General features: G+C 68.2%; 71 protein-coding genes and 4 pseudogenes. 36 read left to right on the top strand and 39 right to left on the bottom strand.

Annotated features, from left to right (window positions below):
- The 6 genes and pseudogenes from AB0I04_RS38855 to eccD form a co-directional block, all read right to left on the bottom strand.
- Positions 1-1358: pseudogene (locus AB0I04_RS38855) on the bottom strand (hypothetical protein); the annotation flags it as partial.
- A 98-nt stretch (positions 1359-1456) separates the two neighbouring features.
- Positions 1457-1837, bottom strand: coding sequence for a hypothetical protein (locus AB0I04_RS38850; RefSeq protein ID WP_360896643.1), 381 nt, complete (start codon positions 1835-1837; stop codon positions 1457-1459).
- 98 nt (positions 1838-1935) lie between these two features.
- On the bottom strand, positions 1936-2226 hold the full coding sequence (locus AB0I04_RS38845) for a hypothetical protein (protein ID WP_360896640.1): 291 nt from the start codon (positions 2224-2226) through the stop codon (positions 1936-1938).
- Between the two features lie 37 nt (positions 2227-2263).
- Positions 2264-2578: a hypothetical protein gene (locus AB0I04_RS38840; protein WP_360896637.1), complete on the bottom strand. Its 315-nt coding sequence runs from the start codon at positions 2576-2578 to the stop codon at positions 2264-2266.
- Positions 2579-2632: 54 nt separating this feature from the next.
- Positions 2633-4102 carry a type VII secretion protein EccB gene (gene eccB, locus AB0I04_RS38835; RefSeq protein WP_360896634.1) on the bottom strand — a complete coding sequence of 490 codons (1470 nt, stop codon included), beginning with the start codon at positions 4100-4102 and terminating at the stop codon, positions 2633-2635.
- Between the two features lie 51 nt (positions 4103-4153).
- Entirely contained in the window at positions 4154-5557 is a 1404-nt protein-coding gene (gene eccD / locus AB0I04_RS38830; RefSeq protein ID WP_360896631.1) for a type VII secretion integral membrane protein EccD, read from the bottom strand.
- Positions 5558-5706: 149 nt separating this feature from the next.
- Here eccD and eccCa point away from each other — a divergent pair, with 149 nt between their 5' ends.
- Together eccCa and AB0I04_RS38820 are read left to right on the top strand one after the other, a co-directional pair.
- Complete coding sequence (gene eccCa, locus AB0I04_RS38825) at positions 5707-9702, top strand: type VII secretion protein EccCa (protein WP_360896628.1); 3996 nt, start codon at positions 5707-5709, stop codon at positions 9700-9702.
- Positions 9699-10943 carry a S8 family serine peptidase gene (locus AB0I04_RS38820; protein ID WP_360896625.1) on the top strand — a complete coding sequence of 415 codons (1245 nt, stop codon included), beginning with the start codon at positions 9699-9701 and terminating at the stop codon, positions 10941-10943. Before eccCa ends, AB0I04_RS38820 begins: the two co-directional genes overlap by 4 nt.
- A gap of 319 nt (positions 10944-11262) precedes the next feature.
- On the opposite strand, the gene AB0I04_RS38815 is transcribed toward AB0I04_RS38820, so the two are convergent.
- Entirely contained in the window at positions 11263-12024 is a 762-nt protein-coding gene (locus AB0I04_RS38815; RefSeq protein WP_360896623.1) for a DeoR/GlpR family DNA-binding transcription regulator, read from the bottom strand.
- A 110-nt stretch (positions 12025-12134) separates the two neighbouring features.
- Here AB0I04_RS38815 and AB0I04_RS38810 point away from each other — a divergent pair, with 110 nt between their 5' ends.
- The 3 genes from AB0I04_RS38810 to AB0I04_RS38800 all read left to right on the top strand — a co-directional run bounded on the left by AB0I04_RS38810 (position 12135) and on the right by AB0I04_RS38800 (position 14936).
- Positions 12135-12683, top strand: a complete 549-nt coding sequence (locus tag AB0I04_RS38810; RefSeq protein WP_360896620.1) for a sigma-70 family RNA polymerase sigma factor — start codon at positions 12135-12137, stop codon at positions 12681-12683.
- 997 nt (positions 12684-13680) lie between these two features.
- The gene (locus AB0I04_RS38805; protein ID WP_360896617.1) at positions 13681-13938 is read left to right on the top strand and encodes a hypothetical protein; all 258 of its coding nucleotides are present in this window, start codon (positions 13681-13683) and stop codon (positions 13936-13938) included.
- A 62-nt stretch (positions 13939-14000) separates the two neighbouring features.
- Entirely contained in the window at positions 14001-14936 is a 936-nt protein-coding gene (locus tag AB0I04_RS38800; protein WP_360896614.1) for a hypothetical protein, read from the top strand.
- 176 nt (positions 14937-15112) lie between these two features.
- Here AB0I04_RS38800 and AB0I04_RS38795 read toward each other — a convergent pair whose 3' ends face one another.
- Positions 15113-15364, bottom strand: a complete 252-nt coding sequence (locus AB0I04_RS38795) for a hypothetical protein (protein ID WP_360896611.1) — start codon at positions 15362-15364, stop codon at positions 15113-15115.
- A 42-nt stretch (positions 15365-15406) separates the two neighbouring features.
- Here AB0I04_RS38795 and AB0I04_RS38790 point away from each other — a divergent pair, with 42 nt between their 5' ends.
- Complete coding sequence (locus tag AB0I04_RS38790; protein WP_360896608.1) at positions 15407-16453, top strand: tyrosine-type recombinase/integrase; 1047 nt, start codon at positions 15407-15409, stop codon at positions 16451-16453.
- Between the two features lie 499 nt (positions 16454-16952).
- Here the strand turns inward: AB0I04_RS38790 and AB0I04_RS38785 are convergent, their stop codons facing one another.
- From AB0I04_RS38785 to AB0I04_RS38755, 7 genes are read right to left on the bottom strand one after another with little or no spacing between them, the layout of a single operon-like run.
- A complete protein-coding gene (locus tag AB0I04_RS38785; RefSeq protein WP_360896605.1) occupies positions 16953-17309 on the bottom strand; it encodes a hypothetical protein in 357 nt (118 codons plus the stop codon).
- Positions 17310-17358: 49 nt separating this feature from the next.
- Entirely contained in the window at positions 17359-18354 is a 996-nt protein-coding gene (gene hpaD, locus AB0I04_RS38780; protein ID WP_360896602.1) for a 3,4-dihydroxyphenylacetate 2,3-dioxygenase, read from the bottom strand.
- Positions 18351-19838 carry a 5-carboxymethyl-2-hydroxymuconate semialdehyde dehydrogenase gene (hpaE, locus tag AB0I04_RS38775; RefSeq protein ID WP_360896599.1) on the bottom strand — a complete coding sequence of 496 codons (1488 nt, stop codon included), beginning with the start codon at positions 19836-19838 and terminating at the stop codon, positions 18351-18353. The genes hpaD and hpaE overlap by 4 nt, the downstream gene beginning before the upstream one ends.
- Positions 19835-20767, bottom strand: coding sequence for a 4-hydroxy-tetrahydrodipicolinate synthase (gene dapA / locus AB0I04_RS38770; RefSeq protein WP_360896596.1), 933 nt, complete (start codon positions 20765-20767; stop codon positions 19835-19837). Before dapA ends, hpaE begins: the two co-directional genes overlap by 4 nt.
- A complete protein-coding gene (locus tag AB0I04_RS38765; protein WP_360896593.1) occupies positions 20764-22209 on the bottom strand; it encodes a fumarylacetoacetate hydrolase family protein in 1446 nt (481 codons plus the stop codon). The genes dapA and AB0I04_RS38765 overlap by 4 nt, the downstream gene beginning before the upstream one ends.
- Positions 22209-23660: a 4-hydroxyphenylacetate 3-monooxygenase, oxygenase component gene (hpaB, locus tag AB0I04_RS38760; RefSeq protein ID WP_360896590.1), complete on the bottom strand. Its 1452-nt coding sequence runs from the start codon at positions 23658-23660 to the stop codon at positions 22209-22211. Before hpaB ends, AB0I04_RS38765 begins: the two co-directional genes overlap by 1 nt.
- A 39-nt stretch (positions 23661-23699) precedes the next feature.
- Positions 23700-24203: a flavin reductase family protein gene (locus AB0I04_RS38755; RefSeq protein ID WP_360896588.1), complete on the bottom strand. Its 504-nt coding sequence runs from the start codon at positions 24201-24203 to the stop codon at positions 23700-23702.
- Between the two features lie 201 nt (positions 24204-24404).
- On the opposite strand from AB0I04_RS38755, the gene AB0I04_RS38750 reads away from it, so the two are divergent.
- From AB0I04_RS38750 to AB0I04_RS38730, 5 genes are all read left to right on the top strand, one after another.
- Positions 24405-24947 carry a MarR family transcriptional regulator gene (locus tag AB0I04_RS38750; RefSeq protein WP_360896585.1) on the top strand — a complete coding sequence of 181 codons (543 nt, stop codon included), beginning with the start codon at positions 24405-24407 and terminating at the stop codon, positions 24945-24947.
- A gap of 59 nt (positions 24948-25006) precedes the next feature.
- Positions 25007-25945: a helix-turn-helix domain-containing protein gene (locus AB0I04_RS38745; RefSeq protein ID WP_360896583.1), complete on the top strand. Its 939-nt coding sequence runs from the start codon at positions 25007-25009 to the stop codon at positions 25943-25945.
- 112 nt (positions 25946-26057) lie between these two features.
- A complete protein-coding gene (locus AB0I04_RS38740; protein WP_360896580.1) occupies positions 26058-27077 on the top strand; it encodes a carbon-nitrogen hydrolase family protein in 1020 nt (339 codons plus the stop codon).
- Positions 27078-27382: 305 nt separating this feature from the next.
- The gene (locus AB0I04_RS38735) at positions 27383-27742 is read left to right on the top strand and encodes a hypothetical protein (protein ID WP_360896577.1); all 360 of its coding nucleotides are present in this window, start codon (positions 27383-27385) and stop codon (positions 27740-27742) included.
- 17 nt (positions 27743-27759) lie between these two features.
- On the top strand, positions 27760-28194 hold the full coding sequence (locus AB0I04_RS38730) for a hypothetical protein (RefSeq protein ID WP_360896574.1): 435 nt from the start codon (positions 27760-27762) through the stop codon (positions 28192-28194).
- Positions 28195-28783: 589 nt separating this feature from the next.
- Here AB0I04_RS38730 and AB0I04_RS38725 read toward each other — a convergent pair.
- The 5 genes from AB0I04_RS38725 to AB0I04_RS38705 all read right to left on the bottom strand — a co-directional run bounded on the left by AB0I04_RS38725 (position 28784) and on the right by AB0I04_RS38705 (position 32571).
- The gene (locus AB0I04_RS38725; protein ID WP_360896571.1) at positions 28784-29197 is read right to left on the bottom strand and encodes a nuclear transport factor 2 family protein; all 414 of its coding nucleotides are present in this window, start codon (positions 29195-29197) and stop codon (positions 28784-28786) included.
- 763 nt (positions 29198-29960) lie between these two features.
- Positions 29961-30536 carry a hypothetical protein gene (locus AB0I04_RS38720; protein WP_360896568.1) on the bottom strand — a complete coding sequence of 192 codons (576 nt, stop codon included), beginning with the start codon at positions 30534-30536 and terminating at the stop codon, positions 29961-29963.
- A 242-nt stretch (positions 30537-30778) separates the two neighbouring features.
- Complete coding sequence (locus tag AB0I04_RS38715; protein ID WP_360896565.1) at positions 30779-31672, bottom strand: MBL fold metallo-hydrolase; 894 nt, start codon at positions 31670-31672, stop codon at positions 30779-30781.
- Between the two features lie 58 nt (positions 31673-31730).
- A complete protein-coding gene (locus AB0I04_RS38710; protein ID WP_360896562.1) occupies positions 31731-31928 on the bottom strand; it encodes an alpha/beta hydrolase in 198 nt (65 codons plus the stop codon).
- Entirely contained in the window at positions 31888-32571 is a 684-nt protein-coding gene (locus AB0I04_RS38705; RefSeq protein ID WP_360896559.1) for an alpha/beta fold hydrolase, read from the bottom strand. Before AB0I04_RS38705 ends, AB0I04_RS38710 begins: the two co-directional genes overlap by 41 nt.
- 183 nt (positions 32572-32754) lie before the next feature.
- Here AB0I04_RS38705 and AB0I04_RS38700 point away from each other — a divergent pair, with 183 nt between their 5' ends.
- On the top strand, positions 32755-33363 hold the full coding sequence (locus tag AB0I04_RS38700; RefSeq protein ID WP_360896556.1) for a helix-turn-helix domain-containing protein: 609 nt from the start codon (positions 32755-32757) through the stop codon (positions 33361-33363).
- 374 nt (positions 33364-33737) lie between these two features.
- Here the strand turns inward: AB0I04_RS38700 and AB0I04_RS38695 are convergent, their stop codons facing one another.
- Together AB0I04_RS38695 and AB0I04_RS38690 are read right to left on the bottom strand one after the other, a co-directional pair.
- On the bottom strand, positions 33738-34388 hold the full coding sequence (locus AB0I04_RS38695) for a TetR/AcrR family transcriptional regulator (RefSeq protein WP_360896553.1): 651 nt from the start codon (positions 34386-34388) through the stop codon (positions 33738-33740).
- Positions 34389-34605: 217 nt separating this feature from the next.
- On the bottom strand, positions 34606-35571 hold the full coding sequence (locus AB0I04_RS38690; protein WP_360896550.1) for a helix-turn-helix domain-containing protein: 966 nt from the start codon (positions 35569-35571) through the stop codon (positions 34606-34608).
- 76 nt (positions 35572-35647) lie between these two features.
- Between AB0I04_RS38690 and AB0I04_RS38685 the strand changes: the two genes are divergently transcribed.
- The 3 genes from AB0I04_RS38685 (at position 35648) to AB0I04_RS38675 (ending at position 37432) form a co-directional block, all read left to right on the top strand.
- Entirely contained in the window at positions 35648-35995 is a 348-nt protein-coding gene (locus AB0I04_RS38685) for a DUF6616 family protein (RefSeq protein ID WP_360896547.1), read from the top strand.
- A complete protein-coding gene (locus AB0I04_RS38680) occupies positions 35992-36654 on the top strand; it encodes an HD domain-containing protein (RefSeq protein WP_360896544.1) in 663 nt (220 codons plus the stop codon). The genes AB0I04_RS38685 and AB0I04_RS38680 overlap by 4 nt, the downstream gene beginning before the upstream one ends.
- A 307-nt stretch (positions 36655-36961) precedes the next feature.
- The gene (locus AB0I04_RS38675) at positions 36962-37432 is read left to right on the top strand and encodes an SDR family NAD(P)-dependent oxidoreductase (RefSeq protein ID WP_360896670.1); all 471 of its coding nucleotides are present in this window, start codon (positions 36962-36964) and stop codon (positions 37430-37432) included.
- A 446-nt stretch (positions 37433-37878) separates the two neighbouring features.
- Here AB0I04_RS38675 and AB0I04_RS38670 read toward each other — a convergent pair whose 3' ends face one another.
- From AB0I04_RS38670 to AB0I04_RS38660, 3 genes are all read right to left on the bottom strand, one after another.
- Positions 37879-38295, bottom strand: a complete 417-nt coding sequence (locus AB0I04_RS38670; protein ID WP_360896541.1) for a multicopper oxidase domain-containing protein — start codon at positions 38293-38295, stop codon at positions 37879-37881.
- Positions 38292-38906: a hypothetical protein gene (locus tag AB0I04_RS38665; RefSeq protein ID WP_360896538.1), complete on the bottom strand. Its 615-nt coding sequence runs from the start codon at positions 38904-38906 to the stop codon at positions 38292-38294. Before AB0I04_RS38665 ends, AB0I04_RS38670 begins: the two co-directional genes overlap by 4 nt.
- A gap of 65 nt (positions 38907-38971) precedes the next feature.
- On the bottom strand, positions 38972-39499 hold the full coding sequence (locus AB0I04_RS38660; RefSeq protein WP_360896535.1) for a multicopper oxidase domain-containing protein: 528 nt from the start codon (positions 39497-39499) through the stop codon (positions 38972-38974).
- A gap of 263 nt (positions 39500-39762) precedes the next feature.
- Between AB0I04_RS38660 and AB0I04_RS38655 the strand changes: the two genes are divergently transcribed.
- Both AB0I04_RS38655 and AB0I04_RS38650 read left to right on the top strand, forming a co-directional pair.
- On the top strand, positions 39763-41106 hold the full coding sequence (locus AB0I04_RS38655) for an ISAs1 family transposase (RefSeq protein ID WP_360896667.1): 1344 nt from the start codon (positions 39763-39765) through the stop codon (positions 41104-41106).
- Complete coding sequence (locus AB0I04_RS38650) at positions 41091-41366, top strand: hypothetical protein (RefSeq protein WP_360896532.1); 276 nt, start codon at positions 41091-41093, stop codon at positions 41364-41366. Before AB0I04_RS38655 ends, AB0I04_RS38650 begins: the two co-directional genes overlap by 16 nt.
- Positions 41367-41504: 138 nt before the next feature.
- Here the strand turns inward: AB0I04_RS38650 and AB0I04_RS38645 are convergent, their stop codons facing one another.
- Positions 41505-41798 (bottom strand): hypothetical protein, encoded by a 294-nt coding sequence (locus AB0I04_RS38645; RefSeq protein WP_360896529.1) that lies wholly within the window; start codon positions 41796-41798, stop codon positions 41505-41507.
- 423 nt (positions 41799-42221) lie between these two features.
- Here AB0I04_RS38645 and AB0I04_RS38640 point away from each other — a divergent pair, with 423 nt between their 5' ends.
- Complete coding sequence (locus AB0I04_RS38640; protein ID WP_360896526.1) at positions 42222-43715, top strand: hypothetical protein; 1494 nt, start codon at positions 42222-42224, stop codon at positions 43713-43715.
- A gap of 421 nt (positions 43716-44136) precedes the next feature.
- Here AB0I04_RS38640 and AB0I04_RS38635 read toward each other — a convergent pair whose 3' ends face one another.
- Positions 44137-44511: a metalloregulator ArsR/SmtB family transcription factor gene (locus AB0I04_RS38635; protein ID WP_360896523.1), complete on the bottom strand. Its 375-nt coding sequence runs from the start codon at positions 44509-44511 to the stop codon at positions 44137-44139.
- 150 nt (positions 44512-44661) lie between these two features.
- Between AB0I04_RS38635 and AB0I04_RS38630 the strand changes: the two genes are divergently transcribed.
- From AB0I04_RS38630 to AB0I04_RS38615, 4 genes are read left to right on the top strand one after another with little or no spacing between them, the layout of a single operon-like run.
- Complete coding sequence (locus tag AB0I04_RS38630; protein WP_360896520.1) at positions 44662-46548, top strand: heavy metal translocating P-type ATPase; 1887 nt, start codon at positions 44662-44664, stop codon at positions 46546-46548.
- 8 nt (positions 46549-46556) lie between these two features.
- The gene (locus AB0I04_RS38625) at positions 46557-47204 is read left to right on the top strand and encodes a GNAT family N-acetyltransferase (protein ID WP_360896517.1); all 648 of its coding nucleotides are present in this window, start codon (positions 46557-46559) and stop codon (positions 47202-47204) included.
- Entirely contained in the window at positions 47201-47584 is a 384-nt protein-coding gene (locus AB0I04_RS38620; protein ID WP_360896514.1) for a hypothetical protein, read from the top strand. The genes AB0I04_RS38625 and AB0I04_RS38620 overlap by 4 nt, the downstream gene beginning before the upstream one ends.
- A complete protein-coding gene (locus AB0I04_RS38615) occupies positions 47559-47888 on the top strand; it encodes a transposase (RefSeq protein WP_360896511.1) in 330 nt (109 codons plus the stop codon). Before AB0I04_RS38620 ends, AB0I04_RS38615 begins: the two co-directional genes overlap by 26 nt.
- Here the strand turns inward: AB0I04_RS38615 and AB0I04_RS38610 are convergent.
- From AB0I04_RS38610 to AB0I04_RS38590, 5 genes and pseudogenes are all read right to left on the bottom strand, one after another.
- Positions 47839-48243 (bottom strand): annotated as a pseudogene (locus AB0I04_RS38610) (transposase); the annotation flags it as partial. The gene AB0I04_RS38615 and the pseudogene AB0I04_RS38610 overlap by 50 nt on opposite strands.
- A 195-nt stretch (positions 48244-48438) precedes the next feature.
- A pseudogene (locus AB0I04_RS38605) lies at positions 48439-48582 on the bottom strand (metal ABC transporter permease); the annotation flags it as partial.
- 35 nt (positions 48583-48617) lie between these two features.
- Positions 48618-48725, bottom strand: coding sequence for a metal ABC transporter permease (locus AB0I04_RS38600; protein WP_360896664.1), 108 nt, complete (start codon positions 48723-48725; stop codon positions 48618-48620).
- A gap of 110 nt (positions 48726-48835) precedes the next feature.
- Complete coding sequence (locus AB0I04_RS38595) at positions 48836-49021, bottom strand: hypothetical protein (protein WP_360896508.1); 186 nt, start codon at positions 49019-49021, stop codon at positions 48836-48838.
- Between the two features lie 109 nt (positions 49022-49130).
- The gene (locus AB0I04_RS38590; RefSeq protein WP_360896505.1) at positions 49131-49451 is read right to left on the bottom strand and encodes a hypothetical protein; all 321 of its coding nucleotides are present in this window, start codon (positions 49449-49451) and stop codon (positions 49131-49133) included.
- Positions 49452-49608: 157 nt separating this feature from the next.
- Between AB0I04_RS38590 and AB0I04_RS38585 the strand changes: the two genes are divergently transcribed.
- The 3 genes from AB0I04_RS38585 (at position 49609) to AB0I04_RS38575 (ending at position 53898) form a co-directional block, all read left to right on the top strand.
- Positions 49609-49803, top strand: coding sequence for a hypothetical protein (locus tag AB0I04_RS38585; protein ID WP_360896502.1), 195 nt, complete (start codon positions 49609-49611; stop codon positions 49801-49803).
- Between the two features lie 358 nt (positions 49804-50161).
- Positions 50162-52918, top strand: a complete 2757-nt coding sequence (locus tag AB0I04_RS38580) for an AAA family ATPase (protein WP_360896499.1) — start codon at positions 50162-50164, stop codon at positions 52916-52918.
- 518 nt (positions 52919-53436) lie between these two features.
- Positions 53437-53898 (top strand): hypothetical protein, encoded by a 462-nt coding sequence (locus AB0I04_RS38575; protein WP_360896497.1) that lies wholly within the window; start codon positions 53437-53439, stop codon positions 53896-53898.
- Between the two features lie 28 nt (positions 53899-53926).
- Here AB0I04_RS38575 and AB0I04_RS38570 read toward each other — a convergent pair whose 3' ends face one another.
- Entirely contained in the window at positions 53927-54343 is a 417-nt protein-coding gene (locus AB0I04_RS38570) for a hypothetical protein (protein ID WP_360896494.1), read from the bottom strand.
- Positions 54344-55232: 889 nt separating this feature from the next.
- Between AB0I04_RS38570 and AB0I04_RS38565 the strand changes: the two genes are divergently transcribed.
- The 3 genes from AB0I04_RS38565 to AB0I04_RS38555 all read left to right on the top strand — a co-directional run bounded on the left by AB0I04_RS38565 (position 55233) and on the right by AB0I04_RS38555 (position 57346).
- On the top strand, positions 55233-55352 hold the full coding sequence (locus AB0I04_RS38565; protein WP_360896491.1) for a helix-turn-helix transcriptional regulator: 120 nt from the start codon (positions 55233-55235) through the stop codon (positions 55350-55352).
- Between the two features lie 177 nt (positions 55353-55529).
- Positions 55530-56555 carry a LacI family DNA-binding transcriptional regulator gene (locus tag AB0I04_RS38560; RefSeq protein WP_360896488.1) on the top strand — a complete coding sequence of 342 codons (1026 nt, stop codon included), beginning with the start codon at positions 55530-55532 and terminating at the stop codon, positions 56553-56555.
- 122 nt (positions 56556-56677) lie between these two features.
- Complete coding sequence (locus tag AB0I04_RS38555) at positions 56678-57346, top strand: hypothetical protein (RefSeq protein ID WP_360896485.1); 669 nt, start codon at positions 56678-56680, stop codon at positions 57344-57346.
- Between the two features lie 711 nt (positions 57347-58057).
- Here the strand turns inward: AB0I04_RS38555 and AB0I04_RS38550 are convergent.
- The 5 genes from AB0I04_RS38550 to AB0I04_RS38530 form a co-directional block, all read right to left on the bottom strand.
- Positions 58058-59398 (bottom strand): hypothetical protein, encoded by a 1341-nt coding sequence (locus AB0I04_RS38550; RefSeq protein WP_360896483.1) that lies wholly within the window; start codon positions 59396-59398, stop codon positions 58058-58060.
- A gap of 334 nt (positions 59399-59732) precedes the next feature.
- Complete coding sequence (locus tag AB0I04_RS38545) at positions 59733-60599, bottom strand: tryptophan 2,3-dioxygenase family protein (protein WP_360896480.1); 867 nt, start codon at positions 60597-60599, stop codon at positions 59733-59735.
- Between the two features lie 521 nt (positions 60600-61120).
- Positions 61121-61495, bottom strand: a complete 375-nt coding sequence (locus tag AB0I04_RS38540) for a hypothetical protein (protein WP_360896477.1) — start codon at positions 61493-61495, stop codon at positions 61121-61123.
- 186 nt (positions 61496-61681) lie between these two features.
- Entirely contained in the window at positions 61682-62317 is a 636-nt protein-coding gene (locus tag AB0I04_RS38535) for a TIGR03086 family metal-binding protein (protein WP_360896474.1), read from the bottom strand.
- A 15-nt stretch (positions 62318-62332) separates the two neighbouring features.
- Positions 62333-63487 (bottom strand): alkene reductase, encoded by a 1155-nt coding sequence (locus AB0I04_RS38530; protein ID WP_360896471.1) that lies wholly within the window; start codon positions 63485-63487, stop codon positions 62333-62335.
- Positions 63488-64343: 856 nt separating this feature from the next.
- On the opposite strand from AB0I04_RS38530, the gene AB0I04_RS38525 reads away from it, so the two are divergent.
- The 8 genes and pseudogenes from AB0I04_RS38525 to AB0I04_RS38490 all read left to right on the top strand — a co-directional run bounded on the left by AB0I04_RS38525 (position 64344) and on the right by AB0I04_RS38490 (position 81864).
- Positions 64344-72125, top strand: a complete 7782-nt coding sequence (locus tag AB0I04_RS38525) for a hypothetical protein (protein ID WP_360896468.1) — start codon at positions 64344-64346, stop codon at positions 72123-72125.
- A gap of 292 nt (positions 72126-72417) precedes the next feature.
- Entirely contained in the window at positions 72418-74700 is a 2283-nt protein-coding gene (locus tag AB0I04_RS38520; RefSeq protein WP_360896465.1) for a hypothetical protein, read from the top strand.
- Positions 74697-75776 (top strand): hypothetical protein, encoded by a 1080-nt coding sequence (locus AB0I04_RS38515; protein ID WP_360896463.1) that lies wholly within the window; start codon positions 74697-74699, stop codon positions 75774-75776. Before AB0I04_RS38520 ends, AB0I04_RS38515 begins: the two co-directional genes overlap by 4 nt.
- On the top strand, positions 75761-79258 hold the full coding sequence (locus AB0I04_RS38510; RefSeq protein WP_360896460.1) for a right-handed parallel beta-helix repeat-containing protein: 3498 nt from the start codon (positions 75761-75763) through the stop codon (positions 79256-79258). Before AB0I04_RS38515 ends, AB0I04_RS38510 begins: the two co-directional genes overlap by 16 nt.
- 489 nt (positions 79259-79747) lie before the next feature.
- Positions 79748-79903, top strand: a complete 156-nt coding sequence (locus AB0I04_RS38505) for a hypothetical protein (protein ID WP_360896457.1) — start codon at positions 79748-79750, stop codon at positions 79901-79903.
- 456 nt (positions 79904-80359) lie between these two features.
- Positions 80360-80538: pseudogene (locus AB0I04_RS38500) on the top strand (transposase); the annotation flags it as partial.
- Between the two features lie 505 nt (positions 80539-81043).
- On the top strand, positions 81044-81232 hold the full coding sequence (locus AB0I04_RS38495) for a hypothetical protein (RefSeq protein ID WP_360896454.1): 189 nt from the start codon (positions 81044-81046) through the stop codon (positions 81230-81232).
- A 68-nt stretch (positions 81233-81300) separates the two neighbouring features.
- Positions 81301-81864: a transposase family protein gene (locus tag AB0I04_RS38490; RefSeq protein ID WP_360896451.1), complete on the top strand. Its 564-nt coding sequence runs from the start codon at positions 81301-81303 to the stop codon at positions 81862-81864.
- A 12-nt stretch (positions 81865-81876) separates the two neighbouring features.
- On the opposite strand, the gene AB0I04_RS38485 is transcribed toward AB0I04_RS38490, so the two are convergent.
- Positions 81877-85713: a hypothetical protein gene (locus AB0I04_RS38485; protein ID WP_360896448.1), complete on the bottom strand. Its 3837-nt coding sequence runs from the start codon at positions 85711-85713 to the stop codon at positions 81877-81879.
- Between the last annotated feature and the right edge of the window lie 425 nt (positions 85714-86138).

The raw sequence follows: 86138 nt of genomic DNA, 5'->3' as shown, positions 1-86138 counted from the left end.
ACCTTGTACTTGCCACCACCGGCACCACCGGCACCACCACCGCCGGGAACCTTGTACTTGCCACCACCGGCACCACCACCGCCACCACCACCGCCGGGAACCTTGTACTTGCCACCACCGGCACCACCGGCACCACCACCGCCGGGAACCTTGTACTTGCCACCACCGGCACCACCACCGCCACCACCACCGCCACCGGGCTTGTAGTTGTACTTGCCACCACCGCCACCACCACCGCCACCGGGCTTGTAGTTGTACTTGCCACCACCGCCACCACCACCGCCACCGCCCTTAGGCGGGTCGAACTTGAAGTGCGGGGGGTTGAACTTGATGGGCGGGAATTTTTGATTGCCGCCACCGCCGTTGCCACCGCCGCCAGGAGACGAGTCCACGTGGGGCGGCGGCGGGGGCGGCGGCGAGGTGAGTTCAATGAGCGAGCTGCTCGCCAGCACGTACGTCGGCTCCAGAGCCGCGATCGCAGCCTGCGCCGGCCCGTCCAGGATGGCCTTTACCGATTGGAGGACGTTATTGGTGACCTCCTGCCCCATTGCCGTCCATCCGCTTTGGTCCATGAGGGAGCCCTTGGGGTATGACGTAAGAACCTTCGCGATGTAGTCTTTGGCAGGTTTTGAGTTAAGGCCACCGAATGTCATCTTGTCGAGGACGTAATTCGGTGTGCCCTCGAAGAGGCCTGCCGCCTCCATGTAGTCGAACGCCGCCTTCACTTCGAAATCGAGAGCGTTCTTGATCCAGTTGACGATATCCGACGCGAGCGCCCACCCCCACGCGTACGACATCGTCAGGTTGAAGTTTTCGAGACCCCTGGCGGCACCACCGATCACGTCCGCGATCGAGCGTCCGTGCCTGGTGAGGACCTGCTCGTTGATGTCGTGCGCCCAATCGGCGTTCTTCTTCATCCGCCAGTAGATCAAATAGGCGGCCTTGCCTTTGAACGCGGAGTCACTGGAATTGATCGACTTAGCCCAGGTCTCGAAGTCATCGCCGGTCGCACCCATGAACAAGGCCAGCGTCTTGACGGCCATCTCCATGTCCTTCAGAGTCTGCAGGTCCATGGTTCCGCGTCGACCGCTGCCGACGCCCTGCATTATGTCGCCGGTGGTGTTAACGGCGGTGACCCACTTCCCCATCGCGTCCGGGTTACCGTTGACCGCGACATAATTATTCCCAAAGGCATGGTAGACGACATCCTTCCCCTTGTCCTTGTCGAAGGTGAACCACTGCGCGTTCAACAGGTCGTGCAGGTCGGTCCCCTCGCCGGTGACTGCGGCCAGTACCTGTTCGAAAGTCCACTCTGACCAGTTGGAGTTGCCGGGGAGACTCGGCACACCATCTGCCATGGGGGTCCTCCTCAGGGGACTGGGCGGCCCCAAGCGAGGGCGGCCGTGGGCTGGTTACAAATCAGGGATACGGGTCAGGCCGGGGGTAACCGGACAGTTCAGGTATTTTGGCCGATGATTTCCGGGTGCTCCTTCATCAACTTGCCGGCCGTCTCTTTGGTCAGGTCGTTGGTGTGCTTGAAGATTTCTTCGGCGTTTTTCAAGGCGGTCACGTAGGCAAGCAGCTCCGTCGTGAGGTCGCTGTAACGCGTGTGCGCCGAGGTGGCGAACACACCGGCCTGGTCGACGAATTTCTTCGCTACGTCCCAGTTCGGTGAACCGGGCTTCAGCATGCCGGTGATCGTGGGGTCCAGTTTGAGGGCCGTGCTGGGGCCCAGCATGGCCGGGTTGACGTCGAGGTCGTGTTCGACGCTGCGCAGGTAAGTGATCAGCCGTTCGTAGTGGGCCTTGTCGAACGAGGTGATGTGGAAATCGGCCATTCGTACTCTCCTCCTTTGGAAGGTGGTGGACCGACTCCCGGATCCGAGCATGAACAGCCTCGGAACCGGGAGTCGGTGCGGATACGGCGGAAGGCGCGTCAGGTCATGACGCGGGCGCCCGCGTCGTCGCCGTGGAGGAAGGTTTCGGCCACGATCAATGAGGAGTCGACGTGCATGCGGAGCATTTGCGTCATCTCCTCGTAGCTACGGTTCCACGTCTGCTGCAGATGCTCCCACAGCGGCGTCGCCTTGCCGCCGCTGGCGATTTCGATCCGGCTCAGCGTGCCGTTGAGGTCACCCATGATCGTGTCCATTTTCTGAAGCTGAGCCTTCAGCGCGACATTGACCTCCGCATACTTGTTGTGGCTGACGTAAAAGGCGTCACCCATCGCGATGCTCCCTTCAATCAGGTCGTTTCTGTGGTTGTTACCTGGCGCCGTGAGTGGCGGTGGTGTCGGTGGTGCGGTTGACCTGAAGCAGTCCCTGTGCCCTTGTGTTGAGACCTTCGAGGTTGCCCACGACCTTGTGGAAATCGCTGGTCCACGTCGTAATGTGCTGCGTCAGGACCCTTCCGGAGTCGGACCGGTTCGCATCGCCGAGCAGCTCAGTGTGCGACATCACCGTGTTGTTCAGCTGGTTCATTTCGTTGATCGCGTCCGATGTCTTGTTGATGATCGCCAGAAGATCGGGGTCGCTGAAGTGGTACGAACCCGGATCGAATCCGCCGTAATTGTTGGCCATCTGTTCCTCCTTATAGATCCGGCTGGTGAAAGATGAGCGAATCCTTCGGTTCGGCTAGCCGCCACCACCTCCCGCGCTGAGCATGTCGAGTACAGGGCCAGTGGGCAGCAGCGCCAGCAGGTCCGCGGGCACCGGCACCTCGGACGAGACCGCGTAGCCGAGCGCGGAGGCTGCCGTCTCGTTCGCAACGGGGAACTTCGAACCGTCCTCGGTCACCAGGTAAAGGCCCTCGCCGGGCATCCCCAGCACGGGAAGGGTGCGGGCCAGCAGCCCGGCCCGTGGCATGACGCGTACCTGGTCGGCGACCCGCGCCGCGGTCCCTGCGTCCTGTCCGGCACCGAGCGGGTCCCCTCCCGCACCAGGCGTGGCGTTCACCGACGGACCGACGACCGCGTTCGCGGGTGTCGTCTCGGTGACCGGCGCGGCCGGAAGAGTCACCACCGAGGTACGCGCCTGGCCGCCCTCCGGCACCACGCGGACGCAGGGCATCCGGCCGCCGGCCAGGCCGTTCGCCGGCGGCCCGGCCGGCACCTGAGCCTCCCAGGCCGGTGCCGACAACACGTGAGTGGCAGCGAGCGCTGCGGGACTGAGGTCACGGACCGTGGGCGTCTCACCGTCATACGCCCGCACCGTCTTGGGGTCGCTCAGCGCGAGTGCGGCGGCCGTCCGCGTCAACGGCTGCAGCCCGTCCGCCGTCAGCACGTACAAGCGGCGTTCCGCGTTGACGCCGCCTACCGCGAACACTTCGCCGACCCTGGTCGGCCGCCCGTCCAGCACCGGCCCGGGCTGTCCACCGCCGGACACCCCCGGCTGCGGAAGGTCGGGGCCGGCGGGCAGCGCGTTCACCCATCCCTCGCGTACGCCGACGGCGGCGTCATCGGTGAAACCGAGCGTCCGCAGGACCCAGGGCGCGGTCACGCGGAGCCTGCGTCCTCCCGTGACGAGAAAGGTCGTGCCGTCCGGGGTACGCACGACGAGTGCCTGGGCATCGGACAGCGGACGCACGGCGGGGTCGACACCTATCGTCAGCGCCAGCGCCGGCCTGAAGCCGTTCCCGGCCCGCGCCGACGTGGCGCACACCAGCCAGGGCGACACGGTGCCGCCCGCGTGCGGGAGCTGATCCGGGGCACCTTGGATGCCGACCGGACGGTCGCGTGGCACATCGTCGATCGACGACGACGGCACGGTGTCGACCTTGAGCTTGGCGCCGAGCAACAGTCGTGCCGAGGCGTAGTTGAGCACCGGCCGCAGTCGACCGTCTGCGAATACGAACCGGGTGCCGGTGCCCTTCTCCACGATCAGCGTGCCCGGCTTGCGCCAGGCGCTCGCGCCGCCGGGGTACACCATGCCGAACACGATGAACCCGGCGACGGCGACGGCCGCCAGAATCGCCCCGATGATCATCCCGCTCCATGAGCGGCGTAGCGGTGGGACCGGCAGATCCGGCTCTGCGCGCAGGAGCGCGGCGGTCAAGCGGCCGACCATGAAACCGTGCGCGCTGACCTGGTCACGACGGTTGTACACGGTTCACCCCCCGCTCCGCGGTGACGGCCTGCCGCGGGCCGTCCGGTCCGGTCATGCCCATCCGGCACGCGCCCTCGCGTAGAGGCCGACCACCGCCAGCACGAGCGGGAGGACCGCGATCGCGGTGGCCGAATGGGCCAGATCCGCCAGCCGTCCCCAGTGCGGCAGCATCCGGCGGCCGGGCAGCCTGCGGGCGGCCATCATCAGGAGTCCTGCGAGCACCATCAGGGCCGCCACGACGATGCCTCGCAGCGCGGGCGGCATGGCCAACGTCAGGTCGAGAAGCACCGCCGCGAGGCCGATCAGCCCGGGAACCACTCCCGCCAGCCGCGCCCGCGTGCCCGGCAGCTCACGTGTGTGCAGAAGGAGAAGCAGCGCGGCGACCACGGCGAGCAGCCGGGCCGATATCCCGGCCGTCACCCCGAGTACGGCGAGGCAACCGGAGCTGACCGCGCCGAGGCCCAGGTAGAGCGCGGTGATGTATTCGTGCGCGCGTGCGGTGCGGTCGAGCACGACCCGGCTCGGCTCCGGGTCGATGTCCTGCTGGAACTCCTGAGCGCTGGTCGGCAGCGGCGGGATGCGGAGCCCGGCGAACCGTGAGGCGATACCAGGCACCCCGGCGCCGATCGTCAGCGCGACCGCGAGCACGATCGCCGCCGCTCCCGCCGCGCCGACGCCGGCGACACACAGCAGCAGACCGCCCAGCGCCACGAGCGCCCCGGCGAAGGCCGCCGCCACGAACCCGGCCCCCGTGCCGCCGACGGCGGCACGGGACAGCGCGGCCGTCGTCGCCGCCCAAGCGCCGGCTGCGAGCAGCCCAGGGGCGGTTGCCAGAGCGGCCACATCGGTCACCGCGGTGCCGCCCACGGGGAGCGCCAGCCCCGCGGCCACCGCGAACGTGATCGAACCGACCGCGAACACGACGCCCGCCACGCGGTCGCCGAGCGCTCGCGACGCGGCCGCCGCGCCCAGCAGCAGCACGATGGAGCCGGAGCCGGCGATGAGCGCGCCGACGGTCGCGGTGCCGCTCAGGGGAGCGACGAAGGCGCCCAGGCCGAGCATGACGCCGACCAGTCCGTAGATCAACCGCCGGCTGGTCGCGGGAAGCCACCGGTCCTTGAGCTCGGCGGACCCGGTGGCCACGCCGTCGATGAGATCGTCGAAGTCCACCGGCGGCAGTTGGTCGTCACGCGGCCGCAGATTCAGGACGTCACCGTCGTACAGACCCAGCCCAGCGGTGCCCAGATCCTCATCCAGCGGCGGCTCGCCGAGCCGCTGGAGCACCCAGCCGCCGTGCCCGAGGCCGGACGTCGCCAGCTGCGGGCCGAGATGGTCGATGAAGGTGGGGAGCAGGTCGGCAAGCGGAACGTGCGCAGGCACGGCCAGTTCGATTCTGGAGGCCGGGCCACAGATCGTCAGCCGGCACATCTCACCGGCCCCCTGCGGAGTCGCCATGCAGTTAACACGGCTCTCGCCGGACGCAGGGTTCACATCTCGGAGACCCGGCGGAAGGGCGGCCACGGATCCTTCGCCGCGAACCCTCCGGGCACTCACAGCCGTGGCTCGGTAAGGGGGCGGACGACGCCCCCGGGAAGGACGTGGTCGTGAGTACGACGCTGTTTCGGCGGCCGCCGCGGCAGTCACCGCCGGAGATGCCCGGCGGCGAGCTGTCCCTGCAGGAACCGCCGGTGCTGCCGGAGGCACCCACCGGCAACGTCGGGATGCTGCTGACGTACCTGCCGATGGCGGTCGGCTCCAGTGTGATGATTCTGCTCTTCGTCCCAGCGTCACGGCCGGGATTGGGCCTCCTGGCGGCGGGTCTGATGGCGCTGACCTCGATGACGATGGTGTTCGGGATGGTCGGCCGGTCGACCAGCGACCGCAAGCGGCGGACGCGCGCTGACCGGCGCGACTACCTGCGGTACCTCACACAGAACCGCAAGAAGGTGCGGAAGGTCGCCGTGGAGCAACGGGCATCGCTGGCATGGCGGCACCCGGACCCGGCGGGGCTTTGGTCGGTGGCGATGAGCAGCCGGCTGTGGGAAAGGCGCCCGACCCACCCGGACTTCGCCGAGGTCCGGATCGGCGCTGGTCCGCAGAAGCTGGCGATGACCATGAACCCGATGCAGACCAAACCGGTCGAGGACCTGGAGCCGCTGTCCGCCCGTGCGCTGCGCCGCTTCATTCGGGCGTACACGACCGTGGCGGACCTGCCCGCCGCGGTCTTCCTGCGTGGTTTCGCACAAGCACGGCTGTACGGCGACGAGGACACGTGCCGGGCGCTGCTCCGGGCACTGCTGGCGCAGCTCGTCACCTTCCACTCGCCGGACGAGCTGCGAGTCGCGGTCTGTGCCGCCGGACCGCACGCAAGCGAGTGGGACTGGGTGAAGTGGCTCCCGCACAGCCAGCACGGCACACGGCAAGACGGCGCCGGGCACGCGCGGCTGCACGCGGACGACGTCGACGCGCTCGATGACCTGCTCGCCGCCGAGATGGAGAGCCGCGGGCGGTTCGAGGCCGGGGCGACGCCGGTACGCGACGAACCGTACGTCGTCATCATCGTGGACGGTGTCGACGTTCCCCAGGAGTCGAGACTCGCCGGGACCGGATACCGCAACTCCATAGTCCTGCACATCTCGTCTGAACCACCGAAGACGTCCGGACGCTCGGTCCTCCGGCTGGACGTCACTCCCGACTCGATGGCGATGGTCCGCTTCGACCGTACCGGTACCGAGATCCGCACTCCGCTGGGCCGTCCCGACCAGCTCAGTGTGGTCAAGGCCACCGCCCTGGCCCGCGTCATCTCGCCGTTCCGGCTCGGCGCGACGACGGACGCCACCGAGGCGCTGGTCACCGACTTCGACCTCGGCACGCTCCTCGGAGTCGGCGACATCGACGCGCTCGACCCGTCTCGGGTATGGCCTCGATCGGACGGCCCCGACCGGCTCCGGGTGCCGATCGGCGTCGCCGAGGACGGCAGCCGTGTCGAACTCGACATCAAGGAGTCCGCGCAGGGCGGAATGGGGCCGCACGGCCTGCTGATCGGCGCCACCGGATCGGGCAAGAGCGAACTGCTACGCACGATCGTCCTCGCGCTGGCGATCACCCACTCATCCGAGGTGCTCAACTTCGTCCTGGTCGACTTCAAGGGCGGCGCCACGTTCCTCGGGTTGGACGGGCTCCCCCACACATCCGCGGTGATCACGAACCTGGCCGACGAGGCCACGCTGGTGACCCGTATGCAGGACGCGCTGCAGGGGGAGATGATTCGCCGCCAGGAGCTGCTCCGGCGGGCGGGCAACTACAACTCGCTGCGTGATTACGAGGCGGCCCGGGCGGCGGGCACGCTGCTCGATCCACTGCCGACGCTGTTCGTCATCGTGGACGAGTTCAGCGAGCTCCTCGCCTCGCACCCGGACTTCGCTGAGCTGTTCGTGATGATCGGCCGGCTCGGCCGCTCGCTCGGAGTCCATCTGCTGCTGGCGAGCCAGCGCGTCGACGACGGGCGGATGCACAAGCTGGAGAGCCATCTCTCATACCGGATCGGGTTGCGCACGTTCTCGGCGATGGAGAGCCGGTCGGTCATCGGCGTACCGGATGCCTACCAACTCCCCAACGCCCCCGGCAACGGCTTCATCCGGACCGACGTGTCCACGCTGGTGCGGTTCAAGGCGGCATACGTCTCCGGCCGCTACCGCCGGCGTACCGTCGAGCAGCGGCGGGAGGAGATCCGCCGGCAGGTCGTGACGTTCAGCGCGGTACGGGTCGCGGCGCCCGCATCCGAACCACAGCCAGCGGTGCCGACACCTGCGGCCGGAGCACCCGCGGCGGACGAGCAGGGCGACACCCTGCTCCAGGTCGCGGTCGACAGGCTTCGCGGCGCCGGCCCGCCGGCCCACCAGGTGTGGCTGCCGCCGCTCGCGGACCCGCCGACGCTGGATCAGGTGCTGCCCGCGCTGGTGCCGGACCCCGAGCTCGGCATGACTCCGGCGAGCTGGCCGGGACGCGGCGGCCTGGTCGTACCCGTCGCCGTTGTCGACAAGCCGTTCGAACAGGTACGCGACCTGATGATGGTCGACCTTTCCGGAGTCGGCGGGCACGTCGGCATCGCCGGCGGAACGCAGTCCGGCAAGAGCACGCTGCTGCGCACTCTCATCGCGGGGCTGGCGCTCACCCACACGCCGGCCGAAGCGCAGTTCTACTGCGTCGACCTCGGTGGCGGCACACTCTCGACGCTCGCGGGGCTGCCGCACGTCGGGGGTGTTTCCGGCCGGATGGACAGCGAACGGGTCAGCCGTACGATCGCCGAGGTACAGGGCGTGCTGACTCGGCGGGAGCGGCTCTTCGCCGACCACCAGATCGAGAACATGGCCGCGTACCGCAAGCTCCGCCGGGACGGCCGATTCGCCGACGATCCGCACGGCGACGTCTTCCTCGTCGTGGACGGCTGGGCTTCGCTGCGGAGCGACTTCGAGGAGCACGACGCCCCGATCCGGCAACTCGCCGCCCGCGGCCTCACCTATGGCGTGCACCTCATGCTGTCCTCCGGCCGCTGGTCGGACATTCCGAGCGCGCTGCGTGACCAACTCGGCACCCGGCTGGAACTGCGGCTCGGCGACTCGATCGACTCTGTGATCGACATGCGGGCGGCCGCGCGCGTGCCCAGCACGCCGGGTAGCGGACTCACGATGGACAAGAGGCACTTCCTGGCCGCGATACCCCGGATCGACGGCCGATCGCGGACCGATGACCTGGCGGCGGCGACGCGGGCGCTGGCGGAGACCGTGGCCGACTGGTGGGAGGGGCCGGACGCTCCACCGGTGCGCATGCTGCCCGCGAAGCTGCCGGCCGACCAGCTCCCCGAGCCGGAGGACCGGCTGCGGGTGCCGCTCGGCTGGGGCGAGGCGGACCTGGCTCCGGTCTGGCACGACTTCGACAGGCAGCCGCACCTGACCGTGCTCGGTGACACCGGCAGCGGCAAGACCGGCGTGCTGCGCCTGATCGCCGACGCGATTCCGCGCGCGTACGAGCCCGGTGAGGTCGAGGTGGTCGTGATCGACTCCCGGCGCGCGCTGCTCGACGCCGTACCGGAGGAGTACCGCCGCGGTTTCGCGTTCTCCTCCGCAGCGGCGGCCGAGCTGATCGGGACGCTGGCGACGCGGTTGCGGGAGCGCGTCCCCGGGGCCGACATCACGCCGGCACAGCTTGCCCGGCGGGATTGGTGGTCAGGGCCCGACGTGTACGTGCTCGTCGACGACTACGACCTGCTGACCGGGCCGATGGGCGGCCCACTGGAGGACCTCATCGACCTGCTGCCGCAGGCTGGCGACATCGGGCTGCACGTGGTGCTGGCCCGCAGCGCCGCCGGGTCCGGCCGCGTGTCGATGGACGCGGTCGTGCGCCGGTTGCAGGAGTCCAACACGCCGGACCTCGCGCTCTCCTGCCCGCCCAACGAGATGCCGCTGCTCAACGGGTCGCGGCCACGGCAGTTCCCACCCGGGCGCGGCCTGCTGGTCACCCGCCGGGACGCGACCCTGCTCCAGGTCGGATGGCTCGATCCGGCCGGTCAAGGTACGGCCGACGGTGGGGACGCCCGGTGACGGGGCCCGCTCCCGGCCACCGGCTCGGTGCGCTGCCCGCCGGCCTCGGGGCGGTGCTCACCGGAATGGCGCTGATGGCCTTCCCGGTGCTCTCCGGTGGCCTCCTCCCGGCGAACGCCACAGTCGCGGTCACCGCAGCCGACGTCGGAGGCTGCGCGCCGGCTGCGAAGGGCCTCATAACCGGCGTGCCGTGGGCGCAACAGTCGCTCGCGCCGCAGCGGGCGTGGAATCTCACACGAGGTGGCGGAGTCGTCGTGGGTGTCGTCGACACCGGTGTGAGCGCGGCCTCCCCCGCGCTTTCCGACGCCGTCCTGCCCGGGCGCGACCTGCTCAAGGGCGGTGGCCGCGCGGACGACGATTGCTCCGGCCATGGCACGTTCGTCGCCGGACTGCTGGCCGCCCGGCCTACGGCAGGGAGCGCGTTCGCTGGAATCGCACCCGGCGTCCAGGTCCTACCGGTCCGCGTCACCACTGATGCGAGCAACGTGGATGCCGGCGTCCTCGCCGCGGGCATCCGTGCGGCGGTCGACGGCGGTGCGCAGGTGGTGGCGGTGGCCCTCGGCGCGACCGACTGCCCACCGGCCCTGCGCGGCGCGGTCGCGTACGCCGTGAACCACAACGTCCTCGTCGTCGCCTCGACCGAAGGGGCGAACCTGTCGAGCGGCGGTCCCGTCTACCCGGCGGCGCTGCCGGGGGTGTTGGCCGTCGCATCGTTCGGCCCGGACGGCAAGGCCACCGACGTCAGCGGAACGGCGGCTCGGCCGACGCTGGCCGCGCCTGGCGCGAACCTGGTGAGCATCGCGCCGCACGGTGGCGGGAACGTCATCGCCTCCGGGAGCGGGGTGTCCGTCGCGTTCGTGGCCGGCGCGGCGGCGCTGGTACGCGACTACCGGCCCGGGCTCACGGCCACGCAGCTACTGCATCGCTTGGAGACCACCGCCGACCATCCGTCCGACCGACTGCCCGACCGGTCACTGGGCTACGGAATCGTCGACCCTGTCGCGGCGGTGGTGACCATGCTGCCGGAGGAGTCCGGCGAGAAGGCGCCGCCGCGCGCGGCCGTCCGGCCGATCCATCTCGTGCCACCCCCATCCGCGGACGAGCGCCCGGTGCGTACGGCACTCGCCGCGTCGGCCGCCGTGGCGGTCGGCGCGGCGCTGGGCGGGCTCACCATCGCCCTGATCCGGAGGGGCCGGCGACGCGGCTGGCGGCCTGGCGGATCGGACGAAACCGTGGCCTGATCGCCGATCGCCCCGTCGACACGTGCGTCAACGGCGGCAGAACGATGCCCGAACTAGGTATCTAAATGCTCACAACCCTTGACTCTTACCCACCCATGAGCGTACATCTGTGTGGAGTTCAGTATGAGATATAGGTAAATCAACATTCCAGTTGCGAGCCCCGCCCCGAGACGCCGTCCACAGACCCGGCCCCCGGGGGCCGGTGCCCGCTGCGGCGGGCACCGGCAGGGCACTCGCCGTCGCGGCGCCGAGCCTGGCCGTGACCGAAGACGAGGAGCAGCCCATGGCCGTCGGGAAGGCGGTCCCTGATGCACCGCCCTCAGGCGCGGACCACGCGAGGCCCGGCGAGGCCGATCGCAGCCGCGGTGCCGTCGTCGATGCCGACGTCCGTGATCAGCACGTCGACGTCGGCGAGAGAGCCGAACCGGGCCAGGGAGTGGTTACCGATCTTGGTGTGGTCGGCGAGCACGACGGTGCGCCGGGCCGCGGCGATCATCGAGGCCTTGACGGAGGCTTCACCGGGATCGGGCGTGGTGAGCCCGCGCTCGATGGAGATTCCGCTGGTGCCGATGAACGCGACGTCGACGTACATCTGCGACAGCGGCTGGAGCAGCCAGTCGTCGACCGTCGCGAGGCTGCTCCGCCGTACGCGCCCGCCCAGGAGGACCACGGTGAGGTTGGCGCGCGGGGTGAGGAGGGTGGCCAGCGGAGGCGAGTTGACGATCACGGTCAGCTCCCGCTCCATGGGGAGCACCTCGGCGAGCATGCCCGTGGTCGAACCGGCATCGATGATGATGGCACCCTCGTCGGGGACCTCGGCGAGCGCCGTCTTCGCGATGCGTTCCTTCTCCGCGGTCATGATGGAGTCGCGCACCGACAGCGCCGAGTCCACCGGAGGCCGCCCCACCGGCACCGCGCCACCGTAAACGCGACGGACGGCGCCCGTGCGCTCGAGCGTGGTCAGGTCACGTCGGATGGTTTCGCCTGTGACCCGGAACTCCTCCGCGAGGCTCATCACGTCCACGCGCCCCCCGGCCCGGGCCCGCCGGAGGATCTCCTGCTGCCGCTCCTCTGCGTTCACCGTGTGGTTTCACCACCATTCCCCTGTGGATTTCATCATCCGCTCATCGCCCTGCGGGTTCAACCCCTGTGCAACTCGTCACGTGAAAACGACGAAGGAGTCCCGAAGATATGAGCTCCGCCACGCTGGAATGCCAATCGTCCCACCCCGCCTCCGCTCTCGATCCACATGCGCTGGTCCGCGTGCTGTACGCCGAGCACGGTCCGGGCTTGCTGAGCTACGTGAATCGTATGCTGTCCGATCCCCACCAGGCCGAAGACGTGGTCCAAGAGACCATGCTGCGTGCGTGGCGCAACGCCGACCGCCTCACCCCCGAGTGCGGCTCGGCCTCGTCCTGGCTCTTCCGCGTCGCCCACAACATCACCATCGACAAGATTCGTGCCCGCAAGGCCCGGCCGGCCGAGGTCGAGGAGACTGCCGCCGCCCCGTCCCCCCTGGACGACCACGCCCCCGCCGTGGTGGGCTCGGTATTCCTCGCCCGGGCACTGTCCATGCTCACCCCGGAACACCGCGAGGTCCTGGTCCAGGTCTACTACGCCGACCGCACCGCTTCCCAGGCCGCGCAGATCCTCGGCCTGCCCGTCGGGACCGTGAAGTCGCGCGCCTACCACGCGCTTCGCCGCCTCAGGGCGTGCCTGGACGATCATGTTGGCTTCTGACACGAAGCTGGACCTCGGCCAGGCAGGCGGCAGCGGACCTCGGCCGGTGATGCGGGTTCGAGGTCCGGGTAGGTGCCACGCCTTCCTGGCCACCGCACATTCGTGGTCCCCTCGCTGGACCGCTAGTGTGCTGCACCTGAAATTCGTCGGCAAAATCGCGCTAGGGATTCGAGGATCTCTTCGGCGGACTTTGTCCATACGAACGGCCGGGGATGGGTGTTCCAGTCGGCGATCCAGTCGCGGATGTCGGCCTCCAGGGCCTGCACGCTCTTGTGGGCGCGGATGCTATGGGTTGGTCATCCCCATCCCCAGCCCTTACTGGACGGTGGGGAGTTTAGTGGCCGCGGTCTCGAAGTCGGTGCGGGTGTCCGTTCCGTGTGAAGGTGGCGGGGTGTGGCCGGGGACCTGTGGGATGCCAGGTTGGTTCGGTCTCGGAGACGAGGTTCTGTTCAGAATTAGTTGGCATTTTCGGTGGATCTTGGCGCGTGAGACCGTGCCGGATTTCGTTGACTGCGACTGCCGCAGTGGTGGATCTGATTGCTTCTCAGCCGAGCGTTCAAGCCGCGTCCTGCCGGGCATCCCGTCGCGGAGCAGGCAGCGGAGCAGATCAAGTGCTGGGTCACGGACGGCGTACCTCGCTCCAGGTGAACCGTTGCGTGCCGACCCAGGCGGGTGCCCCGGTGCTGACGGTCATCCAAGGCTGGCGGTAGACGGTCTTGATTTCTGGCGATCGGCGGTCACGGAAGTGGCGGCTGGCGGTGGGTGGACAACGGAACTGCAGGTCGGGGGTTAACCAGAGCTGTAGTCCGGTTCTGGCGGGTTGGGTGCCCGCAGTTCGCTGACGCAAGCCGAGATTTGCAGCATGAGGTCGTTGAACCGTTGCGGCTTGCTCTCCGTAGGCCTAAATGACATGACTTGACCCGACCGGCGCAGCCCAGCCCCCGCCACCCACCAGGACGAGATCATCATCTGCATTGAAATCCGGAGGAACTAGCCAGTGTCCCAAAAACGCAAGCACGATGAGTCCAGGCCGGCACAAGAAGACAGCACATCTGACGAACACAACTCCTCCGACGTGGAGTCGCGAGACGAAAAGCGGCGTCCGGAGAGCACAGAGAAGGTCTTGGAGATCACCGACGACGTGCTTGCGGATATCGATGACGCACTAAAAGAAGCGCTCGGCGCCGACGAAAAGAATGTCGATAAACTCGCCGACGAATTTGTCAAGGGGTATATACAAAAGGGTGGCCAGTAGCCGCCCGACCGGCAGGGCCGAAACCGTAAATCCATCACATTTCGAAAGGAGTGACGTTTGCGATGCCCGCACGGTCCGCGTTGATTATAAACGGATCATCGCTCTTGCCGGAAAAGGAAGAGTCTGCGCCTATTCTGGCGGACGACGTCGATGCTGTGTTCCGAAGCGTGGATGAATTGGCATTCACGATTGGTACCGGTGGCGTGCGCCTTTACGAGACGGTCAGTGAACGCGATCTTGCCGACTTCGGCTTGGTGCAAGTCGTGGAATATCCGAGTCCGACGGCGGCGCTTCTCACCGCGATGGCAGACTACCTGCAGACCCGCAAGGTGCCCGCGATCAACGTGTCTGGTATTGGGGCACCGACAAAACTCTTCCAGTACGTGCGGCTCGCCCAGGCCGGCCTATCGATTCCAATGACCGTATACCGCTCGCCCAAGCTCCTCGCCAGCTCTTATGCTGATCTCGCAGAAAAACTCGGACTGCCGTTTGTTCTCAAGTCGATGAGCGCGAGTGGCGGACGATCGAATTACTTGATCAGTCATGAGGATGATCTGATCAAGCATCTGCAGGGCCATGCACGGGCGAATAGATTCCTGGCCCAGGAGTTCATCCCCAACGACACGACGATCCGTTTTCTGGTGTTCGGCGGCCAAGCGTCGATAGCCATGCAGCTGACAGGCACTGAGAGTCTTTATCCGACCAACACGGCGCAAAGTGGGCGCACGGTTCTCCTTGCTCCTGACGAATTCGATCCAGTTGCCATGAAGCTCGCCGTTCGAGCGGCTTCCCTTACCGGATTCGAAGTCGCGGGAATAAAGCTAATACAGAACTGGACTACTGGGCGATGGTACGTGCTTAACGTGGATTCGAGTCCCGCGCTCGGAACGGGGGCGTTCGTCTCACAGAAGCTCCACGCCTACTCATCCTATCTCAAGCGTATACTCGCCGCGCCCTCCAATGCTGACGTCATCCCGATAGCAAGACCAGTGCAGTAACGGCCAACACGGCCACATCCGGAGTCTTTACTTGTGCGACTGTTGCAATTGCCCCGGCCGCATTTCCCCTATATAAATCTGCGAAGAGGACGACTTCACCAGACGACCGCCTAGCCCGGCTTTCCGCCTACCAGCACTTTTCAGTGTCCGCTAGCACCCGGGAAAGGCGGAGATGCCTATCCGGAGTCCGCGGCGCTTTCGGCGGCAAGTCTGGCGCGTTGGCGGGCGTATGGGCCGGGCTGGGGGTAGTAGGTCTCGATCACGGGCGCGTTGGTGTGGTGGTGATAGATCAGGGTGTTGGCGGCGTAGCGCTTCTTGGCGAAGTAGCGGGCCGCCTGGTGGCGCTTGCGTAGTGCCCGTGTCGAGGGTGCGGGTGGTGTGCCGTCGGTGTTCTTCAGGCGGCGTTGGGGGAATGTCGTTGGCCTCATATGAGGCTGGGCGGCGTGGTGGTCGGCCCATAGGTGGAGCGGGTGTTTCTCGTCTTCGGGGTAGTACTCGCGAAGTCCGAGGCGCAGGCCGAATTGGAGCGCCCCGGGTCGGGTGGAGGCGGCAAGTGGAGCCTGCACCACGGCACCTGGTCCTACCAACTCGAACTCCCCCCGAAAGCCGACGGCAGGCGCCGCAACCTGCTGTCGCGCGCGGGATTCAGCTCCCAAGATGAAGCCGACAAGGAGATCATCCAGATCACCGAGCTTCTCGGCATCTCCCCGGACCACCAGACACAGATCAAGGTCGCTGACTTGATCGTCGAGACGATCAAGAAGACCCGGAAACTGCCCAACGCTGAGACCGTCTGCCGTAAGGTCCGCACCGGCCAGCAGCTGAACCGCAAGATCTTGCTCAGTGACTGGCTCGACATCTGGCTGGCTGGCAAGAAGAAGATCAGCGAGGGCACCCGGGACCGCTACGCCAGCGACGTCCGCCTGTATCTGAAGCCGTACCTCGGGCACATCCCCGTCGAGGAACTGCGGGTCGTCGACATCGCTGAGATGTTCGACGGGATCGAGGAGTACAACGACGTCATCCGCAAACCCGACGTCGACCTGAAGAACGGCGCCATCGGGATCAACTGGCAGATCACCCAGCGCGGGTGGAACCCCCGCCACGGCAAACCCAAAACCGACGCCGGCGACCGCATCATCGAACTCGACACCGACACGATCAAAATCCTGCGCACCCATCAGGCCAGGCAGAACCGGGAACGTCTCGCCGCCGGCCTGGGGGAATCGGAGTCCTTCTTCACCGACGAGACCGGCCAGCCGCTACACCCCGCATACGTCACCGACCAGCTCCAATGGCTGGCCTTCGACGCCGGGCTCCCACCGATCCGACTGCACGACCTGCGCCACGGAGCCGCGTCCCTGATGCTCGCCGCCGGTGTCGACATCAAAATCGTCCAGCACACCCTCGGCCACGTCACCAGCGCCTACACCCGCGACACCTACACCAGCGTCTACCCTCACCTCGCCCGCGACGCCGCCGAAAACACCGCCGCACTCCTCACCTTTCCTCATTGACCAACACCACCGGGCGCAGTGTCGTATGAACACGGTCCTGGCATGCTCGACCACGAGGCGCCACGTAGATACGACCGCCGCGACTTATCAAGGTTGGCTGTTCGCATGCCATCTACGTGGGCTGGGCGCTCCTCCTGTGAGGCGCGGTGGTCGCCGATCGACTGGCCCCCGTCGCTCATGAGCCGTTCACCCGGGGCCATCCCTGCAGGCACGAGGCCGACGCAGCCCTGAAGGCTGGGAGTCTCCCAAGCCCCGGAGCCATCCCCGGGCGGGGATGGCTCCGCGCTCGCTTCGATACCGAAAGCGCCGCGCTGGTCGGCCCCGCGCGCCCGCGCGGGACGGTCCGGGCCCGGTCAATTTCGTGATCGGCACGGAGTAGCCGGCCCCGTGTCTGCGGGGATGGCCTAGCACGCTGGTGACGTTCGGTCCCTTCACGGGGCCGAACCATGGTCAACGGTCAGATCATCGAGCCTAGGCACGCCGGCAAGCTCGGTCGTCATCAAAGATACCCGCTACCGGGTCTCGGACGGCGAGAGATATCCGGCCCCGTCGGGGCCAGCAGGGCCTGGCGGTCCCCCTGGACCAGGCGGCAGCGCCCGGCCAGTTGCAGACTCACCTTGACGAAGTCGGGCTGGTCGGAGGCGATGCGCCCAGAGGTATGGGTGACACCGTGCGGCTGCGCGGTCACGACCGACACCTGCACGGCACCGAGGTGGGAGGTATGAAGCGAAGCGTGGAAGTCGGACGTCTCGCACGGTACGGCTTCCATGGGCACGAAGCTCCGGCGGACGACCTCGCGCCAGAATTCGAAGCGTCCAGCGGACGTGTCGTCCTGAGGTGTCGTCACTGAACGCATCGTGCTCTCCTGTGTGGAAGAGGGCCCCGAGCTTCGGGGCCCGGGAGACTCAGCCGAGGCCGTCGGCGCCGACCTGGATGGCTGCCTCGTCGAGGAGGGCGTCGGAGACGAGCTGCGGACGGCCGTCGAGGTCGAGGACCGGAGTGGCCTCCTTGTACCAGGACTCGATGACGGCGTTGCCCCAGAAGTCGCGGCGGCGGTCGTCGTGGACGTTCCAGCGGTACGTCTCGTGGTCGGGGTCGCCGGTGTAGTAGTCGGAGGTGTAGATCTCCACGCGGTGGCCGTCCGGGTCGCGGAGGTAGACGTAGAAGGCATTGGAGACGCCGTGCCGTCCCGGGCCGCGCTCGATGTGGTGCTCCTTGCGCACCGCGCCGAACAGGTCGGCGGTGCGCAGGACTTGGTGGGACTCGTGGGTGGCGAGGCCGAGGTGGTGCAGGCGAGGGCCGGCGCCGCCGGTGAAGGCCACGTCGTGCACGGTCTGCTTGCGGTACATCCAGGCGGCGTACAGCTCGTGCTCGTCGCCCTCGATGGTCTCCGAGCAGCCGAAGCCCAGCGACTTGTAGTGGGCGTAGCCGGCGGGTATGTCCGGGGTGCAGATGTTGAAGTGGTCCAGGCGGGCGATCTCGGCGCCATGCCGGATGTCGTAGCGCTGGATGAGGCGCTCGGCGCGCTCGATCTCGTAGAAGAACTCGACCGGGAAGCCCAGCGGGTCGATCACCCGCACCGCGTCACCGATGCCGCGCGTCCCCTCTCCCTTCTTCAATCGCCTTACCGGGCGGCCGAGTTCGGTGAAGAACCGCTCCGCCTTGTCGACGTCCTCGGGGGTGCGGACCCGGTAGGCGATGTGGTCGAGGGCCACGATCTCGCCTTTGCGCAGGACCAGCGAGTGGTGGGTCAGCTCGTCGGTTCCGCGTAGATAGAGGGAGCCGGAGTCCTCGTACTGGACGTAGAAGCCGAGCATGTCGACCCAGAACCAGCGGGCGGCGCCAAGGTCGGTGACGGCGAGCTGGGCGTACGCGGACCGGACGACATCAGGTGCGTTCATGAGGCAGCGCCAAAACGGGGGGTGTGGACGTCGCCGAGGGCGACATGGACGATTTTGGAGTCCGTGTAGAAGTCGATGGAGTGGGCGCCGCCCTCGCGGCCGACGCCGGAGTCCTTGACCCCGCCGAAGGGGGTGCGCAGGTCACGGACGTTGTGGGAGTTGATCCAGACCATGCCGGACTCGACGGCATGGGCGATGCGGTGTCCGCGCTTGAGTTCGGAGGTCCAGATGTAGGCGGCGAGGCCGTACCGGGTCGCGTTGGCGAGTTCGATCGCCTCGGCCTCGTCGTCGAAGGGGGCGACGGCGACGACCGGGCCGAAGATCTCCTCCTGGAAAATGCGGGCGTCGCGGGGCACGTCGGCGAAGACGGTCGGCTGGAGGTAGTTGCCCTCGCTCAGGTGGTCGGGCCGGGAGCCGCCCGTGACGAGGCGAGCCTCCTTCTTGCCGATCTCGACGTAGTTCAGGACGCGTTCGTAGTGCTCCGCGTGGACGAGTGCACCCACCTCGGTCGCCGGGTCGGACGGCAGCCCGACGCGTACGTTGGCGGCACGTTCGGCGAGGCGCTGAACGAACTCCGCGTACAGCGGCCGCTCCACCAGCACCCGCGAACCGGCCGTGCAGCGCTCGCCGTTGAGGGAGAACACCCCGAACACCACCGAATCCAGGGCGGCTTCGAGATCGGCGTCGGCGAAGACGACGGCCGGCGACTTGCCGCCCAGCTCCATCGACGTGGTCTTGAGGTGCTGGGCGCTGGAGCGGATGATGTGGCGGCCGGTGTCCGTGGAGCCGGTGAAGGAGATCAGCGGCACGTCCGGGTGGTCGACGAGGGACTGCCCGGCCTCCTCGCCGATGCCGTGCACGATGTTCACCGTCCCGGCCGGCACGCCCGCCGCGGCGAAGATCTCCGGCCACAGCGACGCGGACAGCGGTGTCCACTCGGCCGGCTTCAGCACCAGCGTGCAGCCGGAGGCCAGCGCGGGCGCCAGCTTCCAGCTCTCCAGCATGAACGGCGTGTTCCAGGGCGTGATCAGCCCGGCCACTCCGACCGGCGTGCGCCGGACGTAGGAGAACTGTTCCTCACCCTGCCGGAACGCCTCCTCGCCCAGCGTCACGATGACGTCCGCGAAGTAGCGGAAGTTCTCCGCGGCGCGCCGGGCCTGGCCGCGTGCCTGGGTGATCGGCAGTCCGGTGTCGTACGTCTCGTAGGTGGCGAGCCGGTCATGGCAGGCCTCGACGGCGTTCGCGATGCGGCACAGCGTGTCGGCGCGCGCCCGGTTGGACAGCCCGGCCCACTCCGGGAAGGCGGCGCCCGCCGCCCGCACGGCCCGGTCGATGTCGGCCGCCGAACCGCGCGCGGCCTGCGCGTACGGGGTGTTGGACACCGGACCGGAGACGTCGAAGGTACGGCCGTCGGCCGCGTCGACAAGTTCGCCGCCGATCCAGTGGCGGATGACGGAGGGCAGGCTCCCGGGGACGATGGTCACTGAACGACTCCGATCGGTGCGGTGAGACTGCCGCCCTCGGCGAGCAGTGTGCGGATCTTCGCCAGACCCGCGTCGGTGGGAGTGATGAGAGGAGGGCGGACGTGGGGGGAGGCGACGCGGCCCTGCTGGTGCAGCACCCATTTCGCGGGCGCCGGGTTGGTCTCCACGAAAAGCAGGTCGACCAGTGGGTGCAGCCGGTAGTGCAGATCGCGGGCGGCGTCGAAATCGCCCGCCTCCCACAGCTCGTACATCCGTGCCACGGCCGTCGGCGCGAGGTTGGCGACGGCCGACACGAACCCGGCGCCGCCCAGCGCCAGCAGCGGCAGGCAGAGCAATTCGATTCCGGACCACACCAGGAGCGAGCGGCCGCAGGCGTGCATGACGCGCGAGAAGTGCTCGAAGTCCTTCGTGGTCTCCTTGACCCCAACGAAGTTGTCGAAGTCGGTGAACAGGCGCTTCACCGTCTCCGGCGCGATGTCCACGGCGGTGCGGGAGGGCACGTTGTAGGCGACGATCGGCAGGTCGGGGAACTCCCGGGCCACCGTCGCGTACCACCGGTAGAGAGCCTCTTGTGTGGGCCGCGCGTAGTACGGCGTGATGACGAGGGCCGCGTCGGCGCCCAGCTCCCGTGCGGCGGCGGTGATTTCCAGGGTCTCGTCGAGCTTATGCGAGCCGGTGCCCGGCAGGAACGGGGCACGGTCGCCGATCTCGTCCGCGACCGTGCGCATTCCCGCGATCCGCTCGGCGGCGGACTGCGCACTGGGCTCACCGGTCGAGCCGCCCAGCGAGATGCCGTGCGAGCCGGACTCCAGCTGGAAGCGGATCAGTGCCCGCAGGCTGTCGTGGTCGACGGCACCGTCCGCGGTGAACGGCGTGACCACCGGAGCGATGGACCCGCGGATCGTGGACGGGTCGCTTCGGAACTTCACAGGGATTCTCCTCCCACGTCGTACTGCTTGCGCCACTGCTCATAGGGCTCACGCCACTGGGGACCCAGCGGATAGAGCCCCTCGATGCCGTGCCCGGCCCGCACCTGCTCGGTGATGAACCGCTCCTGTGCCTCCTGCTCACGGCAGTCGGCGATCAGCTCCCCGGCCAGTTCGGGTGGTATGACCACCACGCCGTCCGCGTCCCCCACGAGCAGGTCGCCGGGCTGCACCAGGGCGCCGCCGCAGGCGATCGGCACACCGGTGTCCCAGGGGACGTGACGGCGGCCGAGCACGGACGGGTGCTCCCCGCCGTGGTAGACCGGCAGCCCGAGCTCGGTCACCGCCGCGCTGTCGCGCAGCCCGCCGTCGGTGACCACGCCGGCCGCACCGCGCTGTTGTGCGCGCAGGGCGAGGATGTCGCCCAGCGTTCCGGCAGAGGTGTCCCGGCGGGCGTCCATCACCAGCACATGGCCGGGGCGTAGCTCCTCGATCGCCTGCTTCTGGGCGTTCATGCCGTTGCCGTACCGCTGGAACAGGTCCTCGCGCAGTGGCAGATAGCGCAGGGTGTGGGCGACGCCGACCATGCCGGTTCCCGGCAGGGTGGGACGTACGCCGTCGATCGACATGTGTGGCAGACCGCGCTTGCGCAGCTGTGCGCTGAGCGTGGTGACCGCGACCGAGCGCAGCCCGTCCTCGATCTCCTTGCCGAGCAGCGGCTCCGGAATGTAATCCGAGCCGTACGCGGCCTCGCGCTCCGCCGGATCGACGCGGGGCATGGCGCCGTACGAATCGAGCGCGGGCCCCGCGGCGACCGGATTACGCAGCCGCCCCGTGGACAGCCCGCCGCCGCTCACCTCGACCTCGACCAGATCGCCTGGCAAGACGACGGAGGCGCCGGCCGGTGTGCCGGTGAGGATCACGTCTCCCGGCTCCAGGGTGATCTGCCGGGACAGGTCGGCGACGAGCTGCCCGAAAGGGAAGAGCAGTGTGTCGGTGGTGTCGTCCTGGACCAGCTCGCTATTGACCCAGGTGCGCAACTGCAGGGAGGCGGGGTCGAGTTCACGGGCGTCCAGCAGCCGCGGCCCGACCGGAGTGAAGCCGTCGGCGCCCTTGGATCGGACGTTGGAGCCGCGGTCGGCGTACCGCAGGTCGTACACGCCCGCGTCGTTGGCCGCGGTCACCCAGCGCACATACGACCAGCCGTCCTCAGGCGTCACGCGCCGGGCGCGCGAGCCGATCACCAGCGCGATCTCGCCCTCGAAGCCGAGGAGTTCGCACCCCTCGGGCCGGACAATCGCCTCCTTGGTACCCGACAGGGACGACGGCGGCTTGAGGAAGTACGACGGATGCGACGGCACCCGTCCGCGTTCCCTCGCCCGGCTGGGGTAGTTGAGGTGGACCGCGATGATCTTCGACGGAGGGTTCCCGAGCGGATGTGTCATCAGGATCGCTCCAGGAATCCCTGAACCTTGGCCTTGTGCGGCTCGCGGTCGTAGGACTTCACGTAGGCGCCCGCCATGCGGACCGGGTCGCCGAAGAAGTAGTACTCGTACAGCGCCTGGCGGCTGGAGAAGGCGGAGATGCAGGTGTCCCACACCAGCCGGAACAGCTTCATGCGCTCCGGGCCGGTCAGGGTCGCGGACTGCAGGTAGGCCTCGATGTCGGCGGCGGCCGGGCCATTGATGTCGAGCTCGGTCGGCGTGGCCATCAGGCCGGAGGCGCCGAGCTTGCGCAGGATCTGCGGGAAGCGCTGGTAGAGCTTGGGGTAGAGATTGCGGGCCGCGTTCAGCGGGGCGAAGGCCGGGGTGAGGACGCCGTACTCGTTGATCTCGGCGTCGGCCTCGGCGGCGCGCAGGAACGCGCGCAGCATCTCCAGCGTGGTGATGATCTCGGCGATGTCCTCCTGGACGTGCTGGAACTGCTCGATGCCGATGGCATCGGTCAGCAGGGACACTAGACCCAGGATGTACTCGGTCTTGGCGGACGTCCGGGTGACGACCTGGTGCGTCATGTGCACCACGGACGACGTCTGGGAGTAGAAGCCGTTGCACAACTCGGCGTCGCCGAGCGCGAAACAGCGCTCGAAGGGGACGTGCACGTCGTCGAAGACGACCACGCAGTCCGATTCCTCGAAGCGGGAGGAGAGCGGGTGGTCGTGGCGGGGGCGGTCGTAGTCGAGCGGTTCGCGGGCGATGTAGCGCAGGCCGGGCGTGTCGTTGGGGATGGCGAAGGCGTACGAGTACGGCCTGTCCTCGGGGGTGCCGCGCAGCACGGTCGAGGGGAAGACGAGCATCTCGTCGGCGAACGGGGCGATGGTGGCGAGCATCCGCGCGCCGCGGATGACGACCCCGTTGTCGTCCTCCTTCACGATCCGCGCGGCCAGCTTTCCGCCGGCCTGCTGGGTACCGGCCACCGCCCGGTTAACCTGCGGCGGGATCAGGGTGTGCGTGCACAGCAAGTCCTCTTCGCGGACCTTCTCGTAGTAGCGGCGGATGTTCTCGCCGAAGGCGGGGTTGGCCTGGGCGAACCAGTCGGCGGCGGAGGCCAGCGCCATCAGGGAGCTGTTCATGTAGTCGCCGGTGCGGCCGAGCATGCCGTTGCTGTAGTCGGCCCACACCTTGAACGCCTTGCGCCGCTTGACCAGGTCGTCCGGCGTCTTCGGGGTCAGGAACGAGGTGCCGACCGGCTCGCCCGAGGTGGGGGAGGTGTAGGTCAGGGTGTCCTTGTGCTCGGCGGAGTGCTGCAGGTCGTACAGCTCTGCGTACGTGCGCACCACATTGCGGAAGGCCGGGTGGTCCTGGACACCGCCGGTGATGGTCTCGCCCTGGATGTGGACGGTTGGGCGGGAGGCGGACAGTCGCTCGAGGTATTCCTTGCCGGTACGTGCGGCCATGGTGGTGCTCCTGGGGGAAGTCGGCGGGAAGGCGAGACGTCAGATGAGGTGTTCGATGCCGTCGGAGGATTCGGCGGCCGTGCCGAAGCGGCTCCAGGCGTAGGTGAGGGCGTCACCGTCGCGGTGGCCGAGGTCGGTGACCTGGCCGAGGACGAGGGTGTGGTCGCCGCCGTCGTACGACCGCCAGGGCTCGCACTCGATCCAGGCCAGCGGGTTGTCGAGGCGGGGGACGCGGGCGCCGGGCATCCAACGGGGCTCGGCGGCCCCCGCCGTACCCGCGAACTGCCGTGCGAGAGCTTCGTGTTCGGCGCCGAGGATGTTGACGCAGAAGGGCCGCCCGACGAGTTGGTCGTGGCAGCGGGCCCGGCGGGCGACGCTGATCAGGATCAGCGGGGGGTCCGCGGATACGGAGGTGAACGAGTTCATCGTCGCGCCGCGCGGTCCGTCGTCGCCTTCGTAGGTGACCACGGTGACGCCGGTGGTGAACCGGGACATGCAGGCGCGCAGTGCGGCGGGACGGGGTGGGGCAAGAACTTCGGGCATGTGGGCTCCCTGGCGTTCGTCCAGCTCGGCGGGGCATCCGATGGAGGTTCGTGGAGATAATAAAAGCTTTGATTAGTTGTTGACCGTACGCCTGGGTGCGGGAGCTTGGGAAGCCGCGGGAGCAAACAAGCTGTTACTCGCCGGAAACATCGAGTGGGCCGGACACCCGCCGGGCGGCGCCGCCCGGCCTAGACTCCGCATGTGACCGAGGAACGACAGGCCGACGCTGAGCACCTGCACTTCTGGTCGTTCATCGACCACGCCGTTGCGCTGGTCGGCCGGGAACTGCCCGCTGTCGACCCGCTCGCCATGCGCCTGGTGCTGACGCTCACCCGCGCCGCCAGCATGCTCGTCTACGACCTGGAGTCGACGGTGCACCGGCCGCGCGGCTGGTCCTGGCCCGGGTTCCGAGTGCTGTTCGCGATCTGGCTGGCGGGCCCGGTGGAGGCCAGGAAGGTCGCAGAGCTGTCCGGCATGAGCCGTGCGGCCGTGTCGGCGCTGGTGAGCACGTTGGAGCGGGACGGCCTGGTCGGCAAGGAGCGCGCGGAGTACGACGGCCGTGCCGTCCAGCTCCGCCTCACCGACGCCGGCCTGGAAGCGATCACCTCGGCCTTCCAGGCACACAACGAGCGCGAACACGAGTGGGCAGGTTCGCTCAGCGAGGAGGAGCAGCACACCCTCATTGAGCTGCTGGGCAAGCTGACCGCCCACTCCACACAATTCGACGCCCGGCACCGGGCCTGAAGGGCACCGCAGCCGGTGGGTTGACATCGGTGACACATGTCAGGCCCATACTGGGGTGTATGGGAGTCCTCATCGCCGAGAGCGTGGACGCATGGGCCCAGGTGATCACCGAGAGCTTCGTGCCACTGTCACTGGGCTCCGTCGACGGGTCCTTCCGCGGTTCGGTGTCCGCCCACGCCTTGGGCCCAGCGGTCACGCTCACCGAGGTCCGCACCCGCGGTTTCTCCGTCGTCGTTCGTTCGGCCCGCCTGGTGCGCGCCGAGCCGCGCGACGACTACCTGTTCTCCCTGCACCTCGACGGCGAAGGGGCTGTCCTGCAAGACGGGCGCGAGGCCGGGTTGCCGTGCGGCGGCGGCGCACTGTACGACGCCTCACGGCCCTACCAACTACGGTTCCCGACCGACACGCGCCAACTGGTGCTGCAGATGCCGCGCGACCAGTTGCGCGACCGGGTCGGCCGGGCGGAGGAGTTCTGCGGCCGCGCGCTGCCCGCAGAGCATCCGGCAGTCCGGGTGCTGGCCGCGTACGTGCGAGAACTGGCCGACACCAGCGACGGGCTCACCGGCGCCCTGCGCGCCGAACTGGGCGCCACGGCCGTCGACCTCCTCACCACCGCGCTGCGCGCCGTGGCCGGCGAGGAGTCGGGGGCGCCCAGCGGGAGAGCAGCGCTGCTCGCCGCTATGCGGGCCCACGTCCGGGACCACTTGGCCGACCCCCGGTTGAGCGCCGAGGCCCTCGCCCGCCGCCACGGCGTCTCGTTGCGCTACACGGCCGAGCTGTTCGCCGCCGACGGCACCTCTCCCGCGGCGTTCATCCGCGCCGAGCGCTTGCGCGCCGCCCACCGCGCCCTCACCGACCCCCGGTACGCCGGCCTGACCGTCTCTGCCGTCGCGGCCCGCTACGGCTTCGCCGACCGCACCACCTTCACCCGAGCCTTCGTCCGCGCCTACAGCCGGACTCCCGCCGAACTGCGGGCGGCTCACGGCAGCGAAGCCTGACCCGGCGACTGCAGAAAACGCCGCACACCGGTGCGCGCAACGCCGCATCCACCGAGTGGGCGCTGCGTACGGTCAGGCCACCTTGCAGAACGCAACCCGCCAGGAGGCCGCAGTGCCGACCACCTACCGTATCGCCGCCGTCCAGGCCGAGCCCGTGTGGCTCGACGCCGACGCCACCGTGGAGAAGACCATTGGCCTCATCGAGGAGGCCGCCGCGCAGGACGTGGCCCTGGTCGCCTTCCCCGAGACCTGGATTCCGGGCTACCCCCTGTTCCTGTGGCTGGGCGCGGTCGCCGGTCAGATGCCGTACATCGCCCGCTACCACGCCAACTCTCCGACGGTGGACGGCAAGCACCTCACCGCCATCCGGCAGGCGGCCCGCCGCACCGGCGTCACCCTCGCCCTCGGGTACAGCGAGAAGGATCACGGCAGCCTCTACATGGCCCAGTCCCTCATCGCCCCGGACGGTGACGTCCTCCTGCACCGCCGCAAGCTCAAGCCCACCCACGTCGAGCGCAGCCTCTTCGGCGAGAGCGACGGCAGCCACCTCAAGGTCGTCGACACCCCGCTGGGCAGGCTCGGCGCCCTCAACTGCTGGGAGCACCTCCAGCCGCTGACCAAGTACGCGCTGTACGCGCAGCACGAACAGGTCCACGTCGCGGCCTGGCCCGCCTTCGGGCTCTACAAGGGCCTCGCGTACGCGCTCGGTGCCGAGGCGAACATGGCTGTCACCCAGACCTACGCCCTGGAGGGCGGCTGCTTCGTCATCGCCCCGACCCAGGTAATCAGCGAGCGCGGTATCGAGACCTTCGCGACCACTGATGAGCAGCGCGCCCTGCTGACCCCTGGCGCCGGCAGTTCCCGCATCTTCGGCCCCGACGGCACTCCCCTGGGCAAGCCGCTCGACGAGCAGGCCGAGGGCCTCATCGTCGCCGACATCGACCTCTCCGTGATCGACCTGGCCAAGAACGCCGCCGACCCCGCCGGGCACTACGCGAAGACCGACGCGACCCGGCTGCTGCACGACGACCGGCCCAAGTCTGCCGTGGTCCGGCCCGGCCAGGCCATAGGACCGCACTTCCCTGACCTCCCGGACCTGGACGAGCCCCTCGCGGACGACGTCGTCTCCTAAGGGCCGCGAGTCATGGACGGCGGCCCACCCTGCTGGGGGTTGATCCGCGACCCGGCTGCTGCTCCCTCCGCCTCCAAGTCAACGAAGAGGGAGTGGTCAAAGACGTGCTGGGCAGACGGGTGAGTTTCTCCTTGAGGGACCGTCCGGAAGGTCACCTGTTCATGTGGTGGTGCGGGCCGCACACGCCGTGGTGTCCTCTCCTGGACACCGCCGTCCCCGTCTCTGCCCGGGAGTACCTCTCATACGCAGACGCGCCGTTGGCGGCGTAACGGGGACGACGACTTCTAGTCGAAAAGGGTCACACTATGAACAGACTCGCCACGCTCCGAGCGAGCCGTAAGGGGAAGGTCTCGCTCGGGCTCGGTGCCGCCGTGGTCAGCCTGGCGATCTTCGGCGGCGCGACCGCGGCGAACGCCGTGTCCGCTCCGGCACCCCAGCAGGCAGCCCGCACCACCGGCGGGGGCGTCACTCTCGGCGAGGTCGGTTGCGTTCCGGGCACGATCATGGTTAAGCCGTTTAATCCGGTTAAGGTGAGGCCGGTTCCGCAGGAGCCGACCGGCGCCGGAGGTGAGAAGACCGTCGATAACCACAAGTGCAAAGACATTGCGCATGCGATTATCGGCACCTGCGGAGCAAGGACTGCGAAACCGCGAGTCAAGACCTGACACGGCGGCGCACCTACGTGTTCGACAGGCATGACGTCGCCGCCATCACCTACGATCTCTACGGCGGTGCTGGCTGCGACGAGAACGCAAAGCTCTTCACGATCACGACCCATGGGATCGCCGCATTCGTCGGTCCTTCGGCTACGGTCGCGGGGGCCTCGAACGTCCTCTTCACGTTCAAGAGCCGCGCGGGCACGCCTACCGCGGCCGGGCTGGGCGTGCTGCAACAGGCGTGTCCGCAATATCACTGGGCGCCGGGTGTCTCCGTGGACCTCAGCAAAGACGGTTGCGGCGCGCTCGTTCAGTCGAACACGGAGTGCCCCATTGAGTACGACCTCGCAGCGATCGTCTCTGGCGTCGCCTACTTCGGCGATCGAAGCCACCCACTTTGCACGGAAGCCACACGACCGACGAAGCTCGCATCGTGGGGTGTCGTAAAGAAACGGAAGTAATACGACCGATGAAGCTCGCATCCTGGGTGTCGTAAAGTCGAAGAAGCCGTAGTCGGCCTGTCTGAGATCGGTTTCTTATGCCGAACTCAGAGGGCATTCGAGGTGCTATTTCCACTGATGGGCCTGGTTTAGCATCCGGCCGATTCGCCTGATACAAACCGACATGTCCCTGAGGGCCCCTGAGGGCGGGGCAGCCGCTCCCGCTTTGTATCTCCATACGCCACGGATTCCGTCTGACGCAGAGGGGAGTCGTGTCCGCGGGTCGTCTCGGACGAACTGTGGTCGCTCATCGAGCCGTTGCTGCCCGAGCCGGGTCCGAAGCCGGTGGAAGGCAGGCTGCGGATGCCCGACCGCCAGGACTTGCCCGCGCCCCTGTTCGTGCTGCACACCGGCATCAGCTGCTGACCTGGGTCGCAGCGCGAGAGCGACGCCACCTTCCCGGGGGACGTCGCTCTCGTTTCATCTTTCGCGCTCTAGATTCCCGGGGTTCAGGTTGGCGTGCCGCGAGGCCGGCGGGGTCGGCGGGGTCGGTGCTGGGTCTTTGCGTCGGACGCCGCAGAGCGCATACCCGAGGCGTCGCCTCGCCAGGTCAGGCCTGCCGGCCGGCCGGGCTGGCCTGCGGGGTGAACATGGGGTTGCCTGCCACGGTGTCCTCCGCAGCCACCTCGTCCTGCAGGACGTCCCAGTGCTCCACCACCAGGCCGTCCTCGAAGCGGAAGATGTCGACCCCGAGGAGGGGCGTGTCGGACCCGCCGGAGTACCGGCCATGGACCATGACCAGGTCTCCCTCAGCGATGATCGCGCCCGGCTCGTAGCGGGTGGTGTCGGGCATGGCGGCGATGAACCCGCGCAGCCCTGCCTTGGTCGGCGGGATGAACGGGTTGTGCTGCACGTAGTCCGGGTGCACGTGCCGGTCCAGCGAGGCGAAGTCCTTGGAGCTGAACGCTGTCGTCAGGAACTCGAGGACAACGGCCTTGTTCCGCTCCGTCTCGGTCTGCTGCATCGGAATCCTCCACCAGAGTTGTCGACCAATTGGACCACTATGGAAGCATGATGTGGACCAGGTGGTCAACAAACGTCGTGGACACCGTCACCGGCGTACCGGTGGTGCACGGTGAAAGTCCTGGTCAATCACATCGCCATGATGCTCCCTACGGCAGGGGACTCCAGTCTGCTGACCGCCAACCCGGTGCCCTTCCTCGCCGGACGACCTGAGCCCGGCCGGACCTCAACTACTGGCTGACGAAGCGGAGCTGGCGGCGAGGGGCTGGTGCGAACCGGCCAGCGCGGGAAGGGGAACTGGCGGACTGTCCACGACCGCCACTGCGCTTGGCGAGATCCGCATCGCCGAATTCACCACCCACGCGTGGGACCTGGCTGTAGCCGCCGGTCATGCCATCAGCCTCCCCACGGTCCCTGGCCAAGGCACGTTCGACACCTACACGCGTGTGGCGCCTCGCATGCGAGGCGCCACACGCGGCCTACTCACCGACGATGTGCCGCAAGGGCCCATGCGCCCCTGTTCGATCGCGCACTGGGCTTGAGCGGCAGGTATCCCCGAGGGAACCGCCTCGTGCGCCATAAGGCCTGAAGCGGTTCACATGCCGGCCATGCCCTCAGACAGGGGCTGACGTCGGGCAAAGCGAGGAATTTCGCTCCGCCGGGGAGAATGCCGCTTGGCTCGTGACGATGTTGGCGTCGGGCTTGTAGCAGGCTGGCACGGTGTCCAGTTGCCGGCCGGCGCCGGCATAGGGGGTTCCTCGTCGTCAGGTGATGGAGACGTCGGTGAGGTCGATGGTGATCAGGACTGGTTCCGGCAGAGCGGTCCCGTCTTCCTGGATGGGCACGATGTACCGGTGGGTGGGGAAGACCAGCCCCGACTCTGTGACGTGTTTTTCGGTGAAGTGCGCGGCGGCGGGACTGCCGAGGACGTCGGGCGCGTAGTCGTGGCGTCGCAGCAGGCCTGCGGCGTTGTAGTAGAAGACCTGTTCCGTGTTGTGGGTGGCGATGTCGTCGGGGAATGTGACTCGTAGCCGTCGCCAGTCCTCACCGGTGTCCTGTAGTGGTTCCAGTTCCTGCACCACGACGCCGGGGCGGGTCAGCAGGTAGGGGGCCGTGAGGTAGTTCCACATCGCGTAGCCCGCGAAGTACAGCACGTGGAGCTCGTCCCATGGGGTGTCCGGACCGTGGCTGGCGAAGGCCTCGCGGGGAGCGGTTCGTTCGGCGACGACATCGCCGTTCCGCGTCTCGATCGTGACACGGTCGGGAGTGAACACACCGCGCAGTTCCGGCCCGGTGAAGCCCTTGTAGACCAGATGCTGCCGCTGCACGTCGACGGTCATGTCAGCCGTGGAAAGGATTCCCTCCTGGCCGCGAAGGGTCCACAGGAGTCCGCCAATGGACCCCTTGGCGTGGATGGTTGTTGCCTCTTGCCAGCGCTGGAGGCCACCGTGGGCCTCGAGAACACGATTCAGCAGATGACTCATGCGATGTTGTCCATTCGGCGGGTGTGTTTCCGGGTTCATCGGGCGACGTTGCAGCCAGACGATGAGAGCAGAGACATTGGCGGCGGCTTCGGATTGGCTTACAGCCAGGCTGCGACGAGGTTCTGTACCGGATCGCCGCCCTCACGCGCGAGGTAGAGCGCACGTGAACTGACCCAGAGAACGGTCGTGCCGAGATGCTCCGGGTAGTGCTTGAGCATCGAGTTGAAGAACTCGGCTGGGGTCTCATGCGCGGCCAGGGCGGTCTCGGCTACGTCGAGGTACCGGCGGGTCTGGGCGATGAGCCGCTCCGCGTCGTCGTCGAGGTTCTTGTTCTGGTGGCTTGCCACGATCTGGCGCGGTCCCAGCGCGGCGACAGTGTCGACGGCCTGGCGCCAGGGGCCGAAGTCGCCGTCGGCCGACTCGGCGAGGTAGATGTGCACCCCGTTGTAGATCACGTCGCCGGCCACCACCAGACCGAGGTCCGGCACGTGCAGCACCGCGCAGTCGTCGCTATCCGCGTGCCCCACGTCCACGAGGTTCAGGTCGTGCCCTTCGAGGGTCAGGCGGTTGCCGGGCACCGTGACCGCTGTGACAGGGGACGGCGGGATCTGACCCGGCCACATCACATCCCACAACACCTCCCGGGCGTACACGTTGTTGTGCATCTGCGCGATGGCGCCTGCCGAAGTGACCACCTGGGCGCCGAACCGCTCGGCGAGCATGCCGGCGGTGAACCAGTGGTCACCGTGCCCGTGGGTGACGACGATGTGCGTCAGCCGCTTCCCGCTCGCCTCGACCCAGTTCCCGACCTTCTCCGCCTGCTCGCGGGTCAGCGGCGGGTCGACCAACACGGCGTCCTGCCGGCCATGGACCAGGGTGACCGCGATGGGCTGGTAGACACGGGACTCCCCGTTGGGCAGCGGGTCGAGACCGGTCAGCTGCAGCGGGTCGGCAACGAACACGTCATAACTGATGTCGGTACTGGTGGACATGATTTCCCTCGCCAATCAGTGCGTGTGGTCAGGCAATTGGTGTGGCCGTCAGGGTTGTTCACGGGCGGTCGAGGAACCGCGCGACGTCACTCGCGAACTCCTCGTGGTGCTGGAAGAGGAAGCCGTGCGCCGCATCCGGGTAGATCTTGACCTCCGCGCCGGGGATGAGCCCCGCGAGCAGATGGGAGTAGCGCGGGAGGATCATCGGGTCACTGTCACCGTTGGTGACGAACACCGGTGCCTGGATCGTGGTCACCCGCTCCAAGAGCGGGAAGCTGGGGATGCCCTAGGCGGACACCGCGTCGTACTGTGCCTGGCGCGTCTGCCACGTGGTGGGCGCATCCAGTTCGGCCCGGGAGAACATCCGTCCCATGGCCTTCTCGCCGGCCGACCGGCTCTCTGGCGAGTGGGTGTAGAAGACGTCGAGCACCTTTGCGGGACGATCTCCGGCTCGCCACCGACTCGATGACCCACTGCGCCCATCCGTGCATGCCGGGCGCGCCCTGATGTGCCGCCGAAGCGAGCACGAGACGCCGTACCAGGACGGGCCGGATCAGTGCGATCTCCTGGGCCACGAAGGAGCCGAGCGAGAAGCCGAGGACGTCGGCCCGTGCCAGATCCAGGGCGTCGAGGAAGGAGATGGCGTCGAGGGCCATCTGCGCGACCGTGCTGGGTGTGGTGCCGCTGGATCCGCCGACGCCGGTGTTGTCGAAGGCGATGACGCGCCGGCCCTCGGCCAGGGCATCGATCAGCGCCGGATCCCAGTAGTCGAGGTTGCCCCGGAAGTGCATGAGCAGAACCAGCGGCACCCCGCCCTCGCCGACCTCGCGATACGCGTACTCGATGCCATTACCGGCGGACACCGTCTTGACGGGTGCGTCTGCGTAGAGCTGAGTCATCGGACTCTCCCTTCAGGGGCGGCCTTGCGGAGCCTGGATGGTTGTTCCGCCCGCAGAAACCGCTGGTCGGCCGCTGGGCGCCATCGATGTATAGCGATCGATGTATAGCGATCGATTTACTTCGATGATGCTAAAGTTACCTTCTTCCTCGATGTATGTAAAGCGATCGCTATACTCGGGATCATGGAGACTGAGACAACGACCACCGGGACCGCCCGTGGCGGCGGACGCGGCGCGCGGGAGCGCATCCTACGGGCGGCGGGGGAGCTCTTCTATGCGCGCGGTATCCACGCCACCGGCGTGGCGGCGCTGATCGAGGCCGCACATGTGTCGCCGCGTACCTTCTACGTGCACTTCCCGACCAAGAGCGCGCTGGCGGAGGAGTATCTGCGCCGGTTCGACAAGGAGACGCCGCTCCTCGCCGAATCGGAGCTGGAGCGCCGCGATCTGACGCCGGTTCAGCGGCTGTTGGCGATCTTCGCTCCGATCGACGGGGGGCCGGCCGCGGTCATCCGTGGCTGTCCGTTCCACAACGCCGTCGTCGAGGGCGCCGGGGAACTTCCCGAGATCGCCCACCTCGCGCAGCGGCACAAGCAGGCCTTCCGCGACCGCCTGGTGGCCACCGCCGCCGAGGCGGGAGCGGCTGACCCGGAGCCCCTGGGCCGGCAACTGGCCGTGCTCTTCGAGGGTGCCAACGCGCTGGCGGCCTCCAGCGACGACGCGGAGGCCTTCACGGATGCCCGGCGAGCGGCCGAGACGCTGCTGGACGTGGCGTTGAAGACCACTGTCTGAGTGTGAGTGTTCCGAGGCTGACATCCACTGGGCGTACAGGGCGCGTGCTCGTCGTGCGGCACGAGACAGAGACCGACCACGGCCGATGGCGCGCGGATCGGATGCGTTCAGGATGAGTCGTCATCCAGCACGGGGCGCTCGTCGGAGTTCGGGCGTGCCTGCGTATGGCCCGTGGTTACCGTGCCTTGTGCGAGCTGGCTGACGTAGTGGTGAACACCGCTGCCGCCGCCACGCAGCCCCTGGTCGCGAAGAGCCGGGTCACGTTACGGCAGAGCGACGCCGGCCGGTGCGCGACCCGACCGTCCGTCAACTGACCTGGTCGCCGGAGGCCACAAGTCCGGACCGGAGTCCGATCACTTGCGACGGGACACCCGTCAAGCGCGCAATACGGCGAGTGCGGCCTGCGTCGTGGCTGTCAGCACGTCCGCGGCCACTCTTGTCCGGGACAAGCAGTCCACACCGCGGACCACTGACACCAGGAGGTACCCCAGCCCTTTCGCGTCCTTCTCCATGCCCACCTCGCCGGCCGACTGAGCCTCCCGCACAGCCGACTCGATGGCGCTGGCGATGTTCTCATAGGCATCCTTGGCGATCTTGGCCACAGCCTTGTCAGCGGCCGCCACGTCGACTGTGGCCTTGGTGAGATAGCACCCGACGGGGGGCGCCTGGCGGGTCATCCGGCCAGTGACGGCCAGGAGGTAACCCTCGATGCGCTCCAGTGGCGCACCCCCTGCTTCAGGGGCGAGGGCCTGCCTGGCCTCCGCGACGAGGCCTCCGCAGTAGTCGTCGAACGTGCGCAGGTACAACTCGTGCTTGTTGCCGTAGGCCTTGTAGATGCTGCCCTTGCCCAGGCCTGTGGCCGCCATGAGGTCATACGTCGAGGTGCCCTCGTATCCGTGTGACCAGAACTGCTCCCGGATGACCGTCAGCATCTGGTCCGCGTCGAACCCGCGAGTCCTGCCCATGGCCGCAGCCTCATCTCTCCCGGCCCTCTCGAGCCGCAGACCCGATTGCGCGTACTTCACACCGGCATCTAGCGTACAGATTTTTTTGACCGAGTGGACCACATTGCGGTTGCGGAGACGCTCAGTGGTCCAGGGATTAGGCAGTCATCGCGCTCATGACCCGCCGGCTCACCCGCCGCAAGGCCCGGCCTGTCGAACGGCATGTGATCAGCCCGTGCTGTCTGGCAATCGCGGCATGACCTGGCACGGCCTTCTGTTCGGAGACGGAAGCCGGCAGTCAGGCGGCGAAGGTGCGGCGGTATCTCGACGGGCTGGTCCTGGTCATCGCGGTGAAGTGGATGCGCAGTGACTCGGCGGAGCCGAAGCCGCATTGGTGGGCGATATCGTCGATGCCGAGGCGAGTGGTCTCGAGGAGTTCGCGGGCGCGGGCTACGCGTTGCGTGGCCACCCAGTTCATGACGCTCGTTCCGGTCACGGCCCGGAATCTGCGGCGCAGGGTTCGTGTGCTCATGTGGCTGTGTCGGCTGGCCGACTCCAGGGTGAGTGGCTCGTCGAGGTGTTCCAGGATCCAGGTGATCACGTCAGTGATCTCGGAGTCGCCGCCGGACGGGATGTGCTCGATGAACTGGGCCTGTCCTCCATCGCGGTGGGGCGGGCTGACCAGGAAGCGGGCCATCGTGTTCGCGGCGGCCTGGCCATGGTCGAGCCGCAGGAGATGCAGGCACAGATCGGTTCCGGCGAGGACACCCGCGGAGGTGAAGACGCCGGTGTCCTCGACGTAGAGCTCCGCTTCGCGGACCGTGACCGACGGGTGGCGGTCTCGCAGCAGTCTGGCCCAGTGCCAGTGGGTGGTGGCGCTGCGGCCGTCCAGGATCCCGGCCGCCGCCAGGGCGAAGGCGCCCGTGCATATCGACACCATCCGGCTGCCCCGGTCGTACGCGTCACGCAGCCGTTCGACCAGCTCGGCGTCCGGAGGCTCGGTGGGGTCCTGCACTCCGGCGACGATCACGGTGTCGGCCGTGTCCAGCCGGTCGAGCGGCTCGACCTCGCGGGGCACCAGCGAGTTTTCCGCGGGAACCGGACTCACCAAGGTCAGCTCGTAGGTGGCGCTGCCGGGCCAGCAGGCGGTCACGTAGTCCGGCCAGTGGCCGAACACCTGCTGGGGAACGGCTACGTCCAACGGGACGTAGCCCGGCTGCACCACCACTGCGACCTTGGCCAGATCTTTGGGATTATTGTCCATCTGGCCATCGTACGGTGGCCTCGGTCTTTCTAGGCTGGTCGCGTCGCCGATCGCGATGAGTGAGGAGATGCGCAACATGTACGTAGTAGTCGAGACGTGGACCCCGAAGCCCGCGTTCTTCGCCGCCGACGAGGAGACGCGGAACAACCTGTTCGCAGGGATTCAGGAAGCCATGAAGCAGCTCGCGGAAATCGGCGTCGTGACGCTCGGCTGGGGCAGGGTGGAACCGGCCGCGCATTCCGCGTCCCATGAGTGGTTTGCGGTCTGGCAGGCCCCTTCAAGGGATCTGGCCGACGGGTTCCTGGGCGGTGTCGAGAGCTCCGGCTGGTACACCTACTTCGAGCAGTCCAACGTCGTGGGTGAGCTGCGGTCGGTCGAGGCGGTTGCCGCCGAGCACCTGGCACTGGAGGCTGAGGTCAAGTGAGCGTGCTCGAGAAACTGCTGGAGGAGATCGGAGGGTGGCCGCGTACGGCGGCTACGGAGGCCGCTGTTGCCTTCACTGCCGAGCACTCTCCGGAATGGCTGCTCAACCACGCTGTCCGCAGTTACTTCTACGCTCGTAGTATCGCCACCGCCAGGAACCTCGTTGCAGGCGTGGACTACGACGACGAGACGCTCTTTCTCGCCACGGTGCTGCACGACATCGGTCTGACCGACGCGGGGCAGGGGCCGAACCGGTTCGAGGTGGACGGTGCGTTCCGGGCCGCTCGATTCGCCCGGGAACACGGGCTGTCCGATGTCGCCGCCGACCAGATCTGGGACGCGGTGGCGCTGCATACCTCCCCAGGGATCGCGCCCCACAAGCATACGGTCGGCGCTCTCGCACATTTCGGTATCGGCGCCGACATGTTCGCCTTCGGTATCGAGGAGGTGGACCGGGCGGTACTGGACGCGGCGCACGCGGCGTTTCCGTTTCTGGATCTGCGGAACAACATCCATGCACAGGTGGCCCACCAGATCGACGAGCAGCCGTCGAAGTGGGCGCCGCTGTCGTTCGTCGACATCGTCTATCGCAAGCACCGACCGGACAATCCGTTCCCCGGGCTGGACGAGCTGGTCGCCGCCCCGGTGCGTCCGGAGTAACGACGTCTCGCGGTGGCTGCGGCCGGGTGCCGTGGCCGTTTGCCGGCAGGCAGCTGTGACGAAGAAGACGTGGAGCCGGGCCCCCGTGTGCCTGGCTCCACGCCTGTGTTGACCTGGCATCGCGTTCCAGGCCTTTGAGTGGTGTGCATCGTGAAGTTGCAGGTCACGGGTCTGGTGTGCGTGGGGTTCGGGATGCTCGTGCTGATCGTGGGCGGATGACTTCGGTGAAGATCGTCGGTCAGCAACAGATCGGCTATCGCGCGGTGGATCGAGGCTGAGTGCCAGCAGGAAGTAGTCTGGAACCGCCATCGTCACCGGTGCGGCGAGCGGAATGGGCGAGCAGCTTGCCTACGAGCTTGCCCGTAAGGGCAGTTCACTGGTCCTGGTCGACCGCGACGCCACACGACTCAAGCAGGTCGCCGGGACCGTACGTTCCCGCACGACCACGCCAGTGACGACCTATGTGGTCGACCTCGCCGACGAAGAAGCCACCCGAGGCCTCGGTGATCAGCTCGCCGCCGAGCACCCGGACATCCGCCTACTGATCAACAATGCCGGCGTAGCCCTCGCCGGAACGTTCGATCAGGTAGACGCCGAGGAGTTCGACTGGCTGTTGGCAGTGAATCTACGCGCTGTCGTCACACTGACGCGAGCAATGTTGACGATCTCTCCTGGTTTTCCTGAGACGCTCTGCGCATGGCTCGCCCATCTCGAACACCAGGGGAAAGCTTGGGGCATGTGCCGCTGGACGGACCGGGGTTCCGCAGATATCCGGTGACCTAGTGTCACGAGTCGTGGATCTACCTGGGGAAATGCTCGGCGGCCTAGGGTAGGGTCGTGTCTCTAGGAACTGACATTCTCGCTGGTCAGAGACTTGGAGCGGTGACTCCGGGCACGTCAGGGCGGTCCGGGCTTGATGAGCGTATCGAGTCCAAGGTCGTTCTGGATGCGCTTCATTGTCAAGATCAGAGTGGTGCTACCTACCCAAATAGTGCCGTTTGCCCGATTTTCAATGCGGTTTCCGCAGGGCTTTGTGTCTCTAGGGCAGGCGGGCTGACCTGGGTATTCGCAGGTCTCTAGAGACACGCGTCGTTCACGCCTCGCAGGCTGTCCTCCCAGGTCAGTGGCGCTTTTGTTGCTCTAGGCGATCAGATATCTGCGGAACCCGGGACGGACGCATCCGTCGAAACCGGGTGCGTCCGTCCAGTCAGAGCGAGGAGAACGTCAGGCCTTGCAGGCCACGTTCGCCATCGTCCCGGCCTCGCCGTGATACGCGTTGCGGCAGTGCAGCATCCACTGCCCCGGGTTGTCCGCGTCGAAGAACACGGACACCTTCTTCTTGGGCGGCACGATCGTGGTGTCCTTGCGCGGTCCGGACGTGCCGAGCTGGTATGTGTGGCCGTGCAGGTGCATCGGGTGCCACATGTCCGTGGCGTTGACGACGTCGAGCCGTACCCGCTGCCCCTCCTCGACGAGGATCGGATTCGCCTCGGGATCCTTCATGTCGAACGGCTTGCCGTTGATGGCCCAGTTGTACTTCTCCATGCCGCCGGTCAGCTTGAGCTGGTGGGTGACGTCGGCTTTGGCGGACTTCAGGCGCACCTCGCCGGCGGCCCGCAGCTGGGACGCCGTCATGATCATGCCGTCGAGCTCCTTCGGACGGACGGTCGCAGACGGCTTGCTCCCCGAACCCATGCGCACCAGTGCGAGGCCGTTCGCGTTCTTGCCCTCGGCCAGGGCGACGAGCGGGAAGACGCCGTCGCCGAGGGTGACGAGGACGTCGTACCACTGCCGACCAGCAGGGCGTCCACCTCCTGGTGCTCGACCGGGAAGCCGTCGGTGTGGGTGATGGTCAGCTTGTGGCCGCCCAGGGCGACCCGGTAGGCGGTGTCCGAGCCCGCGTTGATGATCCGCAGACGCACCTTCCTGCCGGGCCTGCCGGTGTAGACGTCCGGGTCACTCGCCACCCGGCCGTTGATCAGGTGGTGCGGGTACTTCACGTCGCCGGCGTCGCCGCCGAGCAGCTTGCTCGTGGCGCCCATCAACATGAACTTCGGCGGCATGCCGCCCGAGGAGGCCGAGGCGGAGGGCGACGCGGAGTCCCCCATGCCCGTCCTGCCCATGTCTCCCATGCTGTCGTCCGAGCAGCTGCTGGGGCTGGCGCTGCTGCCCATGTCCATGCCGCTCGTGCCGCCCATGCCTTGCTTGAGCTCGGTGAAGACCTCGTCGGGAGTGCCGGTGACGCCGTCCATCCAGTCGTCGAGGAGGACGACCCACTCGTCGTCGTAGGCGAGGGTCTCCTTGGGGTCCTCGACGATCAGCGGGCGTACAGGCCGCGGTCGAGCTGGACGCCGACGTGCGGGTGGAAGAAGTATGTGCCGGGGGCGTCGGCGATGAACTGGTAGGTGAAGGTGGAGCCGGCCCGGACGGCGGTCTGGACGGCGGGCGGCACGCCGTCCATGTCGTTGCGCAGTGCGATGCCGTGCCAGTGGATCGACGTGGTGGTCTTGTTCGGGAGCTGGTTGGACAGCTCGGCGACCAGGGTGTCGCCGACGGACAGCCGGACCTCCTTGCCGGGGGTGCGACCGTCGAAGGCCCAGGTCTTGGGCATGACGCCACCACCCAAGTCGATCATGGTGGGTGCGGCGGTCAGAGTGAGCTTCTGCTGCCGTCCGGCGCTCTTGCGCTGCTTCTCCCCGGCGGCGACAGCCGGGTCGGTGGGGCTGATCAGGGCGTTGCCGCCACCGGAGCCGCTTCCGCCCCCACTGCTGCAGGCGGCGAGAGCGCCGGCGCCAGCGACTCCCAGGCCGGTGAGCAGGACGGAGCGGCGGTTGATGCTGTTCATTGCGTTGTCCTCTGTGTCATAACTGCCGATGCGGTCGCGAAGGGACGGCACATCGCGCGCCGTCTGGCGCGGCCTATATGCGCAGTTGTGAGAGGACGGACAGGTCGGGCGGGGCCAGGGCCGCCCGCATTCTCGGATGGTGAGACGGTGAGGTCAGGTCACGAGGTGATCGCGGTGGGTGTGTCACCGGGCTGACATGCAACAAGGCCCCATAGAACGGGTGATTGTCGAAGATCAACTCGTTCGCTGGAGCCTCGTTGTCCGTGCAGTCTGTCATGCCCGCGGCCGTCTCGGCCATCGCCGCCACCCTCATGGAGGGTGAGGAGCCCGGGGCCGGGGGTTCGGCCGTTGATCTGCGGCAGGTGTGGGCGCAGATCACCGATCCGCGTGATCGGCGGGGACGCCGTCATTCGCTCGTGGTGATCCTGGCCTTGGTGCAGGCCGCGGTGGTGAGCGGCGCGACGACGTTCGCGGCGATCAAGCACTGGGCCGGCGCGGTCCCCCAGCACGTTCTTGCCGGTGTCGGTGCACGTCAGGACCCTCGGACCGGTCTGTATCAGGCGCCACACCCCGACACGGTGTGCCGCGTGCTGGAGCGGGTGGATGCCGCCGAGGTCGACGCGGCCTATGCCCGCCATCGGTCAGCGCAACTGGCCGGCGTTCATGACGTGGGCGAACTGATCCCGATGACCGTGGACGGCAAGACCCAGCGAGGTACGGCCGAGGGCCGGCGCCGCGCCCGGCACCGGATGGGCGTGATGCTCGCCGAGGATGGGATCACGGTCGCCCAACTGGATGTAGACGGCAAGAGCAACGAGATCACCGCGTTCATCCCGCTGCTCGACCAGATCCCGGACCTGAAGAACGTGGTGATCAGTGCCGACATGATGCATACCCAACGTGAGCACGCGGCGTATCTGCATCGGCGGGGCGCGTACTTCGTGCTGCCGGTGGGCGGTAACCAGCCGGGCCTGTTCGATCGACTCGACGCGCTGGCCTGGCGCGAGGTGCCCATCGGCTGGACCACCTACGACCGCGGTCACGGCCGCCAGGAGATCCGCACCATCCAGGTCAGGCCCGCCCCCAAGAACACCCGATTTCCCCACGTCAAGCAGGTGTTCTTGATCGAACGTCGCTTCTTGGACCTGGCCGGGGAACACCTGTCCAGCCAGGCAGTGCTCGGAATCACCAGCCTGTCCGCCGCCCAAGCCGGCCCCCGACGACTCGCCGAACTCGCCCGCGGCGAGTGGCCGATCGAAAACCGCGACCACTACGTCCGGGACGTAACCCTGGGCGAAGACCGGTGCCGAGTCCGAACCGGCGCCTTCCCCTCCATCCTGGCCGTCATGCGCAGCCACGCCATCACCGCCTACACCCGCCCCGGCGACACCGTCCTGGACCCGGACTGCGGCGCGGGCACCGTGCTGACCGAAGCCCTGCGCTCCGGCCGGCACGCCATCGGACTGACCGGCCAGCCCCGTTGGTGGCCCGTCGCCCGCGCCAACATCACTGCCGCCAAGTACGACGGCGCCACCCCCGACGGCATGGTGCTCAACCACTCGCCCGCCTCCGCCGCTACCCGGCCGGCCGCGTGCAGCAGGCGCTGATCGAGTGCCGGCCCCTGCTGCGCCCCGGCGGCCACATCGTCGTCACCGTACGGCCGCGCCGACAGCGCGGCCTGCTGCTGGACCTGACCGGGCACGCCCGCGACGCCGCGCGTGCGGCCGGACTGGTGCCCGTCGACCGGTGCGTGGCCCTGCTGGCCGAACTCCGGGGCGACCGCCTGCTCGTACTGGCCTCCATGGCCCAGCGCCGCCCGCCACGAGCGCGCCACCGGTCACCCGGTCACGCTGCCCGCCCACCATGACGTTCTGATCTTCCGAGCCCCGGACGAACTGGCCGCAGCCGCCGCTCTTCGACCCCCACCTCTGGTGCAGCGGCCCTCCGTCGAAAGTTACGCCCTATCCGGCGTCGCCTGCGCACCGGAGTGGAGAGCCCGAGAACGTCAGTGATGCGTGTCACTGTTCTCGTCCTGCGGATCGAGCAGGAACGTGTCGTGGAGGCTGCTTGCGATGTCGAGGCTGAAGGCGACGTCGGGGGCGAGTTTGATGTCGGTGGGGTGGCCGTCGTCGCCGGTTCGGTAGGTGAGGTACCCGGCGGAGACGGCGTTGGCGAGCAGTTCGGGGTTGCGTTGGACCAGTGTGAGGGCGTCTTGGTGCTTGCGGATGCGCTTCTTGCGGCGGCACGGGGCCGCGGTGTCACCGGCGGAGGCCAGGACCGCCTTCTCCAATGCGGTCACATGCTCATCCAGGCGGGTGAACTCTGCGCGTGCTGGGAGCCGTGTTGTTGTTGTGGCGTTGTTCGCTGGGCCGTCGGATTTGGTGGAGCGCGCTTACATCCACAACGACGAGCCCGCGGACAAACCCATCTCAACCTGCTACTTAGCCAGAGGACTTGCAATGGGGTGTTCCGAGCAGCGCCCCCGTCAGTTCGCCGTCGCGCCGGCCGTCCCGGCCGGGCGCCTGCCCTTGGAGCCACAGGCATGTCAGAATCCCCCCGCAGGAAAAACTGGTCCCGCCGCAGGGTCCTCGGCGCCACTGCGGGTGGTACCGCGGCCGCCGCGATCGGCGCGCTGGGTCTCGCCAAAGCCGCCAGCAGGTCCTCTGCCTCGCTGGAGGCCGGCGCGTCCTCCGCTCCACCGGCGTCCGGCGCGACCGGTGACGTGGTCGGCAAGATCACCGTCGGCTACCAGGGTTGGTTCGCCGCCAAGGGCGACTCCGCCCCCATCGACGGCTGGTGGCACTGGGCGCGGGACTGGGGCAAGGCCCCCTCGCGGTCGAACGCCGGCATCAACTGCTGGCCCGACATGCGCGAATACACTCACACTTACCAGACCGCGTACGCCAAACTTGGAAACGGCCAACCTGCCACGCTCTTCTCGTCCTATGACCAGCAGACCGTCGACACCCACTTCTCCTGGATGCGTCAGTACGGCATCGACACCGCGGCCCTCCAGCGTTTCAACCCAACCGGCGGCGAAGGCCCGACACGTGACGCGATGGCCACCAAGGTGCGCCACGCGGCCGAGTCGCACAACGTGAAGTTCTACATCATGTACGACGTGACCGGCTGGACGAACATGCAGTCCGAGATCAAGGCGGACTGGACCAAAAAGATGTCCGCCCACACCGCTTCGGCCGCATACGCTAAGCAGAATGGCAAGCCCGTCGTCTGTATCTGGGGGTTCGGGGTCCATCCCTTCGACTCGGGCGCCTGCCTGGACGTCATCAACTGGTTCAAGGCGCAGGGCTGCTACGTCATCGGTGGCGTGCCCCACGAGTGGCGGACCAACGGTGGTGGCGGGCTCGCCGACGTCTACCGGGCATTCAACATGATTTCGCCGTGGATGGTCGGAGCCATCGGCGACGCCGCCGGATCGGACTGGTACTACCAGAATGTCAACCTCGGCGACCAGGCCGAATGTAAGGCCCACGGTATCGACTACCAGCCTTGCGTACTGCCTGGTGACCTCTCGCTCCGCGAGCGCGCCCACGGCGACTTCATGTGGCGGCAGTTCTACAACATGGTCCGGCTCGGCGCCCAGGGCATCTACATTTCGATGTTCGACGAGTTCAACGAGGGCAACCAGATTCTCAAGACCGCCGAGACCCAGGCGACCGTGCCCACCGACTCCGGCTTCCTTTCGCTGGACGAGGACGGCACGCCCTGCTCCTCGGACTACTACCTGCGACTCACCGGCGACGGCGGAAAGATGCTCAAGGGCAAAATCGCCCTGACCGCCAAGCGTCCCACCAGGCCTGTCGTCTCTCACAAGGTGATCAGCCTGCGCATGGTCGGCAAAAAACGCTACGTCACCGCGGAAAACGCAGGCGCGAAAGCGCTGATCGCCAACCGCACCGCCATCGGGCCGTGGGAGCAGTTCGATCTAATCGACGCCGGGAGGGGCAAGGTCGCCCTGCGCTCTCACGCCAACAACCATTTCGTCACGGCCGGCAAGGCACCCCTGAAGGCCGACAGCACCACCCTCGGCCGCGCGCAGACCTTCATGCTGCACCACAACTCGGACGGGACCGTCAGCCTCGTCGCCATGGCCAACAACCGGTACGTCACGGCGGGGCACACGGGTGCATCCTCGCTGATCGCTAACCGGAAGGCCGTCGGCCCGCGGGAGAAGTTCATACTCATCACGGACTGACCGCCGTGATAGGAATTTCCACATTCACACGGGTTTATACCGTGCACCAGCTGGAGATCTTCGTTGCGGTCGCGCGCTTCCGGTCGTTCACTGGGTTGTGTGGCTTCGTAGATGACAGCTGACAGCGGATGTTGGCGAGTTCCGGCAGCGCTTAATGATCGGTGGGCGCGGAAATGTCGATGAGTTTTGACAGCGCTCAGTGGCGGTGTCGATGTCCGGTTGGGGCGCTGTGGGCGGTGCAGGTCCACGCAGGGTAACCACCCACCTGCTTGGGTCGGTCGCGTCTGTGTCCGCTGCTGAGCGCTTGGTTGGCAGGGGCATGGTCAGGACGCCGCTGCGGGGCAGCGCGGAGGTGGCCGCGAAGCACACGCGGATGCCGCGACGCGGCGGGCGATGGAAGCGCGTGGCCTGAACCTTGCGGCTACCCGACAGCAGGCTCGTCGACGGTGGCGAGGCCGGGTGCGTGGTCCAGGTCGTCGCGGTCGATGTGGTCGGCGTGGAACAAGCCCTGGGTCAGCAGGCGGCGCACGTGTTCGTCGGCAGCGCTGTAGTAGACGAAGGTTCCCTCGCGGCGGCCCTTGACCAGTCCGGCCAGGCGGAGTTTGGCCAGGTGCTGGCTAACCGCGGTGGAGGCGGCACCGGTGAGTTCGGCCAGGCATGCGACGTTGGACTCGCCCTGCAGCAGCGCCCACAGGATTTTGATGCGGGTGGGGTCAGACAGCAGCCGGAACGACTCGGCGGCCAGGTGCACCTGTTCCTCGTTCGGCATGTCGAAGTCCGGCAGCGACGTGTGCATGCGCTCAGCATACCCCGCAGCCTGCCTGCTTGCGTATCTGCGTGAGTGCGCATATACGATGGCGCGGTGATAACAGAACTGAAAACCCCAGCCGCCCGTCAGGCCGGCGCCGCAGCGCCGTCACGGGCCGTCTCGTTCCGGCGGTCCGGGATGTGGTCGCTGCCGGAGGTGCGCTGGGCGGCTGCCGCGACCGTGTTGTTCGCCGCCGCCGGCACCAGCCAGCTGGCCGGGACGCCGTCGTGGCTGTCGTGGGGCCTGTATCTGGCCTGCTACGCGACCGGCGGATGGGAACCCGGCCTTGCCGGGCTCAAAGCGCTGGGTGAGCGGACCCTGGATGTGGACCTGCTGATGGTCGCCGCGGCGATCGGCGCGGCGGCGATCGGGCAGGTCTTTGACGGCGCGCTGTTGATCGTTATCTTCGCCACCTCCGGCGCGCTGGAGGCGCTGGCCACCAAACGCACCGAAGACTCAGTGCGGAGCCTGCTGAACCTGGCGCCCGAGCAGGCCACCCGGCTGAACGCTGGCGACAGCGAGGAGATTGTGGACGCAGCCTCCCTCCAAGTCGGTGAGGTGATCCTGGTTCGGCCAGGGGAACGCATCGGCGCCGACGGGCAGGTGCTGTCCGGCGCCAGCGCCGTCGACCAAGCGTCCATCACCGGCGAGAGCGTGCCGGTGGACAAGCAGGCCGGGGATGAGGTGTTCGCCGGCACGCTGAACGGCACCGGCGTCGTGCGGGTGCGGGTGACCCGCCCGGCCGACGAGACGGTTATCGCCCGGATCGTGGCCATGGTCGAGCAGGCCAGCGCCACCAAGGCGCGCACTCAGTTGTTCATCGAGAAGGTCGAGCAGCGCTACTCCGTCGTGATGGTCGCCGCCACCGTGGCGCTGTTCACGCTGCCGCTGTTGTGGGGGACGGCGGTGCAGGACAGCCTGCTGCGCGCGATGACCTTCATAATCGTCGCCTCGCCGTGCGCGGTGGTGCTGGCCACCATGCCGCCGCTGCTGGCCGCCATCGCCACCGCAGGCCGGCACGGCGTGCTGGTCAAGTCGGCCGTGGTCATGGAACAACTCGGCACCGCCACAGCGGTGGCCTTCGACAAGACCGGCACGCTGACCGAGGGCCGCCCACATCTGACCGGCGTGCACGTGCTGGCCGGTACCGGGTGGTCACAAGAGCAGCTGCTGGCGCTGGCGGCCGCGGCTGAGCAGGGATCGGAGCATCCGCTGGGCCGCGCCGTGGTGCGGGCCGCCCGCGAGAGCGGCATCACGCTGATGGCCGCTGAGGATTTCAGCTCCGAGCCCGGACGCGGCGTGCGTGCCCGCGTGCAGGGCAGCGTGGTCGAGGTCGCCAGCCCGGCCCAACTGCTCGACGGCACCGCCGCTGAGATGGTGGCCGACCTGCAGGACGGCGGGCAGACGGCCGTTGCGGTGCGCGTGAACGGCGACCTGGCCGGGGTGCTGGCACTGGCCGACCAGATACGGCCTGGCGCTCCCGAGACCGTGGACCGCCTGAAGACGCTGATCGGGGTCACGCCGGTGCTGCTGACCGGCGACAACGCACGTGCGGCGGCCCGGCTGGCCGCGCAGGCGGGCATCAGCGAGGTCCATGCGGAACTCTTGCCGGCCGGCAAGGTGACGGCGGTGCACGAACTGCAAGCCGGCGGCCGGCGGGTAGCGCTGGTCGGCGACGGCGTCAACGACGCCCCCGCGCTGGCATCGGCTCACGTCGGCATCGCGATGGGCCGCGCCGGATCCGACCTGGCCCTGGACACCGCGGATGCGGTCATCACCCGCGACGAACTGGCCACCGTCCCCGCCGTGATCGCCTTGGCCCGCCGGGCCCGCCGCCTGGTGGTGGCCAACCTCCTCATCGCCGCCACCTTCATCACCGTACTGGTGACCTGGGACCTGCTCGGTGACCTGCCGCTGCCACTGGGCGTGGCCGGGCACGAGGGATCCACCGTCATCGTCGGCCTGAACGGGCTGCGCCTGCTGCGCAACGCCGCCTGGCGCCGCGCCACCACCACAGAAAGCTGACCTCCGCCATGGCCACAGCCTCAAACGGCGGCATCATCGTGCCCGCTGCCATCCAGCTCACCGGTTCGGGTCTCATCCTGCGCGAATGGGACGACGATGACGTGCCCGCGATGGCCGAGCTGTTCGACGAACCCCACATCGACCGCTGGGCCCCGCTACGCGCTCCCTTCGACCAGGCGGCCGCCCGCGCTTACCTGGACCTGGCCCGCCGGCGCCGCGCCGCGGGCCGCAGGCTCCAACTCGCCATCACCACCGATGGTCACCGGCCCCTCGGCGAGATCCTGCTGTTCCCTACCGGCGCCCCCGGCGAGGTGGAACTGGCCTACGCCATCGGCGCCGCGCACCGTCGCCAGCGGCTGGCCGGCCGCGCAGTCCAGCTGATCACCGCCTACGCCTACGCCTACGACACCCTGGCCGCCACCCGCGTGATCGTGCGCATCCCCGCCGGCAACACCGCCAGCGCCGCGGTCGCCCGAACCGCCGGCTTCCAGCTCACCACCGCACCGCTGATCAGCCGTGAGGGCGCCCGCGACCCCCTGCACACCTGGCTCCACCGCCCCTTGAGCACCCCACCGCTCCCTGACCACGAAGCGACCGGACGTGGCTATCGCCCGACGTCGAGGCGTGAGGCTCAAACGAATGAGAGATCCGAATGAAGAACCGAGAGATCCTTATCTGCGGCGCCGGTGTCGTGGGGCCCACCTTGGCGTACTGGCTGGCCAAGCACGGGTTCCGCCCCACGCTGGTCGAACGCGCGCCCGCGCTGCGCACCGGCGGCTATCTGCTGGACTTCTCCAGCGCCGGATACGACGTCGCCCAACGGATGGATCTGGTGCCGGAGTTGTCCCGGCACGCCGTACGCGTCGACGCCACGCATCTGATCGGACGGGACGGCCGCGTCAAGCACCGCATCGACATGCACGCCACACTGGGCTCTTCGGCCGACCGGTACATGACCATTGCGCTTCCCCTCGTAGCGTGGAGACCTGAACCAGAGAGATGGTTGGGCCGTGGGAGACAAGAGACGCCGGTTTGATCCGGAGTTCCGAGAAGGAGCGGTACGGATCGTCAAGGAGACCGGCAAGCCCGTCGCGCAGGTCGCGCGGGATCTGGGGATCAGCCCCTACACGCTGCATAACTGGGTGAAGCTCGACCGCGAGCGGGAGGGCGAGAGCGGCACGCTTGGCGAGTCGGAGCGTGCGGAGCTGGCTCGGTTGCGCGAGCAGAAGGCGGCCTGGGAGAAGGAGCGCGCGGAGCTGGAGATGGAGCGTGATGACGCCCCTATGTTTGTCAAGCCGCCGCTGAGGTCGTTTCTGCTGGTGAAAGCGCTGCCTGGATAAGAGGGAAGACGTCGCGGGCGACGTAGCGTTTGAGGCAGCGGATGATCTCTTTCTTGGACTTGCCTTCGCGGGTGCGGCGTTCGGCGTAGTCCCGGGTGCGTTGGTCGCGGCCCAGGCGGGTGAGCACGATCGTGTAAAGGGCGCTATTGGCGCGGCGGTCTCCACCGCGGTTGAGGCGGTGACGGACGGTCTTACCCGAAGATGCCTCGATCGGGTTGACGCCACAGAGGGCGGCGAACGCGGCTTCGCTGGTGAGCCGGTCGGGATTGTCGCCAGCGGTGATGAGCAGGGCCGCAGCGGTATCAGGACCGATCCCGTGCTGTTGGAGCAGCTGAGGGGCGCAGTCGGTGATGAGGGCGGTCAGCTGCTGCTGGTGGGAGCGGATCTCCTGTTCGAGCATCTGGATGCGGCGCGCCAGCGTGCGCAGCACCTGGGTGGCGGCGGTGCCGATGTCACAGACGCCTGTGTCGGGCAGTTCGGCGCAGCGGCGGACGAGCGTGACGAACAGGATCGTTACCGCAAGGGTCTCGGCGAGTTGCTGTCCGGTCACGGTGAGGATCCGGCCGAACAGAAAGGCGGTCAGGTCCGCGGTGTAACCGGACTCTCGCGAGACGAGCACGACGCCGATCGCGAAGAACGTCGTGAGGAGCACCGCGAGGGCGGTGTCTTCGGTGACGGCGCGGTGGCGGGTCAGCAGGGTGAGGAGTACGGCGGTCAGGCCGCTGGCGATCAGCGCGCCCCAAAGATGCCGCCCTCGCCGGTGAGCAGGTAGCCGATGACGACACCGGGGAAGACGGTGTGGGTGAGGGCGTCGGTCATGAACGCCAGCCGCCGCAGCAGTATGAGGACACCGACCGTGCCGGCCAGCGCCGAGGATGAGCAGCTCGACCAGCGCGCGGGCCATGAACGGATAGGTGAACGGTGCGATGAAGATCTGATTCATGGGCCTATGAGTGGGCGACGATGACGCGGTCGCCGCGCAGCTCGAGGGCGTGCCCGCCGTACGTGGCGCGGAGCCGGTCGGGGGTCAGGGTCGTCTGGGCGGGGCCGAACCCGTACTGGCGCCGGTTGAGCAGGAAGGCCTCTTCACAGGCCAGGTGGGCCAGGGCGAGATCGTGGGTGGAGACCACCACGGCCGCGCCGTCGTCTTTGAGGGTGGCGATGGCATCGACCGCCCTGCGTGCCCTGGTCCGAATGGACGATCGCGCCAGCGGGTGTCGACGGCCATGCCGAGGGCGTTGGTCACCAGTGCTGCGGTGGGTGAGGAGTTGATGGACCAGCCGACCACTCGACGGAGTAGGCGTCCAGGACAACGGCGCAGTACACCTTGCCTTCTCGAGTGGGGTGCTCGGTGATGTCGGTGACCCACAACTGGTTCGGGCCGGTGCGAGTGAACTGGCGGTCGACCAGGTCCTTGGCGATCTGCTCCGGTTTGATGCGGCGCCATTTCGGCCGGCCCATGGCACCCCGAAGGCCCGCGCGGCGCATCAAGAGCTCCACCGCGCCGTGCCCGACGATGATGCCGCAGGCGAGCCTGAGCTCGCCGCGCACCGTAGATGCCACGAGAAGCCTGGTGGGCGTCGGTGATGAGACCGGTCAGCTAGGCGTGACGGATCGCCCGAGCCGATGGCGGCCGAGATAGCCAGGCGTAGTACCCCGACACCGACACATCCAGCACACGGCAGGCCACCTCCACCGGGATAGCCTCGCCGCCATCACTTTGACCGCCTCGAACCTCCTTTTGGAGCACCACATCGCGCACCAGCTCGACCGCACGCCGACTCACCGCCAGCTCGGTCTCCAACCCGATGATCCGGCGCTTGGCCGCAGCGAGTTTTGTCTTTTCCTCGCTGGTCAGGCCCGGCTCCAGGCCCCGGTCGATGCGGTCCTGCCGCCACCAGGTAAGATCGGCTGATCACTAATAAGCTCCACGTCGGCCACGGCGCGCCCCTCGACCCCGGGCGGGTAGGCTGCTGGGCGGCCGCAGAGCAGCGCCGGCTCGACCGCCTTGTGGCTCGGGACGCGTGCGTACCAAGGAAGAGACCGCGGCATGACCACGGGTCCTCTGACCGGACAGCCAAGTCGGGGCGGGACCTGGCGGTGGCTTCGGTTCCAGTCGGCGACGACGGCCGCCCGCTTCGCGCAGTTCCTGTGGCAACTGGACAAGGGTTCCAGCGCCGGCCAGTATGGGCGGCACGGATTCGGTGCACGGACTCGACGCATGCCGGGGAGCAGCGGAAGCCGGCCTCTCTTCAGCGCCTTAGGGTTGACCAGTGGACGAGCTGTTCGATCGGGACGAGGAATGCGGTCGGCTGACGGCAGCGCTCGACGCCGCCCGGCATGGGATGAGCGCGGTCGTCGTACTGCGGGGTGGGCCCGGGACCGGCAAGAGCGCACTGCTCGATCACCTTCAGTTCACGGCGGCCGCCGACTTCGAGACCATGCGTTTCGACGCCGTGGAGTCCGAGGCCGAGCTCGGTTTCGCCGCGCTGCACCAGCTGCTCAGGCCGCATTTGGCTCAGTTGTCCACGTTGCCCGAGCCGCAGCGCGCCGCACTGTGCCAGGTGCTCGGGCTTCAGGAGCGGACCAGTCCGCCGGACCGTTTCCTCGTCGGGCTGGCCTCGCTCGGGCTGCTGGCCGTGCGTGCCGATGACAGGCCGTTGCTATGCCTGGTGGATGACGCCCACTGGCTCGATGAGGAGTCCTCGGCGGTGCTCGCCTTCGTGGCTCGCCGGCTGTACGCGGACTCCGTCGCGATGGTGTTCGCCATCCGGGACGAGACGGACCGCATCGACCATCTGGCGGGGTTGCCCGAACTGGCCGTGACCAGTCTGGGTACGGAGGCGGCCGGGCGGCTGCTGGAGTCGCTGGTGCCCGGTGTCCTCGATCCCGACGTCCGCAGCCGGGTGGTCGCCTCCACCGGAGGCAATCCTCTCGCCTTGATCGAGGCGGGCCGGGAACTGAGTTCCGATCAGCTCAGCGGTGAGGCGCCGTTGCCGGAGCCCATCCCGCTCGGCCGGGCCCTGGAACGGGTGTACCTGCGCGAAGCGCTGGCGCTGCCACCGCAGACGCGGACTTTGCTGCTGGCCTCCGCGGCCGATCCCACGAGTGATCCGAACGTGCTGTGGCGGGCCGGTCCGGCACTGGGTTTCGACGCGAACGCCGCAGCGGCCGCCGAGGAGCGGCACCTCCTATCGATCCGGGAGACCGTCAAGTTCCGCCATCCTCTGATCCGTTCGGCCGTCTATTACGGCGCCCCGCTGTCGCAGCGTACGAGGGTCCACGCCGTCCTGGCCGAGGTCGCGGGAGGGCTCGGCGAAGTCGACCTGCGCGCCTGGCACTTGGCGGTGGCGGCAACCGACCCGGACGACGTCGTGGCGACCGAACTCGAGCGCGCCGCGGAGCGCATCCGCGACCGCGGCGGCTGGACCGGCAGTTCGACGCTTCTGGCGCGCGCCGCATCCTTGACGTCGGACCTGCCCGCCCGTGCCCGCCGTCTCCTGGGGGCGGCGGAGGCCGGCGCAGTGGCGGGCTCACCTGGGCGAGCCCAGGCTCTGCTCGACGAGGCGGCCGCCTACCGCGAGGACCGGCGCTACAACGGCCTGGTGCAGCGCGTTCAAGCGCGGATCCACCGTCTGACGGGCGCGCCGGCGGAAGCGACCTACTCCCTGTTGGCGGCGGCCCGGGAGCTGGGACCCGTCGACATCCGTCTTGCTCGCGACATCCTCGTGGAAGCGCTCGTCCAAGCGCAGATCAGCGGCTCGCTCGCGCCGCAGGGGGCATCACGCCTCAGCGTGGCCGAGACGGTCCGTTCCCTCCCGCTCCCCGCCGGGATGCAGGCCACGACGGGTGACGTGGTGCTCGAAGCCGACACGGCGGTCCATCTCGAAGGGCTCGGCACCGCAGGCCCGCGGCTTCAGCAGACTATTGAGGCGGTACGGCATGAGAAGTCGACGGCTCCTGAACTCTTCCAGTGGCTGGCCGCTGCCTGCTCGCACGCGACCATCCTCGGCGACGACATCGCCCTGCACGAACTCGCCTGGCGGCTGGAGGCCGAAGCCAGACGGCAAGGTGCCCTCATCCCGATGGCCCTGGCCCTCAGCCACACGGCGCTGTCCGAGCTGATCGCCGGCCGCATCGCCGAATCAGAGCGCCTCTTCGACCAGCGTGCGGCGCTGGAAGAAGCCCGGGGCTCACAGCTGTACCTGGGCGCCCTGCTCGTCGCCGCGTGGCGCGGACGGTTCGAGGAGGCCCGTGCGCTGACGGAAGCCGTCCAGGAGCACGCCGCCCGCACCGGCCAGGGATATCAGCTGGTTTTCTGCGACTACGCACGCAGCGTGATCGAGCTGAGCCAGGGCCGGTACCACGAGGCGTACCTCAGCCTGGAAGACAAGATCGGGGACACCTGCCAGGTCAAGTTCGCTCTCGTCGACATGGTCGAGGCAGCGACACGCTCCGGCGAGAACGACGCGGCGACGCATCTGCTGGAACACCTGTCCCGTCTCGCCGACAGGACCCCCATCCCGGGCCTGCTCGGTGACCTCGCCCGCGCGCAGGCACTGATCACCGCCGACCCCTCGGCGGCGGAAGCGCTGTACCTGCGGGCCATCCAGCATCACGGGAACACCCGAGGCCCGTCGCGCAGGGCGCGGAGCCATCAGCTCTACGGGGAATGGCTACGGCGAGAGCGCAGGACCAAAGAGGCGCGGTACGAGCTACGGATCGCCTATGAGCTCTTCGACGCGATGGGCGCTCATGGTTACGCGGCCAGAACGGCACAAGAGCTGTCCGCAGCCGGGGATCCAGTTCAGCCCGGCGGGAACGCGCGCGGCGGTGGCAGCCGGCTGACTCCCCAGGAAGCGCGCGTCGCCCGCCTGGCGGCCGGCGGGGCCACGAACGCCGAGATCGCGGCCCAGCTCTACCTCAGCGTGCACACCGTGGACTACCACTTGCGAAAGGTGTTCCGGAAACTCGACGTCCATTCCCGGCGCGAGCTGGCCGACCGGCGAGATCGCATCACCTCGGCGTAAGGGGCGCGACGCCGACCAGGACCACGGGGCAATCGATCGCCTGCGGGAAGGCGCCTCGGGCCACGTAGTAGGGGTGGTCGCCGACTACGTACCGCACGGGATGGCGGGGCGGGTCTTTCGGCGGAGTGTGATCGCGAGGGCCGGTTCCCACGCCATCGGCTCTCCCACGCGGATGGAGTGGCGCAGGTCATTCTCGGCGAGATCGGGTGACTCCTAGCGGGGCCATCGCGCGGCGAAGTCGAAGGCACCAGAAGGAGGCCCATGCAGGACCTGCTCGCTCAGGCCGTTCGGGCCCACGGCGGAGCCGAACACTGGCGCACGCTGTCCCGCCTCCGGGCTCGCGCCCGCGTCCAAGGAGCCATCTGGGCGGTCAAGGGCAAAGGGGCCTCTTCGACGACATCGCCATCACCGGAAAGACGCGCGATCAACGCCTGACCATCGCTCCGTACCCTGGACCGGGACGCCACACCACCTGGGAGCCTCAGCACCAGACCATCGAGCAGGACGATGGGGTCCTGGTGGCCGAGCGACTCGATCCCCGGGCCCGGTTCGACTCCCACACCCGGCAGACACCATGGGACGACTTCCACGCCGCGTACTTCGCGGCGGAGGTCCTGTGGAACCATCTCACTGTCCCCTTCCACCTCCTGAGCTCCGTCGTCCACATGGAGGAAGGAAAGCCCTGGCAGGAGGATGGAGCCGTCTGGCAGGCCCTCCACGTCACCTACCTGGACGAATTCGCCACCCCGTCGAAGCAACAGACCTTCTACTTCGGCCCGGAGGGCCTGCTGCGGCGCATCGACTTCGGCTTCGACCTGCTCGGACCCGGACCGGCCGTGCACTACGCCTCGCGACACCGGCACTTCGACGGCATCGTCGTGCCCACCCGGTGCCGGGTCCATGTACGCAACCCCAACGGAACGCCGGCCCTCGAATCCACGTTCCTCGCGATCGACATCGAAGACGCGCACTACTTCTGACGGCGACTACCAGGTCACCTTCGGGGTCTCACTCCTTGCCGAGGAGTTCGCGCACGTGCTGGACGATTTCGTCGTTGGTGTAGGCGTGGCCGCCGATGCCCCAGCCGCCGGGGACCGCTTCGGTCAGGGCGACCCAGGTACGTTCGCTCAGCGAGGGGTCTCCCGATGCGTTGGCCACCAGTTCGGAGATCTCCTTGACCAGGCCGAGTTGCTGCTCCCGGTTTAGCGCACCGGCGTTGGTGGTCACGGCGACGCGCACGTGGTCGCTGCTGCCACCCGCGGTGGAGAAGGCATCCGCGTCCAGCTCGTGGATGAAAGCGGCCGTGTTGTCGGTGAAGAACGGAATGACGGGAACCTTCTCCCAGCGCATGATCGCTTGAGCGAGCTCCTGCGCCAAACCCTTGCGGTCCTTGATGATTCCCCGAGCGGCGTACACGTCGATCATTGGCATGAGGGATCCCTGCTGTGCTGAGTGGGCGCCGTTCCGGCTTCCAGTGCGGACTTTCGTGCGATGTTGCCCGTCATCGGCAGGCGTGGAAATCACGCGACGCACGTAGTGCGGGGTCTGAGAAGGACTACGCGTGATACGTGATCGAGGACACGGCGGGCTCGAGGAGGATGAAACAGATCGGCATCGCGTAACGCATGCGGCGCGCAGGCCCTTTGAGGAGTGGAGCGATTTCGGAGGGCGCGGCCGCATCTCCTTGCTGCTCACCCGTCAAGCTGCAGCGCCGTCCCCAGCCCGGCCAACCCAGCGTGGACCGCCGCACGGCTGTCGGCGGTGAGCTCGTGTTCCCCCGACTGTTGTATCTGACCTTTGTTCGCATGATCGGCTGGTTGGTGTTGCTGGCCCGGACCGAGGCGTCGAAGGCCTCGAGGGTAGATGCCCAGGTCAACCGCCCTGCACCGATTCTGGCACCCCGCACGGTTGTGATCAGCTGGTCCGCAACCGCCGGAGGGCACCGCCGGGGACCGCGAGCCCCGCCCAGGGACTTCGACAGATGCGAGCGCCGAGGGACGCTGCGTGGTGACCCATCCAGAACGGAGCCTCCCATGACCAAGCACGCGCTCGAGCCGGCGGCACAACTGATCGCCGGAGCCGTCTGCAAGCCCCGGTTCCTGTACCAGCCCGGCCCGGACGGCGCAGACGTTGGGCGCCCAGCCCTGACGCGATTGACGCAGGCGGCGATCGCCTCGATGGTGGATACCTCGCCGCGTTCGATCTGGGAGAGCAGAGGAGACCGGGCAGGACCAGCTACACCAAGTGGGATCGCGCCGCCTACATCGAACGTGTCGGCGGCGAATAAGAGGCCGAGCGCCGCCGCAAAGTCCTCATGGCCCGCCAGAGCGGACGCCGCCTCGCCGAAGAACGCAAACGCAACGGCCTCACCCAGGTCCAACTCGCCAAGGCCATGGGCGTCGCACCCGGGCGGGTGGCGCGTTCCTTCAAGTAGATCTCATACAGGTGCTCGGCGCGGGGGATGGCTGCCTGGTACCACCGGTTCCGGCCGAATTCTGGGTACCCAGCTGGGGTTGACAGGGCGTTCCCTCCTCCCGTTAGCTAAGCGAGCTCAATCACCCGCAAAACGATTTGCATGGTCCCCAGGGCCAGGGCCCGAGAAGGTGACGCGATGTCGCGAGATCCAGACCGCCCCAGCATTGCGAGCGTGGCCGCCGCTGCCGGTGTCAGTCCCACCACGGTCTCCCATGCGCTGAGTGGCAAACGGACCGTGTCCGCGGACACGCGCGAGCGGATCCTGAAGGCCATCGAGGAGCAGAACTACCGCCCGAACATGGTGGCCAGGAGCCTTCGTAGCCGAAAGACCCAGTCGGTGGCCCTCGTGTTCGTCGACATCGCGAACCCTTACTACCCGGCCGTCGCCCGCGGGGTCCACGACGTGCTGGCGATCGAAGGGTACGTCTCGTTCATCGGCAACACCGATGGCGACGCCGAGACGGAGCGGAGGCTGCTGGAGGAGATGACGGCGCGCGGTGTGGACGGCGTGGTCATGCAGCCCATGGCGCTGTCCGCCGCGGAGGTGCGGGAGATCGTGGGCCCGGCGATGCCTCTTGTCATCATCGGGCACGAAACCAGTGAGATGCCCGCGGACTGCGTGGGCACCGACGACACCCGTGGCCTGACCGAGGCCGTGGCTCACCTCGCGCGCAAGGGCGTGCGCGACTTCGGATTCATCGACGGCCCCCCGGAAAGCGTCACCGGGTCGCTTCGCCTGACCGGGTTCCGCGCCGCCGGGTTCCGCGGGGCCGTCGCCGCCGCGGGCCTCGAGGTTCGGGAGCGGTGGATCGAGTACGGGCCGTTCGCGCGGGACGGCGGAGCCGCGGCGGCGGCGCGCCTGCTGGATCGCGCCGATCGCCCGCGCGCGATCCTTTGCGCCAACGACCTGATAGCGATCGGTGCGCTCGAGGCCGCGCGCCGGGCCGGCCTGCGGGTGCCCGACGACATCGCCATCGTCGGATTCGACGACATCGAAACGGCGGACCTCGTGACACCCCGGCTGACGACCGTCGTCAATCCCGCCTCCGCAGTCGGCGACGCCTGCGCTCGAACCATCCTGTGGCGCGTCGAGAACGGGCCGGACGCGCCGTACCGGCGCACTGTCCTGCCCACCCGACTCGTCGTGAGAGAGTCCGCCTGACCGCATCGGCCGAGCCGATCGTGGCGCGGGCGTCGCCCTCGCTCTTGATGCAAAACGATTTGTACGTAAACCCGGTGGCGTTCCTGAGGCCCGGGACGCAGAACAGAAAGATCCCCAATTCGATGACTCGAACTTCTCCCCGCTCCGCCATCGAGCTCGATGAGGCGTATCGGCACAGCACCCAGGACGCCTGCCGGCCCAGGGACCTCCTCGCAGACGAGGTCGCCCAACGCCGGGAGAGTGGGTACGACGTGGACGATGTCGTCTGCGCCGCGAACGCCACCGATCCGGACGACCGCGCCGCGCTGCTCGCTCTGGTCGACGTGATGGGGGACAGCACGCGCCTGCCGGGCTGGGCCTACGAGGAACCCGACGCGTTGGAGGACATCCGCGCCGCCGTGGACCCCGTGCCGGCGCTCGCGGCCGATTCCAGCGGCTACCCCGACCAGGTACACGCGGGGTGGCTGGGACGCATCGCCGGCTGCAACCTCGGCAAGCCCGTGGAGGAGGGCGATCACTGGACCGCGGAACGCATTCGGGGTTACCTGGTGCTCGCGGACGCGTACCCGCTCACGGATTACTTCCCCGTTCTGGACCCGATGCCGGATGGCTTCGAGTTCGTGGACAACTGGCCGGAGACCACGCGTGGACGGGTCAACGGATCCGCGCGCGACGGCGACATCGACTACGCGATCCTCGCTCTGCACCTGCTGGAGACGCACGGTCGTGCGCTGCGCCCGGAGCACTCACTCGGCCATCCCAGCACATCCGACCCCACCGACCGGCGATAACGCTACAAATCCAAGCGATCACACTGCGACATGACCGGCATCAACCTACAAAACGCCCTCTTAGAGGGCGTTTCGCCTACGTTCAGGAGAAAAAGCCGTCTTTGCGGCTGGCGGCTTTCGCGGTAGTTCGTGCTGTCGATTCGCATTCGCGCGGTCAGAAGCGGTGCTCGCAGCGTCCGTTTAGTTCGTATAGGTCGTTCGGATTTCGTTTGGTTTGGTGATGAGGTGGAAACTTCCTATTGGTCCCTGCTGGTCGAGGGGCGCTGCCGGTCCAAGGCGATTTCAAAGTCGCACATCCGTGTTAGTGCGTGCCCGTTTGTCCGGTTCATGGGGTCATAGAATCGGGATGAAACGCCCTCTGAGAGGAGACACGCTCAACCACCGGGCTACGCTGCCGCATAGCCGCAAGCCCCGACGTGTCTACAGAACCGAGGCAACTTCACCCTGACCGATCTAGGGGAGGCTACGGTCGGCTGGTCAGGTGGGAATTAGCGCGCCGTCAGAGCCCAGTGATTGCGGTCGGTGGACGGCGGCGTTCGCTATGCGCGAGCTTGAAGCAAGGGGGATCGCACGCGATCGAGATGGACGCCGGTCGGCACGTACGCCCGGATCGCGGATCCCGTTCGGGGGTGTAGAGGACAGGCCGATGTCCGCTGCGCTCGATCCGTCAGCATCGGGCACCCAACAGCGAGTATCGCGTTCTACAGGTTGTCAGAACCGGCGGTGCTCCCGAACGGCCGGTGGTTCCTGCGGCGGGTCATAGGGCGACCGTCCGCTCGGGGCGCTGAATGCGCTGGAGAGGGCTTGACGCATCCAGTCGGCTGCTATTTCGGTCGCCACGAGCATATCGAGCTGGGATCGATGGGCTCCGTTAGCGGTGAGGAACGGCCTGTTTTGGAGCAGATCAGATGCTTCACGCAGAGGTACTTCGGCTTCGTCTGGTCGCAGGCCGGTGGCGGCCAGTACCTCACCGTATGCGGCGATGACCTCACGGCTGGCCTTGAGTGAGGCGCCGATCACCGCGCCAAGGAGAGCGTCGCAGTCCTCCAGCGCTTCAGCGACCATGCCGGCTTCGAGCATGGCTCGGACCTGGCGGACGAACCGGTGTGCTGAGCTGTCTGGGCTCAAGCCGCGCGCTGTCGCGCGGCGGCGCAGCTCGGCGATGGCTGCAGCGGCTGTCTCGGCATGAGGAACCGCCTCGAGCCGCCTGATGCAGTCAACGATCAGACGCGCTGGCGGCTCGAGGGAGTAGGCGGAACCGATGCGGTAGGCGTTGAAGACCCACGAGAGGGCAGCTTCGGCGTCGCCTGTCGTTATCGCGGCGTAGGCGAGACTGTGGTAGGCCCCGTACTCGATCTCGGGTGGGATGTTTTCGAGCTGGTGAGCGAGGTGTGTGGCGAGTCGCCGGGTCTTCGGGTGGTCACCGCGATCGGCGTACACGGCGAGGAGTTGTGTGTCGATGAGGACGCTGGCGGGGCCGGCCGTCTCATGTGCTTCTTTTTGGATCTCCAATCTCGCGGCATCGGCAGTGTTCTCGGCGCTGTCCGGGTCACCGGCCAGGCGTCGGCACCGGATCATCGCAGCCTGGCTGATGGTCCACTGCGGTTTGCCGACCGGAAGGTGCGATGAAGCCCGCTTCAGGGCCGAGAATGCATCGGAGTACTCCCCGTTCGCTTCGTGTGCGAGGGCGGCGCCGATGTCGGCTTCGGTTCGCCGGCCCAGAAGGATCGTGGTCGCAGACCGTAGTCTGGTGTAGCGCTCAAGGGCGGCCGAGGCATCACTACGCAAGAACACCTGCTCGGCGACGGTGAACGCCGTATCGATGTGGTGTTGGATTTTCGCGGGAACACCGTCTGTGAGGTAGGGCACGGGGCAGCTCAGCCGGTTGGCGAGGAGCCGAAGCAACTCATTGGGAGGCTGTTGGTGCCCGGATTCGAATACTGCGATGTCGCCTGCGCGGCAGAGTGGTTCGCCCAGCGCCTGTTGCGTGAGCCCGTGGGCTCGCCGTAGCAGCGCGATCCGCTGCCCCACGGTCTGTGCACTCGTTGGCATTCTCTCTCCTCGACCGGCCTGGGGGAGGCTACGGCCGGCCGGTCAGGTGGGAATTAGCGAGCCGTCAGAGCTCAGCGATGGCGGTCGACGGGCGGCGGCGTTGCATGGCCACCGCGAGGCACTCGAGGAGACGGGTTTCCTGATCCGGCTGGGACGAATTATCGACCTGTGGTCGTGGCAGATGCGACGGAATGGCCAACCGATCAGAGTCGTCGCGGTATCCAATGGACTGAACGGCGGGCGCGCGCCGGCCTTTCACGGCCGAAGTCACCCGCCCCACCGATGCCGCCCGCCTCGTTGCTCAGACGACCGCCGCTGCCCGAGCCGTCGGATGTCATACTTCCGAGCGGGCGGCCCGCAACTCGGGGAAGAACCGGTGTTCGGCGACCGGGCCCGGCCACACCGCGCCCGGCGTGCCGGTTCCCGGCTTGTGGCCCAGGAGGCGTTCCACGGTCAGCAGATGGGTGGTGCGCCAGCGGTCGTACTGGTGGTCCAGCTCGGTCAGCGCCTCGGCCAGTGAGTACAGCTCCCCGCGCGCCTCGCGGTAGATCCCGGCCCACGCCTGCTCGACCGCGGGATGCGGCTCGTACGGCCGGGCGAAGTCGCGTTCGACGCACTCCACCGGGATGTTCACGCCCCGGCGCAGCAACAGGGCCAGCACCCCGTCGTACAGGCTCGGCGCCCGCAGCGTCGCCTCGATCAAGGTGCGGAGCCGAGGCACCGCCGCGTACACGGCAGCGATCTCCGGCGATTTACCGCCGAGCGCGAACTCCAGTCGCCTATACCCGAAGGAGCGGTACATGAGGAATTGTGACTCCGGCGCCATACCCCCCAGTTCGTCCTGGAGCGCCACGAACTCCGCAGGCGCGATCGTACTCACCTGCTTCCAGGAGGTGGTGAGCATCCGCTGAGCGTGTCCGGCACGGCGCAGGCGCCATAGGGCCGGCCCCAAATAGTCGTCCAGCAGCAGGTCTCGCGCCGCGTTGACCTCGGTGAACAGCAGCTTGAACAACAGCTCCTGCACCTTTCCGGTGACGTAGAACGACAGCTCCGCCGACTGGTCGGTACGCGGGTACCGCAGGCCTAGCAGGACCTCGACGTGGGAGTCACCGATGTAAGGCGTACCGCCCTCTTCGACACTGCCGACAGTGAAGTCGAGCAGCGACTCGGCCTCGCCGACGCGGCTTCCCTCAATTCCCATTTTCCGCCTGGCTCCTTGTCACGCAGCGATGAACACCGACCGCCTGCCACTCACCCGACTTGTTCACCGGGTCATTTCGTCCGGCGAGGACGGATCAGAAGTGAACTCGGCTCTGCCCGAGTCACTGAAGTACGTGGTGGCGACAGCCGGTCGGTCACAATCCGACATACGTAGACCACGGCGTTCGGTTCACCGCGTGCCTGGCCGCCGGACCGAACTCCCCGGGAGCCTCCGGGAACTCCGGTGCCCGCCGGACACCGGCGCGTGCTCTCCCCCGCCGCTCTCCATCCGAGAGAACATGGTCAAAGCCCGAGCCGCTCCCGTGGGACGGGCACGCTGCGGCGGTGCTGCACGCGCGCAGTCAGGCCCTCAGCGGGTGAACCAGGGGTTACCGCCGCCGAGGGCCAAACGGACACCTTGGTCACGCCGAGGGAGACGAGCAACGCCAACTTACGGGCCATGGCGGTCTGGTCGACGTAGTCATAAAGGATGCCGTTGGAGGGGACCGGCGTAACCGTTGATCAGCCGAAGTTCACCAGATAGGGCGAGGTGGTGGTGCCTTCGGCGCCACCGGTCCACCCGGTGCTGGCGCTGAAGTGCGCGGTGCCAACGTAGAAGGAAACGTCGGGGTGGGTGTTGTAAACCCCGTAGACCTTGGCGTACGTCGTACCGCCGCCCAGGCCGATCGACCGGCACGTCCCCGGGTACGCCAGGAAGGTCGCGGCGTAGCCTTGCTGGGGGATCACGCCGTAGGCGGCGTAGTTGCCTTTGGCGCAGATCTTGAAGGTGTTGGACACCGCCGCGGACGCCGGTACGGCCGAGACCGCGATACCGGCACCGGCCATGGCCACCGCCGTTACGGCAATGCGAGCACGATTGGAAACGTTCTTGGACATCATCGATCCTTCCCTCGATCGGAAGACTTGAGGCGTAAGCCTCCGCCTGGCGTCTTGTGAGGCACGGGCCTGCGCAAGCTCGGCGTAGTTAACACGGCCCTCAGTACAGGGAGCGATTCCGATCGAGGTAATTTGTGAGCTAGATCACGCCAGACGTTTCTGGTCGCGCCGGGTAGGGCTGGCCGTCTATGCGTCAGTGCCGAGGGCGCGGGCGGCCCTCGGTGGCGGACCCCAATGCGGATCCCTGCCCGAAAGGGCCAGTGCCTGGTCGAACAGGGAGGCGTCGGCGTCCGGCGTCACTTCGTCGCCGAGCAGTCCCAGGCCGCGCATCCGCGGAGCCTCCCGCCTGTAGGTCTCCAATGTGGACGCGGCCAGGTGATCGGGGATCCGCAGGAACCGGCCGGTGGCCACGGCCAGATCCCAGGCGTGAACGGTGAACTCCCCGATCAATATCCCCCCGAGCGCGGCGGTGGCCATGAGCGAACCGCCCATGCTCGCCTCTCCCTCCCACACCTGAGGGTCGGCCCATGTCATCACTGCCGCTTGGGCTCTTTCAGCGAGGAGAGGCGGCCATCCCGACTCCGGCGTTTCAGCGAGAAACGGCATGGGGTCCGCGGTCGCGGTTGAGGGATCCCATTCCCTGTCCCTGCCGAGGGCCTCGGCCATGAGGAAAATCTTGGCCATGTGGTTCACCAGGCCCCTCACGGTGAACTCGGCGCAGGGCGTCGCATCGCCGTACCGATCGACGGACACGCCGGTGAGTACCCGCATGAAGACATTGATGCTCTGCCCCAACTGCTCCGGGGACGATGGATCTGACATGTGAGGACCTTTCGTTCAGGCTGCGCTGCTCCGTTCGGCCGCGCTCGTCGCCGAGGCCGGTCGTACCGCGTGCGACGGCGGATAGTCGGTGTAACCGGCGGCATCCGGCCCGTAGATGAGGTCCAGTTTCGGCACGGCCAGCGGGGCGCCGGAGGCGAATCGAGCCGGCAGGTCCGGGTTCGCGATGAACGGCGTGCCGAAGGCCACCAGGTCCGCAAGGTCATCGGAGAGGATCCGGTTCGCCCGCTGCTGATCGAAGCCGACGTTGGCGATGATGGTGCCGTGGTAGACATTCCGGAAGTGCCGGAACATGCCGTCGCCGGCCAGGTGCTCCAGCGGACCTCCGGCAGGGTCGACCATTGTTCCCATCAGGAGTAGATGTGACAGACCGTAGTCGTTGAGCCGCCCGAGCACATACTCGCTGTCCGCCACCGCGTCGGGCCCGGCGACGAATTCCCCCGTTTCCGACCAGGCCGGTCCGGCCTTCACACCGACGCGCCGTAGGTCGACGAACTCACCGACCGCTTCGATGACGTCGAAGAGGAAGCGGGCCCGATTCTCGATCGAGCCTCCGTAGAGGTCGTCGCGCAGGTTGGTGCGCGGGTTCAGGAACTGGCCGATCAAGTAGTTGAAGCCCGCTTGCAGCTGTACTCCGTCGAAGCCGGCCGCCATCGCGTTCCGCGCGGCGGTCGCATAGTCGGCGATGGTCTGGCGGACATCCTGCGCCGTCATCGCCCGTGGCCGTACGGTCGGTTTGCGGCCGGTGGGCGTGGGCGACGGCAGCCCCGGGTTCACGGCCGATGGGGCGAGAGGCGGGCGGCCGTCGAAGAAGTCGGGGTGGGACGCGGACCCTGTGTGCCACAGCTGAGCGAAGATGACGCCCCCCGCACGGTGGACGGCGTCTGTCACCTCGCGCCATGCGGCGACTTGCTCGTCGGTGAACAGGCCGGGCGCGTCGTGCCATCCAACGGCGTCACGGCTGATCCAGATGCCTTCGGAGATGATCAGTCCGGCGGAGGCCCGTTGGGTGTAGTACTCCGCGTGGAGATCGGTGGGCACCAGACCGTCATTGCGGGCGCGACTCCGCGTCAGCGGCGCCATGACCACGCGGTTCTCGAGGGCGATGTCGCCCAGGCGGTACGGCAGTAGCACGGGCTGCGTGAAGCTCATTGGGGACTCCTGTCCAGGGAATGAGTATGAAAGTCGATCAAGGGAGCCTCGGGCGGACGGCTACGTCTCGCGTCCGGAGCCCTGAGCGCCGAGGAGGCGCGGCGGACGGACACGGCACGGCATGACACCCTCTTAAAGCACCGATCTGTGCGTTACGCTCACCGTAGCACTCCATCATCCAAAGGCCAAATCCTGTGCCTTATGGCGAAGCCTGAACTCCGGCCCTCCATCACGCCCCGCTCGTCCGGTTGGCGGTGCAGGCCGGAGGGTCGGCTCCGCCCGGCATGCCAGGAGCATTGATGTGATCTATCTCACAAATTTCCAAGATCGGGATCGTTTCCCGTAGTGAACGCCGTGTTAACTACGTGTTAACTACGCCAGGCTTCGCAGGCCAGTGGTTCAACGGGCCAGGAGCTGAGCGGCACCACGACGGACTCCCTTGCCGGGAAGCCGCCGCGGGTACGCAGGAAGGCCGGTGATCGTGACCCTTCTCACCGATCGCAGGCGGGGACAGTCAGCTGGATGGCGGACGTCCACGCACAGCGCCACCGCAGACACTCCTGCGTGCCTGCAGGTCGCTCGCGGATACCTGGTCACCGGCGCCGATGGCAGGCAGCGGTTCACCGCCGGCCCGCCGGCCGCATCAGCCGCCGCGCCGAGCCGCATGCTCATGACCGCGACAGAGCCACCGGCCACCTCCGCGCGGGAGACAGCACCTGCGGCTGACCCGTCAAGCGTCGGCGAAGAGTCCCATGTTCCGAGCGACCACCTCGATGCCCCTCGGACCGCGAAGCCACCGAAGCGTGTCCGCTTTGCCGACGAGGTCGACGCCGCGGGCCATGACGACGCCGAGTCCGTGCCCGACATCGACAGTGAGCGCGCGCATGCTCACGACGAAACCGAGGACGACACCGCCAACGGGCCGGACTCGCCGCACGGCACCACCGTGACGACCGAGCCGTCGTCCTCGCGGCCCGCCCAGATGAGGGTCGAGGACGTGATCGGCCAGACCCGCGTCGGCATCGTCGGCGACCGGCCGGTGGCGCTCTGGTTGCCCGGCGCGCCGGAGAACGGGCCGACGTTCGACGTCGAAACACTCGCCATGCTGCGTGCGGTCCTGCCCGAGGGACTGGTGTTCGTGATCGGTTCTGTCCGGGACGGCAGGGTGATGTCCGGTGACCAGGAGATCTCGGTGGACGCGCTGGCCGCGACCATCGGGAGCCGGGCTCCCGGTATGAGCCCGTTCCTGCTGATCTCCGACGGCGCGAGCGTGGCCGAGCCGCTGTCGAGCGCGCTGGGCGAGCTGGTGCTGGCCACCCCGTACGAGGCGGTGTTCGACCCGGAGAGCGGCGAGGTCCTCTCCCGCCGCCCCGGCACCGCCACCTCGGGCCCGCGTCCTCAAGACGAGTGGTTCCGGGTGTTCTCCCCGGACGACACGGTCGGCCGGCCGATCCTCATGATGCTCTCCGGCATCACCCACGGCGCCGAGGAGAGCAAAAGTTCCGAACCGATTCCGGGTACCGACCTGGGTCCCTCGTCCTCCTCCGGTCCCGTGGACCGGGGGCGGTCCCAAGAACAGCCGCCGATGCCGCCGAGGCCGCCGGACCTGTCTCCTCCGCTGCCGCCGGTGGCCACGCCGATCACCGCCGGCCCGGCGATCCGTTCCATCGGTGTGCCGCGTGCCGGCCTGCCGCGGCTGCCGGAGCTCATCCAGCAGGTCCGGCAGGAGCTCGACCTGGCGAGGGTGCGCTACACCGAGAACGAGATCAGCCTTCTCGCGCACCGGCTGCTCGCCAACTACCCGTACCTGCTGGGCGCCGAAGGCGGCACGGACGGGTTCCAGGTGTCGATCGGCCACGCCGAGCTGCTCATCACCCTCGATCCGACCGACCCGCACCTTGTGAACAACCCGGCGGGGTCGACACTCACGCCGTCGCCCGCGCCGACCGTGGACGGCGAGCACCACGCCGTCGACACCATCAACGCGACTTACACGACCGGTGCGCACGTCCAGACCCAGGCCGGGCAGACGAGCGCGACGCGAGGGGCGCTGGCGCTGTCCTTCGGGATCGGTCTGACGCCGAACGTCTTGCAGGTCTTGAAGGTCGGGGGGGCGATCTCCGGCACTACCAACCAGTCCACCCGGTCCACCTCGCACATCGCCGACGCCGAGGGCGGTCACGTCGAGGACAACCGGTCCGAGGCGAGACTGGTCTCGTACACGCCGAAGTGGTCATTCAGGCTCCGCACCGATCCGAACCAGCGCTGGGCCGACACGGACGTTCACCGGCTCGACGGCACGAGTCCCGAGAAGCTGCTGCTGTGGATCCCCGGGCACTACCTCGACGACTTCTCACCCGACCAGGTCAGCGCGACCGGTCCCGAGGTGCGTACCAACCGGCTGCCGGGCTTCCACTTCGCGTCGGGCCTCACGAACATCCCTCGACTGTTCGACGAGATCGTGAGCACGCTGAAGGGGCAGCGGTTCACCCTGCCGATGGGCAGCTCGATCCGCCAGGAACTCCTGCAGAAGCTGTGGAACCTGAACGCCCACCTCGACGACGCGGTCAACACGAGGCGCGGCTACCGGATCACACTGCACAACAAGTACGGCCGGCCGGTGGCGACGGTGGCGGTGCACTCCGCGCGTAGAGGCGCGTCGCGTCGCGTCGGTGCGACCAGCGACAAGTCGCACATCGAGAACGTACGGACCGCCATCGATGGCATGAGCGGCGGGCACAACGTGACCAACTCCAGCACCGTGACCTTCCCCAGCCTGGAGTTCGACCTTGTGCCCAACCCGACCGGGATCAAGGACCTGGGCCTCGGCATCAGCACCTCGCTTTCCTACACCTCCACGAACGCCGAGGGGATCTCGGCGGGCCGGGTCGGCCTCAATGTCCTGGTGCCGCGCAACACTTCGCACACCATCGCCCACCACGTCGCCTTCGATCACCACGCGGCGGTCAGCGTCCGCCGCGGCGGACAGCGGAACGCGCGGAGGAGGACCAATCTCGTCCGTGGGGAGGCGCTCGTGCGGATGCCGGAGGCGGCTGCGTACGAGCACGGTTTCTCTGTCGACCGGGATGCGCTGAATGACCCGCCGGAGGGCGGCGGCGCGCAGCCGTACGTCGAGGGCGCGATCCGTAACACCGGGGTCCGGCCGGATGATCCGGCCACCAAGCCGGCGCCGGACTATGTCGCCGACGGCAAGGGCGTCGGGATGGGCCTGGTCAAGGTGGCGGACGGCACCGTCGACGCGATCCAGACGGCGCTCAGGACGGAACTGCGCGGGCGTGGCTTCCTGCCCGCCGACGACGAGGATCCGTTCGGCGGCGTGACGCGCTTCGGTCACGGCAACAAGATCGACAGCCAGATCGACAACCTGGCGCTGCTGGAGAAGATGGTTTCGCATCAGGGTCTGGAGTCGCACTACGACCAGATCCGTATGGACGGTATGACCTTCACGCTCCGCCTGCGGCGTGGCGGCATGGGGGTGGATTTCGATGTCGACTCGGCGAAGGTCACCATCAAGGCGATGAGGAACGCCGCGCATCCGCCGAGGTTCCTGCGGAGCACGAACGAATACCACACGGTCAACCTCTCGATGGGCATGGACACCGCCGGCATGTCCGTCCGCCACGCCCGGAAGATCGCGTGGGGCCTGAAGTTCAAGACGCTCTTCCAGGTTCTCAAGGCGGGCGTGACGGGTGTCGAGCTCCAGCGGTCCGTCGGCGCCAGCGACTCGGTCGGTTTCCTCAACAACCGTCCCGAACTGCTGGAGTACCCGGGGATCGTGGATGAGTGGGAGCTGACCAGCGACTACGAGATCCACATCGGGTACCAGCACTCCGGGAAGCAGGGCAAGATCAGGCCGGGGACGCGCAACCCGGCCCCGATCTCCGTCGAGAACCAGACCGCCCTCGCGTACCTGTTGCCCCTCGGCAACGGCACCCCGGACGGCCCGACCTCCAAGAACCCGACGCCGAACGAGGTACTCGACCAGGCCGTCGTCTATTTCCTGGACACCACGGGCGCACGCGACGCCGCGACCACGGCGCTCGAGGGTATCGTCGGCCCTGCCGGCACGGCGGACCAGGACGCGAGTACCGCCGTGAGCGCAATCGAGATGCGGGCGCATCTGAATGCGGCCCTGAACGGCGAGTACACCACCGACCGGCTGTTCGACCCCGGGCTTTTCCGCGACACGTTCGGTGCCATCGACGTCGCCGCCAAGCTGGGCCGGTCGACGTTCGTCGACGCCACCCGCGACAAGTTCGTGCTCGGCATCATCAAGCTGTGGCTGGCCGAGAACCGGCTCACCGACACCAGCTCCGCGGGCTGGACCTGGGACCAGCTCGACATCGCCGTCGGCGGCGTCGTCGGCCACGCCAACCTGACCGGCGAGGTCGACTTCAACCGCCACTGGCAGCACAACCGGTCGAAGGGCAGCGGGCGAACCGGCGGCAAGGAAATGATTCCGCTCGACTTCAACCGCGTGTACCTCTACCGGACCGACGTCTATTACTCCATCAGCAGTCATCAGGAGAAGCACTCCAAGCTTCTCCCGAGCGGCGCTCCCGAGAACCATGTGGAGCACATGGGGCCCCGCACCATGATGTACCTGCTCCCCGAACCGGTAGCCCTGAAGCGGTATGCCGACGGCGTCCTTCCGATCTCGAACAGCCAGCTCAAGGACGCCATGGACCGGTGGCGGAGGGGTCGGCTCAAGCTGAGCGGCGACCTCGTGGCGAGGATCCTCACCCGCTGGCAGAGAGAAATGCCCAGCCTGCCGGGCGATGCCCGGATCAAGCGCGGCAAGCTGGCTCGGACACTGACGCGTATGCACCAGACCGGTGCGGCACGGGTGTTGGACCGCGAGGCCAGGGCGCAGTTCAACACCACGTTCGGGCAGACGCTCCGGGATCCGGAGGAGCTGTACCTCCATCCCCAGATGGATCAGGAGATCGTCGACTACGCCGAAGACCGGTCCGATCTCGCCGACGACCGGCTGGCGGAGATCCTGACCGAATGGCGGAACGGCGCCCGGCGGCTGAGCGGTGACGTGGTGGCCCGGACGCTGCTGCGCTGGCAGGATGAGGTGCCCGTGCTGCCGCCCGGCGTGAGGTTCAACCGCGGCCAGATGGCCGCGACCCTCGCCGAACTGCACAAGGCCGGTGGAGTGCCGGTCGCCTCCCTGGACGTACGGGAGCGGTTCAACGCGACGTTCCACCAGAAACTGGGGCAACCGCGCGCCCGGTACGAGCACATGGAGATGCCGGAGTACCTGACCCGGAAGGACCCGAACGGCCGGATCCTCGGGCACACCGGTGTCCACGACCTGAAACACGACAACAACAAGTCCACTTACCAGATTGTCAAGGAGCTGGTCGACCAGGTTGCGCCGGGCATGCTGGCCGCCGGCGCGGAGATCTGGGACGGCAACGGCAATGTGATCGGCAAGATGCAGGGCGGCGTCGACGCCCTGCAGGCGATCCTGGGCCGGGGCCGTGACCAGGCCATGTGGGAGGACGTGCTCGCCAAGGGCGGCTACAGCATCTACCTGGTCAACCTGGTCGGCTGGCTGCTGTCCGACGTCGTGGAGATCAACCTTGCCGCCGTGCTGACCTCGGCGCCGGAAGTGCACGACTTCGAGCCTGACACCGGGCTGGAGAACTATGGGCACGGTTACATCGGCACGTCCAAGAGCAAATCGAGGGACGGCTCGCAGGGGTGGGTCTTCGCTAAGTTCAGCCCTGGGGGCACCAACGCCAGCGGCCCAGTCGGCCTCAAGGCGTCCTGGGGTCACGAACGGGGGACGACCCGCGCGGAGAACGCCGTCACCGAGCAGACCGTCTACGACTGGAGCGGTCGTTACCGAGTGCGGTTGCGGCAAGCGCTGACGGTGCGGGTGAGCCGGCTTAAGATGCCCGGCCGCCCGCTGAACAACGTGTTGATGAGCGTGTTCAAGAAGTGGACCCGGCACGGCGCCACGGCCGGGGACACCATAGAGGGCACGCTGGACCTCCAGGTGCCGCGTGCCCTCGCCGAGGCGGGCACACGGCGGGGACCGGCGCAGGTGCGCAACGTCATCCCGCTCCCGAAGCTGCCGGGCAACGCCTACGTCACCGGTGCCATGATCGACGATGCGTTCCCGGCCGCCCGCAGGATGCTGGGTGAGATGTTCGGGCCGCGCTGGTACGAGAAGGCGCTCGGCGCCAAGGCCAACGACCCGAAGACGCGCTCCAGCCTGTCGCTTCCGGTGCTGCTGTCGCGGTCGCATCTGACGAACCACTTGCGCGAGGCGACCGGCGGTCACCGGTACAAGCTGGCCGACAACCTGTTCATCCCCGGCAGCAGCTCCGAACGCGCCACGATGTGGCTTCAGGGCAACTTTTTCGACGTCCAGGTCGTCGGGCGGATGAGTGACGGTGGCACCGGTACCGGCCGCTACATCAAGCACCAGAGCGGCACGACCGTCAGCAACAGCACGGACCTCGGCCGCCTCGGCGCCGAGTACGGGCTGAATGGCAGCGACAAGATCAACTCGTACACGCCACCGGCCGGGGTCGAACACCCGCCACACCGTCCGGATGACGTCTGGGAGTTCAACAACTCGGGCAGCCGGGTCACGTCCGCGAACCAGTACAGCGCCGGTACCGAGAACTACCGCCGGGAGCAGCACGCCAAGGAGCTCGGCGTGACGCTGCTGCTGCGGATGCGCGGCCGGCTCTGGCTGGAGGCGCAGAAGACCGCGCATCCCCTCTTCGGCAGGTCCAAGACGGTAGGCAACCTGGTTCGCAGCGAACCGATCACCGGCGACGTCTACGTGGAGATGTTCGAGGCGCAGTACGACGAACTGCTCGCTCAGATGGCCGCGAACGCGGAGCACGGCCAGGAGGCACTGCGGGACCAGGTGGACCCCGCTGCCTGGCGCGGGCTCGACACCGCCCCCGTGTTCGACCTCCCCTCGCTGCTGGGGGACGCGGGACGGAACGGCCTGGACGCCTCACGCGCCCACCACGGCGTGGTGCGGCAGATCGGCGAGCAGGCACGGGGAGCCCGCCGGCTGGTGCTCCGCTTCGGGGAGGAGGAGGCACAAACCCTTCAGTACCGGGCCATGCTGCGCTGGGCGATCGAGACCATCGAGAACGACGTACGTGCCATCTATGTCGCGAATCCGGCGGAACGGCCGCCGCGGTCGCTGACCCGGTACCGGGCATACCAGGACCTGGGAGGCGGCGTGATTCCCGGTCTTCCTCATTCGGTCGACAATGAGATCATCGACATGATCCGGGAGGTCAACCGGATCCACCGCCTGCGTCCGGACAACCCGCAGGGCGCGCTCGCGGCACTACCACCAGAGGCGTCGCTGCTGTCCATGGACCCGGTCCATCTGGCCCGCGACGTCGCGTACGAGCTGAACGCCCACGTACGGCTGGACATCGATCATCCGGACGGCCACTCTGCCCGGAACTGGGTCGACCCGGCGGGACGCGTCTACGCCTTCGACCCCGCGACCTTCAACGACGCCGCGCTCACCGCCGACCAGGCGACGGCTGCCGGGCTTTGGTCGGCCGAGGTGCACCGCGAGGCCCTGGCGCACGGCCTCAGCCCGGTTGACCTCGGCACGTTCTACCGAACGTCCTGGGCGGACCGGCGAACCTTCGAACAGGCGGTCGCGGCCGAGATCGCCCGGCGTCGCCGGCGTCTGGAGGCGACGCACGCCGCTCTGCCCGGCCTGTTCGACCGGGCGTACCAGGCCACGGAGGACGAGAGGGCGGAGGTGGCCCGGCTCGAACGCGAACTGTCCGAACTGGCTGCGGACACCACGCCTGCGCAGCACGTCCGCGACCGGTTCACCCGGCAGCTCACCCGTCAGCTCGGCACCGCGCGCCGACAGGTGGCCGCTGCCGAGCGACTGCTGAACGATCTGCGTACCTCCGCGCAGGGGGACGAGGCCGCCGCGCGGGCACAGTGGACGGACCGGGCTCTGCGGGCGGCTGAGGACCAGGTCACGGCCCTGGAGTCACTGGCGGAGGCTCGGCGGATCCAGCAGGCGTACCACGAGTGGCGGGCACCGACTGTGGCAGACGCGATCGCGGGCCTCGAACGGATGCTCCGCGATGCCGGTCCGGGTTCCGTTTCACACGTCGACGCGACGGCCCGGAACGGGAACCGCGTCCGGTTCATCGTTGTCAACGATGAGAACGTCATCAGATGGTTCGATTCTGATTCCGGCCTGCCCGTGAACGCGCCGCGCGACGCCCTGCTGCTCTTTTCGCTGGACATGGGACCGGATGGGACCCTGCTCGATCCGCCCGGCGAAACCCGCACGTCCCGGCCCAAACCAACGTCAGTCGCGGCACTGCGCGACCGGGCGATCGCCCAGGTCGCGGACCACCGGGACCGCCGGCGGAGGTTCGAGCATGCGGGCGTGGCCGAAACCCGGCCGCGCGAGAGGCGGGATGAGGACGCGCCGGCCGACGAGTCGGCGATGTACCTGACGCCCGCTGCGGGCGACGCCGGCGTCCGGGTGCCGCTCACCGAGACGGAGCCGAACCACCTCGCCGACCAGGTCTACGAGGCGCTGTCCGGCCGCGCCCACACCGGTGACGTCTCCGAGCCCGATCGCTGAGGCGTCCTCGATCGCGCGTATCTCGAGTCCGATGGCGATCAGGCGCTGGTGGAGTTCCGTCGGGCAGGTCCCGTTCGACGTGGCCGGGCAGTGAACTCTTCGGGCATCGCCACACGTGCAACTAGTGGGGTTCCGCGACGGAAGGAGAGTACGAGTGCCGGCCGGAAGCGGAAGTGCGTTCGTGGTCGAACGAGTCGGTTCCGCGCTCGTGGTCCGCTCGCCGGGATCTGACGCCGCGAATACCGGGTTCGCGGGTGCCCTGCCACCTGAACCGTCCCGCACCACAGTTGTGGTGGACGTCTCTGCCGAGGGTGCGCTCCAGGCCCTTGATCCTTACCTGCTCGGCCAGCTCCGGGACCATCTGACCGTCGGCGCGCCTGCCGCGTCGCCGTGGGACATGCGCCTCGTCGCGGCGCGCACAGGCCGGCCGGGTCCGGACGGTACGCCACCGGTGGCCGAACGCCTGGCCGATGGGCTCGGTGTCGGCGTCATCGCACCGGACGGGGAGATGCTCGTGCTGCGGGGTGGTGAGCTGTTCTCAGCCGGTCCCGGCGCCGGCTGGCTGGAATTCCGACGGGAGAGGAGGCGGCCCGAGAGGGCCGGCCCTCGATACCCGGTGCCGCCCTGGCAAGCCGCGCTACCCCCGGAATTGGGCGGACCGGGGACGCTCGGCGCGCGTGGCCACCCGCCGGCGCCGGGACCGGTGGAGGTGACCGCGATCCCGGCGGGCCTGTGGGTCCGCGTCGCGGGGTGCGCACCACGGCCGCTGGCCGACCTGGGGTTCGGAGTGCCGGTCGAACCGGCGCGCCCGGTCGTGCTGGTAGGCGCCCCTGGAGAACCCGTTCCCCGCCTGGAGGGCCTTAACGGCGTGGTCGATTCGCTGGCAACGGCGCTGCGCGACACGTTCGTTCTCGCCCCGTACGGTCAGGACTCCAAGACCTTCGCCGAACTCGCGCAGGGGCTCGCCGACCGGATGGGCGCCGCGGTCCGCGTCTATGACGGCCTGCCCTGCTACGCGGCCGATAGCACGCGGCGGTTCGTGGTCTTTGGAGAGTCGGGCCGGCCGGATCGTTACTCGGAAACGCCCGAGAAGACGTACCTTCCCGGCACTGCGTCTCCGTCCTTGGACGTCCCTCCGCCGGTCGCCTCCAGTACCGGTGAGATCGTCACCGCCAAGGCAGCGGTCACGGTCGACGCTCGGGGACGGGTACGGCCCATGCGCCCGGCGGATCTGCGGCCCGGCGGGGCTGCCGGTGGCGCGTCACCGGGCATACTCCGCGAGCGGCCGGCGGAGCCCGTCCCAGTGGCGGGCGTTCCGGCGGGGCCTGCGGCCGCCTTCCGGACGACGGCGTCGACGGCCGTGCCGGAGTTCCGGCCGGTTTCCCGTCCGGTAACGGCGCCGAGCCGTACCGCCACCGCGTCTGCGGCGGTGGCACCGCCCCCCGTGCATTCGCGACCGGTCGACATGGCGCAGGTCACCGGCGGCCTCCCGGAGGAACCGGCCGAGATGCCTCCACCATCGGCCAACGCGCCGCGACCAGTGGTCGATCTGGCCTTGCCACCGGACGATCTGGTGTCGCCGGGCGGGACGGCCTTGCCACCGGGTGATGTGGCCGGTCCGCCGCCCGCAGGTCCCGAAGGGGCGCCACCTGCCGCGCCGGGTTCGGTGACAGGCCCGGAACCGGAGGCGGCGGCCAGTTCTGACGAGACGCTTCTCGCGCGGCGGGAGGCGCCGTCGTCCAAGGTGGACGCCATGCCGGCCTCCGACCCCGAGCGGCGCGCGTGGCTGGCGGATCGGGCCAGCACCCCCGAGGAGCGGCAGGCGTTCCGCGACTTGCTCGGCAAACGCTACGAGACCGCCGCCCGTGGCGTGGCCCGCCTGCTCGCCGAACATCCGGGTCTGCGCAGTGTGGGGACGGTGGATGAGGCGATGGTGACGGACCTGGCGGCCGTGCGCGTCTTCGCGGCATCCGATCAGTCGAAGTTCGTCGAGTCGGTCAGGTCGGGCGGGTCTGAAGGAGACCGGCCGCTTGCCGTGTGCGTGGCCGCGGGCCTGCGGAGGTTGCCGTCGTTGCAGGGCGTCGTCGTCCGTGGCGGTCCCGCGGACCCGAGTGTCGCGGACGCCTACGTGCCGGGGCAGGATCTCATCGAGGCGGCTCCGATGGTCGCGCTCGCCGGCCTCGATGCCCAGGTCACGGGTGGGGTGGAGATCCTCATCTGGTCGTCCACCGCCCGTCGGCTCAGCGGGCTGGCCGAGGGGGCGCGTGCGGATGAGGTGGCCTTCCTGCCCGGCACCGTCTTCCGGGTACTGGCGGTCGATCCCCTTCCCACTGCGGCGGACGAACGGCCGCCGGTACGCCGTGTCCTGCTCGCTGAGATGGTCTCGGGAAGATCGAAGCCGGTGAACTCGGCGTGGACGGACCGCATGCTGGCCCGGCTTGAGGAGGCGGCCGCGGAACGGGCTGGGTTGTCACCGATGGCCACGGACCCCGACGAACCGGACCGTTTCGCCGCTCTGCCGGGCGACCCGGGGCAGGGGCCTGCCGTCCCGATCAGCCGGGGGAGCAGGTCGTGATGGCATCCCAGGTGACGGAACAGGTGGCCGTGGCGTCGGGCACGATACTCGATCGCTCGACCCTGCACTCACTGCTTCTCGCGCTGGCCGGGCGGGTGGCCGACGACCAGCTCGCGGCGATGCGCATGTGCCTGGCCGACGGGGAGACGAGCGAGGTCGCGACCCTGCTGGCCGGTGCCATCTCGGTCGGCGGTCTCCCGCTCGGCGACGCGGAGGTCGCCCTGGTACGGACGCTTCTCGCCGAGCATGAGATGGACATCGGCATCGCCGACCGGGCGCAACGCGTCGCGTCCCTGGGACCGGTGCCGTACCGGTTCGCCGGTCAGTCGGGCGGCTTGCGGGCCGCCGATCCGGCCGCCTTGCCGACGGCGCCCTCGCCGGAGACGACGGATGCCCTGGACGCGTCGGCCGTGGAGGCCGGCGAGCGGGTCGGCGGTCTGCGCGCGCTGTGGCGGGCGTTCCGGTACTCGCGTGACGGCCTCGCGCGGCGCGTGTACGTGGGCGAGGCCGATCCGTCGGCCGACGTGCTCGAGCTGGTCGCGGAGATCCAGCACGCGCTCGGCGAGGCGGGCGAGCGAACGCCTCGGGTCGAGGTGTTCGCCGAAGGAACGGAGCTGACGCCGTACCACGAGGCGGCGCTCGACGCCGCGGTCCTGGTCTGGGCCGTGGCGGAGGCGCCGATGCGCCTGGCGCGAGTGTTCGACGGGGCGGATCCGGATCATGGCCCGTTCTTCGACCCGGACCATCCACGGCTGGACGGGCCGGACGCCGAACGGATACTCGCCTATCTGCGTGCGGGAGAGCCGGTCCTGAACACACCGGGTGCGATGGATGACGTGCTGGACGTCCACAGGCCGGCTGCGGTTCCGGTCGGGTTTCGTTCCGACGGCCGGTGGGTGTGGCCGGAGGCAGTGTCCTACTACTTGGAACGCCATCATCTGGCGCCCGATCCCGCCTTGGCCGCGCACACGTTGACGGCGTCATCGCCGCCCCCGCTGAGCAGGCTCGCCCGTCACCGGGCACTGACGACGTTGTTCGCCCCGACTGGAACGGAGCCGGTGTGGCAGTCAAGATGACCCCGACCCGATCGATCCTGAACGTGTCGGGGTCCGGAGCCGACAGTTACCGCACGATCGGCGACGCGGTCGCCGCGGCCGGTTACGGTGACGTGGTCTCGATCCAGCCGGGCACCTACACCGAGTCCGTCGTACTCGATCGGGAGGTCACGCTTTCGGCGGCGGGACAGGGGGAGGTGCGGATCATATCCCGTGGCGATCCCGCCATCCGGATCACCGGTGATGCCGCCACTCTGTCCGGCATCGTGATCCAGCACGTCGGCGAGCAGACGTCGGCCATCGACGTGCCGACCGGCCGGCTCCGGATGGAGGAATGCAGAGTCCAGGCCGAGTCCGCGGTAGCGCTCTACGCCTACGGCGCGGTGGAGATCGCGGCGCGGAACTGCGACTTCACCAACCCCGGGGGTGCCGGGCTGATCTTCGTCGACGGCGCTGAGGGTGACCTGATTCAGTGCAAGGTGCACCATGTGCGGGCCTCGGCCGTCGTGATCCGTACCGGCGCCGGCCCCCGGCTCGTCGACTGCGCGATCGAGGACGTGGACGGCAGCGGGCTGCTCGTCGCCGAAGAGGCACGCGGCACCGTACGGAACTGCCGCATCGTCCGCGCCGGCAACCCGGCCGTCGCCATCGAAGGCGGCAGCTCACCAGAGATGAGCGGAACCGTCATCGAGGAGGCCAGTGGGGTAGGCGTGGTCATCGCGTCCGGATCCACGCCGCTCCTGGAGGACTGCGCCGTCTCCAACGCCGAGGCACAGGGCGTCGTCCTGATGGAGGGGGCGGCGCCCGACATACGCCGGCTCGAGGTCGAGGGGGCGGTCGGGTACGGGTTGCACGTGCTGGGCGCGTCCGCGGGGACGTTCGTCGAGTGCCGGGTGACCGGCGCGGGCGGTGATTCAGTCTTGGTCGCGGAAAAGGCGACGACCTGGTTCGAGGCGCTACGGGTCGAGGCCGGTTCGGGCGCGGGGGTATCGGTTGGAGACTCAGCCACCCCGACCTTCGACGAACTGCATGTCGAAGGCAGCGGGGGGAACGGGCTCGAGGTCTGGTCCAGTGCGAATCCCCGCGTCCGGCGGGCGACCATCTCGTCGCCGGCCGGGAACGGTGTCCTGGTCACCGCGCTGGGGCGCGGGTTCTTCGAGGAGACGACGGTCACCGGTCCACGCGGAATGGGGCTGACCGTCACCGAGGGCGGATCGCCGAAGCTCCACGGCTTCGCTATTTCGCGTCCCTCCGGTGCCGCGGTCAGTGTCGTCGGCGGCGAGGCCGACCTCGAAGGCGGCGAGATCTCCGATTCTCAGGCCCACGGCGTGCTGGCCGGAGAAGGCGGTTCGGTGCGGCTGGCGCGGATGCGGGTGCGAGGCTCCCGCCGGGCCGGGATCGAATGGGGTGCTGGGTCGTCCGGAAGCATGGCGGAGTGCGAGGTCACCGCCGGCGGCGGCGACGGGATCCTCGTGCAATCCACCGGCCAGGTGACGCTGCGCGACTGTCTTGTGCGTGACAACGCCGGCGCGGGCGTACGCGTGACGACGGAGTCCCCGCAGCTGGAGATCTCAGGTGTCACGAGCCGCGGCAACAGCGCCGCCGACAACGTCGTCGGGCTCAGTGCGGACGGCGCGAACTTGGACCTCGAGAAGGCCGATGGACACGTCCGCGACTCCGGTGACGGCGTCCGCCGGCACACGCCCACCGTTCCGTCGAACGGGACCACGCCCGCGCGAGGTACCGGGCGAGCCCATTCGCCGCGACGGGCCGACGACGGGGCGCGCCAGGGCCCGCTGGGCGAGCTTCTCACCGAGCTGGACCGCCTGGTCGGCCTGGCCGAAGTCAAGCGTGAGGTGGAGACGCTCGTACGGCTCCACCAGATGGCCGCGCGTCGCGCCGCCGTCGGGCTGCCCCCTCCGCCGCAGTCCCGGCACCTGGTCTTCACCGGCTCACCCGGCACCGGCAAGACGACGGTCGCACGCCTGTACGGCCGGGTCCTTGCCGAGCTGGGCGTGATCGCGACCGGGCAACTCGTCGAGGTCGGTCGGCCTGATCTCGTCGCCAGCATCGTCGGTGGCACCGCGCTGAAGACGACGGAGCGGTTCGAGCAGGCCCGCGGCGGGGTGTTGTTCATCGATGAGGCGTACACGCTGGCCGCGAACGCGACCGGCGGTCCCGACTTCGGTCGGGAGGCGATCGACACACTGGTCAAGCTGATGGAGGACCACCGCGACGAGGTCGTGGTGATCGTGGCGGGTTACACCCACGAGATGCGGAAATTCCTGGCCATGAACCCCGGGCTCGCGTCTCGTTTCTCCCGGACCATCGAGTTCGCCGACTATTCGTCCGGCGACCTGGTGACGATCGTCGAGAACCAGTGCCGGGCGTACGATTACCGGCTGGAGTTCGAGACACGGGCGGAGCTCGCCACCTACTTCGAGAACATGGCGCGCGATGAGGCGTTCGGCAACGGCCGCACCGCGCGGAAGGTGTTCGAGGAGATGGTCGGCCGGCAGGCGTACCGGCTCGCGACGGAACCAGACGTCACTCCGGTGGAGATGACCCGGCTGCTGCCCTCGGACCTCGGCCCCCCTCCCGCCGCCGGCGTCGGCGCCGGTGCCGGGGCGGACGACAGCGAGCGGGTGGAGGCGCTGCTGGCCGAACTGGGGCAGATGGTCGGACTGGACGACGTCAAGCATGAGGTCGGCAGCATCGTCGACCTGCTTGCGTCGTCGCGGCAGCGGGTGGCGGCCGGTTTGCCGGCTCCGCCGCTGTCCCGGCATCTGATCTTTGGTGGCCCTCCGGGCACGGGAAAGACGACGGTGGCCCGGTTGTACGGGTCCATCCTGGCCGCGCTCGGCGTGCTGGCCCGCGGCCAGGTGATCGAGGTGGGCCGTGCCGAGCTCGTGGGTGAGTACGTGGGCCACACCGCGCAGCGCACGAAGGCCGCCTTCGACCGGGCACGCGGCGGGGTGTTGTTCATTGACGAGGCGTACACGCTGGCCACGAACGCGACCGGCGGGCCCGACTTCGGCCGGGAGGCGATCGACACGCTGGTCAAGCTGATGGAGGACCACCGCGACGAAGTGGTCGTGATCGCCGCCGGTTACCAGCAGGAGATGGGGGCGTTCCTGAGCACGAATCCGGGACTCTCGTCCCGGTTTCCGCGGTGGGTTCGGTTCGCCAGCTACTCCACCGACGAGCTCGTCACGATCGTCAGCCAACACGCGTCGAGCGCGGGGTATGAGCTGAGCGGCGCCACCGTGACGGCGCTTCGGACACACTTCGCGGCGGTCTCACGCGGACCGTCGTTCGGCAACGGCCGGTACGCCCGGCAGGTACTGAATGAGGCGGTCACCCGGCATGCGCAGCGCATGCGGAGCCTGAAGTCGCCGACAGTGCAGGATCTGAGCCTGATCCTGCCCGAGGACGTGGTGACAGCGCCCTTGGCCTCATCCGAAGACACCCAGCCGGAGACAGAGGCTCGAGATGGCCGCTGAGCAGCCGCCCTCGACGACCGCGTGGCGTCTCGCTCGTGTGGCTCAGCAAGCCGCCAAGCTCCGCGATAAAACACACCCTGCACTACCTCGTTATTACACGTGGTGGCGGGTGATGCGATAGCTTCGCGCCAAGCACGCCAAGGCGAACTGAAAGTACTTCAAGGACCGGTATTAGGGCAGGGACAAGATAGCGGACGCGGGTGGTTCTCTGTCGCCCTGAGTCGGTGCCGGTGACTCGTTATCGGTATCGAGGAACGCGGATTCCCACGCCGTGGAACGCGTAGCTGCTGAATGGGTGACCAGGCCTCACTGGCATACCTGTGGAGGGCCCGGTGCAGGGGCAACTTGCACGCCGGGTTCGGAGGGCGGGACGGAGAAACGGGCCGGCCCGAAAGGCCGGTACCGCGCTCCGTTCCGACCCTACTCTTGCCGGTTTGCTATGGGTTTCGACCGAAGCGGTTAGCGACGCAGGCGGTGGAGCGGCTCCGAATGGACTTCATCGAGGGTCGCGTATTCGTGGTCGAGTTCGACATCCGCAACTTATTCGGCGAGATCGACCATGATCGGTTGCTGTTCGAGGTCGGGCGTCGGATCTCGGATCGGCGGGTGCGCAAGCTGCTGCGTTTGTCGTTGCAAGCGGTGTGATGGAGGCTGGGGAGGTTTCGCGGTCTGGTGGTGGATGGTCACGATGGGTGGGACCTCGCCGACTCCACTGGCTACAACGTCGCTGGTGAGGAGAATGATGCAGCTCACCGAAAGTGCGCAGAGGTGCTTACTGAAAGTGCCCCCACTTGGAAGGTGTCACTTAGGTGTGTGGGCGATCGCACTGGGTAGATGGACGGTTACCGAGATGATCCCCTGCTTCGGGGAGAATGCGCCGGTGCGGTGACGGCCGCGGATCTGGATGCGTGGAAGTCGGAGTTCGAGCAGGTGTGTGCGCGGTTTGAGGGCCGGTGGGTGCGGCCTGAGCCCCGTGAGCACTTCCGGCAGGATCTGCGCGGGCTTTTGGCGCCGCTGGCGCGGAAGAACTCCTGGACGATTTCGGAGTTCACCGGTGAGCGCCGGCCGACGGCGGTGCAGCGGTTCATCAACCTGACGCCATGGGACGCCGATGGGTTACGCGATGAGGTGTCCGCTCTTATGTAATGGAGCATTTCGCTGACGAGCGGGCGGTGCTGATCGCGGACCCGGCCGGATTCGCGAAGAAGGGTACCAAGTCAGCCGGAGTGCAGCGGCAGTATTCCGGGACGCTGGGCCGCATCGACAACTGTCAGATCGGGGGTGCGGCGCGAGGCCGCACGCTATGAGCTCGACGGTTCATTATTGAGGTTGTGATTTACTTCTCATTGTGTTCGATTTCAGTCGATGTTACATTTCTTGAGTCTTCAAAATCCGAGGCTATTAGAGGAGATGACATGCGCCTCACTCGTTTCATTGCAGCTGCTTCCACGGCCTTCGCCGTCCTCACCGGGGCCGCTATCGTGACTGCGGTCACGGCCCCTGCAGCATCCGCGGCCCCTGCCTGCGTTCATTCTTCCCCTTTCTGCAGCCCAAACTGGTAAATCAGAGTGTTCGAACTCAACCGGGGTTGCGTAACCACGGAGCCTTACCTGTGCGAGACTCGTAGTGGCTAACCTCGATCTTTCGTAAGGTCGGCTGGGTCGCGTAGCGACCCAGCCGATTGTTGTTTTGAGGGCCGGTCAGGGCCGAGGCCCAGCTGTCGCGCTGGGTGGGCGGGGTTCCACGGGCCCGGGTGGTCTCCTTCCTGTGTCGGCGGGGTGGTTGATGCTGGTCAGGGTGTGGGCAGCATCGCAGGCGGGTGATCGCGGTGGTGATCAGATCGGCCAATGGCCAGCGGCGGGCGAGGCGGAGCCGGTGATGTGGCTCACCGAAAGTGGCTCTGATGCGATCTTCGTGATTGACCAGCGGAGCGTAACCAAGATCGGCGATCATGCTGGCTGTGTGATTCCGTAGCTCTGGTTGATCTTCTTCCGCATCTGCGTGGCCTGTCCGTTTCCGGCGTCGAGTACGGGTCGCGGGAGGTGGTGGTCGCGGCGTCGGTCCGCAGCGATGCCGCGGTCTGTCCGGCGTGCGGGAGGCCCTCGACGCGGGCGCACAGCAGGCACGTGCGGCGGGTGACCGATGGTGTGGTCGTAGGTCGTCAGATCGTGATCCGCTTGCAGGTCCGGCGGTTCTTCTGCCGTAACGCCGACTGCGTGGCGGCGACGTTCACCGAGCAGGTGGCCGGCCTGACCGAGCCGTATCGGCGTCGCAGTGGCCCGATGCTGGATCTGCTCGCGCAGATCGGGCTGTCGCTGGCGGGGCGGGTCGGCGCACAGCTGGCCGCCGCGATGGGTCTCATCGTGCACCCCACCACGCTGGTCAGGCTGGTTCGCGGCCTGCCCGAACCGCAGATCACTGTGTCTCCGGAGGTGCTCGGTGTCGATGACTTCGCGCTCAAACGCGGCCTACGTAACGATCTTGGTGGATATGGGGACAGGACAACACGGGGCCCGCCGTCGGCGGGCCCCGTCGGAGGTGTGGATACCGGTGATCTCGTTGTCGCCGTCGTTCTGGAACCCGTTGCCCTGCGGGTCCGCGCTTGATCGTTAGGGGGTCTACGTGGCGGTGAGGTTGGTGGCGGTTGGGCGGATGAGGGTGATGAGGGCGACGGAGACGCAGGCGCGTACGCCGTTCTCTTCCAGGCAGAAGGTGGAGCTGCGCCAGGGGTCTTCGGTGTGGGGTGTTCCGGGTTGCTGGAGTTTGTAGTGTTCGGGGTCCCACGCGGGGGTGGGGGGTTGGTCGAAGTCCAGCGGTGGAGAGGGCAGGGCGGGCAGAGCGGGGGATTGGACGTGGGGGAGGGATTCGTGTCCGGCGGGTGGGACGAGCGCGGCCCAGTGGGTGTGGCCGTACTCGTCGGTGGTGGGGGCGATGGTGATCGGCCCGCCGGTTCCCTGGGTGTGGATGGTGCCGTCGGGTTCGATGACGCGTAGTTCGCCGAAGTAGGAGCCGATCAGGTCCCGGGCGTATCGGTCGGTGGTCGGGTGGGTGGGGTTGGTGAGGGCGTCGATGATCTGTTCGGTGTCCAGGTCCTGGGGGTTCGGTCGGGTCTGCTGCCGGGTGGTGGCCTCCAGCGCGTCAGGGCGTTCGCGTATCAGTCCGGCCAGGGTTTGGCGTAGCCGGGCGGGGGTGTTGATGACCCTGTCGGGGTCGAAGGTGTCGGGGTGGATGAGGATGCCGCCGGCCGCGGTCAAGACGGCGCTGTAGAAGGAGTCGGTGTCGGTCTGGGTGGGTTGGGTCCGCAGCGCTTGTTCGTCGGCGACCTGCGACTGATGGTCGTTGAGAACGGCGGGCTGTAGTGCCTCGGTGTGCTCGGCGGGCCGGGAGCCGGCGTCGGCCTGGACATCGATCGTGACGCCGGTGAACGGCTCGGTTCCCTGCCCGGGCGTGTGGGGCACGACCGCGGCCCATCCGGGCGCTGCTGCGGTATCGGCGCTGGTGCGGGCGAGGATGAGTCGCCGGGCGGCCGGGTCTCCGTGCCCGCGTACCCGCCCGTCGGGTTCCAGGACCAGCAGGTTCAGGCCGATTAGGCCGGCCAGGAGGTTGGGGGCCAGCAGCTGGGTGATGTCTTCCCAGTGGCCTGGTGTGGCGATGGCGTGTGCGGTGTAGTCGGCCGCCGCGCCGGTCCGCAGATGGTCCTTGATCTGGTCGTCCACCGCCCGCGGATCCAACCGGGACACGTCATCGTCCAAGAACTCTTCGAGGATCCGTTCGCGCGCCGCGAAGGCGAACGCGGCGGCGAGCAACGGCTGGTCACCCAGCCCGCCCGGCGCGGCGGCCACCTGCCGCATGTGGCCGGCCAGCGCTTGACGCAGCCCTGCCACATCGGCCAGCTCTTGATCGCCATCTTTTGTGGTGAGCCGGCCGCCGCCGGCCGCGAGAGCGGCTTCGAAGAAAGAGTTGGCTCCCGGCGGGGTGGTGATGAACTGTGCCTGGTGTGTGTCCGCCCACGCGTTCTGCCGGGGGCTGATGCCCGGTACGGCATCGGCGACGCTGTCAGCGTCCTGCCGAAGGCTGCCGGGCCTGGACGCGGTGAACGTGAGCTTCGCGTCCCAGCCGGTGGCCGGCGCGAACGCCTCCCCGAGCCGTTCACTCCCGATCGTGTGCCCGTCAGGGGCGATGACCAGCGTCAGCCCGGACGAATCCAGCGAAGCGATCCGATCGGGGGCCGGGACGAGCACCCGCCCTGCCGGCGGCCGGTCGGATGCGAATTCCACCAGCCGCCGCCCGCTGGTGGTGTCAACGATGACCCACGCCTGCGCACCGTCGAGGAACAAGGCCACCGCCCCGGGCGGGACCGCACCGATCAGGTCCGCCAGCGATGGTGCCTGCATCCACGCATCGGCACCGATCCCCGACGGCACACCGGCCTGCCCTGCGGCGTGTTCCCCCGCCTGCGCGAGGCCGATACCGCCCTGCTCGGTGAACAACGCCATGACCAGCGCGACCGCGAAACTCACGCTCAGCCCGGCGCCGACATCACCACTGCCACCCCACGACCATTCGCCGTCCAGCCCGGCGGCCAGGCCCAGCCCGGTGACCATGGACTCCAACTGGCCCGGAGACCACACCAAGGCATCCGCCATGTCCGCCACGGCCTCCCCCGGCCCGGCGCTGCCGGCCAACCACCGCGCACGGGCGCCGCGCAGCCAGGCCACAACGGGGTCGGGCGCACCGTCCGCCGCCGGAGCGGTCGCCGTCAGAGCGTTCTTGCGGGCATCGACTGCCTGGGACAGGCGGACCAGCACCGGATCGGACCGGTTCGGGGCGCTCAGCGCGGAACCGGCGGCGAACCGGGTCGCCACCCGCGGCAGCGCCACCCACCGCCGCGGCCCTTCCCCGGCCACCGAAGCGAGGTAGACCGGCCGGCCACGCCCGTAACGGTCCACCACACCATCCGCAGCGACCACCCGCACGGCCAGCCCAAGCCGGTTCGCGAAGTACGGCGCCACCTGCTCGGCTAGCTCAGGCCAATACCCCGGATCAGCGATCGATGCGACGATATCGCCGAGCGCCCGGCCCTCATCGATCCGCGCATCGATCCGTTCACTCAACGCGCGGGCATCCTCATCACCGGCCGACTGTTCACGCCGCCGGTAAACGTCCGCGTAGATCGTGTGTACCGTCAACCACAAACCCAGATCGGCGCCGACGATCCGATCGATCTCCTCCGCCAGAAGCCGACGCAGCACCTCCCCATCGGCGACGAACACCCCACTGGCGGTGGTGAAACCGCCATCGGTGGCCGCCACCAGCGCGTCGAAGAATCCATCGGGGCCGGCCGGAACCTCAACGAACCGTCGATGGTGACCCAGCACCCACTCCCGCTGCGCCGCGCTCACCCCCGCCGGCACCGGCCCCACCGGCATGACCGGCTCAGCTGGCCCCACCGCTTCGGTCGCCTCAGCGAGGTCGTCGATCACGGCGGATGCGCTCCACCCACCGGCGAACCCACCGGCGACCTCGGCCGGGCGGGTCCCCGCACCCCGCGCCCGCACCGGCCCCACCGGCGCCAACCCCTGCCACACCCCACCCAAAACGCCGACATCATCACCAGCGACCCGCGCTACGGTGACACCCCGCCCCTCACCATCAAGCCCCGCACCATCAAGACGCACCCGCCCATCAGCGTCCAGGACCTGGACACTCACCCCCAGATAACGGCGCACCAGCACCGGCAGCAGCCCGCCTGCCATAATCTGGTCACCGCCAGGAGCGGAAACACCCGCGATGATCTCTTGCCATGCCTCGCCGTCCTCCAGCCGCCGGCGGGCCGCCTCCTCCACCGCCAAGCGATCAGGCTGCGCTTCACCACCCCTTGCCGATACCGCCGCCTGCACATACTGATCCGAGATCAACATCCAGTCATCAGAACCGGCCAGGCCAGCGTCGGTACGCATCCGCCGCGCCAACTCCTGCCGCAACGCCTGCGGATCACCCGACAACGCCTCCACCTTCGACGCGCGGCCGGCCGCCACCAGCCCGTCGAACAGATCACCGCCACCCCGCCGCCCCACGAAGACCATCCCGGCAGCCGCGGCCCAAACCGCCTGCGCCGGGGACAACCCACCCAGCACGGCACCCTCGAGCGCCGCCCGTACCCCCACCCACCGCGGCGCCTCACCTACTCCCGCGATCCGGGCGACCACCAACGCCGGACCCGACCCATAGGCGCTGAACCGCCCACCGGGCTCCAGCACCAGCAGACTCATCCCGAGGTACTCACTGATCAACGGCGCCACCCGCGGCCACTCCGCCAACGGCTCATCCCGCATCCGCTGACCCAAGAACTCACGCAACGCCACCGGATCACCGAACACCCGGCCTTCAACGGTGACCGAACCACCAGAGGCCTCCAACAGCGCCGCATACAGCGACCCCGCACCAGCACTCACCGCCGCCGCATCCGACGAGCCCGCACTCCCCGAGCCGAACCGCAAACCCCACGAATACGCCCAAAGCGCATGTGCCCACCTGACCCCGTCAGGCACGCCGCCCAACCCGAAACCACTAACACCCTGTCCCCACGCACCCAGATCTCCGGGCACCTCCACCACGGCCGAGTCCTGCCGCCCACTCACCAGCGGCACCGCCGGCACATGGAACGCCTGTGTCCCCGACACCGACGACCCGGTCCCAACCCCGGCGCCGGTCACAACCCCCGCGCCATCGGCTTCAGGTACCGGCGGCCGATGCCGTACCGAAGCAGGCCCACGGCCATCGGCATCGGCATCGGTGAAGGCGTTGTCGATCGTGGGAGCGGGCCAATCAAGCCCCTCGGGTACGCGTGGTACCAGCGCTCCTTCGGGCTCGATATATC

This window comes from Actinoallomurus sp. NPDC050550, assembly GCF_040655075.1.
In the GTDB taxonomy this organism is placed as follows: domain Bacteria; phylum Actinomycetota; class Actinomycetes; order Streptosporangiales; family Streptosporangiaceae; genus Actinoallomurus.
This window is presented reverse-complemented; position numbering and strand designations above follow the sequence as displayed.

Bases quoted from the DNA above. Each gene is read 5' to 3' on its own strand.
- AB0I04_RS38635 (WP_360896523.1), bottom strand. From the start codon at position 44,511: ATGCACACGTCGCTGCCGGACTTCGACATGCCGAACGAGGAACAGGTG.
- AB0I04_RS38840 (WP_360896637.1), bottom strand. From the start codon at position 2,578: ATGGCCAACAATTACGGCGGATTCGATCCGGGTTCGTACCACTTCAGC.
- AB0I04_RS38690 (WP_360896550.1), bottom strand. From the start codon at position 35,571: ATGGACAATAATCCCAAAGATCTGGCCAAGGTCGCAGTGGTGGTGCAG.
- AB0I04_RS38755 (WP_360896588.1), bottom strand. From the start codon at position 24,203: ATGCCCGAAGTTCTTGCCCCACCCCGTCCCGCCGCACTGCGCGCCTGC.
- AB0I04_RS38550 (WP_360896483.1), bottom strand. From the start codon at position 59,398: ATGCCAACGAGTGCACAGACCGTGGGGCAGCGGATCGCGCTGCTACGG.
- AB0I04_RS38800 (WP_360896614.1), top strand. From the start codon at position 14,001: ATGCCCGCACGGTCCGCGTTGATTATAAACGGATCATCGCTCTTGCCG.
- AB0I04_RS38565 (WP_360896491.1), top strand. From the start codon at position 55,233: ATGGCCCGCCAGAGCGGACGCCGCCTCGCCGAAGAACGCAAACGCAAC.
- hpaD (WP_360896602.1), bottom strand. From the start codon at position 18,354: ATGAACGCACCTGATGTCGTCCGGTCCGCGTACGCCCAGCTCGCCGTC.
- AB0I04_RS38735 (WP_360896577.1), top strand. From the start codon at position 27,383: ATGAACAGACTCGCCACGCTCCGAGCGAGCCGTAAGGGGAAGGTCTCG.
- AB0I04_RS38530 (WP_360896471.1), bottom strand. From the start codon at position 63,487: ATGAGCTTCACGCAGCCCGTGCTACTGCCGTACCGCCTGGGCGACATC.
- AB0I04_RS38555 (WP_360896485.1), top strand. From the start codon at position 56,678: ATGACTCGAACTTCTCCCCGCTCCGCCATCGAGCTCGATGAGGCGTAT.
- AB0I04_RS38715 (WP_360896565.1), bottom strand. From the start codon at position 31,672: ATGTCCACCAGTACCGACATCAGTTATGACGTGTTCGTTGCCGACCCG.
- AB0I04_RS38665 (WP_360896538.1), bottom strand. From the start codon at position 38,906: ATGGACGGCGTCACCGGCACTCCCGACGAGGTCTTCACCGAGCTCAAG.
- hpaB (WP_360896590.1), bottom strand. From the start codon at position 23,660: ATGGCCGCACGTACCGGCAAGGAATACCTCGAGCGACTGTCCGCCTCC.
- eccD (WP_360896631.1), bottom strand. From the start codon at position 5,557: ATGGCGACTCCGCAGGGGGCCGGTGAGATGTGCCGGCTGACGATCTGT.
- AB0I04_RS38725 (WP_360896571.1), bottom strand. From the start codon at position 29,197: ATGCAGCAGACCGAGACGGAGCGGAACAAGGCCGTTGTCCTCGAGTTC.
- AB0I04_RS38745 (WP_360896583.1), top strand. From the start codon at position 25,007: ATGGGAGTCCTCATCGCCGAGAGCGTGGACGCATGGGCCCAGGTGATC.
- AB0I04_RS38545 (WP_360896480.1), bottom strand. From the start codon at position 60,599: ATGGGAATTGAGGGAAGCCGCGTCGGCGAGGCCGAGTCGCTGCTCGAC.
- AB0I04_RS38540 (WP_360896477.1), bottom strand. From the start codon at position 61,495: ATGTCCAAGAACGTTTCCAATCGTGCTCGCATTGCCGTAACGGCGGTG.
- AB0I04_RS38845 (WP_360896640.1), bottom strand. From the start codon at position 2,226: ATGGGTGACGCCTTTTACGTCAGCCACAACAAGTATGCGGAGGTCAAT.
- AB0I04_RS38535 (WP_360896474.1), bottom strand. From the start codon at position 62,317: ATGTCAGATCCATCGTCCCCGGAGCAGTTGGGGCAGAGCATCAATGTC.
- AB0I04_RS38620 (WP_360896514.1), top strand. From the start codon at position 47,201: ATGAAGAACCGAGAGATCCTTATCTGCGGCGCCGGTGTCGTGGGGCCC.
- AB0I04_RS38560 (WP_360896488.1), top strand. From the start codon at position 55,530: ATGTCGCGAGATCCAGACCGCCCCAGCATTGCGAGCGTGGCCGCCGCT.
- AB0I04_RS38720 (WP_360896568.1), bottom strand. From the start codon at position 30,536: ATGACCGTCGACGTGCAGCGGCAGCATCTGGTCTACAAGGGCTTCACC.
- AB0I04_RS38505 (WP_360896457.1), top strand. From the start codon at position 79,748: ATGGACTTCATCGAGGGTCGCGTATTCGTGGTCGAGTTCGACATCCGC.
- AB0I04_RS38670 (WP_360896541.1), bottom strand. From the start codon at position 38,295: ATGATCATGACGGCGTCCCAGCTGCGGGCCGCCGGCGAGGTGCGCCTG.
- AB0I04_RS38795 (WP_360896611.1), bottom strand. From the start codon at position 15,364: ATGAGGCCAACGACATTCCCCCAACGCCGCCTGAAGAACACCGACGGC.
- AB0I04_RS38785 (WP_360896605.1), bottom strand. From the start codon at position 17,309: ATGCGTTCAGTGACGACACCTCAGGACGACACGTCCGCTGGACGCTTC.
- AB0I04_RS38685 (WP_360896547.1), top strand. From the start codon at position 35,648: ATGTACGTAGTAGTCGAGACGTGGACCCCGAAGCCCGCGTTCTTCGCC.
- AB0I04_RS38625 (WP_360896517.1), top strand. From the start codon at position 46,557: ATGGCCACAGCCTCAAACGGCGGCATCATCGTGCCCGCTGCCATCCAG.
- AB0I04_RS38765 (WP_360896593.1), bottom strand. From the start codon at position 22,209: ATGACACATCCGCTCGGGAACCCTCCGTCGAAGATCATCGCGGTCCAC.
- AB0I04_RS38705 (WP_360896559.1), bottom strand. From the start codon at position 32,571: ATGACTCAGCTCTACGCAGACGCACCCGTCAAGACGGTGTCCGCCGGT.
- AB0I04_RS38700 (WP_360896556.1), top strand. From the start codon at position 32,755: ATGGAGACTGAGACAACGACCACCGGGACCGCCCGTGGCGGCGGACGC.
- AB0I04_RS38850 (WP_360896643.1), bottom strand. From the start codon at position 1,837: ATGGCCGATTTCCACATCACCTCGTTCGACAAGGCCCACTACGAACGG.
- AB0I04_RS38495 (WP_360896454.1), top strand. From the start codon at position 81,044: ATGCTGGTCAGGGTGTGGGCAGCATCGCAGGCGGGTGATCGCGGTGGT.
- AB0I04_RS38630 (WP_360896520.1), top strand. From the start codon at position 44,662: ATGTGGTCGCTGCCGGAGGTGCGCTGGGCGGCTGCCGCGACCGTGTTG.
- AB0I04_RS38660 (WP_360896535.1), bottom strand. From the start codon at position 39,499: ATGAACAGCATCAACCGCCGCTCCGTCCTGCTCACCGGCCTGGGAGTC.
- AB0I04_RS38810 (WP_360896620.1), top strand. From the start codon at position 12,135: ATGAGCTCCGCCACGCTGGAATGCCAATCGTCCCACCCCGCCTCCGCT.
- AB0I04_RS38570 (WP_360896494.1), bottom strand. From the start codon at position 54,343: ATGATCGACGTGTACGCCGCTCGGGGAATCATCAAGGACCGCAAGGGT.